Annotated in this window: 83 protein-coding genes and 1 other annotated feature (1 of these 84 cut by a window edge); of the genes, 13 read left to right on the top strand and 70 right to left on the bottom strand. The window is 36.7% G+C overall.

Features of this window, described 5'->3' with window-relative positions:
* From LIZ98_RS01055 to LIZ98_RS01220, 34 genes are all read right to left on the bottom strand, one after another.
* Positions 1 to 397: the start of an aspartate carbamoyltransferase catalytic subunit gene (locus LIZ98_RS01055; RefSeq protein ID WP_227138717.1), read on the bottom strand. 539 nt of this gene lie to the left of the window's left edge; only the first 397 of its 936 coding nucleotides appear in the window; it begins with the start codon at positions 395 to 397; the stop codon falls past the left edge of the window.
* Between the two features lie 180 nt (positions 398 to 577).
* Complete coding sequence (gene pyrR, locus LIZ98_RS01060; RefSeq protein ID WP_108897902.1) at positions 578 to 1,117, bottom strand: bifunctional pyr operon transcriptional regulator/uracil phosphoribosyltransferase PyrR; 540 nt, start codon at positions 1,115 to 1,117, stop codon at positions 578 to 580.
* 264 nt (positions 1,118 to 1,381) lie between these two features.
* Complete coding sequence (locus LIZ98_RS01065; protein WP_108897901.1) at positions 1,382 to 2,293, bottom strand: RluA family pseudouridine synthase; 912 nt, start codon at positions 2,291 to 2,293, stop codon at positions 1,382 to 1,384.
* Between the two features lies 1 nt (position 2,294).
* Positions 2,295 to 2,759, bottom strand: coding sequence for a signal peptidase II (gene lspA / locus LIZ98_RS01070; RefSeq protein ID WP_227138716.1), 465 nt, complete (start codon positions 2,757 to 2,759; stop codon positions 2,295 to 2,297).
* Positions 2,760 to 2,901: 142 nt separating this feature from the next.
* Positions 2,902 to 3,192 carry a TraR/DksA C4-type zinc finger protein gene (locus LIZ98_RS01075; protein WP_051989057.1) on the bottom strand — a complete coding sequence of 97 codons (291 nt, stop codon included), beginning with the start codon at positions 3,190 to 3,192 and terminating at the stop codon, positions 2,902 to 2,904.
* Between the two features lie 183 nt (positions 3,193 to 3,375).
* Positions 3,376 to 6,150: an isoleucine--tRNA ligase gene (gene ileS / locus LIZ98_RS01080; protein ID WP_227091154.1), complete on the bottom strand. Its 2,775-nt coding sequence runs from the start codon at positions 6,148 to 6,150 to the stop codon at positions 3,376 to 3,378.
* A gap of 106 nt (positions 6,151 to 6,256) precedes the next feature.
* Positions 6,257 to 6,482, bottom strand: a binding site (T-box leader).
* Between the two features lie 217 nt (positions 6,483 to 6,699).
* Positions 6,700 to 7,215 (bottom strand): DivIVA domain-containing protein, encoded by a 516-nt coding sequence (locus LIZ98_RS01085; protein WP_034769642.1) that lies wholly within the window; start codon positions 7,213 to 7,215, stop codon positions 6,700 to 6,702.
* Positions 7,216 to 7,312: 97 nt separating this feature from the next.
* A complete protein-coding gene (locus LIZ98_RS01090; protein WP_227138715.1) occupies positions 7,313 to 8,086 on the bottom strand; it encodes a YlmH family RNA-binding protein in 774 nt (257 codons plus the stop codon).
* Positions 8,087 to 8,127: 41 nt separating this feature from the next.
* Positions 8,128 to 8,388, bottom strand: a complete 261-nt coding sequence (locus LIZ98_RS01095) for a YggT family protein (RefSeq protein WP_034769638.1) — start codon at positions 8,386 to 8,388, stop codon at positions 8,128 to 8,130.
* Positions 8,389 to 8,396: 8 nt separating this feature from the next.
* Positions 8,397 to 8,843 (bottom strand): cell division protein SepF, encoded by a 447-nt coding sequence (locus tag LIZ98_RS01100; protein WP_227138714.1) that lies wholly within the window; start codon positions 8,841 to 8,843, stop codon positions 8,397 to 8,399.
* An 18-nt stretch (positions 8,844 to 8,861) separates the two neighbouring features.
* On the bottom strand, positions 8,862 to 9,536 hold the full coding sequence (locus tag LIZ98_RS01105) for a YggS family pyridoxal phosphate-dependent enzyme (RefSeq protein ID WP_227138713.1): 675 nt from the start codon (positions 9,534 to 9,536) through the stop codon (positions 8,862 to 8,864).
* A gap of 3 nt (positions 9,537 to 9,539) precedes the next feature.
* Positions 9,540 to 10,361: a peptidoglycan editing factor PgeF gene (pgeF, locus tag LIZ98_RS01110; protein ID WP_227138712.1), complete on the bottom strand. Its 822-nt coding sequence runs from the start codon at positions 10,359 to 10,361 to the stop codon at positions 9,540 to 9,542.
* A gap of 214 nt (positions 10,362 to 10,575) precedes the next feature.
* Positions 10,576 to 11,349 carry an RNA polymerase sporulation sigma factor SigG gene (gene sigG / locus LIZ98_RS01115; RefSeq protein WP_034769628.1) on the bottom strand — a complete coding sequence of 258 codons (774 nt, stop codon included), beginning with the start codon at positions 11,347 to 11,349 and terminating at the stop codon, positions 10,576 to 10,578.
* Between the two features lie 152 nt (positions 11,350 to 11,501).
* A complete protein-coding gene (gene sigE, locus LIZ98_RS01120) occupies positions 11,502 to 12,221 on the bottom strand; it encodes an RNA polymerase sporulation sigma factor SigE (protein ID WP_034769625.1) in 720 nt (239 codons plus the stop codon).
* 94 nt (positions 12,222 to 12,315) lie between these two features.
* Positions 12,316 to 13,239 (bottom strand): sigma-E processing peptidase SpoIIGA, encoded by a 924-nt coding sequence (gene spoIIGA, locus LIZ98_RS01125; protein WP_041846650.1) that lies wholly within the window; start codon positions 13,237 to 13,239, stop codon positions 12,316 to 12,318.
* Between the two features lie 715 nt (positions 13,240 to 13,954).
* Positions 13,955 to 15,106, bottom strand: a complete 1,152-nt coding sequence (gene ftsZ / locus LIZ98_RS01130; protein WP_034769620.1) for a cell division protein FtsZ — start codon at positions 15,104 to 15,106, stop codon at positions 13,955 to 13,957.
* A 39-nt stretch (positions 15,107 to 15,145) separates the two neighbouring features.
* Complete coding sequence (gene ftsA, locus LIZ98_RS01135) at positions 15,146 to 16,429, bottom strand: cell division protein FtsA (RefSeq protein ID WP_227138711.1); 1,284 nt, start codon at positions 16,427 to 16,429, stop codon at positions 15,146 to 15,148.
* Positions 16,430 to 16,601: 172 nt separating this feature from the next.
* Positions 16,602 to 16,964: a small basic family protein gene (locus LIZ98_RS01140; RefSeq protein WP_034769618.1), complete on the bottom strand. Its 363-nt coding sequence runs from the start codon at positions 16,962 to 16,964 to the stop codon at positions 16,602 to 16,604.
* Between the two features lie 4 nt (positions 16,965 to 16,968).
* Entirely contained in the window at positions 16,969 to 17,643 is a 675-nt protein-coding gene (locus tag LIZ98_RS01145; protein ID WP_227202906.1) for a DUF881 domain-containing protein, read from the bottom strand.
* Between the two features lie 88 nt (positions 17,644 to 17,731).
* Entirely contained in the window at positions 17,732 to 18,430 is a 699-nt protein-coding gene (locus LIZ98_RS01150; RefSeq protein ID WP_227138709.1) for a DUF881 domain-containing protein, read from the bottom strand.
* Complete coding sequence (locus LIZ98_RS01155; protein WP_227138708.1) at positions 18,420 to 19,244, bottom strand: cell division protein FtsQ/DivIB; 825 nt, start codon at positions 19,242 to 19,244, stop codon at positions 18,420 to 18,422. The genes LIZ98_RS01150 and LIZ98_RS01155 overlap by 11 nt, the downstream gene beginning before the upstream one ends.
* A gap of 103 nt (positions 19,245 to 19,347) precedes the next feature.
* Positions 19,348 to 20,448, bottom strand: a complete 1,101-nt coding sequence (gene murG / locus LIZ98_RS01160) for an undecaprenyldiphospho-muramoylpentapeptide beta-N-acetylglucosaminyltransferase (protein WP_041846652.1) — start codon at positions 20,446 to 20,448, stop codon at positions 19,348 to 19,350.
* A 229-nt stretch (positions 20,449 to 20,677) separates the two neighbouring features.
* Positions 20,678 to 21,778, bottom strand: coding sequence for a stage V sporulation protein E (gene spoVE / locus LIZ98_RS01165; protein WP_034769613.1), 1,101 nt, complete (start codon positions 21,776 to 21,778; stop codon positions 20,678 to 20,680).
* A gap of 138 nt (positions 21,779 to 21,916) precedes the next feature.
* Entirely contained in the window at positions 21,917 to 23,269 is a 1,353-nt protein-coding gene (gene murD / locus LIZ98_RS01170) for a UDP-N-acetylmuramoyl-L-alanine--D-glutamate ligase (RefSeq protein WP_227138707.1), read from the bottom strand.
* Positions 23,270 to 24,244 carry a phospho-N-acetylmuramoyl-pentapeptide-transferase gene (gene mraY, locus LIZ98_RS01175; protein WP_034769852.1) on the bottom strand — a complete coding sequence of 325 codons (975 nt, stop codon included), beginning with the start codon at positions 24,242 to 24,244 and terminating at the stop codon, positions 23,270 to 23,272.
* Positions 24,245 to 24,261: 17 nt separating this feature from the next.
* Positions 24,262 to 25,770: a UDP-N-acetylmuramoyl-L-alanyl-D-glutamate--2,6-diaminopimelate ligase gene (locus LIZ98_RS01180; protein ID WP_227138706.1), complete on the bottom strand. Its 1,509-nt coding sequence runs from the start codon at positions 25,768 to 25,770 to the stop codon at positions 24,262 to 24,264.
* Positions 25,771 to 26,101: 331 nt separating this feature from the next.
* Entirely contained in the window at positions 26,102 to 28,015 is a 1,914-nt protein-coding gene (locus LIZ98_RS01185; protein ID WP_227138705.1) for a stage V sporulation protein D, read from the bottom strand.
* A 145-nt stretch (positions 28,016 to 28,160) separates the two neighbouring features.
* Entirely contained in the window at positions 28,161 to 30,344 is a 2,184-nt protein-coding gene (locus tag LIZ98_RS01190; protein ID WP_227138704.1) for a penicillin-binding protein, read from the bottom strand.
* Positions 30,341 to 30,694 carry a cell division protein FtsL gene (gene ftsL, locus LIZ98_RS01195; RefSeq protein WP_227138703.1) on the bottom strand — a complete coding sequence of 118 codons (354 nt, stop codon included), beginning with the start codon at positions 30,692 to 30,694 and terminating at the stop codon, positions 30,341 to 30,343. The genes LIZ98_RS01190 and ftsL overlap by 4 nt, the downstream gene beginning before the upstream one ends.
* 15 nt (positions 30,695 to 30,709) lie before the next feature.
* Positions 30,710 to 31,648, bottom strand: a complete 939-nt coding sequence (rsmH, locus tag LIZ98_RS01200) for a 16S rRNA (cytosine(1402)-N(4))-methyltransferase RsmH (protein ID WP_108897893.1) — start codon at positions 31,646 to 31,648, stop codon at positions 30,710 to 30,712.
* Positions 31,649 to 31,741: 93 nt separating this feature from the next.
* A complete protein-coding gene (mraZ, locus tag LIZ98_RS01205) occupies positions 31,742 to 32,173 on the bottom strand; it encodes a division/cell wall cluster transcriptional repressor MraZ (protein ID WP_034769598.1) in 432 nt (143 codons plus the stop codon).
* Between the two features lie 137 nt (positions 32,174 to 32,310).
* A complete protein-coding gene (bshC, locus tag LIZ98_RS01210) occupies positions 32,311 to 33,930 on the bottom strand; it encodes a bacillithiol biosynthesis cysteine-adding enzyme BshC (protein ID WP_227138702.1) in 1,620 nt (539 codons plus the stop codon).
* 36 nt (positions 33,931 to 33,966) lie between these two features.
* The gene (locus tag LIZ98_RS18155) at positions 33,967 to 34,359 is read right to left on the bottom strand and encodes a DUF3397 domain-containing protein (RefSeq protein WP_227202908.1); all 393 of its coding nucleotides are present in this window, start codon (positions 34,357 to 34,359) and stop codon (positions 33,967 to 33,969) included.
* Positions 34,360 to 34,365: 6 nt separating this feature from the next.
* Entirely contained in the window at positions 34,366 to 35,280 is a 915-nt protein-coding gene (locus LIZ98_RS01220) for a 2-dehydropantoate 2-reductase (RefSeq protein WP_108897890.1), read from the bottom strand.
* 255 nt (positions 35,281 to 35,535) lie between these two features.
* Between LIZ98_RS01220 and LIZ98_RS01225 the strand changes: the two genes are divergently transcribed.
* Positions 35,536 to 36,015, top strand: a complete 480-nt coding sequence (locus tag LIZ98_RS01225; RefSeq protein ID WP_108897889.1) for an N-acetyltransferase — start codon at positions 35,536 to 35,538, stop codon at positions 36,013 to 36,015.
* Positions 36,016 to 36,077: 62 nt separating this feature from the next.
* Here the strand turns inward: LIZ98_RS01225 and LIZ98_RS01230 are convergent, their stop codons facing one another.
* The 3 genes from LIZ98_RS01230 to LIZ98_RS01240 form a co-directional block, all read right to left on the bottom strand.
* On the bottom strand, positions 36,078 to 36,698 hold the full coding sequence (locus tag LIZ98_RS01230) for an RsfA family transcriptional regulator (RefSeq protein ID WP_108897888.1): 621 nt from the start codon (positions 36,696 to 36,698) through the stop codon (positions 36,078 to 36,080).
* 186 nt (positions 36,699 to 36,884) lie between these two features.
* The gene (gene rpmF, locus LIZ98_RS01235; protein ID WP_034769587.1) at positions 36,885 to 37,058 is read right to left on the bottom strand and encodes a 50S ribosomal protein L32; all 174 of its coding nucleotides are present in this window, start codon (positions 37,056 to 37,058) and stop codon (positions 36,885 to 36,887) included.
* A 26-nt stretch (positions 37,059 to 37,084) separates the two neighbouring features.
* On the bottom strand, positions 37,085 to 37,624 hold the full coding sequence (locus LIZ98_RS01240) for a YceD family protein (RefSeq protein ID WP_227091138.1): 540 nt from the start codon (positions 37,622 to 37,624) through the stop codon (positions 37,085 to 37,087).
* 263 nt (positions 37,625 to 37,887) lie between these two features.
* On the opposite strand from LIZ98_RS01240, the gene LIZ98_RS01245 reads away from it, so the two are divergent.
* On the top strand, positions 37,888 to 39,090 hold the full coding sequence (locus LIZ98_RS01245; RefSeq protein WP_227091137.1) for a nucleotidyltransferase: 1,203 nt from the start codon (positions 37,888 to 37,890) through the stop codon (positions 39,088 to 39,090).
* Positions 39,091 to 39,164: 74 nt separating this feature from the next.
* Here LIZ98_RS01245 and LIZ98_RS01250 read toward each other — a convergent pair whose 3' ends face one another.
* Both LIZ98_RS01250 and LIZ98_RS01255 read right to left on the bottom strand, forming a co-directional pair.
* Positions 39,165 to 40,184, bottom strand: coding sequence for a SepM family pheromone-processing serine protease (locus tag LIZ98_RS01250; RefSeq protein ID WP_227138699.1), 1,020 nt, complete (start codon positions 40,182 to 40,184; stop codon positions 39,165 to 39,167).
* Positions 40,181 to 40,969 (bottom strand): patatin-like phospholipase family protein, encoded by a 789-nt coding sequence (locus LIZ98_RS01255; protein ID WP_227138698.1) that lies wholly within the window; start codon positions 40,967 to 40,969, stop codon positions 40,181 to 40,183. The genes LIZ98_RS01250 and LIZ98_RS01255 overlap by 4 nt, the downstream gene beginning before the upstream one ends.
* Positions 40,970 to 41,286: 317 nt before the next feature.
* Here LIZ98_RS01255 and ylbJ point away from each other — a divergent pair, with 317 nt between their 5' ends.
* Complete coding sequence (gene ylbJ, locus LIZ98_RS01260) at positions 41,287 to 42,492, top strand: sporulation integral membrane protein YlbJ (RefSeq protein ID WP_227138697.1); 1,206 nt, start codon at positions 41,287 to 41,289, stop codon at positions 42,490 to 42,492.
* 125 nt (positions 42,493 to 42,617) lie between these two features.
* Here the strand turns inward: ylbJ and coaD are convergent, their stop codons facing one another.
* The 8 genes from coaD to LIZ98_RS01300 all read right to left on the bottom strand — a co-directional run bounded on the left by coaD (position 42,618) and on the right by LIZ98_RS01300 (position 48,959).
* Positions 42,618 to 43,106, bottom strand: a complete 489-nt coding sequence (gene coaD, locus LIZ98_RS01265; RefSeq protein ID WP_034769578.1) for a pantetheine-phosphate adenylyltransferase — start codon at positions 43,104 to 43,106, stop codon at positions 42,618 to 42,620.
* On the bottom strand, positions 43,106 to 43,675 hold the full coding sequence (gene rsmD, locus LIZ98_RS01270; RefSeq protein WP_227091132.1) for a 16S rRNA (guanine(966)-N(2))-methyltransferase RsmD: 570 nt from the start codon (positions 43,673 to 43,675) through the stop codon (positions 43,106 to 43,108). The genes coaD and rsmD overlap by 1 nt, the downstream gene beginning before the upstream one ends.
* A gap of 414 nt (positions 43,676 to 44,089) precedes the next feature.
* Positions 44,090 to 45,505, bottom strand: a complete 1,416-nt coding sequence (locus tag LIZ98_RS01275) for a hypothetical protein (protein WP_227138696.1) — start codon at positions 45,503 to 45,505, stop codon at positions 44,090 to 44,092.
* Between the two features lie 625 nt (positions 45,506 to 46,130).
* Positions 46,131 to 46,406, bottom strand: a complete 276-nt coding sequence (locus LIZ98_RS01280) for a YlbG family protein (protein ID WP_034769555.1) — start codon at positions 46,404 to 46,406, stop codon at positions 46,131 to 46,133.
* A 39-nt stretch (positions 46,407 to 46,445) separates the two neighbouring features.
* Positions 46,446 to 46,889: a YlbF/YmcA family competence regulator gene (locus tag LIZ98_RS01285; protein ID WP_041848630.1), complete on the bottom strand. Its 444-nt coding sequence runs from the start codon at positions 46,887 to 46,889 to the stop codon at positions 46,446 to 46,448.
* 190 nt (positions 46,890 to 47,079) lie between these two features.
* On the bottom strand, positions 47,080 to 47,319 hold the full coding sequence (locus LIZ98_RS01290; protein ID WP_041848631.1) for a YlbE-like family protein: 240 nt from the start codon (positions 47,317 to 47,319) through the stop codon (positions 47,080 to 47,082).
* 17 nt (positions 47,320 to 47,336) lie between these two features.
* Positions 47,337 to 47,765, bottom strand: coding sequence for a YlbD family protein (gene ylbD, locus LIZ98_RS01295; RefSeq protein WP_227138695.1), 429 nt, complete (start codon positions 47,763 to 47,765; stop codon positions 47,337 to 47,339).
* 216 nt (positions 47,766 to 47,981) lie between these two features.
* Positions 47,982 to 48,959, bottom strand: a complete 978-nt coding sequence (locus LIZ98_RS01300; protein ID WP_227091130.1) for a CAP domain-containing protein — start codon at positions 48,957 to 48,959, stop codon at positions 47,982 to 47,984.
* Positions 48,960 to 49,500: 541 nt separating this feature from the next.
* On the opposite strand from LIZ98_RS01300, the gene LIZ98_RS01305 reads away from it, so the two are divergent.
* A complete protein-coding gene (locus LIZ98_RS01305) occupies positions 49,501 to 49,872 on the top strand; it encodes a YugN family protein (protein ID WP_034769544.1) in 372 nt (123 codons plus the stop codon).
* Positions 49,873 to 49,919: 47 nt separating this feature from the next.
* Here the strand turns inward: LIZ98_RS01305 and LIZ98_RS01310 are convergent, their stop codons facing one another.
* From LIZ98_RS01310 to cyoE, 7 genes are all read right to left on the bottom strand, one after another.
* Entirely contained in the window at positions 49,920 to 50,384 is a 465-nt protein-coding gene (locus LIZ98_RS01310) for a DUF420 domain-containing protein (RefSeq protein WP_034769541.1), read from the bottom strand.
* Between the two features lie 54 nt (positions 50,385 to 50,438).
* Positions 50,439 to 51,332, bottom strand: coding sequence for a cytochrome c oxidase assembly factor CtaG (gene ctaG, locus LIZ98_RS01315; RefSeq protein WP_034769539.1), 894 nt, complete (start codon positions 51,330 to 51,332; stop codon positions 50,439 to 50,441).
* Between the two features lie 518 nt (positions 51,333 to 51,850).
* The gene (gene ctaF, locus LIZ98_RS01320) at positions 51,851 to 52,186 is read right to left on the bottom strand and encodes a cytochrome c oxidase subunit IVB (RefSeq protein WP_227138694.1); all 336 of its coding nucleotides are present in this window, start codon (positions 52,184 to 52,186) and stop codon (positions 51,851 to 51,853) included.
* A 2-nt stretch (positions 52,187 to 52,188) separates the two neighbouring features.
* Positions 52,189 to 52,818, bottom strand: coding sequence for a cytochrome (ubi)quinol oxidase subunit III (locus LIZ98_RS01325; RefSeq protein ID WP_034769536.1), 630 nt, complete (start codon positions 52,816 to 52,818; stop codon positions 52,189 to 52,191).
* A complete protein-coding gene (gene ctaD / locus LIZ98_RS01330; RefSeq protein ID WP_034769534.1) occupies positions 52,815 to 54,701 on the bottom strand; it encodes a cytochrome c oxidase subunit I in 1,887 nt (628 codons plus the stop codon). The genes LIZ98_RS01325 and ctaD overlap by 4 nt, the downstream gene beginning before the upstream one ends.
* A gap of 28 nt (positions 54,702 to 54,729) precedes the next feature.
* A complete protein-coding gene (gene coxB / locus LIZ98_RS01335; RefSeq protein ID WP_227138693.1) occupies positions 54,730 to 55,800 on the bottom strand; it encodes a cytochrome c oxidase subunit II in 1,071 nt (356 codons plus the stop codon).
* 167 nt (positions 55,801 to 55,967) lie between these two features.
* Complete coding sequence (gene cyoE / locus LIZ98_RS01340; protein WP_043988482.1) at positions 55,968 to 56,879, bottom strand: heme o synthase; 912 nt, start codon at positions 56,877 to 56,879, stop codon at positions 55,968 to 55,970.
* 313 nt (positions 56,880 to 57,192) lie between these two features.
* On the opposite strand from cyoE, the gene LIZ98_RS01345 reads away from it, so the two are divergent.
* Positions 57,193 to 58,143 (top strand): COX15/CtaA family protein, encoded by a 951-nt coding sequence (locus tag LIZ98_RS01345; RefSeq protein ID WP_041845536.1) that lies wholly within the window; start codon positions 57,193 to 57,195, stop codon positions 58,141 to 58,143.
* A gap of 28 nt (positions 58,144 to 58,171) precedes the next feature.
* Here LIZ98_RS01345 and pyc read toward each other — a convergent pair whose 3' ends face one another.
* The 3 genes from pyc to LIZ98_RS01360 all read right to left on the bottom strand — a co-directional run bounded on the left by pyc (position 58,172) and on the right by LIZ98_RS01360 (position 63,472).
* Positions 58,172 to 61,603, bottom strand: coding sequence for a pyruvate carboxylase (gene pyc, locus LIZ98_RS01350; RefSeq protein WP_227138692.1), 3,432 nt, complete (start codon positions 61,601 to 61,603; stop codon positions 58,172 to 58,174).
* A 165-nt stretch (positions 61,604 to 61,768) separates the two neighbouring features.
* Positions 61,769 to 62,950, bottom strand: a complete 1,182-nt coding sequence (locus tag LIZ98_RS01355; RefSeq protein WP_227138691.1) for an FtsW/RodA/SpoVE family cell cycle protein — start codon at positions 62,948 to 62,950, stop codon at positions 61,769 to 61,771.
* 237 nt (positions 62,951 to 63,187) lie between these two features.
* Positions 63,188 to 63,472 (bottom strand): Fpa/YlaN family protein, encoded by a 285-nt coding sequence (locus tag LIZ98_RS01360; RefSeq protein WP_034769522.1) that lies wholly within the window; start codon positions 63,470 to 63,472, stop codon positions 63,188 to 63,190.
* Between the two features lie 675 nt (positions 63,473 to 64,147).
* Here LIZ98_RS01360 and LIZ98_RS01365 point away from each other — a divergent pair.
* Positions 64,148 to 64,915 carry a PmeII family type II restriction endonuclease gene (locus LIZ98_RS01365; RefSeq protein ID WP_227138690.1) on the top strand — a complete coding sequence of 256 codons (768 nt, stop codon included), beginning with the start codon at positions 64,148 to 64,150 and terminating at the stop codon, positions 64,913 to 64,915.
* 176 nt (positions 64,916 to 65,091) lie between these two features.
* Here the strand turns inward: LIZ98_RS01365 and LIZ98_RS01370 are convergent, their stop codons facing one another.
* Entirely contained in the window at positions 65,092 to 66,432 is a 1,341-nt protein-coding gene (locus LIZ98_RS01370; protein WP_227138689.1) for a DNA cytosine methyltransferase, read from the bottom strand.
* A 349-nt stretch (positions 66,433 to 66,781) separates the two neighbouring features.
* Here LIZ98_RS01370 and LIZ98_RS01375 point away from each other — a divergent pair, with 349 nt between their 5' ends.
* Together LIZ98_RS01375 and LIZ98_RS01380 are read left to right on the top strand one after the other, a co-directional pair.
* Complete coding sequence (locus tag LIZ98_RS01375) at positions 66,782 to 67,087, top strand: YlaH-like family protein (protein WP_375293554.1); 306 nt, start codon at positions 66,782 to 66,784, stop codon at positions 67,085 to 67,087.
* A gap of 93 nt (positions 67,088 to 67,180) precedes the next feature.
* Positions 67,181 to 67,381 carry a YlaI family protein gene (locus LIZ98_RS01380; RefSeq protein WP_034769567.1) on the top strand — a complete coding sequence of 67 codons (201 nt, stop codon included), beginning with the start codon at positions 67,181 to 67,183 and terminating at the stop codon, positions 67,379 to 67,381.
* A 78-nt stretch (positions 67,382 to 67,459) separates the two neighbouring features.
* Here LIZ98_RS01380 and LIZ98_RS01385 read toward each other — a convergent pair whose 3' ends face one another.
* The 3 genes from LIZ98_RS01385 to typA all read right to left on the bottom strand — a co-directional run bounded on the left by LIZ98_RS01385 (position 67,460) and on the right by typA (position 70,761).
* The gene (locus LIZ98_RS01385; protein WP_034769518.1) at positions 67,460 to 68,077 is read right to left on the bottom strand and encodes a YhcN/YlaJ family sporulation lipoprotein; all 618 of its coding nucleotides are present in this window, start codon (positions 68,075 to 68,077) and stop codon (positions 67,460 to 67,462) included.
* 200 nt (positions 68,078 to 68,277) lie between these two features.
* Positions 68,278 to 68,805, bottom strand: coding sequence for a peptidyl-prolyl cis-trans isomerase (locus LIZ98_RS01390; protein WP_227138688.1), 528 nt, complete (start codon positions 68,803 to 68,805; stop codon positions 68,278 to 68,280).
* A 120-nt stretch (positions 68,806 to 68,925) separates the two neighbouring features.
* Complete coding sequence (typA, locus tag LIZ98_RS01395; protein WP_227138687.1) at positions 68,926 to 70,761, bottom strand: translational GTPase TypA; 1,836 nt, start codon at positions 70,759 to 70,761, stop codon at positions 68,926 to 68,928.
* 170 nt (positions 70,762 to 70,931) lie between these two features.
* Here typA and LIZ98_RS01400 point away from each other — a divergent pair, with 170 nt between their 5' ends.
* Entirely contained in the window at positions 70,932 to 71,117 is a 186-nt protein-coding gene (locus tag LIZ98_RS01400; RefSeq protein ID WP_034769512.1) for a YlaF family protein, read from the top strand.
* Between the two features lie 56 nt (positions 71,118 to 71,173).
* Here the strand turns inward: LIZ98_RS01400 and LIZ98_RS01405 are convergent, their stop codons facing one another.
* Positions 71,174 to 71,980 (bottom strand): inositol monophosphatase family protein, encoded by an 807-nt coding sequence (locus tag LIZ98_RS01405; RefSeq protein WP_227138686.1) that lies wholly within the window; start codon positions 71,978 to 71,980, stop codon positions 71,174 to 71,176.
* A gap of 193 nt (positions 71,981 to 72,173) precedes the next feature.
* Between LIZ98_RS01405 and LIZ98_RS01410 the strand changes: the two genes are divergently transcribed.
* Positions 72,174 to 72,791: a DUF1054 domain-containing protein gene (locus LIZ98_RS01410; RefSeq protein WP_041845541.1), complete on the top strand. Its 618-nt coding sequence runs from the start codon at positions 72,174 to 72,176 to the stop codon at positions 72,789 to 72,791.
* Between the two features lie 56 nt (positions 72,792 to 72,847).
* Here the strand turns inward: LIZ98_RS01410 and LIZ98_RS01415 are convergent, their stop codons facing one another.
* The 8 genes from LIZ98_RS01415 to LIZ98_RS01450 form a co-directional block, all read right to left on the bottom strand.
* On the bottom strand, positions 72,848 to 73,123 hold the full coding sequence (locus LIZ98_RS01415; RefSeq protein ID WP_041845542.1) for a UPF0223 family protein: 276 nt from the start codon (positions 73,121 to 73,123) through the stop codon (positions 72,848 to 72,850).
* A gap of 13 nt (positions 73,124 to 73,136) precedes the next feature.
* Entirely contained in the window at positions 73,137 to 74,093 is a 957-nt protein-coding gene (locus LIZ98_RS01420; protein ID WP_227138685.1) for an NAD(P)H-dependent flavin oxidoreductase, read from the bottom strand.
* A 293-nt stretch (positions 74,094 to 74,386) separates the two neighbouring features.
* Positions 74,387 to 74,518 carry a GapA-binding peptide SR1P gene (locus LIZ98_RS01425; protein WP_227138735.1) on the bottom strand — a complete coding sequence of 44 codons (132 nt, stop codon included), beginning with the start codon at positions 74,516 to 74,518 and terminating at the stop codon, positions 74,387 to 74,389.
* A gap of 319 nt (positions 74,519 to 74,837) precedes the next feature.
* On the bottom strand, positions 74,838 to 76,250 hold the full coding sequence (gene lpdA / locus LIZ98_RS01430) for a dihydrolipoyl dehydrogenase (RefSeq protein ID WP_227138684.1): 1,413 nt from the start codon (positions 76,248 to 76,250) through the stop codon (positions 74,838 to 74,840).
* A 278-nt stretch (positions 76,251 to 76,528) separates the two neighbouring features.
* Positions 76,529 to 78,136, bottom strand: coding sequence for a dihydrolipoyllysine-residue acetyltransferase (locus LIZ98_RS01435; protein WP_227091121.1), 1,608 nt, complete (start codon positions 78,134 to 78,136; stop codon positions 76,529 to 76,531).
* Between the two features lie 255 nt (positions 78,137 to 78,391).
* Positions 78,392 to 79,369 (bottom strand): alpha-ketoacid dehydrogenase subunit beta, encoded by a 978-nt coding sequence (locus tag LIZ98_RS01440; protein WP_034769491.1) that lies wholly within the window; start codon positions 79,367 to 79,369, stop codon positions 78,392 to 78,394.
* 3 nt (positions 79,370 to 79,372) lie between these two features.
* Positions 79,373 to 80,488 (bottom strand): pyruvate dehydrogenase (acetyl-transferring) E1 component subunit alpha, encoded by a 1,116-nt coding sequence (pdhA, locus tag LIZ98_RS01445; RefSeq protein WP_227138734.1) that lies wholly within the window; start codon positions 80,486 to 80,488, stop codon positions 79,373 to 79,375.
* A gap of 402 nt (positions 80,489 to 80,890) precedes the next feature.
* On the bottom strand, positions 80,891 to 81,541 hold the full coding sequence (locus tag LIZ98_RS01450; protein WP_161522390.1) for a YkyA family protein: 651 nt from the start codon (positions 81,539 to 81,541) through the stop codon (positions 80,891 to 80,893).
* A 232-nt stretch (positions 81,542 to 81,773) separates the two neighbouring features.
* Between LIZ98_RS01450 and def the strand changes: the two genes are divergently transcribed.
* The 3 genes from def (at position 81,774) to rnjA (ending at position 84,727) form a co-directional block, all read left to right on the top strand.
* Positions 81,774 to 82,328, top strand: coding sequence for a peptide deformylase (def, locus tag LIZ98_RS01455; protein ID WP_227138683.1), 555 nt, complete (start codon positions 81,774 to 81,776; stop codon positions 82,326 to 82,328).
* 520 nt (positions 82,329 to 82,848) lie between these two features.
* A complete protein-coding gene (locus LIZ98_RS01460; RefSeq protein ID WP_034769480.1) occupies positions 82,849 to 83,058 on the top strand; it encodes a DNA-dependent RNA polymerase subunit epsilon in 210 nt (69 codons plus the stop codon).
* A 1-nt stretch (position 83,059) separates the two neighbouring features.
* Complete coding sequence (rnjA, locus tag LIZ98_RS01465; RefSeq protein ID WP_108897875.1) at positions 83,060 to 84,727, top strand: ribonuclease J1; 1,668 nt, start codon at positions 83,060 to 83,062, stop codon at positions 84,725 to 84,727.
* Positions 84,728 to 84,819: the final 92 nt, after the last annotated feature.

Below are 84,819 nucleotides of genomic sequence, written 5' to 3' on the forward strand. Positions count from 1 at the left end.
CAAGTAATGATTGGGTCGGATGGTGACCGCAACCATCACCGCCATTAATAATGGGGATATGAATCGTTTTAAGTTCATCAAAATAGCGTTCTTTTTCATGGCGAATGACGACAGCAGAAACACCGACGGCCTCCAATGTTTTCACCGTATCATACAAACTTTCCCCTTTAAGCACGCTTGATGAACCCGCTTCAAACGGGATGACTTGAAACCCAAGTTTTCGCTCGGCCACTTCAAAACTGCATTTTGTCCTGGTACTTGGTTCAAAAAACATATTCGCTACAAAGGTTTGATTTTCCGGTTGCCAAGTTTTCCCTTTTGAAAATTCATCCGCTTCGTGTAAAATTGCCAGAATTTCTTCAGTTGATAATTGGTCCATCGTTAATAAACTTTTCATTGAATCTCCCCCTCTGATTCATTAAGAAGCAATTATGTATAAAAAAACCTCTTTCCAGTATATGGAAAGAGGTAAATGAGTAGCGTTACATTCACAGCCAGAAGCAGGTTCTACTTCCGACTGACGCTCATCCTTCCCCTTTCCAGCCTCTCTGGACTGTCTGTTAAAAGGGCAATCTTTTTATGTGTCATGGATTGTCACTTGGTCGATATGATCAACTTCCACCAGATCAACAACAATCATCTCCGTTTTTGCTGTCGGTATGTTTTTTCCAACATAATCTGCGCGAATCGGCAGTTCACGATGGCCTCGATCAACAAGTACGGCCAGTTGAATCAGGCCGGGTCTCCCGAAATCGATGAGGGCATCCATTCCTGCCCGGACTGTTCTTCCGGTGTACAAGACATCATCAACTAAGACAACGGTTTTATTATGTATATCAACCGGAATAGCCGAACCTAAAACTTCCGGTTCTTTATCCTTTGTTTTGATAGATAAATCATCCCGATACAAAGTAATATCCAATTCGCCAACCGGTACATTTTTTCCTTCAATTTGGTTAATCTTTTCAGCCAACCTTCTTGCCAAGAATATGCCGCGTGTACGAATTCCTACAAGGACAACATCTTCAATCCCTTTATTTCTTTCAATGATTTCATGAGCGATCCGGGTTAATGCTCTTCGGATTGCTTGCTCATCCAAAACAATTGCTTTTTGCAATCTGCTCCCCTCCATTGTTTATGGAACATTCGCGTGATCCATTTCCGTTTCAATAAAAAACTCCTGCCAAAGAGAGCAGGAGAATAAACAGTTTCTTTTTTAAAAAAATAATCCGTTCCCTTCTCAGACTCTCTGGACTGATTTAAAGGTGCTATTCAGTTCTGTTATGATCATAAAATGAATTTCCGATTTTGTCAATGGCGAAAAAGATAATTATTTATTAAAAACATTAAGTGTTGACCTGACCAGTGGATCAATTCCCCGTTACAAGTTCATCCGTAATTGTTCTAAAAGCGCTAGAAATTCCTGGGGCAATGGTGCACGAAATTCCATATATTCCTTTTTTCTCGGATGAATAAAGCCAAGAACCCCGGCATGGAGTGCCTGTCCATCAATTTCTAAAGTTTTTCTTGGTCCATATTTCGGGTCACCGGCGAGCGGATAACCGATATATTTCATATGAACCCGGATTTGATGGGTTCTGCCTGTTTCCAGTTCACATTCAATATGCGTATAGTCTTGAAAACGTTCAATCACACGGAAATGGGTGACGGCATGTTTTCCATTATCGACCACTGCCATTTTTTGTCGATCATTTTTATCCCGTCCAATCGGTGCGTCCACCGTTCCGTAATCATGCGGAATAACGCCGTGAACTATCGCTTCATATTTCCTTGTTACCGACTTTTCAACGAGTTGTTCGACTAAACACTCATGGGCAAAATCATTTTTTGCAACCATCAGTAAACCGGATGTATCTTTATCAATACGATGGACAATTCCCGGTCGCATCACTCCATTAATACCGGACAAATCTTTACAATGAGCAAGCAGCCCGTTGACAAGTGTTCCGGTTACATGGCCCGGTGCCGGATGAACGACCATTCCACGCGGTTTATTAACAACAAGAACATCCGAATCTTCATAGTAAATATCTAAATTCATTTCTTCCGGTTCAACATTTAATGGAACAGGATCCGGCACATTGATGACCAGTTTGTCGCCAGTTTCGCATTTATAATTGGCTTTTGGTTTATTACCATTAACCGACACAACACCATCTTTAATCCATTCCTGCACTTGCGTCCGGGACCAATCTTCTTCAAGAGATGTTATCAATTTATCAATTCTTTCACCCGCTTGATCTTCACGGACAATGTGCAAAATCTTTTCCATATTATTGCTCCTTTTTTTCTTTACGTTCTTCTAAAAACATGACAATTATTAATAATATAACCCCGATGGTTAAAGAAGAGTCAGCAATATTAAAAATCGGGAAGTCATAACCGAATATTTTTACATCAATAAAATCAACGACTTCTTTGCGAAACAAACGGTCAATGAAGTTGCCAACAGCTCCTCCTAACATGAAGGCCAATGAGATACTATATAGCGGTTTTCCTTTCGCATATTTTTGCAAATAATAAATGATAAAAATGACTACAATGACGGTGATGAGGTAAAAGAACCACATCTGCCCTTGTAAAATGCCCCAAGCGGCACCACGATTTCGGTGTGATGTTATGTAAAATAAATTTTCGATAACAGGGATACTTTCACCAAGATCCATAAATTTAACGATCATCCATTTCGTCAATTGATCGAAACCGATAATGATGATTGAAAGCAAATAATACAGCAATGCACGCCCTCCAAACTCTAGATAGACTCTTTTTGCATTGTAGCATAAAAGAACATTTTTTGCATTTACCGTTGGAATTTTTTTATTTACTGGGTATAAAAATGTTTATACACAAAAAAGACAGGACATATAGTTATGCCTGTCAAAAGGGAAAAACCGGTTTTTTTAAATATTTCAGTAATGTTTTCATTTCACTTAAGGAACGAACGGTTGGTTGAAAAGTTAAAAATTCAACTGGGATTGGGTGCCCTGTTTCTTCACAAACGCCATAATGACCGGTTTCAATTTTTTCTATTGTCGCAATTAAATCTGACAGTTCTTCCTCGGCCATTTGTTTTACTTGAGGTGACAATTCATGATTGTTAAGGTGCTCTTCTAAATCAATTTTCATTGCAACAATTTCATTATAAAGATCATGTAGCGATTGACTCAAGGAATGTACCCTCCCATCCGTGATCCAATTTCTAATTGTTATTGTATGTTTATTATTACCGATTGTTCCTTTCTGACGGCTATAACTATTTTCTATTTCATTAAATACAAGGTAGAAATGTAAAAATCTTTTTAAACAAGCAAAAAAAGGGAAGACAATTCTTCCCTTTTTTAGGTAAATCTGTTAATTAACTAAATGACTATAATGTTCTTCTACAATATTTGCACAGCGGGTACATAATGTCGGATGATGATGGTTATGACCGACATCCTTTGTCACTACCCAGCAACGTTCACAAGTTTCTCCTTCAGCTTTTGTTACGACAATGGCGGCCTTTTCCAATTTCAATGCATTACTTGGCGCTTCATCATAATGACCGGCCACTTCAAAATCAGAGACAATGAAAATTTGTCCAATATTTTCTGAAATGGAATCTAGTAATTGTTTTACATCATCGTGAACATATAAAGTAACTTTTGCTGTCAGTGACTTACCAATTATTTTTTCATTGCGAGCTTCTTCCAAAGCTTTTAACACGTCATCTCTTAATTTCATAAATTGCGACCATTTTTCTTCCAGTTGAACGGCATTTGGGTATTCTTTATATTCCGGCAGGTCGGTCAGTTGGATACTTTCTTCCTCAACACCTTTTATATATGCCCATACTTCATCGGCTGTATGTGCCAAAATCGGCGCTAACATTTTTGTTAAAGATACGAGACATTCATAGATGACCGTTTGCATGGAACGACGAATCGGGTTATTTTCTGCTTCAATATAAAGAACATCTTTGGCAAAATCTAAGTAGAATGAACTTAAGTCAATCGTGAAAAATTTGTTCATATCATGGTAAATTTCCATGAAGTTATATGTTTCATATGCATGCCGTACTTTTTTCACGAGATTGTTTAATTTTACCAGTATATATTGGTCAACTTCACGTAAGTTTTCATATGGAACTGTATGCTGCTTCGGATCAAAATCAGCTGTTGTTCCGAGCATGAATCGAAGCGTATTGCGAATCTTCCTGTACACTTCAGACACTTGTTTAAAATTATCCATAAATACTTTGACATCTGCCGTATAATCCACAGAAGCGACCCATAATCGCAAAATATCGGCACCGAATTGCTTTGTCACCTGATCAGGAACAATGGTATTTCCGATGGACTTTGACATCTTTTTGCCTTCCGCATCGACAGTAAACCCGTTTGATACAACTCCTTTATATGGTGCAACACCGTTAACCGCAACACTGATAATCAGACTAGAGTTAAACCAGCCACGGTATTGGTCGGAACCTTCCAAATAAATATCTGCCGGAAATTGAAGTTCTTCACGAGTTCTTAATACACCATGATGAGAGGAACCGGAATCAAACCAAACGTCCATAATATCATTTTCTTTTGTAAATAAACCGTTCGGACTGCCCGGATGACTGAATCCTTCAGGTAGAAGGTCTTTCGCTTCTCTTTCAAACCAAATATTGGATCCATGTTGTTCGAATAGGCTTGCAACATGTTCAATCGTTTTTTCGGTAATAATCGGTTCACCATTTTCCGCATAAAATACCGGAATTGGTACACCCCAAACCCGCTGTCTTGAAATACACCAGTCACCGCGATCACGAATCATATTATACAGTCTTGTTTCGCCCCATTTATTATACCAATTCACTTGATGGATTTCTTTTAACAGTTGTTCACGAATTGGATCAATGGATGCAAACCATTGCGGTGTTGCTCGGAAAATAACCGGTTTTTTCGTCCGCCAATCATGCGGATACGAGTGGGTAAGGAATGATAATTTAAGTAATGCGCCAACTTCTTCCAGCTTTTTCGTAATATGCTTGTTTGCCTCTTCGTAAAACAATCCTTCAAAGCCGGGTGCTTCTTCGGTCATGCAACCTTTGTCATCGACGGGACTGAGTACATCAAGATTATATTTTTGACCAACATAGAAGTCATCTTCCCCATGACCGGGAGCGGTATGAACGCAACCGGTACCGGCATCGGTTGTAACATGTTCACCCAACATAACAAGCGAATCACGATCATAAAACGGATGTTTCGCTAAAACATATTCTAAGTCAGAACCTTTGACCGTTTTCAAGACTTGATAATCTGTCCAGTCTAATTCTTCACTGACGGACTTCAATAAGTCTTCGGCGACTACGAACTTCCTGTTTCCTACGTTGACTACAACATATTGCAGATGTGGATGAACAGAGATCCCTAAGTTGGCCGGAATGGTCCATGGCGTTGTCGTCCAAATAACGATTTCTGTATCCGAGTCAAGCACCCCTTTGCCGTCTTTAATCGGGAATGCCACATAGATGGATGGTGATTTGATATCTTTATATTCAATTTCTGCTTCAGCTAATGCCGATTCCGATGACGGTGACCAATATACCGGTTTTAATCCTTTATAAATTAATCCTTTTTTCGCCATTTCACCGAAAACACGAATTTGTTGTGCTTCAAATGAATGGTGTAAAGTTAAATACGGATGTTCCCAATCACCGCGTACACCCAATTTTTTAAAGCCGGTCCGTTGAATATCGACTTGTTCATAAGCATATTGCTCACAAAGTTTACGAAATTCAACAACGGACAGTTCTTTTCTTTTCACACCTTTTTTTGTCAATTCTTGTTCAATTGGCAAGCCATGGGTATCCCACCCCGGAACATACGGAGCATCGTAGCCCATCATGGACCGGGAACGAACAATAAAATCTTTTAAAACTTTATTTAAAGCATGACCCATGTGTAGACTGCCGTTTGCATATGGTGGTCCGTCATGAAGAATGAATTTTGGACGTCCTTTTGTCCGTTCTTGAACCTTTTTATAAATATCCATTTCTTCCCAGCGTGCTTGAATTTCCGGTTCTTTTTTCGGCAAATTTCCACGCATTGGAAAATCAGTTTTCGGCATTAATAATGTATCTTTATAATCCAATGAAATTGCCCTCCTTAATACGAATTTTGGTAACAGTGTTAACCAGTTTTGGTAAGAATAATCATTTTGGCTATAAAGTAAAATAAAAAAGCCTTCACATCCCTGTATATGGGACGAGAAAGCTTTCCCGCGGTACCACCCAAATAGACAAAGAGAAAAGACGTTCTTTGTCCGCTCATTTTATAACGTGAAACACGCCCACCCTTACTATTCAATTTCAGAGCAGGAACTCCGGGGTGATTTTCCAATTTCCCTTTTTAATCGAGCTTCCACCATCCTCGACTCGCTGGATAAAAGCAGAAAAATTGTACTGTCCCCTTCATTGTTTGTAAATAATATGAGAATATTTTATGGATATAAGGAATTATATGCAAATATGGTGATAGAAGTCAATAACAATTTGCATAAATCCAGTTATTTTTAGAGGAAATCCAAAAAGTCCGGGAAAAACAGCCGTCGTTTTCCTTTTTCTTTTATATGAAAAACAGAAGCTCAGGTACTCAGAGGTCCTTGATTCCCTGATCTTCTTGGCTCTCCCCATTTAAGCAATTACTTAATAACGATATCCTCCTCAGCCGACTTTAATTCGGTTGCGTCCACATTAAACTCCATTAATTGTTCCCAATCGTTTGAATTGATCATATCCAGTTGGGCTTCAATCAATAATTTAAATCGATTGCGGAATACTTTTGATTGTTTTTTCAAATCTTCAATTTCTAAGGCTATTTTTCTGGCTTTTGAGAGAGCTTCATTAACAATTCGATCCGCGTTCTTTTCAGCCTCGCGAATGATTAACTTCGCCTCTTTTTGCGCACTGCCTTTTACTTCTTCCGCGGCCTCTTGAGCAACAACGATTGATTTATTCAATGTTTCTTCAATGGAACTAAAATGCTTTAATTTTTCCTCTAATTCTTTGACTCGATTTTCTAATTCGCGTTTTTCTCGAATGATTATTTCATAGTCTTTTATCACTTGATCTAAAAATTCATTCACTTCATCTTCATCATACCCACGAAAGGTTTTGGCAAATTCCTTATTATGTATATCCAACGGCGTTAACGGCATCATGCCACCTCCAAATAAAAATCAGAAAATACGGTTGTCTTTTATTATACACTAAGTTTCGACAGATTGCGGGAAAAATCCTGCCAAAAATAAATTTTTATTTCATTTTTCCTAAAGTGATTTTCCACTTATCCCGTTTTGTTTTATCTCCAACCGTAATTAATCGAATTCTCCCTATGCCTCTTGCCGAAATGAGATCGCCTTCTTTCAAAGGAAAAGAAGGAGAATCAACAGTTGTCCAATTTACTTTAACTAACCCTTGTCCAATTAATGTTTGCACTTTCTGCCTTGACATGCGACCGGCTTGCGATAGAACCGTATCAAGTCTAAGGGATGAAACAGTCACGGAATGTTCCGTCATCAATTCATCAGTCACTATACTTTCTGACAAAGGCTTTACCTGCAGTTGGATTTTTGTCTTTCCTACAGTCATATAATTTGTACGAATATAATCAGCTACTTCACTGGCAGAGAAAAATTGAATTTGTTTATTTTTGATGAGAATATCTCCATACTTTCCCCTTGATAAGCCAAGGCTCATTAAACTCCCTAAAATTTCAGGGTGCGTGAGTGTTACAAATTTTTCCGGGTAAATGATTTCAAACAAAGTGATTTGAAAATCTTCCTCTGCCGGTTCATAGTAATCCGGATGAAGAAAAGCCCGGCAACGTTCAGATTGTTTTTCGCCGCCAAAAAATTGAACTCTACAGCTTCTCTCTTTTCCGATAATTGATTGAACAATATATTGCTCTCTAGGGTCTAAAAAATCGGTCAGTTTTCCTGCATAATTTTTATCAACATAGTCTATCCAATTCAGTACTTGATCAATAAATTCTTTTTCTTCCTGACGAAAATGCTGATATATTGACATAACTTCTCCTTATTTCAAGATGTATCATTGATGATAGATAACTAAATCCATGTTTGGATCGAATTTAAACCGACTTGGGCTAATTGTAAAACAAATAACGCAACAATTGGTGAAAAATCGAACATGCCAATAGGCGGGATAAATTTTCGAAACTGCTCCAAATATGGTTCACAAATACTTCCAAGGAATTGACCGATTTGTGACTCCCTCGCTCCGGGAATCCAAGACATGAAAATATAAATGAGTAAAGCATAAAAATAAATGTTAAATACAGAATGAATAATATCAAAAATGATTGACATAATTTCTTTTACCACCTCGTGTCTTCAAAATTATTGTTGATAAAAGCGTCGGAAATCGCACCGGTTACTTCCACATTATCCGGTGTGCATAACACAATATATGAACCGATTTTTTGGATTTCGCCACCGATGGCGTAAACGGTGCCGCTTAAAAAATCGACAATTCTTCGCGCTTCTGTTTTTTCGACTCTCTGCAAATTAACAACAACGGTTCTGCGATTTTTTAAATGATCAGCAATTTCTTGAGCATCATTAAAAACTCGCGGTTCAACTAAAACGAGCTTTGAGGAACTTTTTATACTTTGTAAACTGACAACGTTTTTCTTTTGTTGTTGGAAGCGCGGCGTTCCGGTGGTATTTTCATATTCTACCGGTTCATCATACTCCGCTTCGTATTCGTCTTCATAATTATCATCTAAGAAAAACCATGTTTTGAATTTCGACTTTATACCCAAAATTCTTCACCTCCCGATTTACTCACCGACCAAAGATGTACCGATTCGAACAAATGTCGCCCCTTCTTCAACGGCAATTTCATAATCATTAGACATCCCCATAGATAATTCTGTACAAGGGGCATAAGGTATTTTCAGATTTTGAATTTCATCCTGAAGCTGTTTTAAGGAACGGAAACAGTTCCTCAATATTTGTTCGTCTTTAATATATGGTGCCATTGTCATTAAACCGACAATTTCAATATTTGAATACATTGCTAATTGCTGGATAAACGGAAGAACTTCTTTAGGTGGCAATCCATGTTTCGATTCTTCCCCGCTTACATTCACTTGAACAAAGCAAGGTATCTTTCTGTTGGCCCGTTTATAAATCTCTTCAGCTAATGAAAGCCGATCAAGGGAATGAATATAGTCAACTTTATCAATAATCTTTTTCACTTTCCTTGTTTGCAATGTTCCGATAAAGTGCCAAATCGGTTGATTCCCTAAAACTTCATATTTTTTCAGCAATTCTTGATCGCGATTTTCCCCTAAATGAATAATTCCTGCTTTCAAAGCCTCTTGAGCGCGTTCAATCGTCACATATTTTGTTACGGCGATAATCGTTACTTCTTCCGGATCTCGCCCTACTTTTTCGCAAGCTTTCGCAATTTTTTCTGTGATGATTTGTAAATTACTTTCAACGCTTTTCAATGTTTATGCCTCCCTGATTCCAATAAAACCTATCATTCGACCTGTTTGTCCTTTATCGCGGCGATGGGAATAAAAATAAGTTTGGTCACAGCTGGAACAAAGACCGGATACTTGAATATTGTCGGGCAAAATCCCTTCATTTTCTAACAAGGCTTGATTTAATGCTTTTAAATCGATTTGATATTGACTTTTTTCTACTTGAGTATAAAAACGTTGTACAGCGTTTAGCGGAAGTTTTTCAACTTGATCTATAATTTTATTATCTACAATATAGCATTGATTGCAAATGGAAGGACCAATGGTTACGAATATTTTTTCCACGGGAATTTCACGACTTCTCCACTGTTCAATGAGTGAATGGCTTATATTTTTTACCGTACCTTTCCAACCAGCATGAACAATTCCAAAAAGTCCATACTTTGGTGCAAAAAAATAGATAGGTACACAATCTGCAAAGCAAAGAGCAAGTAAAGTATCCCCTTTATCTGTATAGATCCCATCACAATCTTTTAAACTATCTCCATAAGATTCAGATCCTTTTCCCAAATCTGTTTCTGCAATGTACTGTACATTCGAACCGTGGGTTTGTTCGCAGCACACCCAATTGGAAATGGGAAAATTGATTTTTTTTGCAAATTGGTTTCGGTTAAAAACGACTTTAGCGTTATCATCGCCAACATGTAGTCCCATATTATTATTAAAATACGGGCCATTGCTTATTCCGCCCATTTTCGTTGTAAATCCCGCAAAAATTCTCGGGTTTATTTTTTGCCAATTTTTAATTAAAAAATATGAATCATCCATTAGATGGAACGGTTCAGTCATATGATTCCCTCATCTCTTCACATCACACAATACATATTTCAGTTTATCATACTATTCGTTCAAAATTAAGCAATTGTTTCTAATATTACTGTTCTTTTCTCACAGAATAAAATACAAATGATTAATTTTAGGTTCGTTTTATTAACTAGCCTAAAGCGACAGATGACTTGTGCTTTTTTTTTAAAACAAAAAAAAGCCACCTTTTAAAGGAGGCTTACTGAATATTTTTTGCCACAACTTTAATGGCTGCTTTCTCAAGACGAGAAACTTGCGCTTGTGAAATACCGATTTCTTCTGCGACTTCCATCTGTGTTTTTCCTTGGAAGAACCTTTTTTTCAAGATCATTTTTTCCCGCTCATTTAAACGGCGCATCCCCTCTTTTAATGCTATTTCATCAATCCAATTGGAATCTTTATTTTTTTCATCGCTTAATTGGTCCATTACATAAATCGGATCTCCACCATCATTGTATATCGGTTCAAATAAGGAAACCGGGTCTTGAATCGCATCTAAAGCAAAGACGATTTCTTCTTGAGGAACACCTAACTCTTTGGCAATTTCCTCAGCCGTCGGTTCCTTCGATGTTTCAGCAATTAACCGTTCGCGGATTTGTAACGATTTATACGCAATATCACGCAATGACCGGGAGACTCGGATCGGGTTATTATCCCGAAGATACCGGCGAATTTCCCCAATAATCATTGGAACTGCATAGGTGGAGAATCGAACATTTTGACTCAAATCAAAATTATCAATTGATTTCATTAATCCGATACAGCCAACTTGAAACAAATCATCGACATACTCACCACGATTATTAAATCGTTGAATCACACTTAAAACTAATCGCAAATTTCCGTTAATTAATTTTTCCCTGGCGTACAAATCGCCATTTTGCATTTCCTTAAATAATTCCCTCATTTCTTCATTTTTTAAAACCGGAAGTTTGGATGTATCTACACCACAGATTTCAACTTTGTTACGCATAAGTTTTCCCTCCTCCGAGGAATGCTTTTACAAAATTCAGTATCTCCCTGGGAAGGAAAAATATGCACTGTAACAAATGAGTGATTTTTCGATAAACTTCCTATCCTTGATAAATAAAGGAAACTAGCGAAAAATATTTTTCAAAAATAATATTAAACCATTTTTTCAAACTCTTTCCTCAATCTTTTGAATATTCTCTTTTCCAATCTTGAAATATAGGATTGTGATATACCTAACATGTCGGCAACATCTTTTTGTGTTTTTTCCTCGCCTCCTACCAGACCAAAGCGCAATTCCATAATTTGCTTTTCACGATCGGATAATGTATGTAAAGCTTTCATTAGCAGTTTTCGATCGACACGCGCTTCCAAATCTTTCGTGATAATATCATTTTCTGTTCCAAGCACGTCTGATAGAAGGAGTTCGTTCCCGTCCCAATCAATATTTAATGGTTCATCGAAAGAAACCTCTGAGCGCACTTTATTGTTTCTCCGTAAATACATTAATATTTCGTTCTCAATACAGCGTGAAGCATACGTGGCTAATTTAATCTTTTTTTCCGGATTAAACGTATTGACCGCTTTTATTAATCCAATGGTGCCAATACTAATTAGATCTTCAATATTAATGCCCGTATTTTCAAATTTTTTTGCAATATAAACGACGAGCCGTAAATTTCTTTCAATTAACAGCGAACGGGCTGTTTCATCCCCTTTAGGAAGTTTATTGATTAAAATCTCTTCCTCTTCTTTGGAAAGTGGTGGCGGAAGAGCTTCACTGCCTCCGATATAATAGATTTCATCGGTTTTTAACTTTAGTTTCTTTAACAACTTGTTCCAATAATAGTAAAAATGAAATTTCAATTTTTTCATGACCATTCCCCTCTCTAACATAGCCACTTGATTAAAGCAACGAAACGTGCTTGAACGAATTGAACTCACTTGACTTTGTCTATGATCATTACCATCAGGAAACTTGTTCGTGATGCGATTGTGCTAAAATTTTTGGATGAATGATACAATCAAAACGATCATCAGCGGATAGTGTTTGATTGATAAATGCCAACAAAAGCCGGTTTGTTTGATAAATCTTTTTGTCAACGCGAATAACAACTTTGTCCGGTTTAACAGCAGCCAGAAGCAAATTGTCTTTACCAACAACCCGATATGGAATGATGGAAATTTTATTCATCCATTCCGATGGTAATTCATTTTCCTTCCAAAGTTGATGAACATCTTCAAAAACCGCTAAAACCTCTTTTGGAAAGAAACCGGCTGTTTTTCTTAGTGAGACAATTAAAACCGGTTTTTTTGTCAAAGGATCATATAATTGATTTCCACTGTCTACCAGCCCCCTTAATTGTTTTGTTTGATTGTTAATTGAGATTTCAACATCCACAAGATTTTCATACTCTATTTTGACAGTTTCCCATTTATCAAAAGTATCCTTTGAAAAAAAATAAAGTATTGGAAATCCAATGATGACAAACAACCAACTGATCGGATCCCCAAAGCCCCGGATATTAGTTAAAAATAAAGCATTTGCTGCGTTATATTGGAAACTAAATAAATAATGCAAACCAATTAGCGCTCCCCCAATCGCAAAAGTGAGTAAATAAAATGCAGATAAATTGGTAAAGAAAAAACGCATTCGCTTGAAACCAAAAGCAATCCATACCATCAGTACTGAAATTGCTATTTTAAAAAGAGGAGAAAAAAACAAAGCAGCATTCGTTATAAAGGGAGCAAACACGATAATCGAGCCAATCAAACCACCAAAAAAAATTTTCCGTTTTCGAATTTTTCTTTTTAATATAACACCGGTCAATGATAAGAGCATGCTATCAAACAAAAAATTTAAAAGCCAAATAATATCTAAATATAAGGTCAACCCCTCATTCCCCTTTTCTCCAAAGAACGGAATTACTTAGCCCTAGTAAAAAGGCGGCTCTCTAGTATTTTTATGTTATGGAAAAGTATAGCACTGCCTCTCGTAAAAGTGTGTCGCTTTTTGACCGTAAAATTTAAGAAGTTTTCAGGAATTTTCTCCGATTTTGTCAAAAGAATCGGAATGATCTTTTTCGATTATTACGAAAGGAGAAATTTTGTTATTGCAGCCTGTCCTTGAAGTGAAACAATAAAACGAATCCGAGGTTTTCACAAAAATTTTTCTATAAGAAAAGCGCAGAGCGCCCGCTTAGCGACGTACAAACTGGAGCGCCCCGCAATGAGATAAAGGAAACACGGCGAGGGACGAGCCGATGTTGACTTATCGTAGTGGAGGGGAGTGAAGTTTGCTAGTCGCTGGCGCTCGGAGCTAGACAATAAAACTAATCCCGAGTTATTTACCTGTATTTTTATACTTTCTTATACTATAAAGAAAACTCGGTGACTGCCGAGCCTTTAGGTGAGAGCAGAGCCGCAAGAGCACTTATGCGTTAGGAAAGTAGAAATTAAAAAATTTCTACTTTCCTATTAGCTAAAAAAGCTGTTCTCGAAAAGCAGCTCCCTTACAGATTTTCTAAAAAATTCTGTAAAGCATGAGTTGCTGCGTTTCAAGAACAGCCTTATATTTTTTCTTTATATCTTTGAGTAACAGCTAAATATCAGATTCGATTATTTCTGTTTCTCAAAAATGTAGGAATATCCAGTAAATCTTCCTGTGTGCTGGAATTTGTTCGAGTTGGTTCTTGATGTTTTTCTTCTCGAACCGGTGTCTCGCGATTTTGTTTTTGATGTGTTTGGTTTGTATTAAGGTTCTTGTTATGACTATGAGTTGGTCGGGTTGGTTTATTTTGATCGTTTTCTTCCCTAAATCCGGTTGCAATTACCGTAACAACAATTTCATCATTCAAATTTTCATTAATGACAGAACCAAAAATCATGTTCACTTCTTGATCAGATGCAGAGGCAACGATATCGGCAGCTTCCTGTACTTCATACAAACTCAAATTCATTCCACCCGTTATGTTCATTAGAACTCCTTGAGCACCATCAATCGATGTTTCCAGTAAAGGAGAAGATATAGCTTTTTTAGCGGCTTCTTGAGCACGGCTTTCACCAGAGGCAATACCGATTCCCATAAGAGCGGATCCTTTATTGGACATAATGGTTTTCACATCGGCAAAGTCGAGATTAATGAGACCAGGAGTGGTAATTAAGTCAGAAATACCTTGAACACCTTGACGTAAGACATTATCAGCCTCTTTAAAAGCTTCTAACATCGGTGTGCTCTTGTCCACAATTTCAAGAAGACGGTCGTTCGGAATAACAATTAATGTGTCAACGGCTTCTTTCATCGAAGTAATCCCATTGGCAGCTTGCGTAGCCCGTTTTTTCCCTTCAAAGCTGAACGGACGAGTAACAACACCGACAGTTAAAGCACCTAATTCTTTTGCAATACTGGCAATTATAGGCGCCGCACCAGTTCCGGTTCCACCGCCCATTCCTGCCGTGACAAAGACCATATCTGCCCCTTTAATCACTTCTTCAATTTGTTCTTTACTCTCTTCAGCGGCTTTCTTCCCAACTTCCGGATTTGCACCCGCTCCAAGACCACGGGTTAATTTGGAGCCAATTTGCAGTTTTATTTCCGCTTTTGAAAGATTCAAAGCTTGGGCATCTGTATTGACAGCGATAAATTCAACCCCCTGGACGCCGTGTTCGATCATGCGATTGACTGCATTGTTTCCGCCGCCACCAACACCAATTACTTTAATTGTTGCTAATTGGTCTACGTATGTTTCAAAATCCAACATGCAAAATCCTCCTAATTCAAATTACTTAAACCTATGCATTTATTCAAAAAAAGAACCAAGAAATCTTTTCATTTTACTAGCTAATTTTTCTTCATGTAAATTTGAATTTTTCCCTTTGGCAGGTTGCTGTTTCACTGTTCTTTTATCCTTCTGTTCCATTGGCATAACGACCGAATCTAGAAATCTTCCTTGTAATCTCGCATTCTTATAAAAATATTTGATCATACCAACTGCAGTCGCATACTGTGGTTCTCGCACCCCTATATAGTCAGGGATTGCGATTCGGACACGGTTTTGAAAAATCGCTTGGGCAAGTTCTGCCAGCCCTTGCATATTGGCGACTCCTCCGGTTATCACATACCCCCCGGGCAAATAATCTACGCCCATTTTTCTCAGTTCATCTTGAACGAAATCAAAAATTTCGGCAACCCTTGCTTCAATAATTTCAGCGAGTTCAAGCTGTGTAAACTGTTGTTTTTGGTTCGTACCGATGATCGGAAGTTCAAATACTTCATCAACAGAAGCATGGTCATAAAAAGCATGTCCATGTTTTAATTTTACCTTTTCAGCATCTTCTGTTGTAGTTCTTAATACAATAGAAATGTCTTTCGTAATATGGTCACCGCCGACGGGTAAAAGGCAAGTGCCTTTCATGTATCCATCTTCAAATACAGTCACCGTTGTGGAGCCCCCGCCAATATCAATTAGCGCAGAACCAAGATTTTTTTCATCTTTGGATAAAGCTATCTCACCGGATGCAAGTGGCTGAAGAACGATATCAATAATTTCAAGTCCTGCTTTTTCCACACATCTGAGAATATTCAATAGCAATGTTTTTGATCCAGTAACTAAAAATCCTTCCATTTCTAAGCGTACACCGATCATTCCACGGGGGTCATTAATTTCATCCTGTGAATCAACAATAAATTGTTTTTTTACAATATTGATGATTTCCCGATCCGGCGGGATTGACATGACTTGAGCCGCATCCACCACCCTTGCCACGTCTTCATTTGTAATCTCCCTGTTTTCTCCATTAACAGCAACGACACCATGACAATCCAATAAGTCAACATGGTGAGCAGGGATACCAACAATCACTTGACGAATCTCCATACCAATCATCCGCTCTGCCTGTTCAACAGCACGTTTTATTGATTGGACTGTATTATCAATATCGACAATCGAGCCTTTTTTCAGACCTTCTGACTTTACATTACCGACGCCGATAATATTTAATACATCATTAACCATTTCCCCAATAATCACTTTGACCGTGGATGTACCGATGTCTAAACTTACAAAAATATCATTGCTGTTCATCTGTGGCACCTCCTCCTACTTTTCATTGAACAACAACAAGTTCCAAATAATGGAAAAAGTGTATACTTACTATAAAATACTGCTGTTTTAATTGGAAGTATTTCATATAAAGTGAAAAACCTGAATGATTTATTTAAGATATTCGCTATTTTTCACCGATTTTCCTTTAATTTTAACTTTCTTTTTCATTTTTTCTTTTCTGATCCCATTTGGTCAATAAAATTCTTCTAATCACAGCTATATTTTGAAATAGCCTAACACCAAAAGCAAATACTGCTGCTAAATACAAGTCTACACCAAGATGGACGCCAAGGAAAGCTAAACTTGCAGCTAAAATTATATTAAAAAAGAACCCTGAAACAAAGATTTTTTCATTGAATAAATTTTGCAATTGGGCTCTAATTCCTCCGATTAATGTATCAAGGGCAGCCAGAACAGCAATAGATAAATAGTTTTGATATTCATGCGGGACACTCATATCAGTTAATAAACCTAAAGTTATTCCGATTACCAATCCTAAAACGGGGAGCCACATAATCTTATTTCCTTTCTTCTTTCACAGTTTGCATATGATTAACGGAAACACTACTACTATAGGCAGGAATTATGATTTCCTCCTGAGGTTCTGATATCGATACCTTCAAATTATCAATAAAAAAATCATCGGGAACGGTTGAAATCTGCATCTGATTGTAAAGTTTTTTTACTGTCTCATGATCATTTGCAATGATCTTAATCTCTAAAGGAAATTTTCGAAGGGGGTAGCCATCGACTTTTGTCTCACCTTGTATATTACGAATGGTTGTTGTTGATATGATTCGTTGATCCGCAATAGATATCGCTTTAGCTCCATACATATTCAATTCATTGATTAATTTTCTTAATACATCGGGTGATATGTATACTTTACTCTGACCGGGAGTAATGTATTCATAGGCAGGCGTTATAGATAGGATAATCCCCGGACCGGAAATTTCTTTCAAACCGGCCTCTTTTTTAAGTTCATTCAATGTGTCTTGTAAAACTTGTCCATTACGATTATGCCTTTCTGTTTCGTATTGAGCAATTTTATCTTCAGACTGACGAATTTGTTGATGAAAATAAGTCTCCAATTCCTTTTCGGACAAATATTGCTGACGCAGTTCCCATAAATCACTCGTATCATCAGCTAAATTGTTTTCTTGACGAGTCGTATTGAATTGAATCGCTAGCATAAACCCTGCCAATATGGTTATCAAAAAGAACATTATTTTATTTTTCTTCTTCATGGATCACCATACTTTCTATATTTCCTTTACCTTTCTAGTCTGCTCGGTTTCCCAAAGTGGGGTCCATTACAATCCGATCTAATTTTTCCAATTTAAACACAATATTGTCACTGACTAGTTGATCTTTTACGCCCCCTTGAATGGTCAGTGCTTTTTCGAGTGTATCTTTATCTCCTATGGCACTAATGATGAAAGGGGCGGGAAATTGTTCACCATCAACCGTAATGACAGGACCGTCACACACAATATATGAATTATTTTTTAACCTCTTCCCGTTTATCGCAATTGCTTCTGCACCGGAGATATACAATTCATTGACGGTTTTCAATACGTGATGTTCATGGACAATAAAATTGTTCACGTTCCCTTCTTCATGATTATAATTCCCATCATTTAACGTGACGATGACTCCTTCTCCTTGGACTTTTACTTTTCCTAAAATCATGCGGAGTTTTTCTGCCTCTTTTGCAGTTTTGGATAAATTTTTTTCATTTTCAGCCATCTCCTTTTCTATGGCAATGATTTTGGCTTGCTTTTCATTCAACTCCTTTTGAAGTTGTCGGTTCTTTTCCTCCAAATCGATTAAATCATTCCGCAATTGAATAGTCCTTTCCCATTCATGATCCGTCATACTCGTATCACTCTGTTGCTTTTTTGTTAATTGATAAGAAAAAGCGATCATAAACCCTAAAACTAAAAAGACAAGGGAAAGAATAACCCGATTAATTTTCATTTTCTTCCCCGCTTTCTTCCGTTGCGTGTTTATCATTTACAGGCTCATCATTTTTTGTGTCTCCATTTTTTATCGATTGATAAGATTTAAAAAATACACCGACTTCTAGATCAACGATTCCTTTTTCTTCAGGTTGTAATTGTTTAACGAGATCCGGGTAATAGACCATTTTTTCAGCAAAAGTTCTTAATGTTGCATGCACCTCATTACCATCATTCATAAAGGCAATGATACTGTATGGATCTGTGTTCTTGGGAGCATAAATAATTTCAGAAATTAATTGTCGAATTTCATCAGGCATTGCTTTTAATTCCTTTATCGTCATCTGTAAAGGTTTATTTTTATCGAAACTTTTTAAGACCGGACCCGGTTGTGTGGTCATATCACTTGTTATTCTGGTCACATGCCCATTTTCCAAAAGCGGTTTTGCTTGTCCTTCGATATATAAAAAACCAATTTGCCTGTATTCCTCAACTTTAATAATGATATGGTTAGGAAATTTCATATCAATTTTCACTTTTTTTACTTCCGGTACTTGTAAAATACGATGTTCGAGTGTACTTTTTTTCATATTCAAAACAATCGATTTGTTTGTTAATTTACTTGCCTTGACAATTTTCTCCTTTGAAGCAAAGTGATTCCCGTCAATCGTCAGCTCCCCTACTCTACTTAAAGGTGATTGGATATAAATAAATCCACAAACAAACAAAAAAAAGAAGAATAATAAAATGATCAGTCTACGGTTTGCCCGCTTTCTTCTTTGCTCTTTTAGTTTGGGCAATCGATCTTCAAGTGATACTACTTTATTTGGCAAAATTCACACCCCACCTGTAAAAGAGGTTACTATTCATATTTTATCGGAATCAAAATAAATTAGGAAGTAAAAATTAAGAATTCAATTTACCGAAAAAGTAGATTTACTGTTTATTGTTTATTACAGCTGTACATAATCGGTAAAGACGATTACTTGCATCTTGAATTCCTATTTTTTTCGAATTTTTTTTCATTCTTTCCAACTTATTTTTATCGGTTAAAATTTGATCAATTGCCTCTAATAGTTTTTTACCCGTTAATTCCTTCTCTAAAATCACTGTTGCTGCCCCGGCTTCTTGCAAACTTATTGCATTTTTTTCTTGATGATTATTCGTTACGTACGGACTTGGAATCAATATACTCGGCAAGCCAATACTGGTAAACTCGGCAATTGATGTTGCTCCGGCTCGGGATACGACTAAATCAACACCGGCAAGAACTTCCGGCATATTATGTATAAATGGAACAACTTTAACATTATCAGGATTTCCGGCATGGGCAATTTTCTCTTTAACCGATTCAAAATGGATTTCCCCGGTAACGTAAAGCACTTGATAGTCCCTAATCGCAAAATCATTGATAACCGATACGACGGCTTCATTAATTGGCCTTGCTCCCCTGGATCCGCTAAATATTAATACCGTTTTCTTTGTTAATGACAAACCCGCCGACTGTCTTCCTTTAATCCCATCGTGTCCTAATACTTCGGTAGCACGAGGATTCCCGGTTAAAACCACTTTATCGCTTGGAAAATATTGTTCAGCTTCTTTGAAAGAGATGGCAATTTTATCAACATATTTACTTAAAAATTTATTTGTTAATCCCGGGATGCTATTTTGTTCATGGATAATGGAAGGGATTTTCAATTGGTGGGCGGCATAAACAACCGGTCCGCATACGTAACCGCCTGTACCAATGACAATATCGGGATTAAATTGTTTCAGCAGTTTTTTGCTTTTATGAACTCCTTTAATAAAGCGGATAATTGTCTTCACATTTTCAAACGATAACTTTCTTTTAAAGCCGGTAATATCAATTGTTTCAAAAGGAATGTGATTTCTCGTCACAATTTTGTTCTCTAAACCTTTTTTCGTACCGATATATAAAACTTGTGTATTTGGATCTTCGGAAATTGCTGTTTTAATGAAAGCAAGTGCAGGATATATATGTCCTCCAGTTCCTCCACCACTTATAACGATTCTCATCGATGTTCACCTCATGCTCATTCTTTGTGAAATTTATCTTACACCATTTCAACCAGTTTCGGGGAAATGTATTAAAAATGTAAACAGCTTTTTATGAATATGAAACTCATGTATTACCATTTTATGATTTTATGACAAAAGAAACAAATGAAAAAAGAGGAAATCAAAAATTTCGATTTCCCCTGTATCTGAAAAAAGTTTTTCATTTCTAATTGCTCAGAAATGAAAGCTATATTCGACTGTAGCGGCTAATATTTAGTAAAATTCCCATCGCCATCAGCATTAACGTTAGAGAAGAACCGCCGTAGCTGAAAAATGGTAAAGTAATACCTGTTACAGGTATTAGATTAATGACAACACCTATATTAATCATCACTTGAAAAGCAACCATAGAGATGATTCCAACAGCGAGAAAGCTGCCGTATAAATCAGGTGCATTTAAGGCTGTACGAATTCCTCTCCATAATAATAAGGCAAAAAGCAATAAGACAAATGCCCCGCCAATAAAGCCGAGTTCTTCCGCTAAGATGGCAAAGATAAAATCCGTTTGCGGTTCCGGTAAGTAAAAGAACTTTTGTCTACTTTGTCCCAGTCCAAGACCGAACAACCCCCCCGGCCCGATCGCATATAGAGATTGAATGGTTTGAAATCCGCTTCCTAAAGGGTCTTCCCACGGATCAAGAAAAGCCGTAATTCGTTTTATTCGATAAGGTGCTGCCGCAATTAACCCGACAAAACCTGCTAAACCAATTAAACCCAGCCCGATAAAATGAGCAATGCGAGCACCGCTGACAAAAATCATAATGAGGCAAGTTCCTACCATAACGGTGCCCGTACCCAGATCAGGTTGAAGCATAATCAGCGCAAAAGCGGTAAAAACTAAACCGAGACTTGGTACTAAACCTTTCTTAAAAGAAGTAATATTTTTTTGATTTTCCGATAAAAATTTTGCAAGGTATATAATCATCGCCAGTTTCATAAATTCCGACGGCTGAATAGAAAATGCCCCGACGCCAATCCAGCTTCGGGAACCGTTACGGACATTCCCTATTCCCGGAATTAAAACTGCGATTAACAGGACAAAACAAGTGATCAATATGACTTTCGACCAGGATCGCCAAGTCCAATAATCAATATTCATGATAAAAAACATAGCAATCAAACCGATAATAGCAAAAAGCAACTGCCTTTTCGCAAAATAAAACGAATCATCAAATCGGTAATCGGCCCAAACCGCACTTGCACTATACACCATAATCAAGCCAAGTGATAAAAGAGCTAATATCACGATGACTAAAATAAAGTCCGGAGTTGTTTTTTTCACTGGCAAAGCAGGTCACCTCATTAACACGGATTAGAGCCTGTACACAAAGGAAGAAAAGTAACACAGTTGGAAGCAAATCATATTTTAAAGCTCTTGCTTCTAGAACCTTGTCGATTTTTCCTCCTTGTCCATCTTATACAGCCTCTATACTAACTTATGCACCGCCCCCATAAAAATGTCTCCTCTTACTTCAAAACTTTTATATTGATCCCAACTGGCACATGCCGGTGATAAAAGAATGACATCACCTTTTTCCGATAAGGCGTAACTTAAAGGGACAGCCTCTTGTACATTATCGACGATAAAAATCTTTTCTATCCCTGCTTTTTTGCCGGTTTGAACTAATTTTTCCTTTGTTTGGCCAAAGGTAATTAGTGCCTTAACATTTTTCAGTGATGGAATGAGGTCATCAAAATCATTCCCACGATCAAGCCCGCCTGCCAATAAAATAATCGGACGGTTGAAAGCGGAAAGGGCAGATTTTGTCGCTAACGTATTCGTTGCTTTCGAGTCATTATAAAAAACTCGGCCATTAATTTCTTTGACAAATTGCAACCGATGTTCGACACCGCGAAAAGTTGTTAGCACTTGCTCAATATGCTCATTTGCGACACCCATTAATTTTGCACTGGCAACACTGGCCAAAATATTTTCAAGATTATGCTTTCCGGGAAGAACAACTTTTTGATAATCAATCACTTTTTCCCCTTGGAAATAAATAAACCCATCTTTAAGCGATGCCCCTTCCGGCAAATATTTCTCTTTTGAAAACGGAATGACGGTTCCTTTTGCTTCTTTCGCTATTTGCCTACCTTCTTCTTGATCAAAGTTTAAAATGGCAAAATCAGTTTTCGTCTGGTTTTTCAATATATTCTTTTTTGCGTTTATATACTGTTCTCTTGACCCGTGAAAATCAAGATGTGCCTCATATATATTTGTAATCACAGCGATGCGCGGACGAAAATGAACGATTCCCATCAGTTGAAAGGAAGATAATTCTGTCACAATAATATTTTTCTCTGTCGCCATCCTCGCAACATCCGAAGCGACCGTACCAATATTTCCAGCAATAAGCGGATTTTTATTACCTTGTTTCAGCATTTCAAAAATTAATGTAGTTGTTGTCGTTTTACCGTTTGTTCCGGTAATACCGATAAATCTCGCTTCAGAGATTTGATAAGCTAATTCAACTTCCGTAATTACCGGAATCCCCCGTTTCATTGCATCTTGGATCAATTCATTTCGATAAGGAATTCCCGGATTTTTTACAATCAATTCAAATCCTTCATCAAGAAGATCTTTCGGATGTTCCCCACAAATTACTTTTATCCCTTTTTCCAGTAAGGTTTGTGCTTCGGGATTTTCCGAAAAAGGTTTTCGATCGTTAACAGTGACAATTGCACCTAATTCGTGCAAAAGACTTGCACTACTTGCGCCGCTTTTTGCCAGTCCTAACACTAAAATCTTTTTGTTTTTATACGCCGTTATGTTTTTCAATTATAACCACACCTCGATATAAATTCCTAAAGCTGCAAATAATAATCCGACGGTCCAAAAGGTAACGACAACACGCCATTCACTCCAGCCTGATAATTCATAATGGTGATGCAAAGGGCTCATCCGGAATACCCGTTTTCCTGTTGTTTTAAACGAAACAACTTGAATGATAACAGATAAAGTTTCAATGACGAAAATTCCGCCTATAATGACGAGTAATAATTCTAAATTCGTTAAAATGGACATGGTTGCAATCGCACCACCTAAAGCTAAAGAACCGGTATCACCCATAAACACTTTTGCAGGGTGTGCGTTAAAGACGAGAAATCCTAATACAGCCCCAACAACAGCGACACCGAATATGGCAATATCAAATTGATCCTGATACCACGCCAAAACCGCATACGCTCCAAAGGCAATCGCTGCCGTTCCTGATAACAACCCATCGAGGCCATCCGTTAAATTGACCGCATTGGAAAACCCGACAAGCCAAAAAATGATAAATAAAACGTATAACCAGCCCAACTCAATCGAATAATTGACAACCGGAATCGTGATTGTTGTTGGCATTCCATAGGAGTGATAAATAACATAAAAGACTGCCGCAATAATGATTTGCCCAAATAATTTTTGCTTCGATGTCAGTCCAAGATTTCTTTTCATTACTACTTTAATAAAATCATCCAAAAATCCGAGAATCCCAAAACCGATTGTCACCAATAGAAGAAGATACGTTTCTACCGTCATGTTTGAAAATTGGTTTGTCATAAAGATGGTCGTTACAATGATGGAGAGTAAAATCATAATTCCGCCCATCGTTGGTGTTCCCGATTTTTTTTGGTGCGATTTTGGCCCTTCTTCCCGAATGCTTTGTCCAAATTTCAATCTTTTCAAAAATGGAATAAACAAAGGTGAAAGGAAGACAGTAATTAAAAATGCTAAAATAATTGTATATAAAATGACTTGTTCCAACAACATTACGTCCTCCCTTTCTATTGATCAAAATCTGTATTTCGTTTCGTTGTTTGAAATTTTTTATACTTTTCTGTTATGCACTTTTTGGCAATTTGTCGATCATCAAAATCAATCACCTTGTCTCCGATAATTTGATAGGTTTCGTGTCCTTTTCCTGCAATTAAGACGACATCCCCGTCATTAGCCTGTTCAATCGCGTAATGAATCGCCTCTTTTCTGTCAGGAATTACTTTGTAAGAAAGTCCACTTACACCTTTTTCCATATCATTTAATATGGCCATCGGGTCCTCGGATCTTGGATTGTCTGATGTAAAAATGGCATCTGAGGCATATGTACATGCGATTCGTGCCATTAATGGTCGCTTCCCATGATCGCGGTCCCCGCCGCAACCAACAACAACAAAAATGCGTGAATGAGGCAAAGAAGTGACTGTTTTCAGGACGTTTTCCAAACTATCCGGTGTGTGAGCATAATCGACAATGACCGGAAACTTCTGTCCGGCTTGAACCAATTCAAACCGTCCGGGAACCCCGGCAAAACTGGATAGACTGTTAATCATTGTGTCTATATTTATACCTGCTGCTAAACCAACCGAAACTGCTGCAAGTACATTATAAACATTAAAAATACCAATCAATTTCGTCGTAACTTGCCTGTTTCCTTTCGGTGTTATTAAATGGAAAGTTGTCCCTTGACCAGTAAAATTTACATTCTCTGCACGAACATCACAGGCATTTTTCATTCCGTATGTAATGATGTGGGCAGAGGTCATTTTCATATATTCTTCTGTCGTTGAATCGTCCGCATTTAATACTGCATACTTTTTTCTGTTTTCATAGTAGGTATTACCAAGTTGAGAAAACAATAAACTTTTTGCTTTCTTATATTCTTCCATCGTTTTATGGTAATCCAAATGATCTTGTGTCAAATTTGTAAATACAGCAATATCAAAATCACAGCCCCGAACCCGACCTTGAACTAATGCATGAGAAGAGACTTCCATACTGACCGCTTCCACATGTTCATTCAACATTTGTCGAAATGTTTTCTGCAATGTCAAACTGTCCGGGGTTGTATTTTTCGTTTCGGTCGTCTTGTTTCCAAATTTCGAATACAGAGTGCCAATGAGCCCGGTTTTTTTATTGGCTGCACGAAATATATGATCAACTAAATGACTGACAGATGTTTTCCCGTTCGTTCCTGTTATCCCGACGAGAAATAGTTCATGAGTAGGATGTTGATAAAAAGCATCGGCTAAAATCGCCATTGCTCTATTTGTATCGGGAACAATAATATTTGGTACATTCACCGCTAATTTCCGATTTGAAAGAATGGCAACCGCACCTTTTTCAATAGCTTCGTGAGCAAACTCGTGTCCATCAAATCTTGATCCTTCAATGCAAATAAATAAGGTCCCTTCTTTCACTTTTCTCGTATCTTGTTCGATAGCTAAAATGTCTGGATTATCTTCACCATTCATCTGTTTTACAAATGGCAGATGAGTTAATAATGTATGTAATTTCATTAAAACATCTCCTTCTAAGTAGAAAACATTATTTCCTATTAAAAGCAATTGCTTGAACTGTAAAAATACCATCATTCATTTTACATGAATCTGTTCTCTTTTTCTACGTCTCTTTTTAAAACAAGAGAAATCTTTAGAAACAAAAATTTATGATTATCCATCATAACCATTGTACTTTCAATATATTCTATTTATGTTGGCCTTAGTTATTTTTATTCTTAAAATTTTTGCTAACAAACAATTGAGCTTCACTGTTTGAAAATTTATCCTTAAGTATGAAAAAAGACGTTCTTTTAGCAAGAGCGTCTTTTTTCTGTCTCATTCAACTATTTTATTCCAAATATATTCTTATAGTCGAGCCTTCTTCTACTTTTGTACCGGGATCCGGTGCCTGTTTCACAATTTTTTCACCTTCACCGCTAATATCAAGTTTCAAATTGAACAGTTGATTAACAATTTCGTTCTTTTCTAAGCCAACTAAATTAGGGACTTCGATCATCGGTGTATCTAGCCAAGTTACTTTCTTTTCCAACTGATTTTTTCTCTGCTCTACACCGAGTACACGCATGCTATCTTCAATAATATTGCCGACGATGGGAGCGGCTACCTGACCGCCAAATTGGATAGCATTTTTTGGATTATCAACGGCTACATAAACGACGATTTGCGGATCATCCGCCGGTGCAAAACCAATAAAAGAGAGAATATAATTATTTTCCAAATATCGACCACCTTGTGCTTTCTGTGCAGTACCGGTCTTCCCGCCTACACGGTAGCCATCGATAAATGCTTTTTTCCCGCTTCCTTGAGCAACAACGCTTTCCAATGCATAGCGAATCTGCTCGGAAGTCTTTTCGGAAATGACTTTTCTTTTTGCCACCGGGCTTTTCTTCATGACAACCTCATTGGTTTGGGAATCGACCAGTTGTTTTGCCACATACGGCTGATATAAAGTACCTCCGTTTATCGCCGCTGAGACAGCAGCCACTTGCTGAATAGGCGTAACGGAAACCCCTTGTCCAAATGCCGTGGTTGCTAATTCAACAGGACCAACTTTATCCAAAGGAAACAGAATTCCCGTACCTTCTCCCTCTAGGTCGATACCGGTTTTTTGTCCGAACCCGAAATTATGGATATATTTAAACAAAGTATCCTTTCCTAATCGTTGACCCATTTCAATAAATCCCGGGTTGCAAGAGTTTTGAACAACCTCTAAAAAGGTTTGAGAGCCATGCCCGCCCCTTTTCCAACAATGCAGTTGCGTACCTCCGACTTCCACATGTCCTGAATCGTAAAACCGATCCTTCTCAAGATTGACTTTTCCTTCTTCCAGCGCGGCAGCAAGCGTAATAATTTTGAAGGTAGAACCCGGTTCGTAAGTACTCCATATCGGAATATTTCGATTATATATTTCCGGGGCAACGTTTTGGAAATCGGACGGATCAAAATTCGGCCTGGATGCCATACCTAAAATTTCACCATTATTTGGATTCATCGCAATGGCAAGGAGTCCATCAGGATTATATTTTGCCTCGGCATTATCCAATTCCCGCTCCATAATCGTCTGGATTTGTGAATCAATGGTGAGAACAAGATTATATCCATTGACAGGTTCTTGAAAGTCATCAGGCATATTTTTCATCCGTTCGCCCTTTGCTGTTGAATAAAACTGCACAGAGCCTTTTGCACCGGATAATTCTTTATCATAAGAAAGTTCCAATCCTGTTAATCCTTGATTGTCTATTCCTGTAAAACCAAGCACATGAGATAAATAGTCGCCAAAAGGATAGTATCGTTTTGAATCTTCCGCTATATAGACCCCGGGTAAATTTAAGTTTTCGACTTCTTTCGCTTTTTCATTAGTAATTTTTCGCCCGGATTTTAATCGTTCCATACTTGATTTTTTTGTGATTTGCTGATAAACATCCTGTACATTTGCGTTAAGAATATTTGCCAATTTTTCCGCAGTGTCAGCCGGGTTTTTGATTTGCCTCGGTACTACATAAACCGTCGGAGCACTTATATTTGTGGCAAGGGCAACTCCATTTCGATCAACGATTTCCCCACGTTTTGGTTCGAACGGGATTTCCCGGTTCCAAGAGTTTTTCGCCCGCTCTGTTAACATATCACTTAAAGCAAATTGAATAAACCCAAGTCGGAAGATTAAAACAAGAAAAACAAAAAATCCAGCAAGAAGGACAAATGCCAGCCGTTTTCTTACCGTCACATGAGATACTCTGCGCAAATAAAACAAACCTCCTTTCAAGGCCTGTTTTATTTATATGCATGTCCAATCTACAATAGAACAACAATGAGCTAGGGGTTAATTTCAAAAAGAAAAGGATTGTCCGAGTTTGCATCCGCAAATTGAACAATCCCTATCTTGTATTTTATTCATCTGTTTGATTTGTCTCTTCCCCGCTGTTATTGACTGCCGGCTGTAATGTGATTTGTAAATTACTCTCTTTTGTAATAACCGTATCGGGATCAAGATTTTGTGATGTTACAAACCCATTCCCTTCAAAAGAAAACTGCATATTTGTTGCATGAACAAGTTTCATCACATCACTCAACGACCAATTATGAATATCCGGCATCTTCCACTGTCCATCCGTAACAACAATAACGCGTTCACCGTTCAATAATTTTGCCCCGGCACTCGGATATATCTTTTGGACGTTTGCACCATCACCGAGGACAACCGGTACCAAACCAAGCGACGACAATTTTGCTACGACTTCACCTGTATTTTTCGATGAATAGTCCGGAACATTTATTACTTTTGCTTTTTCTACTGACTCATCTGGTTTGATTTTTAAATATTGTAAACTATTTTTCATAACCGGATTAAATATTTTCGATACCGGTTCAGAACCACTTTCAAAACTTTCATCGTCCAAGTTAGGTTGTTGAACAAGGACATAGACGATCAACTCCGGATTATCAGCGGGTGCAAATCCAATAAAAGAAAATAAATAATTATCCCAACCGGTTAAATAGCCTTTTTCTTTTTCGTAAATTTGCGCAGTCCCTGTTTTTCCGGCAACACGATATCCATCAATGCGAAAACCTTTTCCTGTACCGATATCGCTCGTTACCGTAGACTCCAAGACATCAATCACTTGTTTGGCTGTATCAGCAGAAATCGGTTTACCGACTTCACCCATATTCGATCCTTTTACGGTTTTCCCGTTGTTATCCACTATTTTCTCTACTAAATAGGGACGCATCATTTTCCCTTCATTAGTAATAGCGGTCATCGCTTGAATCATTTGTAGGGCGGTCACACTGGTAGCTTGCCCATAGGCGGTTGAATAGCGATCACGTTCCCATTGATATTGAATCGTTCCAGTTGCTTCACTGGGCAATTCAATTCCGGTTGTTTGTCCAAATTTAAATTTATCCAAATAATTTCTGAACGTATCTGTTCCCATTTTTTTAACAAGATTCGCAACTGCAACGTTTGATGAACGCTGAATCCCTTCTAAGTACGAAATTGGTCCCCAGCCTACTTTATTATGGTCATGAATGGCCGGTGCCCCTTCTACGGAAAATGAACCGGATTGATAGGCTTCATTCGGATTCCATACCCCTTCCTCAATGCTGGATGCCAGTGTAACTACTTTCATCGTTGATCCGGGTTCATAGGCATTTTCCACAATCATGTTATGCCAATTATTTTCAACACCTTCTCTCGTGTTCGGATCAAATGTCGGTCGTTGTGACATGGCAAGTATTGCTCCGGTTTTAGCATCGGCAACAATTCCCATTATATTTTTTGGATTATATTCCGTTTGTACATCATTCATTGCGTCTTCCAAAAACGTTTGAATTTTTTTGTCTATCGTTACATATACTGTGTCACCATTTTTAGGTTCAGTTATTTTCGTTGCAGCTGAAGGTAATATATATCCCCAACTGTCACTTTTGTAAGTAATCTTCCCGTCTTTACCTTGTAAATACTCATCTAAACTTTTTTCCAAGCCCATTTGTCCAACCAATGTTTTGCCACCGGTCTTGTTATTTTGATAATTGGTAAATCCGAGTAGATGGGAAGCAAAATCTCCATTTGGATAAGCTCGTTTTGACTCGCGAATAAAAGTAATACCAGGAAGTTTTAATGCTTCAATTTTCGATTTTACTTCATTGGTTAAGTTTTTTCCGGCTGCACCAAATTCCACTTGAAACAGGTCTTTTGTCAACTGTTTATATATTTCCGATTCTTCCATTGGAATATATTTTGCCAATTCCTTTGCCGTTTTTTCCGGATCAACGACATGATTCGGCGTTTTTGCGTTATCCGGAGTAACGGAAGGGTCTAAAATTGCGACCAATTTATAAGTAATCGTATCAGTTGCCAACGGTTCTCCGGTTCGATCCACAATATCACCGCGGGAAGCTTGTAAAGTTCTTTGCTTTGTATATTTTTCCTCAGCATACACCTTTAACGATTTCCCTTCAACTTGTCCGGTCAGTTGAATAACAAAAAATCTGTATGTTAAAGAAAATAACAGAAAACTAAATCCAATAAATAATATTAGTCCTCTTTTATTCATACTAGGTCTTTTTTTCATTTCCCCGGAACAACCTTTACGTTATCTGCATTATTTTTTAGGCCTTGTTCCTTTGCTTCTTGCATAACCCTCTTATAATTGCTGTACTCGTTCATTTGAGCCTTCAAATCTTCCGTTACTTTTTCCTGTTTTTCAATCGTCGCTTCTACCTGCTGAATTTCTTTATTTACTTGATAAATATGTGCTTGGTTTGACACGATTTTTACAGAAAAAAAACAAACGACAGTTGCAAAAAGTATGTACAATACTTTCTCACCTTTTGTGAACAGCTTTTTTTTCACTTTCGGTTTTGCTAATGTTTTTGGTTGTTGAATTTCTACCGATTGATATTTTTTCGCCAAATTACTCATAGGTACGCCTCCTAATCAGTCTTTTATTTTTTCAGCAATTCTCAGTTTTGCTGAACGAGCTCGATTATTTCGAATAAGTTCTTCTTCAGACGGTACGATTGGTTTTCGCGTTATCACTTTTAAAACAGGTTGATATTCATCGGGAATTATAGGTAATCCGGATGGCAAATCCGGTATCGTTGCATATTTTTTAAAAATAGTTTTGGTTATGCGGTCTTCCAAAGAGTGAAAAGTGATGACTGCCGTTCTGCCGCCGACTTTTAAAAGCTCAATACTTTGCTCCAGTGATTTTTCAAAACTGTTTAATTCATCATTCACGGCAATCCGAATCGCTTGAAAAATCCGTTTGGCCGGATGTCCACCCTTCCTTCTTGCCGGAAGAGGTATCGATTCCTTGATAATTTCCACAAGTTGTCCCGTTGTTTCAATCGTCTGTTTTTCACGGAAACGTTCAATATTTCGGGCAATTTGCTTGGAAAACTTCTCTTCTCCATATTTAAAAAAAATTTTTACCAGTTTTTCGTAAGGCCATTCATTCACAACTTCTTTTGCAGAAATGGGGGAATGTTGATCCATCCGCATATCTAAAGGTGCATCATGATGGTAGCTAAAGCCACGGGCGGGTTCGTCTAATTGCGGTGATGATACGCCGAGATCATATAAAATACCATCCACTTGAAACACATTTCGAATATGTAATTCCTCTTTTAAATGAGCAAAATTTCGGTGAATAATTTCTAATCGATTCCCATAGATAGCAAGTTTCTTTTTCGCATTTTCAACAGCTGTCAGATCCTGGTCAAAAGCGTAAACTTTGCCCTTTTCTGATAATCGTTTTAAAATTTCTTCCGTATGCCCGGCACCGCCAAGTGTACAATCAACATAGATTCCGTCCGGCTTAATATTTAGACCCTCAACAGCTTCTCGTAAAAGGACTGTCGTATGTTGAAACATGATGTCTCCTACCTTCCTGTTTTAGGACATATGTTTTTTTCCTAACCTTCATTATGTTTGGCAGACACAATAGCATTTACATATTGTTCCCATTTATAAATCAATATCAATCAAATTCTCTGCAATGTCTGCAAAAGATTCCTCTGATTGATTAAAATATTCTTCCCAAATATGCTGGTTCCAAATTTCAATTCGGTTGGATACACCAATTACCACGCATTCTTTTTCAATTTTTCCATATTGGAGTAATGGAGTGGGGATATTCACCCGACCTTGTTTATCAATCTCACATTCCGTGGCACCGGAGAAGAAAAAGCGGGCAAATGCACGTGCATCTTTCTTTGTCATAGGGAGGGATTTAATTTTTTCCTCGATTACTTTCCATTCGGTCATGGGGTACCCGAAAATACATTGATCAAGGCCACGTGTCAATACAAAAACTTCACCGAGATATTCCCGGAATTTTGCCGGAACGATTAATCTACCTTTTGTATCAACATTATGGCGATATTCCCCCATGAACATATCTATCCCTCCACTTTATACCACCAATTTACCACATTCCCCCACTTTCTTCCACTCTTTTTTTAATTCGCCAGTAAATTGTAAAATCCTTTTAAAAAACAAAAAAACTACCTAAAATATTTAGGCAGTTTTTTAAGCTATAATTTTACAAGATAATGGTTTCCGTTACAGGTAAACGGCAATTCCAGTAAACGATCGATGAAATCCAGCCCGTGTTGATTTAAAAAGTAAAAAACATTCCAACATCGTTCTTGTAATCCGTCAAAAGGATGGAGAAACTCATTAATTCTATCAAACTTTGCTAATAACAATTCATGCTTTTTTATTATCGTTTCATCGGTTTTATTTTTTAAAAATTCCAATTGAGAGAGAACAAACTGAGCATTTTTTTGAATGATTTTTTCTAACCCTTTATCATACGTAATGATGGTATTTGCCAGCTTGTCGTATTGTTCTCGAATGACTTGTCTTGAAATTTCTAATTGTCTCTCAATCTGGTTATTTTGTAAAGACTTAAATGTTTTTTGTTTTTCCGGTTCCGTTCCATTCAATAAAATATTTTTTATTGAAAGATTTAAATCATTTATATCACTTTCAATATTTCTTTCTAAAAAGGAAATATTGATTCTTGGAAAAACCGGTGGAATTTTAAGTCCAAAAAGCTCAAAACATGATTTTAGTTCCGCCCAATAGGCAATTTCGCCGGGTCCGGCAACAAACGCAATTGTCGGAAACAGAAATTCTTGCATGATCGGCCTCGTCACAACATTATTGCTGAATTTTTCCGGATTTTCTCGGGCCGCTTTAACCAAATCGCTTTTTGTAAAAGCAACATTTCTCCCGATAATCAGGTTTTTCCCCGGGTCATATTGCAATAATGTTCGTTCTTCCCTTTCTTCATGAAACAGCTGCAGACTGGACGATTTTGTCTCAATCGTTTTACTGAACCCTTGAGCCAATAATTCTTCTTGTTTGGACAGAAGGCGATCCGTTATTTGTTCACCATATTCAATCATAAGTTGAAAATAGGTACTTTCGATTTTTCTTAAATCAGGATGTGCCGAATCAATAAGTAAAAGTCCATAATTTTTAAATAGTTCATTCACAATACTTACAAAAAACTCCGTGTATGTATGAGATTTGGACAAGCAATCGTATAAAAATTGTAATATCCCTTTCGTATGTTCGGTTTCTCCAAAAGACGCAATAATCTTTTTATACCAAGATTCCATTTGATCTTTATCGAATTCAATCCGGGAGATCATTCGTTTCTCACTTGGTAATTTTTGCGGAAATATTGATTTAACGAGACGCTGCTTTTCCAGTTTAAATACATGATTTACTTCCTGAATATCATGGTCTTCACCGGCAACCCAAAATACCGGGACAACCGGTTGTTGAAGAAATGTTTCTTGTTGTTTTGCCAATAAAACGATAGAAATCATTTTATGAATAGAATACAATGGACCCGTTAATAGACCTGCCTGTTGACCGCCGATAACAACAACACTGTTTTCGTTTTCTAATTTTTGTAAATTGCTCTCAATTTGTTTTGTCATTGAGAATTTACTCATATATTCTCGGATATGATTGGCTAGAGCCTTACGCGGAAAAGTTCGCTCCGTTAATTCATTATATCTTTTGACCAGGTCATCTTTGTTCCGAAAAGAATAGTGAAAAAACGAGTGGTCTCCAAAATGAACATATTGATTAACCAGCTTGTTTTTTATGTCAAGTTGCAGTTGAAGCAATTCCATATGTCAATCTCCTTTCCTTTCAATCATTCGTTATTTCTACTGACCCAGTAAAGAAAAAGCACTGGTGATTATTCCATACACCATTAAGCAAACATAAAGGAGAAAGAAAATTAAAAACATTAATCGCCAAAAGCCGCGAAAAATTTTTATAAAATCAAATCTGCTCTTTTCTTTCCAATAAATCCAACTAAATAACATGAAACATAATATCATAAAAACAATAAGGGGGAAAAACAATGAACGATCCCAAATAATTATAGCAAGAAAATAAACAGACAGGATAAAAAAGATCGTTGAAATATCAGCTGCCTGTTGAAAAGCTGTTTGTCTCCGTTTTCTCAATAAGAGTAAGATACTGAGTACAACAATAAATAATAAAGCGGGCAATAATATAAATACAGAAATGATCGTTGAAAGAAGGGAAGCCAATTGATTTTACCTCTCCATTCCTTTTATACTATGATATAAAAATTGCAAAACAGGAACCTTTAAGTCTTTTGTTTCTGCCATATTGAGAAGCCCGCCTATAATACCGTCAATTTCTGTTTGACGATGGTTTAGAATATCTTTCAACATCGATGATTGATTACTAGCTGTGTTCTCACAAATCGTTTTAATTCGCATAAATATCCTTTCACGGTCGGATATATCTAAAATCCTGACCACTTCATCAAGGACAAGATGAACTAAGTGAAGATAATGGCTGTTCAACATTAATTCTCCGTTTTTTGCTTTTAGTATGGCGGTCAGTGGATTTATTACGGCATTGACAATCAATTTTCCAAACACCATTTCCAGATAATCTTTTTCAAAAATAAAAGGGAAGGGAATCGTATTAAGCCTGTGAATAATTGGTCCAACGAACTGTTCATTGCCACGGAATATCGCCAGTCTTGTAAGTCCCTCCCCGGTGTGATGAACATAATTAGTCTTCTCTTTTAGTGCACCATGTTCGACGACCCCTACGATAATAGTCTCATGTGAGAGATTTTCAATAAACTTCAAATGAGCTACTCCATTTTGAATAAAAATTAGCGGGGTTTGAGAAGGAATATGATGGAATACCCTTTCGATTTGTTCCAGTTGGTATTGTTTGACAGCAATAATGAAAAGATCTTCAGCTGAAATTTCATCTGACGGTTGCGCTTTTATTGTGAAATTATCTACAGTTCCATGGTGTTTCAAATAAATTCCATATTTATTAATTAGTCGCACCTGTTCATTTGTTCTGCAATACAGTGTCACTTGATTGCTTTTACTTAAATAACAGGCAAAAAGCAGCCCGATTGCACCGCCACCGATAATCCCGATCCGCATAAAACCGCCACCTATCTTATATTCTAGATTCATATTAACAGAAACTGCCACAGGTGACACGAAAAAAACATAAAAATAATGATATTAAAATTAGTCAACCATCTATAAACAGTCACATATGCCTTTTAATTTAATTCGCAAAAGTCTCTGCCAAAGGGAACGAAATATATTAAGGTCTTTTCAAAATTTAATTTTGTAAGCGATAACACTTTTTGCTTCGAATTTATTGATTTATTATTATATAATAATTTATAAAGAAATATTTTACAAACAAAGGGGGAATTAACCATGTATCAAGTGGAGCGTTTAAAGATAAATTTCAAAACAGTGGAGGAATTTAAAGTATTCAAGGAATACGGTCTTCAGCAACTATCGATGTTTGAAGATCTTCAAGCAAATATGATCGAAAATAACTGTGAGTCACCTTTTTATGGTATTTATTATGGCAATAAACTTGTAGCCCGAATGAGCCTGTATAAACGATGTGAGAAAAATAATCAGTATTTTGGTTCGGACCAAGAATATATAGAGCTGGCTAAAATTGAAGTATTACCGGAGTATCAAAGGAAAGGGCTCGGATCAACTCTCGTTACCTACGCCAAAAGTCTCGGACTGCCAATAAAAACAATTGCCAGGATAAAATCAAAAAATTTCTGGGAAAAACATGGTTTTTTTCCGGTCTCTTACAAAATAGAAGGCGAATCTAACAGTACGCTAATGATTTGGCTCCCAAACGGCGAAACAGGGGAATTTGCCAAAATTAGTTAAATGTTTTCTTCGGTTCATTAACTTGGAATCCAAAAGGAACGGAAGGGATTTCCCCTTCCGTATTATTTATCTTTTATCATATCAATGTTTCCGTTTATGTCCATTTGGAATTTCATTTTTTCCTCTTGGTTTTCTTCCTTTAAAGCCAATTTCCTTGCTTTTTCCATGATTGATAATAATGCTAAGTAATCATCTTTCAATAAATTAATTTCCTTCTTCATCTTTTCATTTTCTTCCTGTGTAGCTTTTAGTTTCTTCCTTAAATCATCTCGTTCTTCCTTATACTTCTTTAATTCGTCTACAGATGTATCAAATTGTATCTCTTTTTCTTTTAATCGTTGTAAAAATGAAATGACTTGCTCAATCGAGAGTATGCCGTTCAATTCAGCTTCATTGCCTTTTATTTTTTTCTCACCATCCACTTGATGTGAATCAAAAACATCCTGACTCTTTTTCTTTAGTTCTTTCCTCTGACGTTTTGCAAGTTCAATTCCGGTTTTATATTGTTTCCTTACTGAAGAGTTCCAGCGAAAACCACAGGCAGCCGCAGTTCTGCTCAATTTTTTTCCGACTTCTTCAAAAGCTTTTAATTGTGTGCTACCTTCCCTTATATGGCGTAATACAACTTCCGCTAAAAGTAAATCTTCATCTTTTGTCCATGCATCTTGACGAACAGTTGTCATCTTTTACCCTCCTCGTGTATCAGAAATATAAAATTACATATTTTTGTAATAATATATGCACATAGTAGAAACGATAGACTTCTTAATTATTCTATTAAGCAGGTCCAAACGGAGGGAAATTTCCACACGAGGTATTTTGGTAAAAAAAAAAGAAGCTACATAAATATGCAACTTCTTTCTTTAGGCTTAAACGTCGATAACTTCTTTCCCTTTATAAGTTCCGCATTTTGGGCAAACATGGTGAGCTTTTTTCATTTCACCACAATTTGGGCATTCTACCATACCCGGAACTTGTAGTTTATAATGTGTCCGGCGCAGACGTTTTCTTGTTTTTGAAGTTTTTCTAAATGGTACAGCCATATTTACACCTCCTTAAAAGGATGAATTCATTTGTTTGAGTTTTTTTGATTAAATAATTTTGCCAATTCTGCGAAACGGGGATCTATTTTTTCTTGTTTCTCCTGATCAGCTTCCTGAATAAATTCCCAATCTCTTCCAGAACTGAATAACGAAGAAACATCTTCCTCTTCATTATATACTTGCATGGGAATTTCAACTAAAATTAATTCTTCAATTACGGGCGTTAAATCGATCATTTCCCTATGGATAATATGCAAATTTAACTCGGAATCTTCATTGTATTCAGCTGTTTCGTACATAAAGATTTCCGTACTTTGAATATCAATAGGGAATTGGACATCTTCAAGTGTACGGGTACTCGGCAAAACCAATTCACCTTTAATATGTAAGTGAAAAGTGACTTTTTTTGAATCAATTTCCGCAGTACCAAACACTTGAATGGGTGAAATGGTACGAATTTGTGGATCTCTGTTTTTTAAAGATTCCAGATTCACCATTTCATTAAATGTTAACCCTTTATTTCGGAATTTTTGTAATTGCATCATTGACCACTTCAATACGATCACCCCAAGGCAACAAAGGTTATTATAGCCTGCAAAAAAACATTTGTCAATATTTTTTCTTTACAGTCTTGCATTGAATCCGGATATTATTGATAATAAATATAAGTGTATCATGACACCGGTTTTTTCATCTAGTTTCTGCATTTAAAACATTTTGATACATAAGAAAAGCAGGATGTCCGAAGTCAGACAATAAAATAAAACCATTATATTCACTTGTACCTTATGCTGTCAAAAAAATGAACAATACACAAAAAGGAGGACATATGATCAGTGCAGGAATTATCGTGGAATATAATCCTTTCCACAACGGACATTTATACCACTTACAACAAACACGAAAGAAAACAAATGCTGATGTCGTTATCGCCGTAATGAGCGGACAATTTTTACAGCGTGGGGAACCTGCTCTTGTATCAAAATGGGCACGTACGAATATGGCTTTAAAGGCCGGCGTGGACTTAGTGATTGAACTTCCCTATACTTTTTGTACACAAAAAGCCGAAAAATTTGCTGAAGGAGCTGTTTATCTCTTAACAAGTTTGCAAGCTGATTTTATTTGTTTCGGCAGTGAATCGGGCAATATTGATACGTTTACAAATACGATTAATTTTATATCAAATCATGAATCAGATTATAATCGATTCATAAGACAATTCATGAACGAAGGAGTAAGTTATCCAAAAGCAGCTTCACTTGCTTTTCAACAGTTAGCACCATCCCGGGACTTACTGGATTTATCGAAACCAAATAATATATTAGGTTATCACTATGTAAAAGCTTTACAAGAGATCGGAAGTAAAACCGTCCCCATGACCATTGAACGAATACATGCAGGGTACCATGATCAACAATTGTCATCGGCAAAAATATCCAGTGCAACTAGTATTCGAAAAACATTGGCTGAGAACAGGACACTTGACCACATTCAAAGTCATATTCCTGACACAACTTACCAAGAATTATCAACCTTTTACCAAAAATTTAACACCTTTGCCTTCTGGGAAAATTTTTGGCCATTTCTAAAATATCGGTTTTCTCATAGTGAGCCGAATGAATTAAAAGACATTTATGAAGTCGAAGAAGGGATGGAATATCGCCTTATTCGTTTTGCACAGGAGGCAACCAGTTTTAAAGATTTTATGGAAATGATTAAAACAAAGCGTTACACTTGGACAAGACTACAAAGGGCTTGTGTCCATATTTTAACAAATACGAAAAAGGAAAAAATGAGAAACAAGTTTCCCGAATATATACGAGTGCTCGGCTTTAATCAGCTGGGAAGACAATATTTAAAAGAAAAAAAAGAAAGGATATCGCTCCCGATTATTTCAAACCTTTCACAGGCTGATCGAAAAGCGGTCCAACTTGACATAAAGATAAGTCAAATTTATTCCTTTGCTTTTGGTAACAACGGTCAAAAAATTATGGAAGAAGAGAAAAAACAATTCCCGATTATTGTTGAATAGCTTTCAAGAACAAGAGGGATGGTATGCCCCACCCCTGTAAAATCCGATATAAAACTTGGATTGAATGGTCCACATTATTTTTTTGCTTCTAGTTTTTCTAAATACGCTAAGGCATCGTCAATTGTATCAACGGGAACGATTTTCATTTTTGTATCGATGTCTTTGGCTGTTTTTTTCGCCATTTCATAATTTGAATTTCTAGCCCCGTTTTCATTTGGTGCAAAAAAGATCTCCGCTCCCTCCCGATCAGCAGCAACAATTTTTTGCTCAATACCGCCAATCGGACCAACCGTTCCATCCGAAGAAATCATACCTGTACCGGCAATACGGTAACCTTTTGTAATATCTTCTTTTACTAATTGGTTGTAGATCTCCAGCGAAAACATTAAGCCTGCAGATGGTCCGCCAATCTGTTCCGTATTTATTTTCACTTCGGGGTTTGTTTTTACATCTTTGTCTTCCACTAAGACAATTCCTATGCCGGGTTTCTTTGTTTCCGACAATTCTGCAATTGCAACGGTTCTTGTTAATTTTTCACCATTTCGAAAAAAAGTGACGGAAATATCATCACCAATTTGTTTTCCTTGTATATAATTTGTAAATCCTGTAGATGAATCGAAATTTTGTTCGTCAATGGCAACAATTCGATCACCCGGTTTCAAAATTCCATCAGCAGGCATCCCCTCTTGTACACTTAAAACATAAATACCGTTCATGGTGACATTGACTTCTTTTCCCGCCTTTTGAAAAGCGACTTGTAATGCGTTTTCTTGTGAATTTTCCATATAATAGGATTGACGGACTTGATATTCTTCATCTGTCTCGTTCTCTAAACGGATGGCATTTTTTGGTTCCAACGAATAATACTTTTTCATCTTTGCCATTACGTAGGAAATGACGTTTGCTTCCCCCATACGAACGGTTGTTAGCATAAACTCCCCTTCTTCATCATATCCACCTTGAACATCGATAATTTCATCGAGAACTTGTGCCATCCCCGGACGTGTTACATAGTATGGTAAAGGATAAAAATTTATAAATAAAATAATGATTAGTAAAATGAATAGACTGATTTTCTTAGTTTTTTTATTCACTCGTATGACTCCTCCCACATACCAATCATCTGCTTGATTTTCGGTATTACTTTTTCTGTTGCTTCCTCCCCTTTTAAGATCAATTCATCAATATCACTAAATGCATAAGAACTGTATTTTTCAACAGGCGGACGAATGTAAATATCCGATTGTAGCGCACGAGCTTCAGCCAATTCAACTTGCATAATATCGATGCTTTGTAAAATAACATCATAAATAGTTATAATCTCCGCATTTTTTTTTAAACCTGCGACATCAACGGCAATGACCAGATCTGCTCCCATTTCTTTTACAACCGAAACCGGAACCCGGTCACTTACCCCGCCGTCAACTAAAAGACGTCCTTGGTACGTTTCTGGGATAAAAATACCAGGAATGGAAATACTTGCACGAACTGCTTTCGCAACATCGCCGGTTCTAAATATAACCTTCTCCCCGGTATGGAGGTCAGTTGCAATAATGGCAAGGGGTAAATTTAAGTCTTCGATACGTTTTTGATAAGTAAAAATGCGGATGAATTCCTTTATTCGATTTCCTGCAATAAAACCTAGTTTTGGCATTGTAAAGTCAATAAAATATTTTCGCTTAAATTTTTGAGAAACACGTACCATTGTATCGATATTTTGTCCTGATGCATAAAATGCCGCTACCAATGAACCAATGCTGCTCCCGGCAATCATCGAAATCGGAATGTTTTCCCTCTCCAATACCTTCAAGACGCCAATATGGGCGAGACCCCTGGCACCGCCCGATCCTAATGCCAGACCGATTTTCGGCACTGCCATCTTTCATCCCCCAATTTTTCTATTAAGAATTTGTATAAACAACATATTATGAGTTATTCACCTATTATAGAACAATAATTAATGAAAAACCCAACCCGGTACAAAGCAAAAAATTTTATTCTTTTTTTCCTCAGTTATTCATACATTATTGGAGTAAGGATGGACAGGCAACAAATTCAATTTTATTCATTCATTTTATCACAAAATTTATGTTTATAAGGAGAATTTTTCGACCTAATAATTTTTGTTTTGTATATAAACTTTTGCTTTTCATAAAGAAACTAAGTTGCCCGCTTTATACTCAAGGAGGGAAACTAATGAACCGTTCAAGACTAAAGACATTTCTTCTCGCTTCCTCCGCCATTTTTTTAGCCGTTGCACTTATTTCTCATCCAAAAGAATCATTAAAAGCATCTATAAAGGGATTACACACTTGGTGGGAAGTTGTTTTTCCTTCCCTCTTGCCATTTTTCATTATTGCTGAATTATTAATTGGATTTGGTGTAGTAAAATTTTTGGGTGTACTGTTAGAGCCCTTTATGAGACCGATTTTTCGCGTTCCGGGCATTGGCGGGTTTGTTTGGGCGATGGGAATGGCTTCCGGAAATCCTGCTGGAGCCAAATTTACGGTACGTCTGAGAAATGAGGGCAATATTACCCAAATTGAAGCAGAAAGATTGGTTGCATTTACCAGTTGTGCAAATCCCCTGTTTATTTTTGGTGCGGTGGCGGTTGGTTTTTTTCAAAATCCGTATCTTGGCATTATTTTTGCCATCTCTCATTATCCCGCAAATATTTTCGTCGGGTTGGTCATGCGCTATTACGGGATAGGAGACAAAACGAGGAATAAGGAAGAAAAAACCTTCTTTTCTTTGAAAAATGCATTCCAATCTATGCATGAAACAAGATTAAAAGATAATAGACCTTTTGGCACATTATTAGGAGATGCAGTAACGTCTTCCATACAAACCTTATTAATGATCGGCGGTTTTATTATCTTATTTTCGGTAATTAATACATTATTGTCATTAACAAATATTACTGATGTTCTTGCAACAATTATTAAAATATTGTTTGTAATCCTTCATTTACCTGAAGCATTCAGTATACCATTTATTTCCGGATTATTTGAGATGACAATCGGCAGTCAATTAATTAGCGAAGTAAAAAATGCCCAGCTACTGCAACAAGCGATTGTCGTCAGTTTCCTGCTTGCATTCGGTGGATTTAGTATTCAAGCACAAGTAGCCAGTCTATTATCCCAAAGTGACATTCGTTTTTCTCCTTTTTTATTTGCCAGACTTTTGCAAGGTATATTTGCTTCTTTAATTACGTTCATTATTTGGGAACCAGTATATGAGAATGGTTTAACAGGACAAAATAATTCAATGCCGGTATTTTTAAATTTCGACAACGATGTATATTTACATATTTTACAATTTTTTACGGAATACGGACCCATAATCACAATTGCCTCGTTATTTATTTATGTAGTCATTTACGGAAGAAGAGCATTCAGGTAACATTCCATAACTTACGTACTCGGACGACCCAATAATGCGTTTTCCTAACCGGAAAAGCTTTATTAAAAAAGAAACTTCAACAGGGTATTTATATTTTTCGACCCAACTTGAAGTTTCTTATCTGATTATTTTTTTGAAAATTTATGTTTAAGTGCTTTATTGACTACCGGTGGGACGAGATCGGACACATCACCACCATATTTCGCCACTTCTTTTACGATACTGGAACTCAAAAAGGAATAACTATTATCAGTCATAATAAAAAATGTATCAATATCCCGATCCAATTTTCGATTCATCGAGGTAATTCTCATTTCATATTCAAAATCAGTTACGGCTCTTAATCCACGTAAAATTACTTTCGCATTAACACTTCTGGCATAGTCTATTAAAAGCCCGTTAAAGGAATCAACGATAATATTAGGTATATCTTTCGTTGATTCTCGAATCAGTTCAAGTCTCTCATCGATTGTGAATAAAGTGGATGTTTTTTCAGAGTTATTTAATACACAAACATACATTTTGTCAAATATAAATGATCCCCTGGTAATAATATCAATATGTCCGTTTGTAATCGGGTCAAAACTACCCGGGCAAACTGCAATTCGTTCCATTAATTCTCCTCCTCAACATCTTTCCTGTGGTAGAGCGAAATACTGATCGTACCGTATTGTTCTTCTTTATTTTTTTCGAGCAAATGTACAGTAGCCGGGAGTTCCCGCTCTTTTCGATGCTCACATACAACAACACCGTTTTTTTCTAAAAGCTCGTGTTTACTGATTATCTCCAATATTGCAAGATATCCATCGCTATGATAGGGCGGATCCAGCCAGATTACTTTAAACTGAATATTCCGCTGGATAATTGCTTTCAAAGCTCTTTTCCAATCGATTTTATAAACTTCTGCATTTGCTTGAAAACCACAAAGATCAATATTCTTTTTGATGGTTTGGATTGCTTTCGCATCACGGTCAACAAAAATGACTTTACTTAACCCTCTGCTAATTCCTTCTATCCCCAACCCGCCACTACCGGCAAATAAATCAAGTCCATATCCTTGTTGAAAATATGGTCCAATTATATTAAAAATAGATTCTTTCACTTTATCGGTCGTCGGTCTTGTTGACTCACCGGGGACCGCTTTTAATATTCTTCCCTTCTGTCTACCTGATATGACTCGCACACGATCACCTTATCGTTCAAATATTTTACGTTATTCATCCTATCATAAATAGATGAGAAATACTATGTCTAGGATTATCTTTCATTGAAGAAGCTGTTGTTCCCATCCAGTGATCCATCCTCGATATATAAAAAGAATAATTTATAAAATTTGTATAAGTTATCCTATTTTGGTCATAATGTAAATGACAACATCAAACGTTAGATGTTGTTGCCAACCGCGGAGAAGACTTACGTTTCCCCATAAGTTCTTCCTCCGGTTTCTCCTCTCCCTTTGCCTTCACTCACGAAGAGTTTGAAGGAGCCCTGCAGAAGTTTACTGCAGGGTTATTTTTTATAGTATAAGAAAGTATAAAAATACAAGCAATTAACTTGGGATTAGTTTTATTGTCTAGCTACGAGCGCTTTTCTTATGTTACCTTATAAAAAATTGGTTATTCTGATGATTGATTTCAATACGAAAGACTTTACGAAAAAACTCTTTTTGTATATAAAATTCATTGTTGATTTTTAGATACGGTAATTTTTCGCGCATTGTCAGCAAACCATATTGTTCCTCATTTATTAGAAAAAAGTCTTTATTATCATAAAAACGAAATGTCGTTTTCCCATTGGTTATAAAAATTTCATCTTCAGATATCTGTTCAAATTGATAATTTAAATTTTCTATGATTGGCCGAATTGGAAAATAATAAACATCGTCCATCCAATACACGCGATAATTCTCCAACTTGTGATTTCTCACATAAATCGGTTCATCAGTAAAAAAATATAAAGGACTCACTGTTTGTTCAATTGCAATATCCTGAAAAAAGCTTGTTTTTAGCCCCTTCAATCGACCTAATAATTGATCAATTTCAGCTAAAGAAGTGAACTTTTGATCGGTTTGAAGAATGGATGAGATAAATATTGAAATTTCATTGTTCGACAATTTATTTTTAAGTTCATCATAAATTTTTGCTTTCACTTCATCAGTCGATGGTTGTTCGGTTATGATTCCAGCCAAAATATTCATCACCCATTTTTCTTCATCTTTACCTGCCCAACTATTTGATAACAAAAATTGCTCTACCCATATAGAAGATAATACGTTTTGATCAATCTCAGGATTTTCAATAATTAATGAGACAGACTGTAGTGGATTTATTTGCTCCGTTAAAATAACAGCGGGAAACTCCTTATCATGCTTTAATCCTAAGTCAATTGAACTGGTCAATAGATTTTGATCAGTTTTTCTATCTGTATATAAAGGAATCTTTTCTCCTATGTAAGTATAGAATAAAGGTGCTTTTTGCCAATATAATGGAATATCAACACCTTTTCTTTCAAATACATAATATTGTAGTTGATCAAGTACTTCATGATAAGTCATTGGTGCACCCGCAGCCCAACTTCCAGCCATATTTGTCAGCTCACTAATTTTCACGATCGTGTTAACTATTTCTACACCACTTATTTGTACCATCCAATTTTCCAACAAAAAAGCTTGATTATCCGGATTCGTGTTAATTTCATATTCAACGGTCAAAGTGTTATCTCGAACAGCTATACTTTTATTTGTCTCATTCCAAAATTCCATATGCGGGAATGTGAAATTAACTCCTGCTTCAGGTAATTTTAGTAAATAAGTATGGTTTTTCAAATTTTGAAGGGTCTGTTTAATCTTTAATTTCCCGGAATCATGAACAATTTCAATTTGCTGTTTGACTGCTAAATGATCGTCTTGATCCGTTCCTTCTCTCCATTTTGTCCATTGGAAGGCGGCTAGTATAATGATGATTAAACTTAAAATAATGATAAATAACGATCTCGTTTTATGCTTTATTGGCATTGATTATCCCCCGGCATTGATCTTAATAGACAAAAGAAGTTTGTAAAGAAAAACTGGCGTCCGAGTCATTAGGCTATTCATGACGCGTAGTTCGCTGAAAAAAATGTAAAGTTTTTTCAGTTGCGATGTTTTCCTTCGAAGCATTCCCTATGCGCTTACTTAAAAATTAAAATTTCCCACGGCATCGAATTTAGCAGCCTTGCTGGTAATTTATACTTTTTTAGTGTGCAAAAAAAAGAAGCTGTCCCATGAGCCTGAGAAAGCCTCGATATTTTTTCATATAAAGAAAACTCGGCGACTGCCGAGCCTTTAGGTGAGAGCAGAGCCGTAGTTCAGCGAAAAAACATTTTCGCTTGCGAGGTAATGCTACCGAAGTCTTTCTAGTCACCGAAAAAATATAAAATTTTTTCGGCTGCGATGTATTCCCGTGAAGCTTTCCTTGTGCACTTATGCGTTAGGAAAGTAGAAATTGAAAAATTTTTACTTTACTATTAGCTAAAAAAACTAGCTGACCAATGAGATAAAGTATCCGGAACATACGATCTCTTTTCAAACCCGGAAAACAGTAGCGATAAACCGAGTGGTAAGCCCGCTTTCCCACTTTGAATGTAGGTTTCCCGTAATATTAAAATCCAATTTTATAATCGTATTCTTTCGCTTTATCAGGTCTAGTATTTTCAAAATCCGTTTTTAAAAAAGGTCGATAAGAAGGTTCCACCTTTTTAACAAAGGGAAAATTTTTAAGCTTATCCATAATGATTTCAATTTCTTCCTGATTACAATAAAGAACAACATATTTTAATCTCTTCGAAATATAGTGGATGTTTCCGTATTTCCTAAGATTTTTTGCCGTCTTTATATTATATAGCCAAACAATGATCCCTTGTCTTTGCCCAAACATATCATTATCTCCTACTTAATTTTTTCTCTACAGTTATAGTTATGCACTGCAGCCGCAACTTCCACCCGTTGAACATCCACCAGATGCCTTTCGTGTATCAAAAAACGGGCTTCCGGTTGCAACCTTGACACTATCTGAAACGGATCGACCAATAATGATTCCAATCTCATCGAGTAATTGTTGCAAAGCATTCTCAGCCAATTTAAACTTGGCCACATTTTCGTCCAAATCCATTTCCCTCTTTGCCAATCGGACGTTTCTCATAACGGTTTGATAATCCGGGTGATATCTGCCAAACCTTTGTACTTCTTCATACTGTTCTTTTAGTTTGATAAATTTATTTATTTTATTTTGTGTTTCGCGATTTGTTTTCATCATATATAAACATTGTCGATATTCATCTGCTATATCACTATTTATAATCATCTTGGCAATATCTTCAGCCATATCAATAATTTGAACTGATTCTAAAGTAGCAAACATAACCTGCACCTCCACCTACTATAATATCATAGGCGAAAAGAAAATAAAATCACTTAAATTTATTGTATTAAAGCATTCATAATATTAAAACAAGGTGAAACTTCAAACAGTTTGATTCGATGTCTTCCGCTGATTGTTCGGTTAAAAAAAACCAGGTAGAAAAAATAAGGATTAACTGATTTTAAATCTGTTAATCCACTTGATTCATTGACTGGATCATCGACAACATCATTGTAGCAAATTGGACTCCGTTTGAAATTTTATTCATCCGATCCGGTAATGTTTTTTTATAATATTTTAAGGCGGTTTGTTCAAATTCTTTAATGGCATTTGGATTCCTTGATAATTTTTTATACCATATTGGTTCATTCCGTATAAATTGCTGCCATTCCTTCTTACTTTTTATTATTTGATATAATTCTGTTCTCATTTCCGCCCCCCCCCCGACTAATCTTTTCTAAACGAAAACGGATGTCTTCTTCTCCATTGCTCTCCGTTTCCTTCCGGTTCGGCTTTATTTTGATTTGTATCCCGTATTTGTCCCAACAATTGTTGTACGGAATCAATGGCTTCACTCATTTGTCCTAAATAATGTTGCAGCTGATTAACATCCATATTTTTTAAATATGTGATCAGTTGATTAAAGATGGCATTTTTTGATTCATTGTTTGACTTTGTTTCTTCTTTTATTGCAGTCGGTTTACCGGTTTTAGTATATTTTGCCCATTTTGGATCATCTTCCCCTAATAAATACCATTCTTCATATACTTCTTGCCAAGTCTTCTTTCCGGTTCTAACTTCTTTAATAAGTTCCGGGTGTTTTTTTACAAAATTTTTAAATTGCTCAACGGATGGATGCAGTGATTTCTTCACCATAGGTTTCACCTCTTTGTATTCCTCAATATAATCTATGTATGATTAAAGAAAGATGAAACCTATAAACGTGATTTTTATCCCAATCCATATCACACTCCATAATTATTATTGTTTTTCTTACGGGAAAATCCTGGAATTATGACAAAGTATATTTAAGCTACCTGAAACCGGAAAAATGATTTTTACCAGATTATTTTGTAAAAAAAATGAGAGCAATTATTGCTCCCACGATCTTTCTATAAAGTTTTGCGTATAATATTTTCGATAAACACCTACTCCGATATGGGTAAAGTCCTGATTGAGCAAAGTTTCCCGATGTCCTTTACTATTTAACCAACCACTTACGACAGCAAGACTATCTGTATACTGGTATGCAATATTTTCTCCTGCTGATTCATAATAAATATTTTTTTTACTTAACCGATTAGCAAGATCACCATATTTTTCGGAGTCATGGGAAAAGGTTTCTGTATCGTACATATCCTGACTATGTTCATAAGCGACTTTCCTCGTTTCCTGATCCCAACCTAACTCGGAAAGGTTGAAATTTTTCCGGACTAAGTTGGTTAGTTCATAAATCTGTGTTTCTGCAGCCGAATCAGCTTGATTCCATTCTTCATCTGTTAAGGGCTCTTGTTCAACAAGTTTCCCCCGATATGACATATCATAAGGGCGTTGCTTTATTAATGTATCACCATCCATAAACCGAACAAATAACAATTTTCCTTCAAAATGATCAAAATATAATTGTGCATAAATATTTCCAAGCGAAATCAATGGTTTTATATTTAAATCATCTTCAAACAATTCAAAACGATATACACCATCTTCATTTTTAAGCTCAATCTCCGGTTGCATTTCTACTTTTTTATATACGGATTCAAGATTTTCTCCAATCTGAAACGGTGTTACATCAATGCCTGGAGTAGCAACGGCTATTGTAACTACTTTTTCCTTGTCGACACCTACCATCATATATTTACCGTCTTGATTATAAATCCACCATGTATATCCATGATAAGACGGCTCCTGTCTTGAAGGTTCTCCGTATTCTTCTTGAAATGTATGAAGTGATTTACCAATATAGGTTGAAATTCCCGCTTTCGGTCTTTTCTGTTCCACTTTTTCGCTAGAATCTTCTTGGACAATATTCAAACTTTCATTTTCTACGATTTTCTTTTTATCATCTACCAAAACTTTATCACGTGAATAAAATTGGTTGAACCATATTCCGATCACTAAAATAATCGTAGCAATAACTAAAATTCTAACTAAGCTTTTCAGAGGACTTCCCCCCTTGCCTTACTTGTTCTATTTATTTTATTTATATGTATCATAATAAATAATAGAATCATTCTACTAAAAATTCACCTGACTTTTTAAAGAATAAGCTGAATGAAGTAAAAGTGCAGGAAGCGATAATTTTCATTTTATTATAACATTTTTTAAAAACATTTTAAAAGGAGCTGTATAGAATCGTTTAAAGATAATCACGCCGAATTAGCATCCGCACTAAAACCCTATACTTTATCAACTCTTATCAGCAAGTCTTGTCCCCACCTCAAAACTCGCGTTGATCATTATGCGGAAGATGAAACTGCCCATACGTGGATTTGTTAAACTTTCCTACTAGTTTAAATAAATTCCATTAATTTTATTGAAAGTCAACTTATTTTCAACTATTATGATAATGATGGGGTTTACCGTTTGTTAACTTATGTAGGAGGGAGAAATTATGTATATTGAGAACACGGGGTTAGAACATTTGCAATTGGATCTAAATACTCTGGATGAAATTTTACCAGAATACGGTTTAATTCGTGCCGGACAATGGGATTACGAAAGAGTAACATACGACCGAAAAATAGTTATTAATAATAATGTATATTATTTAAGAGTACAAGGCTATGCTGTTTCAGGAGATGTTGGTGCCCATGATGCAATCATCCAATTGAAAGTACCAATTCTTGGAAAGTATTACTATCCACATGGTGTGGAGTATGGAGAAGATGAAAATTTTCCAAATGCATTAGTTAACGAGTGCAAAGAAATATTACTGGCAGTCAAAGAAGAACTGGAACCGCTGGCACTAGCTATAGAATCCTAAAGGGTAACAAAGGATCGCCTTACCAATAAACGGTAGCGATCCTTTGTTTAAAAGCCAAGAATTGCTTTTATTAATGATGTTGTTTCTCCTCCGGGGTAAAGAACATATAGAAGAATATAAACAACTACACCGGTTATGGCAGTGAAAAACCAAACAATACTTGTTATCGGACCTAACTTTCGATGCTTGTCCAAAATTTTCTTCCACCCAAGCCATATCGTACGAATACCAAGGATGGCACCAATTGTAGCCAATATAATATGAAATATCAAGAAAATCGTATAATAAATTTTTATATGTTCCGGTCCCCCAAAAGAGGTGTTACCGATAAAAACGGTACGGCTCGCATAAATAGTGAAAAAAAGAACCGCAAATACCGCCGCTGTAATCATCATCTTTTGATGAAGATTAATTTTTCTTTGTTTGATAAAATACCAGCCAATCGCGACAAAAATCGCACTGATTACAATACATAAAGTACTTAAAGTCGGTAAAAATGCAAGATGTCCCATAATCATACCTCATTACTAAACGAAATTTTAACATATTCTAAACTAAAAATTTACTTATGGACCATTACCGGGGATCGGAAAAGAATCGGTTTCTTCTTGTTCTCTTTTGTACCAATCCATCATAATTCGATATAAAATCACGCCATAAATGATTTCCTGCAATATTTTCATAACTACTCCGCCGGTTTGCTGATCATACTGTGCCGACATTAGATTGAACATCTCCGGACCAGATAATTGCAAAGTTGAGATAACATCTGCCGGTACACATAAATGCAGCGACTGCACCCAAGCTTCTATATTCGTATACGTTTCATACATGGGCGTATGATTAAAAATAATCAAGGCACATGCCGGAGTAATTAATATACTGTCTGCAAATAAATAGCCGACCTTTTTCAAACCGGATAAACGTTTCTCCGTTTCAACTTTATTGATGAGCGGCCACCACATGAAAATGGCAAATAGAAATAAAATGCCTGTATACAGAGCATGGTACCATATATTCGTTTTCACTTGATCAAATATTAGTGGTATATGGTAAAAAGAGAACATGCCGTTGAAAACAATCAAGGCAATCAACGGTCTCGTAAAAAAGGCAAAAACTTTGTTAATTACCGGTAGAGAGAGCAGTTTTTTCCACATCCATACCGGAACACTTGTAATAATAAGTTGCGGAATCAGCAAATATAAAAAAGCCATTTGTATCATATGAAAGGTAAACATAAGATGGCCAAGTAGATCAATCGGAGACCCTTTAATGATATATAAAAATAGCATGGTAAAAATAAACAGAGTGCCTTCTTTTTTTGTTAATAATTCCGAACCTTCAAACCGGTGGCGTTGTTTTTTGGCAACATAAAAAAATATAAGTGTCAAGACCAAGAGAAACAAAAAGAAATAAGGACTCCATAATGCCCGAAAACCAAACTGCTCTAGTCTAAACAACTGCCTACACCTCGATCGATCGCTACCCTTTTATATATTATAACTTTATTCATTTACAGTAGCGAATAATTGAATTTGACAACTTTATGACATAAATGTGATTCTTCAAATTTTAATATTATTTTTAAGAAAAGCGCAGAGCGCCCGCTAAGCGACGTACAAACTGGAGCGCCCCGCAATGAGATAAAGGAAACACGGCGAGGGACGAGCCGATGTTGACTTATCGTAGTGGAGGGGAGTGAAGTTTGCTAGTCGCTGGCGCTTGGAGCTAGACAATAAAACTAATCCCAAGTTATTTACTTGTATTTTTATACTTTCTTATTCTGTTAGAAAGGCTTTGAGTTGGACAATAAAAACTTAATCAAAGGTTTCCACCAATTTTTTTACTTTTATTCTGTGGAAAAAGGGGAGGTCATTGACGAAATAAATCCATTCCACATTTTTTTCTAACCTTTTTTATCAGAAATCCAATTGTGGTGTCCATGGATATTATAGTCTTGACCATCCCCTTATATTTTTTACCACCAAATAATTGTTACAAAAGCCAATACAGTGACAAAAGCAATGATCACGGCCGAATACATAAAGAACATCGGTAACTCGTGTCCTTTTTGACTTGCGTGCATGAAATAATAAAGCTGAAAACCAACTTGAATAACCGCCAACAGCAAAATAAACGGAATAATAAATTTGACTGAAAAATCACCGGTTCCGACAGCAATAAATGCAACAATCGTTAAAAATATCATCAATGCAAAAGTAATAACTTGAACCTGCATTTCCTTGGCGCTTTTTTTTCTACGATAGTCATGGTGTGCACGAAGATTTGGATTTTTCACTTGTTCATTTTCCATGTTCATCCCACCTTACCTATCAAATAAACAACTGTAAAGATGAAAACCCATACGACGTCGATAAAATGCCAATACAAACTGGCTACGTAATATTTTGGTGCATTATATAAGTTTAATCCCCGTTTGGCATTTCGAACTAACAAAGCAATTATCCAACATAAACCAAATGTAACGTGTGCTCCGTGTGTTCCAACTAACGTATAATAAGCTGAACTAAAGGCACTTGAGCCAAAAGTAAAATGATATTCATGAACATAGTGAGTAAACTCATAAATTTCTAAAGCCAAAAAGCCGGCACCTAATAAGACCGTAATGACAAACCAAGCCTGCATTTTTTTAAAATGATAATTTCGCATATGGTAAATGGCATAAACGCTCGTAATTGAACTTGTCAATAAAATCATTGTCATGGCAAAAACTAAAGGCAAGTTAAATAGATCTTTCGCCAGTGGATGAGAGCTGTCGGGTACTGAATCCTTTAACGCCAAATAAGTAGCGAAGAGGGAAGCGAATAAAACCGTTTCCCCCGCCAGAAAAAGCCAAAAACCGAGGAATTTGTTTTTTCCTTCTAATGTTTGGGTTTCAGGATGATCCGGCCAATTCAAAGGCGTATATCTTTCTTCTGCATTCATCCCACTTTCCCCCCTTTATCATCTTCCAACAAGTCTTCTTTATGAATATGATAGCCGAAATCGTCTCGTAACGAACGAATTAACATGGAACCAAACGTGATACCTAAGCCAATAATCAATACCGGTAATCCCCAACTTTTCCCGTCGCCAACCGAATTTAACGGATTGTACATAGCACCAAAAGCGGCTACAAACAATCCAAGACTGATGAAAAATGGAATTATCGAATTATTTGGCATGTGGATATCTCCTAATGGTTCAGCAGGAGTTAATTCCTTTTTGCCCTCCATTTTCTCCAACCACCATGTATCTAAACCTCTTACTAACGGTGTTTGTTTAAAATTGTAGAAAGGTGGCGGTGAAGCAATGGCCCATTCCATAGTTCGCCCGTCTTCCCACGGATCAGCACCCACCTTTTTATTTCTAATTGAAGTTATTACAACATTAAATAATAAAATAATTACCGCAACAGCCATAAGCATAGCACCAATTGAACTAATTAAGTTTCCAAGTTCAAGTCCCTGTCCGGGTAAAAATGTTGCAACTCTTCGCGGCATTCCCATTAAACCGAGAAAATGTTGGATAAAAAACGTACAATGGAAGCCAATGAAAAATAAAGTGAAAGTAACATATCCCATTTTTTCGCTTAGTTTAGTTCCAAACATCTTTGGCCAATAAAAATGAGTCGCTGCCAAAATTCCGAATACAACACCGCCTATAATGACATAGTGGAAGTGTGCAACAATAAAGTACGTATCATGTAATTGATAATCGAGAGGTGCCACTGCCTGCATGACCCCGGTAACCCCACCGATAACAAAGCTGGGAATGAAGCCAAGTGCATACAACATTGGCACAGTAATTTTAATACTGCCACCCCACATCGTTAATAACCAGTTAAAGATTTTAATCCCGGTTGGAACTGCAATGGCCATTGTCGCAATAGCAAAAATCGCATTGGCAACATTTCCTAACCCGGTTGTAAACATATGGTGTGCCCAAACCATGAACCCTAAAAATCCGATTAAAACAGTCGCAAACACCATGGATGAATAGCCAAATAAACGTTTCCTTGAGAATGTTGGAATAATTTCAGAGAATATGCCAAAGGCCGGTAAAACTAAAATATACACTTCCGGGTGTCCGAAAATCCAAAAGAAATGCTCCCAGATAATTGTATTTCCACCCATCGTAACATCAAAGAAGTTACTGCCAAACAAACGATCAAACATTAATAAGAATACACCGATTGTCAACGGCGGAAATGCTAAAAGGATAAGTGCTGATGCAATAAATGTCGTCCAAGTAAATAACGGCATTCGCATAAATGACATTCCCGGTGCCCGCATATTAATAATTGTCGCCAGAAAGTTAATTCCGGATATTAGCGTGCCAAAACCGGATATTTGTAAACCTAATGTATAGAAGTCAATGCCATGCCCTTCTGATCGTAGCGATAACGAGGCATACGATGTCCACCCCGCATCAGGAGCACCACCCAAAAACCAGGAAAGATTTAAAAACATACCCCCAAAGAAAAACAACCAAAAGCCAAGTGCATTCAAAAACGGAAATGCAACATCTCGTGCACCGATTTGTATTGGAACCACCGCATTCATAAATGCAAATAATATTGGCATGGCCGCAAGAAAAATCATCGTCGTTCCGTGCATTGTCATGATTTCATTAAATAATTGTTCGTTAACAAAATTATTATTTGGTTTCATTAATTGAATGCGGATGAACAGTGCCTCTATTCCACCGAGCAGGAAAAAGAAACCACCTGTACCTAAATAAAGATGTGCAATCTTTTTATGATCGACAGTTGTTAAATATTCCCAAACAGAGGCGCCTAACCCCTTTTTCACTGCGACGCTACTCACGGTTCTACCTCCCTTTTATTCCCCTTTATTATTCTTGTACTTTTAAACCCATTAAATATTCTGCTAAAGCATCCAATTCTTCCTCAGATAAATTTGCCTCTTTATACATTTGATTGCCCGGTTTAAACTTTTCCGGGTTTTGAATCCATGCCTTTAAATTTTCCTCGTTGTATTCTAATATACCGGCTACTCTTGTACGGTTACCGAAATCAGCCAGATTTGGCGCTGTCCGAGCTGTTTCCGGTCTTGCATCATTGGCGGTTACAGCATGGCATGCTATACAATTATTCGCTTGAAATACTTCTTGACCTTGTTTAGCCAGATCACTTTTTGGCTGTACTTCTTCTTTATTCTTTTGCATAGCAGTTGCCCACTGATTAAATTCATCACGTGAAACCGCTTTTACTTTAAAGTCCATATAAGCATGTGACGGGCCGCATAACTCCGCACATTTTCCATAAAATAAATTTCCTGCTTCGTCCGCTTTCTCTTTATCAAAAACTAAATAGAACTTATTTTCATTATCTGTATTTGTATCCATCTTTCCGCCTGCAGCAGGAACCCAAAACGAGTGTTTTACATCAGATGCTTTTAAATTGAAGTATACTTTTTCATCTGTAGGTACAACTAAATCTTGAGAAGTGATAATGCCTAGGTCCGGATACTCGAATTCCCACCAATATAAGTTGGCTCGCACATTTACAACTAAAGCTTCACGGTTTCCATCTTTATCCACTTTATCCATATCCTTTACATCGCCCAACTTAAAAGTAGCGGCAATGGTAGGAACGGAAAGAGATAAAAGTAAAAGAATAGGAATCACTGTCCAAATAATTTCCAGCTTGTGACTACCTTCGACTTGTTTCGGTATTTTATTTTCTTCCCCTTTTTTCCTTCTAAAACGAAAAAGTACAATCAAATAAATAATGACAACCACTAAAATGACTAAAACCATTATAGAAGTACTGATAAACAACAAAGTCAATTGTGTTTCAGCAACTTCCCCGGCAGGTTTTAATGTTGATAAAAACGGTTCGCCACACCCCGCCAAAACCAGCGTCAATAGAAGGAATAAGAAACTCAGACGCCCAAATTTCATCCCCAATCAATCCCCTCTTTCTTTAAATTAAAATAATTACACTTAAAATTTAAAAGAATAGTACTGGTATTGATATAATACCTTTTTATCATAAACACGATATTAATCGTGTTTATTGTAGTTATGTAAAGTGTAAGGGAATGATCCCCCTTACACCTAGGTCACATTTATAATAATGTAGCTATGACCATGGCAACAAATAAAATGGTTAAATAATTTAACGAGTAGACAAACATTTTTGTTGCCCATTTCATATCGTCTTGTTTTTTGTACCCGGTTAGTCCAAGCACAATCCAACCGATGTTTAAAATGGTTGCCAATATGACAAACGGGATGCCGAGAGAGAGTAAATAAAACGGCAAAGGTAATAAACAAAAAATCCAAATCATGATTTGCCTTTTTGTCACTTGAAAACCATACACAACCGGAAGCATTGGAATACCGGCATCACGGTAATCATCAGTTCTTCGCATGGCCAACGCCAAAAAATGCGGTGGCTGCCATAAAAACATGATTAGAAACAACACCCAACTGACAATATGAAGATTGCCATCAATTGCAGCCCAACCAATTAACGGCGGAACGGCTCCGGAAAAACTCCCGATGACCGTATTCAGCGTATACCTCCGCTTTGACCATAGTGAATATAATACAACATATATAAATGAACCAAAGGCTCCGATTAAGCCGGCTGTTACGGTTGTTTGAAACAGAAATAGTTCACCTAATGTCACGAACAAAAGCCCGATGGTCAATGCAAAATTTGATGAAAAATGGCCGTTCACTGTTGGACGTGATTTTGTTCGGTCCATTTTTCCATCAATATCTCGGTCAATATAATTGTTTAATGCACAAGAACCGGCAATGACAAGCCAAGTACCTATGATTGCCAAAATCACTTTATCTAAATGATCAAAAAAACCAAGACCATTATAAAAAAGTGCCAGCCAAATTCCCGTAAAGGCCGTGATTATATTTGAATTAATAATCCCGATTTTAATTAATGCTAAAAAGTCTTTAACTAAAGTCGATTTAGACTCTTTACCATTCACATCTTCATTTTGAAATTCAGGCTGAATTACTTTTGTATCTCCCACATGAAACGCCCTCCTTCCTTTTAACGTGGAAACATTCCCTGACACTACTATATATGATTTATAAATAGATTTCTATTATTTCACTTTGATAAATTACGATTATTATGTTGTAAATGGTTCAAATACACTTTATCTTATATTTAATCATAAGTAGCGAAATTTTGTGAACATATTTCAAAAAATATGTGACAAATATGTGACATTTTGTATATAGGACTATTTTACGCAGTATTTTTCAACAAAATCATGTATAATTTTTATAATTATTTATATTTTTATGGAGTAGGTGAGTCTTTTGCAGCGTCGAATTAAACGTCTTGCCATCTTTTCAACACTGGGTATGTTGTTATTACTGCTTGGTGGTGCGCTGGTTACGAAAACCGGATCAGGGGATGGTTGCGGCAGTTCATGGCCGCTTTGTCATGGTCAATTTATACCTAATGAAATCAATGCTGAATTATTAATTGAATTTTCTCACCGACTTGTAACCGGTATTGTTTCCATCTTAGTCCTCATATTAGTTGTATTGACATGGAAACATATGCCAAACATTCCGGAAAGAAAATTTTTATCGATTTTAGCAATCGCTTTCATCCTCATTCAAAGTTTTATCGGGGCTTTGACGGTTTTGTTTGGACAATCCGATTTCTTTTTAGCCTTACACTTTGGTATTTCACTGATTTCATTTGCCGGCGTCCTCCTATTAACTTTACTAATCTTTGAAGTTGATAAAAAGTTTTCTGTCCAATCCGTACATTTCGATCGTCGGTTGAAACGTCATACCATTGGAGTTACCGTTTATAGTCTGGTTGTTATTTATTCCGGTGCACTTGTTCGACATATGGAAGCAAGTTTGATTTGTCCAAGTTGGCCTTTATGTAACAATTCTGTTGTCGGCCTTCCGCAAAACTTATATGAATGGGCGCAAATGGGGCATCGATTGGCGGCAGGGGTTTTGTTTTTATGGATTTTTTACATAATGATTTTATCTATTAAACATTACCGCAATCAACCGGTCCTTTATTACGGATGGGTGTTAGCCTTTATACTTGTTTTACTGCAAGCAACGACCGGTGCATTAACTATATTTACACAATTAAATTTATTTATTGCTCTATTGCATACATTATTTATTTCCTGCTTATTTGGTCTATTAAGTTTTATGAATTTTCTTGTTTACCGTATCCATCAAAATAATAACCGTCATGCAACTAGACCAATCAACTTTAATTATAAAATTGATTAAGAAAAGCGCAGGACTCCCTGCGCTTTTCTTACTTTCCTAATACAATTAATAAATCACCTTGTTTGATTGAATCGCGATCTTGTACACACACCTCTTCAACCGTACCGGAAAACGGTGCCTGGACAGTTGTTTCCATTTTCATTGCTTCAGTAATAAGCAAATGTTCGCCTTTTTTCACTTTTTTTCCTTTTTCAACCAGAACTTTCACAATTGTTCCCGGCATCGTGGCACCGATATGATTTTCATTTTTCGGATCCGCTTTTCTCCGCTCGACAATATCTCCCTTAACACTTTCATCACGGATAGCAACCTCACGCGGCTGACCATTCAATTCAAAATAAACAATCCGTGTTCCATCCCGTTGTACCTGGCCGACAGAAACAAGTTTGACAAAAAGCGTTTTTCCTTTTTCTATTTCGATTTCCAATTCTTCGCCAATTCTCATACCATAAAAGAATGTGGGCGTATCAATACAAGAAACATCTCCATATCGATGGTGACTTTTTACATAATCAAGAAAAACTTTTGGATAGAGTGCATAGCCTAATACATCATACTCAGTCGGTTTTGCTTTCATTTCGGCGAATAGTTCTTCTTTCAATTGATTGAAATTAACCGGTTCCAACAATTCACCTGCACGTACGCTTAGCGGTTTTCTGTCTTTTAAGATAACTTCTTGTAATTCTTTTGGAAAACCACCATAAGGAATACCGATATATCCTTGGAAAAATTCAATGACCGAATCGGGAAAATCAATCGTTCTTCCTTTTGTAAAAATATCCTCTTCCGTCAATTCATTTTGGACCATAAATAGTGCCATATCACCGACAACTTTTGAAGACGGGGTAACTTTCACAATATCACCAAACAGGAAGTTTACCCTTCTGTACATCTGTTTCACTTCTTCCCAACGGTCAATCAATCCGACTGCTTTTGCCTGCTGTTGCAAGTTACTGTATTGTCCGCCTGGCATTTCATGTTCATAAACTTCCGGATGTGGTGCATTCATCCCGCTCTCGAAGCTTTGATAATACTTCCGAATATCTTCCCAATATTTGCCTAACTCATTTAAGCCTTGAATGGATACGGTTGGTTTTCTTTTATTCCCCTCAAGGGCGTATACTAAAGAGTTGGCACTCGGTTGGCTAGTGAAGCCGGCCATTGAACTGATCGCCGTATCGACAACATCAACACCTGCTTCGATGGCTTTTGCATAGGTAAAGATACCATTTCCGCTTGTATCATGTGTATGAAGATGGATCGGTATATCAATATGACCCTTCAATTCGGAAATGAGCTCATATGCAGCATCCGGCTTTAACAGTCCGGCCATATCCTTAATCGCCAATATATGGGCTCCTTGTTGTTCAAGCTCCTTCGCCAAATCTAAATAATACTTTAAATTATATTTTGAACGGCTCGGATCATGGATATCTCCTGTATAGCAAATAGCAGCTTCGGCAATTTTTCCGACATCACGGACAGACTGAATGGCGATTTCCATCCCTTTCACCCAGTTTAAGCTGTCGAAAATCCGGAACACATCAATACCGGCATGCGCAGATACTTTTACAAATTCCTCTATAACATTATCCGGATAGTTTTTATAACCGACTGCATTAGATCCTCTGAATAACATTTGAAATAAAATGTTCGGAACTTTTTCTCTCAGTTTACGTAGCCTTTCCCATGGATCTTCTTTTAAGAAACGATAGCTGACATCAAACGTAGCACCGCCCCACATTTCCAATGAAAACAAGTCCGGTAACAAGCTTTGCGTCGGTTCCGCAATTTTTACCATATCATATGTTCTTAGTCTTGTTGCAAGAAGTGACTGATGGGCATCCCGAAATGTCGTATCTGTTAAAAGAACCTTATCTTGATTTTTCAGCCATTTAACTAAACCGTCCGGACCGTATTGATCAAGAATTTGTTTCGTCCCTTGGATTGGTTGTTCAAGATTTTTAACTTCAGGGATTCTAGGTGCTGTAAAAATAGGTTTCTTCCCTTTTCCGATTCCTGGAAAGCCATTCACCGTAACATCACCAATGTAGGTTAGCAGTTTGGTACCCCTGTCTTTCGCAATCGGAAATTGAAATAATTCAGGTGTTGTATCGATGAAAGATGTATCATATTCACCGTTTAAAAATTTCGGGTGCTTCATAACATTAATTAAAAAAGCAATATTTGTTTTGATGCCACGAATACGAAATTCCCGCAAATTTCGTTCCATCTTTGCAGCTGCTTTTTCGAATGTGAAACCCCAAGTCGAGACTTTTACCAGTAATGAATCATAATAAGGTGAAATGATCGCCCCCTGGAAAGCATTTCCCGCATCAAGGCGAACACCGAACCCGCCGCTTGAACGATAGACTGTTATCTTTCCAGTATCCGGTAAAAAATGATTAAGCGGATCTTCTGTTGTAATCCGACACTGAATGGCATATCCATTCGTCTGAATCGCTTCCTGTTGCGGAATGGCAATCATATCCCCATGTAGGGCATGTCCTTCCGCAATCAAAATTTGTGATTGGACAATATCTACACCCGTTATCATTTCCGTGATTGTATGTTCAACTTGAATACGGGGATTTACTTCAATAAAATAAAAACGACCCTCGGATACGAGAAATTCCACTGTTCCGGCATTGATGTATTTGGCATCTCTCATAAGTCGAACAGCTGCATCACAGATCTCATCACGCAATTTTTTGCTTAATGATACCGATGGAGCAATTTCTACCACCTTTTGATGACGTCGTTGAACGGAGCAATCCCTTTCATAAAGATGGATAATATTTCCTTTTGTATCAGCCAATATTTGAACTTCTATATGTTTTGGATTGATAATAAATTTCTCAACATATACTTCATCACTACCGAATGATGTTTTTGCTTCCGATTTTGCCCTCTGGAAATTTTCGGAAAGTTCATTTTCTGTTTGGACGATGCGCATCCCTTTACCGCCGCCGCCCATCGCAGCTTTAATAATAATCGGGAACCCATGTTCTTGGGCAAATTGGCGAATATCGTCTTCAGTTGCAACTTCTCTTCCAGGAACAACAGGAATATTCGCCTTCTGAGCAGCAAGTCGGGCTTTTACTTTATCCCCAAAAATGTCCAAGTGCTCACTTTTTGGACCGACAAAGATAATCCCCTCTTCTTGACATCTTCGGGCAAATTCGATATTTTCCGAAAGAAATCCATAACCCGGATGGATCGCGTCCACCTCATTTTGTTTGGCAATACGGATGATTCCTTCAATATCCAGATAGGCATCAATCGGTTTTTTCCCTTCCCCGACCAAATAGGCTTCGTCTGCTTTATAACGGTGATACGACCCTGCATCTTCTTTTGAATAAATTGCCACCGTCCGTATTCCTAACTCGGTACAGGCTCGAAAAATTCGAATGGCAATTTCACCCCGATTGGCTACGAGTAATTTTTTGATTTTGACCATTAATTCCCACCTCATTCTCTCTTGCTTTAAAAATGAAAAGTAATCAAATTAAGAAAACTAATTTTAGATAAAGTTGGTAGACCAATAGTGTTAACCCTACCAGTTTTTTATATTCATATATAATACCACAAAATGTTTGGGAAAAAATATAAATTTATTAAATAATTATCTTGATTTTTTATTTTCAATCGTGCTTTTAATATTCCGTTCATGCTCGAGATTGGCGTAACTTGATATATTCATCAATAACCCCAGGGAAAGTGACAAAATAAAAAGAGAGGAACCCCCGTAACTAATAAACGGTAACGTGACCCCCGTAATGGGAATCATCCCCGAAACGCCACCGAGATTAATGAACATTTGAATCCCGATCATTCCGGATATTCCAAAAGCCAATAAACTTCCAAAAGGATCCTTCGATTTCATGCCAATATAAAAACCTTTTAATATCAGGTACCCCAAGCTTAAAATAACAAAAACAACACCAAAAACGCCCAGTTCTTCGGCAATAATAGCCATTATAAAATCCGTGTGTGCTTCCGGTAAAAATCCTAATTTTTGAATGCTTTTTCCTAAACCGACGCCACTCCAACCGCCGGATCCAAGGGCCAAATAGGAGTTGACTAATTGCAATCCTTCATCTACTTCATACTTAAAAGGATCTCGAAAACTATATAAACGACCCATTCGCTCCTCTGTAAATATATCATCATGCTTCCATAAAATAAGCGGTGAAAAAACAGCAATAAAGATAGCACCTAGTAACAGCAGACGTCCTAGATTTTTCCAATTCATACCCGAACAAAATACAATGAGCATGCCCGTTGAAAAAACAATGGCTGCCGTACCAAGGTCAGGTTGCAACACAATTAAAAATGTAACAAACACTAGAAAAACTATCGGGGGGATGACTCCTTTATTAAAATCATTTATGTATGGTTGCTTTTTGGCATAAACAGCCGATAAATAGATTATTGTTCCTAATTTGACAAATTCGGCCGGCTGAATGTTCCTAACGCCAACTCTCAACCAACTGGTTGCATTATTGACATTACTCCCCATAAAAAGGACGAACATCAGGACAACGATAGAACCAAAAAAGATCAATTGAATAAAACCAGTTGATTTTAATTTTTTGTAAGGAATAATTGCCGCAAACGCAAAAGCGACAATAGCAATCAGTAAATTAATTAGTTGGCGATTAAAAAAATACGTACTGCTCAGATCATAGAGCTGAATGGCAGTAACCATACTGGCGCTATATACCATGATCAATCCAAAAATGCTGACAAGTAAATAAACAACAAGGATGGAGTAATCATATGACTTCAATCTTTTTTTTAGCATACTTTCTCTTCCAATCTTTTAAATGAATATTCTATCCTTTTGTTATGTCTTGTTCCATTCATAAAGACACTCTATTGACTAAAGAATATATTTATTTTAACAGTTTATCTGAAAAAGGCGAATTGCCGGGGAGCGAACAGTAATACTTGTCCAAAGGTTTTAACCAGTATTTTTATACATATCCTATAAAAAAACCCAAACAATTGGCCGTTCAACTGTTTGAGCTATGAATCGTTATTACTTTTTCAACGAAGCTTCATGCAGAGCAGATAGTTTCCGTTCAACTGAATCTAATAAGTTCTTACCATCTTGTTCATCGACGAGCCCGAGTTTTACGGCAAAATCTATTTGACGGGAAAGACCAAACATTTGCGTATCTAATACTTCTTCATATAATGGGCATTGGGGCATCGTTAAGTGATCCATTTGAACTTGGATAAGCTTAATAATCTTATCCGCATACGATTGCAACAAAAGATAGGCTTTCTCCCGATGATCTAATTTCATTTCAGACGCCACCATCATTCCCCCCTTACAAGAAAACCATTCTTGTTAAAATTCTACCTTCTAAACAAGAAAAATGCAAGGAAAACAAGAGATAATAGCATTCATAAAATTAATAAATGCATTCAAGGAAAAAACATCTTAAAAAAGCTCCTAATATGGAAGATTATAGTCTTGCAAGTTTGATTGTTTATCCGTTATCATATAAGTGATGATATCTTCTACTGGTAGTGTTTTCGTTAAAAAGGAAGGTGTCTTTTCATTTATTATTATGTCTGTTGCTAGGGAACCTATTTAAAGAGCCATTACATAAAGAAGAGTAAGGTTTAGCCTCAACTTTTATACTGCGAATGTTGAGTAAAATAACTGTCTGAGACTCCACCTGTATATTGAGGAAGAGATGGTAGTAAATTTAACAAAAAAAATATAAAGCAGAGCTACCCGAGAAATTTTTTTGGATAAATTATCCAATTTGTTTTGGTAAACCTCTTTGCTTATAAGCATGGAGTAAATGATCCGAAGCATTTATGCTATTCAAGAAGTGGATAGAAAAAACTATTTTCATGCCCGTGTTGGGAGAAAGCCGATTATGAATACTTTTTGCAAAATACGACTTTCGTTTATGAAATGAAAATAGTAATATTGAAATAAAGAGTATATTTACCTATTCGAGCAAAGAAAGAAGGGATAAAAGTGAGTAGTCAATATGATGAAATTATTGAAAAAGCAAAAGAGTTTTTTAGAAAGGAAATTGCTCCTAGCCATATTGCCAATACTGAAAAACTAACTAAGTTAAAGGAATTCAATCTTAATCCTTTTTTAGACAAGTATAAGGCTAGTTTTTTAACTGGTAATGCTGACCCCAAAAGTATTGCAAAAGCTCTCATTTATCCAAGAGTTTTAGGTACATCTATAAATACAACTTTTGGTAACAAGCTGCAAAAGTTTTGTAGTGAGGTCTTAGAGGGCTTTGCATCAACTACATCAGGGATTGACATTGAATTTATTGATAAGTTGGATGGCAGGAGAAAATATTGCCAAATTAAGGCGGGTCCAAATACAATTAATAAAGATGATGTAGAAACAATAAAAGGTCATTTTGCGGGAGTAAAAAATCTTGCTAGAACTAATAACCTTAGCGTTGGATTAAATGACCTTATAGTCGGGGTATTTTACGGAACTCCTAAGGAGCTAAGTGGGCATTATAAAAAAATTAATCAAGAATACCCTGTCATTGTTGGGGCTGAGTTTTGGTATAGGCTTACTGGTGAAGAGGACTTTTACGATAGACTTACTGGTGCTATTGGAGAGGTTGCCTCAGAGTATGATGGCTCTGAATTAATGGATAAAGTAATTAACTCCCTTGCTATAGAGATTGAGGAGAGCCTTAAACCTAAAAAGTTAGAATCTAAAGTTGAAAAGAAGCTAGTTGCTGAGGATACAGAAAAGTATAATTTTTAAGAAGGGGGGGATGTAATTAAAGCATCCATCCCCTTTTATTTCTTTTTAATTCTCTATCCAATTTTGTAATTCAGCTATAGCCTCATCAAAAATCCTATATCTGATGGATACTTCTCAGCTAGTAATATGACAATCAGTCCAACTAATAAATTTATCGAAGCTGAACTGACTCCAATTTATTTAATTTGATTCAATACATTTATAATGGATAACCCTACAGCCTTAGCCATGTTTACAGGAACAGCATTTCCTATTTGCTTATAAGCATTAGCTGTTGAGCACTCAAACTCCCAACTATCGGGAAAACTTTGTATTCTTGCATATTCCCTAACTGTTAATGGTCTAGTTTCATCAGGATGACATCTCTCAGTTTGTTTCTGAGCGGGTGAGCAGGTTAATGTTAGAGATGGCTCATCCCATGATAATCTTCTAGCCATTCCTGTTCTACCTCCTCCTGAGTAATAACTTTTGCCCATGTAATCCTTAGCTACTTCTTCAGGGAGGTCTCTCCAATATCCCCCGGGAGGTACAAGGTCTAAAACTTTCTTTTTAGACTCAGGATATTTAGCCCCATCAGATGGAGGAACATCCTTGAGAACATCCCTTAAAGTAAGCTCATATCCATAAGGTTTAGGTAAATAGTATTCAAGATTATACTTTTTAACTAAATCATTTCTAATTCCGATGATTACAATTCTTTCCCTTTTTTGAGCTACATCATAATCTAATGCTCTTAATACATGCCATTTAACAGTATAACCAATGTCAGAAAATACTTTTATCATCAGAGCTAATGTTCTGCCATTATCATGATTTACTAATCCTTTAACATTTTCAGCTAGGAACATCTTTGGCATTAGCTGTTTTAATATTTGCGCATAATAGTAAAAAAGTGTTCCTCTAGCATCAGATAACCCCATCTTCTTTCCTGCATAACTGAAAGCTTGACAAGGATAGCCTCCTGATAATAGGTCAAGTTCTCCTATAGGAACATCAAAAAAGTTTCTGATGCCTTGCTCAGCAATCTTTATTACATTCTCCTCAACAACATTCCAATTAGGTCTATTTTTTTTTAGAGTCTGACAGGCATGTTTATCAAGCTCTACAAGACCCTTAGCATGGAAGCCAGCCATTTCAAGACCAAGAGCCAGACCTCCTGCTCCCGCAAATAGTTCAACAACGGAATAGTCTTTATTTGGTTTTATCCCTCTAACTTCTACAAAGTCATGCCCCTCAAAATCTGCTGTATTGATTTCTTTCTCTTGAGACTTCTTTAAAAGATCTGTACTATTCAGGGGTAATTCTAACTGTTCTGATTCTATTATATCCTCAAAGTTTACACCCAAGAGCTCACATAGTTTCATTGCATTGGATTTAATAGGATTAAAATTTGGAGAGAGTATCATTGAAAGCTGACTTTTGCTAATGCCTAGTTGATCTGCTAACTGCTTTTGTGTAGATATACTATTTCTTTTCATATGTAATCTTACCTTTTCCTTACTGATTGTATAAGTCAAGTCAATAACCCTCCTTTAAGTTAAAAATAAATTTAACTTTTATATGGTTATTATGAATGAATATCCATTTTAAGTCAACCATTATTATAGAAAAGCAGCTTTGAGAAGTGTTTTTTAAATTTTTGGTAGTATTGTGAAAATATGACTTATCCAAATTGAAAAAAATATTTCAGTTAAATTTATCCACGAATAAAAAAAACCAAATTTGCCAATTTTTATAAAAATGTGGATAACTTATTTTTTGTGTTGTGAATGGAAAAGAGTTTTTTTACAAATCTGTCTGTGTCATGTATGATAATAGAAATAATACAATTTGTAAAATTAAGCTGTTGTTTTGGGGGGAATGGGGTTGTTAGAGAATCGTCTTTCTTTTTTTGCGGCATTATACAAAGTTGATGAAAATCCGGAAATAGGTATGTGGCTTCTTTACAGTACCATTGTACTTTTAAGCATTGCCGCTTATAAACTTGGTTTTGCCCAAAAATTGCCATTATTAAAGTCTTTAATCATTTACGCTTTTCTATTGTTAGGCTGTACGATTTTGAGCTTTTTAGGTACATTTTTACCTGTAGCAGAAGGTTTAGTAGTCATTTGCCTTGTTTTAACTATTTATCGAGTTCGCAGGAAGTTTGACCAAAATAAAGCTGTTCAATAATAATGATGTTTGACACTTGATATTTGGATACGGTTCAAAATGGTATGGTATAATGGTTTTATACTGAAAAAGCGTATTGTTTTGGAGGAAGCAATGAAAGTACAATGTGTGATATGCGATAAAATCGAGGAAATTGATGACGAATTACCGCTTGCAAAAAAATTGAGAAATCGTCCGATCCATACATATATGTGTCAGGCATGTCATGATCGAATTAAAGAGCGTACGGAAGCGAGAATATCAACCGGAAAATTTAGGTTGTACCGATCTGTTCATAGAGATGATGAATGGTGAGGACTGGCAAAAAGTTAAAAAATATTTCAAGAAAACCGGGATAGGCCTGTCCCGGTTTTTAGTGTAATACATCTCCAATCATTGGTTATTATCTTTATAATGATTTGATTGTTTGTTTTGCTGATTGTTAAGTTTTTTTGCATCTTTTTGTCCATCCGTTTCTTGTTTCGGTTCTTCGGTACGATTTTCGATGCTTGGATCCTGTAGGTCTCCCGGCACTTCCGGCATAAGACGGCCAACAATATCAGATAATTCATTTAGGACACCTTGAACGGGCCTTCCATCTTGAATATCATTTCTAATTTCATCGATGCGGGCAAAAAAATCCGGATCAGCAACGACAACCGCATTAGCACCATAAGGATCCTTTTTTAGTGCTTCAGCAACAGAATATTTTATCGAACCCACTTTCGAACGATCTAAATCTTTGTCAACGTCAATTCCAACGACAGCAAATTTCCCAAGTGCTACCGCTGTCGCATTATTTACATTGGGGACATCTGCCGCTAAATTTGCCAAATGGTTGGATATTTCTTCACTGTCTTCCTTCCTTACTTCATTTATACTCGAATTTTTAACGTTCATATATTGACTGCGATTATTATCGGAGGTATCTGTTACCCCATTATTTTGACGGCATCCACTTAATTGAAAAACAGAAAATAAACAAATAATAAATATGATTATTTTTTTCATGATGTCACCTCTATCAAGTCATTGTTGTCTTTTCTAAGCGGGAGAATGCAAATCCGGATTTCTCCGGAACGCTTCCATTCAATCTGAAAATTTTCCGACTAACACGTTTTAACTTCTGATTGGGTTTCACTTTATTTAGTATAATTTGTCAAAACGTATTTTTTTATACATGAACAACGAAATGATAGAGGATATTCATTTTATTCAATGATTAACGCAAGAACATCTGTAATAGGATTGTCCAAATTTGATCCGTCTTTGAATAAAATGTGAACGGGTCCATTTGCTTTTAAAGGGCTTCCATTTTCAGAAAATTTAAAGATGAGATCTTTTGCTTCATTAAGTGGAATCGTCACTTTGTCAGTTTTTGTTTCAATGACTAATTTTGTCGCTTCCGGTAATGGCTCGGCATTATTGAGAAATGGTTCAAAAATAATTCCAAATGTCCCTGTTAGCAATTTTTCCTTTTCATATTTTTTTTCTGTTTTTAAAGTTGGTGGTGATACAGAGCCTTCCCTGATCTCCCGGTCCCAATAATGGGATAGTTTTTCTTCATATGGAATATCTGATTCATTTATGTTTTTTCCCGCAAAATATGTATCTAAATCAATGCGGCGATCGTCAAAAATCCATACGCCCGGATCTAAAGTAATTTTAAACTTTACTTTTCCTTTAATTTCAATAATTTGTCCCAATGCTGTCGCTCCTTCACTCAAAAATAATTTCATCAAAATGGTCTTCGTTTAAAGTATACCGATGAAAAGAAAAGTTGTCACATAGTATGATTTCCATTCTATTAAATGTACGAATTATAAAGAAAACTCGGGTATCCGAGTTTTCTTTCTTTATTACTCTGCTTTTTTCTTTCTGGCTGTTTTTTCGCGTAATGACTTATCCAATATTTTTTTCCGAATGCGAATCGATTCCGGAGTTACTTCTACATATTCATCTTCATCAATATATTGCAGGGCTTCTTCCAAAGAAAATGAACGCGGTTTTTTAATAACTGCCGTTTGGTCTTTTGTCGCTGAACGAACATTAGTTTGATGTTTTGTTTTACAAATATTTACTGTAATATCATTTTCTCTATTATGTTCGCCGACAATCATTCCACCGTAAACTTCTGTTCCAGGTTCAACAAAAATTACCCCGCGGTCTTCCACTTGCATGATACCGTAAGTCGAAGCAACACCGGTCTCCATTGAGACAAGAACACCGCGAATCCGTCCGCCAACTTGACCAGACAGTTTTGGCAAATATTTTTCAAAAGAGTGGTTATAAATTCCATACCCTTTTGTTAATGTTAATAATTCTGTATTATAACCAATTAAGCCACGAGAAGGAACAAGGAAAATGAGGCGAACTTGTCCCTTTCCGTTATTGCTCATATCAATCATATCGCCTTTTCTTCTTCCTAACGATTCCAAAACGGCACCTACATATTCTTCAGGTGTATCAATAACGACTCTTTCAAATGGTTCACAAATTTTGCCGTCGATTTCCTTTAAAATGACTTCCGGTTTGGATACTTGCAATTCATAGCCTTCTCTTCTCATCGTTTCGATTAAAATTGACAGATGCAATTCCCCACGACCGGAAACAACCCAGGAATCAGCGGAATCAGTTGGATCGACACGAAGACTGACATCGGTATGCAATTCCGTTTTTAGTCTCTCTTCTATTTTTCTTGCCGTAACCCATTTGCCTTCCCGTCCGGCAAAAGGGCTATTATTAACAAGAAAGGTCATTTTTAAAGTAGGTTCATCAATGCGAAGCGGTGGTAATGCTTCTTGGAAATCAATCGGACAAATCGTTTCACCAACGTTTATATCTTCCATTCCTGATACGGCAACAAGATCACCGGCATTTGCTTCATTTATTTCAACCCGCTTCAATCCTAAAAACCCAAACATTTTCGTGACCCGAAATTGTTTCACACTACCGTCAAGCTTCATCAATGCCACTTGTTCACCGACTCGCATTGTTCCACGGAATACCCGACCAATACCAATACGACCGACATATTCATTATAATCAAGGAGGGCCACTTGCATTTGTAACGGTTCTTCACGATTATCAACAGGTGCAGGAATTTTTTCTAAAATCGTATCGAATAAGACTTGCATATTTTCATCCTGTTTTGCCGGGTCCGGATCCACGCTTGCGGTACCGTTAATCGCTGAACAATAAACAACTGGAAAATCCAACTGATCATCATCCGCATCTAATTCAATGAATAAATCCAATACTTCATCTACCACTTCTTCCGGTCTTGCAAAATCACGGTCAATTTTGTTAACGACGACAATCGGTGTTAAATGTTGTTCGAGTGCTTTTTTTAAAACAAATCGTGTTTGCGGCATACATCCTTCATAAGCATCAACAACTAACAACACACCATCGACCAGTTTCATAATTCGCTCAACTTCCCCACTGAAATCGGCGTGTCCCGGTGTGTCCAAAATATTAATTTTTACATCTTTATATTGTACAGCGGTATTTTTTGCTAAGATTGTAATTCCTCTTTCCCGTTCCAGGTCATTGGAATCCATGGCCCGTTCTTGAACATACTCATTAGCACGAAAAATACCGGATTGTTTCAATAATTGATCGACCAAAGTCGTTTTCCCATGGTCAACATGGGCAATGATCGCTATATTTCTAATATCTTCCCTTACTTTCATACTTTCTCCTGCTTTCTTTTCGAAAATCAACCTTTCTATTATAACACAACTGACCATCATTGTGGAAAAAAATTAAATCATCTAGTAAAATAAAAGCATATAGACATTTTATATTTTTTACAATTTGCCGGGAAATATATGATGATTTTTAACAAAAAGGATGGGATAATTTGAAAAAGATTCAGTGGAATTTTCTCCTTTATTCTTTCTTAGCAGTTGCAGCGATGATCGGTATCGGTATTTCCGTTTCATTTCAAAGCATAACGCTAATTTTTACATTCATTGTACTCTTAATTTTGATTATGGGCTTTGGGTTCCGTACGAAGAAAAAAATGAGGGAATCGGGGAAATTATAATCGATGGAAGGTATGCCGTTTGATTGTTTAGGCATACCTTTCGTTTTTTCGGTGATCTAATTTTTTTCCACATAATTTTGTAGGTAATTATCCAAAATGACTGAGTGCAAGCCGGGCTTTGCCACAAATAGCGAACTTTTTTCTAGGAGTGACAAAGGTTCACCGTTTAATTTTGTTGCCTTTCCGCCTAATTCTTCCACAATGACCCAACCTGCCGCAAAGTCCCACGGTGATAAATGCATGGCAATATAGGCATCCAGCCAGCCGCAAGCAACATAGCCCATTTCAAGAGCAGCTGAACCAAAGGATCTTGTTCCTCGTATGTCTTTTACAAGCCGTCTTAAATATTCCGGATCAATACGTCGATTATTTGTTAGCCAGATAGGATTCATTCCTACAATTGCTTTTTCAATTGAAACTTCTTCTAATCTTGGTATCGGTTGGTCATTAAACAATGCACCTTTCCCTTTGACAGCTGAATAAAGCTCATCGTGAATAACATCGTAAATATACCCAAGCTGACCAACGCCATCTCCAAAAACGCCAATTGAAATGGTGAAATTTCGATGCATATGAACAAAATTCATCGTCCCGTCAATGGGATCGATAACCCAAATTACCCCTCTGACATCAGTAATTTCGTCACCGCCGCCTTCTTCCCCCAATATTCGATGACCCGGATAAGTTGAACGAATTTTTTCTATAAAAAATTGCTCGGTATCTTTGTCAACATTCGTAACTAAATCATTCGGATTCGATTTTGTTGATATTTGTAATTTATTTTGTAAAGAATGACGAATCCTTTCTCCCGCTTCTTGAATCCATATTTTTATTTCTCGATCTAATACTAACCAATCAATCATTGAGTTTGCCTCCAAATATTACTTTTTGTCCTTATTTTTTATTATCATACACCAAGTCGAAATGAAAAGTATCGCTTGCTTTATTTTTTGGAAAAAACAAGGGTACAATTGCTTACAGTTAAACTTTCCTGTTGAAATATGTTAAAATATCGTCAAAGTAAAAAATGCTTGCATAGGAGTTGTTATATATACAATGGAATTTACAGGATTTTCAGAAAAAGATTTTCAAGTGTTTTCGATTGCCGGATTGGATGAACGAATGACTGCAATTAAGGATCGAATTCAACCAAAGTTTCGAGAAATCGGTACATATTTAACGGCTGAATTATCTACCATGGTTGGTAATGAAATGTTTTTACATATCGCAAAACATGCTAGACGGAAAGTTAACCCGCCAAAGGATACATGGCTTGCTATCGGACCGAATAAACGGGGCTACAAACAATTCCCCCATTTTCAAGTTGGCCTTTTTGACGACCGTGTATTTCTCTGGCTTGCCTATATTTATGAATTACCCAACAAATCACAAATAGCCGATAATCTGTTAAATCATATGTACGAGATGAAACAGCTGATCACGAATGACTTTGTCGTTTCCACAGATCATATGAATAAAAATGCCATTTCCATTCAAGAGATCGATTTGGAAGAAACATTATTGCGATTTAAGCAAGTAAAAAAAGCTGAATTTCTACTAGGCAGAAATATTGCTAAAAATGATTCGATTTTAAAAGATGGTAAACGGTTTTTAGAATTAGCTACCTCGACTTTCAAAACTTTAGTACCGATATATCAAATGTCCTTCCGGTAAAAGAACTTCCAATCAGTGGGCAATTCCACTGATTGGAATTCCGATTACCGTTTACATTAAGGCAATTTAATGATTTCCGTGTCCACGCTTGACTCTTTCAATTTTTTTACGGCATGATAAGCCGAATAACCGCTCACTTCTTCAAATTCTCGAAAAACCTTCTTCTCCTCGCCAATACTAGGAACCACTTGTTTAAACTTCCGATATTGTTCCATCAATTGTGTTCTTTCTATACCTTTATCATACACCTTTTCGATCGCTTCAAAAAATTGAACAACGGATATGATTTCTTCGGTTGTCCAATCCATGGAGATCGGATAGGAATATTCCATGTTTACCTCCAAATTATCGCCATTTTATACGAATTTCTTCAGCTTCGATAATCATCCTTTGAAATAGTTCTTCCACTGAAGGGACATCTTTAATTAATCCCATCACTTGTCCTGCCCAAGCAAACCCTTCATTTATTTTTCCTTCATATATATATTTCTTATTCGTTTCTCCGGAAATATAATCCTTTAAATCTTCATAAGTCGCTCGATTTTTTTCAAGTTCAAGAATTTTATCCGTCCAAGCGTTTCTAATAGCTCGAGCCGGTGCTCCCAATGACCGTTTAATGACCGTAGTTCCGGTTTCATCTCCGGAAATTAACGCTTGTTTATAGAGATCATGTGCATGAACACACTCCTTCGTTGCAATAAAGCGGGTTCCCATTTCAATTCCTTCAGCACCAAGACTTAAAGCCGCCATCAATCCCCTGCCATCTCCAATTCCCCCGGAGGCGATGACCGGTATCGAAACAGCATCGACAACTTGAGGTACAAGGACAAGCGTGGATACATCGTCTCTGCCCAGATGTCCCCCGCCTTCTTGGCCGACTACCATGACTGCATCTGCACCAAGTTGCTCGGCTTTTTGAGCTTGACGCTTTGACGCTACTAAGACTAATTTGATTATATCTTGGCCGACAAGTTTTTCAAAAAAAGGGGCCGGGTTCCCACCTGTTACGGATACAACAGGTACTTCTTCTTCAATGATTACTTGTAAAAAATCTTCATAAGGTCTCCCATGTTGACCGATTGCAAAATTAACCCCAAACGGACGACTTGTCAGCGATTTCAGCTTTCTTATTTCTTTTCGTAAATCATTAGGCTGTTTTAAACTCATTGCTGTAATTTGTCCTAATCCGCCTGCGTTAGATACGGCTGCCGCCAGTTCGCTGTACGCTAAGTAGGCAAGACCTCCTTGAATAATCGGGTATTGAATCTTTAATAATTTTGTTATCCGCGTTGACCAATCCAAATTGGACCCCCCTTTACAAATAAATCAGAAATCACAAGAAAATTATACCAGTTTTTACATTGGAAAAACCACTTTCCGAAAGTCACGAAAAGAAACACAATGGTAGACGAGGAATGTTAATGGTTGTTTTATTTTCTAGAACGGATGTTTTAGCAGATTCATAAAGAATATCTTCCTAAGAAATTCAGTGCAACTTTTTTAAAATTTTGAATTACCAATTAACAAAAAATAGGGATACAATAGTATGTATCCCCTTTAAGTAAACAAACATATACCTCTTTTTCCCTTTTTTCTTATTCTTCAAAATCATGATGATGATGATGTTCGCAATCGCTACTGGAACACTGTCCATACAGCACGGTAACTTTTTCATCCTCAAAATAATCTACTGTAGAGTTGCAAACAGAACATACAATTTGACCCATTGTGATTCCCCTTTCAATTAATGTAACATAATAATCTAATGTGTTATACATTTTGTAGTTATATATTATATTATATTTCATTACCTGTCAATATATATTAATCATTTTTTAAATTTAACCGTATTGTGATATACATTTTTATTTTTTCTTATCATTACAGTTGTATGCTAGTAAAAATCGTTTAACTGAATAGTACAAACCAATAGGAAATAAAGTTCCTATGTAAATAAACCCTTTTTCATGATTGTTGCTATGTTGGTTCCTTAGTGTACAAAAAAATACCCCGAGCATATAGCCCGGAGTACTTTATCAGTAGATATTATTTTAAAATGTGGATAGGCGTACCTAAAGCAACTTCGGCAGCTTCCATGGCAATCTCGCCAAATGTTGGATGCGCATGGATCGTTAAGGCAATATCTTCAGCCGTTACACCCGTTTCAACAGCCAGACCGATTTCCGCAATTAAGTCGGAAGCATTTGGTCCGGCGATTTGACCGCCAATAACCACACCGTCTTCTTTACGTACGACTAATTGATAAAAGCCTTCCGTATTATTTAATGCTAATGAACGGCCCAATGCCGCATAAGGGAATTTACCTACCGTAACTTCAATGCCTTCTGCTTTGGCTTGCTCTGGCGTGTATCCTACAGTTGCAAGTTCAGGATCTGAGAAAACAACAGCAGGAATACCAAGATAATCAATTTCAGACGGTTGTCCAGCAATGGCTTCAGCAGCAATTTTCCCTTCATAAGAGGCTTTATGAGCCAATTGCGGCCCGGCAACAATATCACCGATCGCATAGATATTCGGTACATTGGTCCGGCATTGTTTATCGATTTCAACTAAGCCACGGTCCGTTAATTTAACCCCTGCTTGTTCAAGACCTATTTCATCTGTATTCGGACGGCGCCCGACCATAACAAATACGTAATCAGCAGAAACTTTTTCTTCTTTTCCGCCGGCTTCATATGTAACAACTACACCGGTGTCACTTTCTTCCACACCTTTAGCCATTGCTTTAGTAATAATTTCTGCACCTTTATTTTTAAAGTTCTTTTTCACTAGTTGAGTCATTTGTTTTGCATAATTACCACCAAGAATATCATCCATACCTTCTAAAATGGTCACTTTAGTCCCGAAGTTCGCATATACACCGCCAAGTTCAAGACCGATGACGCCACCACCGATAATAACAATATGTTCCGGAATTTCTTTAAGTGCAAGAGCACCGGTAGAATCAAGTACTCGCTTAGAAAATTTAAATGTTTTTAGCTCGATTGGACGGGAACCGGTAGCGACAATTGCATTTTTAAACGTATAAGTTTGTGCACTTTTTTCTGTCATTACACGTAAGGAATTACTGTCGACAAAGTAAGCTTCACCTTTGACAACTTCAATCTTATGACCTTTTAAAAGGCCTGAAACTCCGCCTGTTAATTTTTTAACCACACTGTCTTTAAATGCTTGAACTTTGGAAAAATCTACTTTAACTTGTTCCGCAGTAATACCAAGTTCTTCAGAATGTTTTGCCTCGTGATATTTATGTGAAACGTTGATTAATGCTTTTGAAGGAATACATCCAACGTTTAAGCAAACACCGCCGACAGCATCTTTTTCAACAACTGTCACCTTTTGACCTAATTGTGCGGCACGAATTGCGGCAACATATCCCCCCGGACCAGCTCCGATGACAATTGTATCTGTTTCGATTGGAAAATCTCCTACAACCATTTTTTTACGCCTCCATTAATAAAAGTTCTGGGTCGTTAGTAAATAAAAATTATGGAATCATTTGATTAAACTTATTAATTGTCTACCGGTAAAACGGTAAAACATACAAATAATACCAGAGAAGCTGCAAAAATTTCCCCCATTTCCATATTTTGTCATAATGACTATACGCCCCATACCTAGTATAACAATATAGAAAAAATCTCGCATTAATTTTCCACTGATATCAAGGTTGGAAATTTTAAAAATCATGCAGCTTCTCAAAGTTTTATCCGGCTCTATACTTCCATTAACAATAATTCAGGATCACTTAATAAACGTTTGATATGATTCAATGCACTTTGTCCGGTTGCGCCATCGATTAATCGGTGGTCGAAACTTAACGATAATGCAAGCATTGGTGCAGCTACAATTTCACCATCACGAACAATTGGTTTTTCCGAAATTCGTCCGACTCCAAGTATAGCAACTTCCGGATAATTTAGAACCGGGGTGAACCATTGCCCACCAACAGAACCAATATTTGAAATAGTTGCTGAACCTCCTCTCATTTCATTAGGAGAAAGTTTACCTTCACGAGCTTTACCGGCTAATTCATTGATTTCCGCCGAGATAGTAAACATCGATTTACGGTCAGCATCTTTAACAACCGGTACCATTAAGCCACGCTCGGTATCAGCAGCAATTCCGATGTTATAATAATGTTTATGAACAATTTCTTGTGTTGCTTCATCAAGAGATTGATTTAACGCCGGATATTCACGTAAAGCACTCACTAATGCTTTAACTACATAAGGTAAGAAAGTGAGTTTAATCCCTTTTTGAGCAGCTACTTCTTTAAATTTCTTTCGATGTGCAACAAGTTTTGTCACATCTACTTCATCCATTAGTGTAACGTGAGGGGCAGTTGTTTTCGATTCAACCATTTTCTTCGCAATGGCTTTTCGAATTCCGCTCATTTTTTCACGTGTTTCCGGATATTCACCTGTTGGTACAACGTTTTGAACAGGTGCAGTTTCTTTTTCTGATGTAGTCTCTGCTGCTGGGGAAGGTTGGGCTGGTGCTTCTGTTATTGCTTGTCCTCCACTTACAAATGCATCAACATCTGCTTTTAATACTCGCCCATTTTTACCGGTTCCGGCAACTAAACGAATATCTATACCTTTTTCACGAGCGTATTTACGAACGCTAGGCATTGCAATGACATGACGATTTGGATCGACATTTGCCTTTTGCTGATTTCCTTGAGGTGCAGCAGTTTCGACAGCTTCCGGTGTTTGTGATGTTTCAGCTTGAGGTGCAGGTCCTTCTTGTGTCACACCATATCCCGGGGCGTCAAATGTAACCAGCACGTCACCAACAACGGCAGTTTCTCCCTCTTGTACTTTTATTTCTAATACTTTCCCTTTAACGGGTGATGGAATTTCAACTACTGATTTATCATTTTGAATTTCAACAAGTACATCATCTTCTTTTACCATGTCACCAGGCTTTACAAACCATTTGACGATTTCGCCTTCGTTAATCCCTTCACCAATATCATGTAATTTAAATTCATACAATGACACGCCACCGCTAGCTTGGCTAGGTTCTGTCGCAGGTGCCGCTTCTGCTTTTGTTTCTGATGAAGGTTGTGCACTTTCATGTCCTGGTGCATCAATTGTAACGAGTACATCACCTACAACTGCTGTTTCTCCTTCCGAAACTTTAATTTCCAATATTTTTCCTTCTACGGGTGATGGAATTTCGACTACTGATTTATCATTTTGAATTTCAACAAGTACATCGTCTTCTTTAACGGTATCACCAGGCTTTACAAACCATTTGACGATTTCTCCCTCAGTGATGCCTTCACCAATATCATGTAATTTAAATTCGAATGCCACAAATATCCCTCCTAGTGATATTGTTCATATGCGGTTTAAGTTAAGAGTAATAAGAGAAACTTCCATCAGTGGGATATTTCTTCATCGACACTGATGTTTGGATAAAGCAATCTGACCTTTACGGGCAATTCATTCCCCCCTTACATCTGTGCAAGTTCCGAATCTAGAGGTAGGATTTGACTCGCCGCTAAGGTTGGATAAAAAGAAGGAAGGGACGAAAAAGTTCCGCTACTTTCCGTCCTCACATATCTTCGCTTAGAAAGTTAATACTTTTTTAGCCGTTTCAATAATATCTTTGTAATTTGGAATCCAAACCGATTCAGCTTGTGAGAATGGATATACTGTATCAGGTGCAGTTACACGTAATACGGGTGCTTCCAAACTTAATATGGCTCGTTCATTTATTTCTGCAACGACATTAGCAGCCACACCGGCAACTCTTTGTGCTTCTTGAACAACAATGGCACGATTTGTTTTTTCAACGGAAGCAACAATCGTATCAACATCCAACGGACTTACTGTTCGCAAATCAACAACTTCAGCAGAATACCCTTCTTTTTCAAGTTCTTCAGCTGCTTTTAAAGATTCATGAACCATTGCACCATAACTAATAATGGAAATATCCTTACCTTCACGCTTTATATCCGCTTTACCGATTTCAACGGTATAATCACCTTCAGGAACTTCTTGGCGGAATGAGCGATAAAGTTTCATGTGTTCTAAAAAGATAACCGGGTCATCTGAACGAATGGCCGAGATTAATAATCCTTTTGCATCATAAGGAGTAGACGGAATCACGACTCTTAATCCCGGTGTTTGAGCCATTAACCCTTCTAAACTGTCCGCGTGCATTTCCGGTGTATGAACCCCACCGCCAAATGGTGAACGGAAAGTAATTGGCATTTTATAACTCCCGCCGGTACGGAACCGGTAGCGAGCCATTTGACCGGCAATGGAATCCATCACTTCATATACGAAACCGAAAAATTGGATTTCCGGGACCGGACGGAAACCTTCAAGGGCTAAACCAATTGCAAGACCACCGATTCCGGATTCAGCAAGCGGTGTGTCAAATACACGGTCTTCGCCAAATTCTGCCTGTAGGTTTTCGGTTGCGCGGAATACACCACCATTTTTCCCTACATCTTCCCCAAAAATTAATACTTTCTCATCCCTTTTTAATTCTTGGCGCATCGCATCATTAATTGCTTGAATCATTGTCATTTGAGCCATCGCTTACTTCGACTCCTTTTCTTTATAAATTTCGTACTGTTCTTTTAAATTAGAAGGTAATTCTACGTTCATAATCGATATCAAATCAGTAACTTTTTGTTTTGGAGCAGCATCTGCTTTCTTAATTGCTTCTTTAATATCTTCTTTTGCCTGTTCAATTACCTTTTCTTCCATTTCTTCGTTCCAAATACCTTTATTTTCCAGATATTTACGGAACCGAACTAATGGATCTTTTTTCTCCCACTCACTATCTAATTCTTTTGTCCGATAACGGGTCGGATCATCACCGCTCATTGTGTGTGGACCATAGCGATATGTTAATGTTTCAATCAAAGTTGGTCCTTCTCCGTTTATAGCACGTTCTCTCGCTTCTTTTACTGCAGCATAAACAGCCAATGGATCCATACCATCTACTTGGATACCAGGAATACCGGCTGCAACCGCTTTTTGTGCAAGCGTCCGGGCTGCTGTTTGTTTTTCACGAGGAGTTGAAATTGCAAATTGATTGTTTTGTACAATAAAAATAGCAGGAACTTGATATGCACCAGCAAAATTAATACCTTCGTAAAAATCACCTTGTGAAGTACCGCCGTCACCTGTATATGTAATAGCGACAGATTTCTTCCCGTTTTTCTTAATTCCTAATGCAACTCCGGCTGTTTGGACATATTGGGCACCGATAATAATTTGTGGTGGAAGAATGTGTAAGTCTTCCGGTATTTGAATACCTTGGAAATGTCCGCGTGACCATAAAAATGCTTGATGTAGAGGCAACCCATGCCAAATGATTTGAGGTACATCACGATATCCCGGTAAAATGAAATCTTCCTTTTCTAATGCGAAATGAGAAGCAATTTGGGAAGCTTCTTGACCGGCTGTTGGTGCATAAAAACCGAGACGTCCTTGGCGATTTAATGAAATGCTGCGTTGATCAAGAATACGTGTATGAACCATACGACGCATCAATTCTTGCAATTGTTCATCAGTTAGATCCGGAATAGCATCTTGGTTGACAATTTCCCCTTCTTCATTCAAAATTTGTAACGTTTGAAATTCTTTATCAACCACATCAAGTTGTTTCGCTAGATCGACCACAATATTATTCGTTTTGGAGGCCATGTTTCTCTTCCTTTCTTTATGAAATTTTTTTATTCTACTCATATTTTCCCTTTATCACGTAAAAAGAAACATTTTTTTAATAATTTCTTTCTTATCCCCCGCCAAGGTAATTTTTTAATCTGTACCAATAGTTGATCAAATAAAATTGATACAATCATTTTCATAATTAAGTGTACACCTACAAAAACCAATTCGTCAATCTTTTTGGGTTTTAAAAAGTATTTTTCTTCAATAAGTTATTTTTTTAAAAAATTCTGTTTCCATCTGTACTAATAATAAAATCATATCTGTATTAGTACAAAATTGCATAAATAACTTACTAATATGATTTATCCCACCTTAACGGAAAGACAAATACCCCCAATTAAAGAATCAAAAAAAGTAACCCAATCCAATTTTGAGTTACTTTTTAATAAGTCCGGCTTTACGATAAAATGCCAACTTTTTCTTATTGTACTTTTTTGTCAATTCATTAAATTGATCGTTAAGTAAATATACTTGTTCATAAGCTTGGTTAATTTCATCAATTTTTTCTTGCAATTTTTCCAGCGTCATATTCTTATCTTTAAAGGCTTCATACAATTTTTTGTCTTTTTTTATCGCCTTGCTGTATTCAGCATATAGCTGATGATAAACTTTATATCTTTTTTCCATAATTGTACAAAGTTCCTGTCCATCTTTTTTCAGTTGTGATGATTCAAGTTTATCAATTTGTTTCTTTACCGATTCAAATTTTTCACTGGCGGTAACAATACTTTTCTTTTCTTCATTTAGGTGTTCCTGCCTTTGGTTCGAAACTTCAATTGCCTCGTCCGCAAGAGCAATCAATTTGTCGTGTTCCTTATATCCTAATTCGATGATTTGCTCGTAAAGTTTTTTCTCCTTTTCCTCTAACTTGATCAATGGTTTTTGCTCGTTTTTAAAATCTTCTTCCAGTTTTACAACTTCTTCCAGTTTTTTATGTATCTTTTCCTCCGGTCGTGAAAAACATCCGGATAAAATAGCGATAACCAGCAATAAGATAATCTGTAATTTTAAATTTCGGTTTTTCAAGATAGGACCTCCAATCTTTATCCATATTATAATTGAACTGCATAATATATGGCAGAAAAGTTTTTTCTTAAATCTCTTGCTCCTATCGATAAACCAACTTTACTATACTATATTCATAGAATCCATTTACTATACCATATGATAGATTGTTTTATTAACTTTTTGGCAAAACTTTGTTAGACTGTTTGGTAGACTGTTTATGGTTAAAAGTTTTATACGAGGAGGGATATATATGATAGTAATGAAAGATATTATTCGTGACGGGCACCCGACATTAAGAAAAGTTGCCGAGGAAGTAGCAATGCCGCCGTCTGAAGAAGATAAAAAAATATTAAAGTCCTTATTGGAGTATGTAATAAACAGCCAAGATGAAGAAATCGCTCAAAAATACGGATTACGTCCGGGAATCGGTCTGGCCGCTCCACAGATCAATGTTTCAAAAAGAATGATTGCCGTTCATGTGGAAGATGAAAAAGGAAAACTCTATAGTTATGCTTTATTTAATCCAAAAATTGTCAGTCACTCAGTGGAAAAATCATATTTAAAAAACGGTGAAGGCTGCCTTTCCGTTGATGAGCCCCATCCCGGATTAGTTCCTCGCCACGCCCGTGTAACCGTGAAAGGATACAATATGAACGGTGAGGAAGTAAAAATACGTCTGAAAGGACTACCGGCGATTGTTTTTCAACATGAAATTGATCATTTAAACGGGATTCTTTTCTACGACCGAATTGACCAGGAAAATCCGTTTGGGCCAATTGAAAATGGTATTGCTATTGAATTTTAATTTTTTGAAATCATCATTTATTTAATAGAGAAGGGAAATCCAAAACTTTAACAAATATTCCAGATTGCACCATGAAATTTATAAGAGGTTTGTCATATAATATAAATAGAGATAAGTTTATGGTTCCGGAAAAATCAACAAAGTTTTCTGTTTGATAAAACTTTGGAGGGAGTGTTCAACGATGTTAAAAAAGCTTAAGAAAAAGCTTGCAAATCGTTGGAAAGAATTGTTACGAAAAAAAATGATTGCATAATCGGGCTTGTCTTAAATATAGACTTGCCCTTTTTTCACTCATGAAATAGTTAGTTTCATTTGTTCTAACATGATTTTCTCAATCAAAAAATTTTATTTCATGATGATGAATGTGGTAAGCTGTATATAAATAACTTGGTTCGGTACAAAATTGATTCATGGAAATAGTTTTAAAAAATTTTTCGGGTCATTTCGTGCATTTATTTTTTGTTTTCGCTATAATAAGGAAAGTTATTTTTGAAATCGGTTAAGGAGAGGTTTAAGCAAAATGATTTTTAAGGTTTATGTTCAAGAGTCAAAAAATCAAATACCAGTCAGGGAACGGACAAAGGCGCTTTATTTAGAAGCTGATTCTAAAATAGAAGTGTATCGGAAATTTAAAGAAACCCCATATCTAATCGAGCATATTCAAGAATTAGAAGGAAACTATCTTGAATATGAAAAACAAAGCAATAATTTTAAGTTAATGGAGATTTAATATGAAATTGGTAAAAAATGATCAAACTGCCGTTTTTGCCCTTGGGGGTTTAGGGGAAATCGGGAAAAATACGTATGCTGTTCAGTATCAGGACGAAATTATCATCATCGATGCCGGTATTAAGTTCCCTGAAGATGAATTACTTGGAATCGATTATGTTATTCCGGATTATTCTTTTTTAGTCAAGAATCAGGAAAAAGTTAAAGGTTTATTTATTACTCATGGTCACGAAGATCATATCGGCGGTGTACCTTATCTGTTGAAACAGATCAATATTCCGATCTACGCTGGTAGATTGGCCATTGAACTCATCCGCAATAAATTGGAAGAGCATGGCTTACTTCGGACAGCCAATTTAATTGAAATAAAAGAAGAGGATGTTATCAAATTCCGAAAAACATCCGTTTCCTTCTTTCGGACAACACATAGCATTCCTGATTCGTTTGGAATTGTTGTCAAAACGCCTCCTGGTAATATTGTTCATACTGGAGACTTCAAATTTGATTTTACACCGGTTGGTGAACTGGCCAATTTAACAAAAATGGCAGAAATCGGGAAAGAAGGAGTCCTTTGTCTATTATCAGACAGCACGAATAGTGAAGTACCTGAATTTACGATGTCTGAAAGAAAAGTCGGTGAAAGTATAAATGATATTTTCCGGAAAGTTGACGGCAGGATTATCTTTGCAACCTTTGCATCCAATATTCACCGGTTACAACAAGTAACGGAAGCCGCAGTAAAAAGCGGCAGAAAAATTGCCGTATTTGGCAGAAGTATGGAAGCTGCAATGGAAATCGGACAACAACTCGGATATATTAAATGTCCGAAAGATACAATTATCGATAACAATCAATTAAATCGATTACCAGCGAATCAAGTTGTTATTTTATGCACCGGTACGCAAGGTGAACCTATGGCTGCTCTGTCGAGAATAGCAAACGGAACACATAGGCAGATCCAAATTATCCCCGGTGACACGGTCGTATTTTCTTCATCGCCGATACCGGGAAATACATCCAGCATCAATCGAACGATAAATTTGCTTTATCGGGCGGGTGCTGAAGTTATTTACGGCGCATTAAGCGATGTCCATACATCAGGACATGGCGGGCAGGAAGAGCAAAGATTGATGCTGCGACTTATTCAACCAAAATTTTTTGTACCGATCCATGGTGAATATCGTATGCAGATTACGCATGCGAAAATTGCAATGGAATGTGGAATACCTGAAGAAAATTGTTTTATTATGGATAATGGTGATGTCCTTGCTTTATCCAGTGACGCGGCGCAAGTAACCGGAAAAATTCCATCCGGTTCCATTTATATCGACGGTAGCGGTATCGGTGATATTGGGAACATTGTACTTCGTGACCGGCGGATTTTATCGGAAGAAGGATTGGTTATTGTTGTTGTCAGCATTGATATGAAGAATTTTAAAATTGCAGCCGGTCCTGACATTATCTCTCGAGGATTTGTTTACATGCGCGAATCTGGTGATTTAATCAACGAAGCTCAAAATATGATTTCAAAACATCTTGAAAAAATTATGGAAAGAAAAACAAGCCAATGGTCTGAAATTAAAAACGAAATCAGTGATTTACTAGGACCATTCTTGTATGAAAAAACAAAAAGAAAGCCAATGATTTTACCGATTATTATGGAAGTTTAAAGAAAACTCGGCGATTGCCGAGCCTTTAGGCAACCAAAGAGCCGTAGTCAGCGAAAATACATTTTCGCTTGCGAGGTAATGCTACCGAAGCT

The organism is Caldibacillus sp. 210928-DFI.2.18 (genome assembly GCF_020554505.1).
Lineage (GTDB): Bacteria > Bacillota > Bacilli > Bacillales > Caldibacillaceae > Caldifermentibacillus > Caldifermentibacillus hisashii.

Excerpts from the sequence above, each read along its gene's own strand:
- LIZ98_RS01065 (WP_108897901.1), bottom strand. The coding sequence starts at position 2,293 with ATGGAAAAGATTTTGCACATTGTCCGTGAAGATCAAGCGGGTGAAAGA.
- LIZ98_RS01085 (WP_034769642.1), bottom strand. The coding sequence starts at position 7,215 with ATGCCGTTAACGCCGTTGGATATACATAATAAGGAATTTGCCAAAACC.
- LIZ98_RS01090 (WP_227138715.1), bottom strand. The coding sequence starts at position 8,086 with ATGTCAATATATCAGCATTTTCGTCAGGAAGAAAAAGAATTTATTGAT.
- LIZ98_RS01095 (WP_034769638.1), bottom strand. The coding sequence starts at position 8,388 with ATGTCAATCATTTTTGATATTATTCATTCTGTATTTAACATTTATTTT.
- pgeF (WP_227138712.1), bottom strand. The coding sequence starts at position 10,361 with ATGACTGAACCGTTCCATCTAATGGATGATTCATATTTTTTAATTAAA.
- sigG (WP_034769628.1), bottom strand. The coding sequence starts at position 11,349 with ATGCGTAACAAAGTTGAAATCTGTGGTGTAGATACATCCAAACTTCCG.
- sigE (WP_034769625.1), bottom strand. The coding sequence starts at position 12,221 with ATGAAAAAATTGAAATTTCATTTTTACTATTATTGGAACAAGTTGTTA.
- ftsZ (WP_034769620.1), bottom strand. The coding sequence starts at position 15,106 with ATGTTGGATTTTGAAACATACGTAGACCAATTAGCAACAATTAAAGTA.
- ftsA (WP_227138711.1), bottom strand. The coding sequence starts at position 16,429 with ATGAACAGCAATGATATTTTTGTAAGTTTAGACATCGGTACATCCACG.
- LIZ98_RS01140 (WP_034769618.1), bottom strand. The coding sequence starts at position 16,964 with ATGTGGCTCCCCGTTTTAGGATTGGTAATCGGAATAACTTTAGGTTTA.
- LIZ98_RS01145 (WP_227202906.1), bottom strand. The coding sequence starts at position 17,643 with ATGCTAGCGATTCAATTCAATACGACTCGTCAAGAAAACAATTTAGCT.
- LIZ98_RS01150 (WP_227138709.1), bottom strand. The coding sequence starts at position 18,430 with ATGAAAATTAATCGGGTTATTCTTTCCCTTGTCTTTTTAGTTTTAGGG.
- murG (WP_041846652.1), bottom strand. The coding sequence starts at position 20,448 with ATGAGAATCGTTATAAGTGGTGGAGGAACTGGAGGACATATATATCCT.
- LIZ98_RS01180 (WP_227138706.1), bottom strand. The coding sequence starts at position 25,770 with ATGAAATTACATACATTATTAACTCATCTGCCATTTGTAAAACAGATG.
- LIZ98_RS01190 (WP_227138704.1), bottom strand. The coding sequence starts at position 30,344 with ATGAAAAAAAGACCTAGTATGAATAAAAGAGGACTAATATTATTTATT.
- ftsL (WP_227138703.1), bottom strand. The coding sequence starts at position 30,694 with ATGAGTAATTTGGCGAAAAAATATCAATCGGTAGAAATTCAACAACCA.
- rsmH (WP_108897893.1), bottom strand. The coding sequence starts at position 31,648 with ATGTTTCAACATACGACAGTCCTTTTACGAGAAGCTGTTGAGGGTCTA.
- mraZ (WP_034769598.1), bottom strand. The coding sequence starts at position 32,173 with ATGTTCATGGGGGAATATCGCCATAATGTTGATACAAAAGGTAGATTA.
- bshC (WP_227138702.1), bottom strand. The coding sequence starts at position 33,930 with ATGGAATTGCTTCAACTGCAACTTGACATAAAAAACAAGCTGGTTAAT.
- LIZ98_RS01220 (WP_108897890.1), bottom strand. The coding sequence starts at position 35,280 with ATGAATCTAGAATATAAGATAGGTGGCGGTTTTATGCGGATCGGGATT.
- LIZ98_RS01225 (WP_108897889.1), top strand. The coding sequence starts at position 35,536 with ATGTATCAAGTGGAGCGTTTAAAGATAAATTTCAAAACAGTGGAGGAA.
- LIZ98_RS01230 (WP_108897888.1), bottom strand. The coding sequence starts at position 36,698 with ATGACAACTGTTCGTCAAGATGCATGGACAAAAGATGAAGATTTACTT.
- rpmF (WP_034769587.1), bottom strand. The coding sequence starts at position 37,058 with ATGGCTGTACCATTTAGAAAAACTTCAAAAACAAGAAAACGTCTGCGC.
- LIZ98_RS01245 (WP_227091137.1), top strand. The coding sequence starts at position 37,888 with ATGATCAGTGCAGGAATTATCGTGGAATATAATCCTTTCCACAACGGA.
- LIZ98_RS01255 (WP_227138698.1), bottom strand. The coding sequence starts at position 40,969 with ATGGCAGTGCCGAAAATCGGTCTGGCATTAGGATCGGGCGGTGCCAGG.
- ylbJ (WP_227138697.1), top strand. The coding sequence starts at position 41,287 with ATGAACCGTTCAAGACTAAAGACATTTCTTCTCGCTTCCTCCGCCATT.
- coaD (WP_034769578.1), bottom strand. The coding sequence starts at position 43,106 with ATGGAACGAATTGCAGTTTGCCCGGGTAGTTTTGACCCGATTACAAAC.
- LIZ98_RS01275 (WP_227138696.1), bottom strand. The coding sequence starts at position 45,505 with ATGCCAATAAAGCATAAAACGAGATCGTTATTTATCATTATTTTAAGT.
- LIZ98_RS01280 (WP_034769555.1), bottom strand. The coding sequence starts at position 46,406 with ATGTTTGGGCAAAGACAAGGGATCATTGTTTGGCTATATAATATAAAG.
- LIZ98_RS01285 (WP_041848630.1), bottom strand. The coding sequence starts at position 46,889 with ATGTTTGCTACTTTAGAATCAGTTCAAATTATTGATATGGCTGAAGAT.
- LIZ98_RS01290 (WP_041848631.1), bottom strand. The coding sequence starts at position 47,319 with ATGAGAACAGAATTATATCAAATAATAAAAAGTAAGAAGGAATGGCAG.
- ylbD (WP_227138695.1), bottom strand. The coding sequence starts at position 47,765 with ATGGTGAAGAAATCACTGCATCCATCCGTTGAGCAATTTAAAAATTTT.
- LIZ98_RS01305 (WP_034769544.1), top strand. The coding sequence starts at position 49,501 with ATGTATATTGAGAACACGGGGTTAGAACATTTGCAATTGGATCTAAAT.
- LIZ98_RS01310 (WP_034769541.1), bottom strand. The coding sequence starts at position 50,384 with ATGGGACATCTTGCATTTTTACCGACTTTAAGTACTTTATGTATTGTA.
- ctaF (WP_227138694.1), bottom strand. The coding sequence starts at position 52,186 with ATGGAAAATGAACAAGTGAAAAATCCAAATCTTCGTGCACACCATGAC.
- LIZ98_RS01325 (WP_034769536.1), bottom strand. The coding sequence starts at position 52,818 with ATGAATGCAGAAGAAAGATATACGCCTTTGAATTGGCCGGATCATCCT.
- coxB (WP_227138693.1), bottom strand. The coding sequence starts at position 55,800 with ATGAAATTTGGGCGTCTGAGTTTCTTATTCCTTCTATTGACGCTGGTT.
- pyc (WP_227138692.1), bottom strand. The coding sequence starts at position 61,603 with ATGGTCAAAATCAAAAAATTACTCGTAGCCAATCGGGGTGAAATTGCC.
- LIZ98_RS01355 (WP_227138691.1), bottom strand. The coding sequence starts at position 62,950 with ATGCTAAAAAAAAGATTGAAGTCATATGATTACTCCATCCTTGTTGTT.
- LIZ98_RS01360 (WP_034769522.1), bottom strand. The coding sequence starts at position 63,472 with ATGGTGGCGTCTGAAATGAAATTAGATCATCGGGAGAAAGCCTATCTT.
- LIZ98_RS01380 (WP_034769567.1), top strand. The coding sequence starts at position 67,181 with ATGAAAGTACAATGTGTGATATGCGATAAAATCGAGGAAATTGATGAC.
- LIZ98_RS01385 (WP_034769518.1), bottom strand. The coding sequence starts at position 68,077 with ATGAAAAAAATAATCATATTTATTATTTGTTTATTTTCTGTTTTTCAA.
- LIZ98_RS01390 (WP_227138688.1), bottom strand. The coding sequence starts at position 68,805 with ATGAAATTATTTTTGAGTGAAGGAGCGACAGCATTGGGACAAATTATT.
- typA (WP_227138687.1), bottom strand. The coding sequence starts at position 70,761 with ATGAAAGTAAGGGAAGATATTAGAAATATAGCGATCATTGCCCATGTT.
- LIZ98_RS01405 (WP_227138686.1), bottom strand. The coding sequence starts at position 71,980 with ATGATTGATTGGTTAGTATTAGATCGAGAAATAAAAATATGGATTCAA.
- LIZ98_RS01410 (WP_041845541.1), top strand. The coding sequence starts at position 72,174 with ATGGAATTTACAGGATTTTCAGAAAAAGATTTTCAAGTGTTTTCGATT.
- LIZ98_RS01415 (WP_041845542.1), bottom strand. The coding sequence starts at position 73,123 with ATGGAATATTCCTATCCGATCTCCATGGATTGGACAACCGAAGAAATC.
- LIZ98_RS01425 (WP_227138735.1), bottom strand. The coding sequence starts at position 74,518 with ATGGGTCAAATTGTATGTTCTGTTTGCAACTCTACAGTAGATTATTTT.
- lpdA (WP_227138684.1), bottom strand. The coding sequence starts at position 76,250 with ATGGTTGTAGGAGATTTTCCAATCGAAACAGATACAATTGTCATCGGA.
- LIZ98_RS01440 (WP_034769491.1), bottom strand. The coding sequence starts at position 79,369 with ATGGCTCAAATGACAATGATTCAAGCAATTAATGATGCGATGCGCCAA.
- pdhA (WP_227138734.1), bottom strand. The coding sequence starts at position 80,488 with ATGGCCTCCAAAACGAATAATATTGTGGTCGATCTAGCGAAACAACTT.
- def (WP_227138683.1), top strand. The coding sequence starts at position 81,774 with ATGATAGTAATGAAAGATATTATTCGTGACGGGCACCCGACATTAAGA.
- LIZ98_RS01460 (WP_034769480.1), top strand. The coding sequence starts at position 82,849 with ATGATTTTTAAGGTTTATGTTCAAGAGTCAAAAAATCAAATACCAGTC.
- rnjA (WP_108897875.1), top strand. The coding sequence starts at position 83,060 with ATGAAATTGGTAAAAAATGATCAAACTGCCGTTTTTGCCCTTGGGGGT.